Annotated in this window: 106 protein-coding genes and 6 tRNA genes (2 of these 112 running past the window's edge); 38 read left to right on the forward strand and 74 right to left on the reverse strand. The window is 70.8% G+C overall.

Going from position 1 to position 115343, the window contains the following annotated elements:
• The 8 genes in view from octT to FO059_RS12835 are tightly spaced (at most 38 nt apart) and all read right to left on the reverse strand, a layout consistent with a single transcriptional unit that may run on beyond the window.
• Positions 1-428 carry the 5' portion of a diglucosylglycerate octanoyltransferase gene (gene octT, locus FO059_RS12800; protein WP_143909310.1) on the reverse strand. It extends 361 nt beyond the left edge of the window, so the window shows 428 of its 789 coding nt (coding positions 1-428); its start codon is at positions 426-428; the stop codon falls past the left edge of the window.
• The gene (locus FO059_RS12805; RefSeq protein ID WP_168226623.1) at positions 412-1068 is read right to left on the reverse strand and encodes a histidine phosphatase family protein; all 657 of its coding nucleotides are present in this window, start codon (positions 1066-1068) and stop codon (positions 412-414) included. Before FO059_RS12805 ends, octT begins: the two co-directional genes overlap by 17 nt.
• Positions 1065-1448: a ribosome silencing factor gene (rsfS, locus tag FO059_RS12810; protein ID WP_143909312.1), complete on the reverse strand. Its 384-nt coding sequence runs from the start codon at positions 1446-1448 to the stop codon at positions 1065-1067. Before rsfS ends, FO059_RS12805 begins: the two co-directional genes overlap by 4 nt.
• A complete protein-coding gene (nadD, locus tag FO059_RS12815) occupies positions 1445-2164 on the reverse strand; it encodes a nicotinate-nucleotide adenylyltransferase (RefSeq protein ID WP_143909314.1) in 720 nt (239 codons plus the stop codon). Before nadD ends, rsfS begins: the two co-directional genes overlap by 4 nt.
• 21 nt (positions 2165-2185) lie before the next feature.
• Positions 2186-3679, reverse strand: coding sequence for a vWA domain-containing protein (locus FO059_RS12820; protein WP_143909316.1), 1494 nt, complete (start codon positions 3677-3679; stop codon positions 2186-2188).
• A gap of 38 nt (positions 3680-3717) precedes the next feature.
• Positions 3718-4599, reverse strand: a complete 882-nt coding sequence (locus FO059_RS12825; RefSeq protein ID WP_143909318.1) for an AAA family ATPase — start codon at positions 4597-4599, stop codon at positions 3718-3720.
• A gap of 37 nt (positions 4600-4636) precedes the next feature.
• Positions 4637-5938, reverse strand: a complete 1302-nt coding sequence (locus tag FO059_RS12830; protein ID WP_143909320.1) for a glutamate-5-semialdehyde dehydrogenase — start codon at positions 5936-5938, stop codon at positions 4637-4639.
• A 31-nt stretch (positions 5939-5969) separates the two neighbouring features.
• Positions 5970-7259, reverse strand: coding sequence for a saccharopine dehydrogenase family protein (locus FO059_RS12835; RefSeq protein ID WP_143909322.1), 1290 nt, complete (start codon positions 7257-7259; stop codon positions 5970-5972).
• Positions 7260-7423: 164 nt separating this feature from the next.
• On the opposite strand from FO059_RS12835, the gene FO059_RS12840 reads away from it, so the two are divergent.
• From FO059_RS12840 to FO059_RS12855, 4 genes are all read left to right on the forward strand, one after another.
• On the forward strand, positions 7424-9622 hold the full coding sequence (locus FO059_RS12840; RefSeq protein WP_143909324.1) for a RecQ family ATP-dependent DNA helicase: 2199 nt from the start codon (positions 7424-7426) through the stop codon (positions 9620-9622).
• Between the two features lie 140 nt (positions 9623-9762).
• The gene (gene ectA / locus FO059_RS12845; protein ID WP_143909326.1) at positions 9763-10311 is read left to right on the forward strand and encodes a diaminobutyrate acetyltransferase; all 549 of its coding nucleotides are present in this window, start codon (positions 9763-9765) and stop codon (positions 10309-10311) included.
• A 141-nt stretch (positions 10312-10452) separates the two neighbouring features.
• Positions 10453-11721: a diaminobutyrate--2-oxoglutarate transaminase gene (ectB, locus tag FO059_RS12850; RefSeq protein ID WP_143909328.1), complete on the forward strand. Its 1269-nt coding sequence runs from the start codon at positions 10453-10455 to the stop codon at positions 11719-11721.
• A 104-nt stretch (positions 11722-11825) separates the two neighbouring features.
• Positions 11826-12224 (forward strand): ectoine synthase, encoded by a 399-nt coding sequence (locus FO059_RS12855; RefSeq protein WP_143909330.1) that lies wholly within the window; start codon positions 11826-11828, stop codon positions 12222-12224.
• Between the two features lie 109 nt (positions 12225-12333).
• Here the strand turns inward: FO059_RS12855 and FO059_RS12860 are convergent, their stop codons facing one another.
• Positions 12334-12765, reverse strand: coding sequence for a VOC family protein (locus FO059_RS12860; protein WP_143910738.1), 432 nt, complete (start codon positions 12763-12765; stop codon positions 12334-12336).
• Between the two features lie 96 nt (positions 12766-12861).
• Between FO059_RS12860 and FO059_RS12865 the strand changes: the two genes are divergently transcribed.
• The gene (locus FO059_RS12865) at positions 12862-13587 is read left to right on the forward strand and encodes a TetR/AcrR family transcriptional regulator (RefSeq protein WP_143909332.1); all 726 of its coding nucleotides are present in this window, start codon (positions 12862-12864) and stop codon (positions 13585-13587) included.
• Between the two features lie 49 nt (positions 13588-13636).
• On the opposite strand, the gene proB is transcribed toward FO059_RS12865, so the two are convergent.
• The 13 genes from proB to FO059_RS12930 all read right to left on the reverse strand — a co-directional run bounded on the left by proB (position 13637) and on the right by FO059_RS12930 (position 29031).
• Entirely contained in the window at positions 13637-14734 is a 1098-nt protein-coding gene (gene proB, locus FO059_RS12870; protein ID WP_143910739.1) for a glutamate 5-kinase, read from the reverse strand.
• A gap of 14 nt (positions 14735-14748) precedes the next feature.
• Positions 14749-16209 carry a GTPase ObgE gene (gene obgE, locus FO059_RS12875; protein ID WP_143909334.1) on the reverse strand — a complete coding sequence of 487 codons (1461 nt, stop codon included), beginning with the start codon at positions 16207-16209 and terminating at the stop codon, positions 14749-14751.
• Positions 16210-16391: 182 nt separating this feature from the next.
• Positions 16392-16649 (reverse strand): 50S ribosomal protein L27, encoded by a 258-nt coding sequence (rpmA, locus tag FO059_RS12880; protein WP_143909336.1) that lies wholly within the window; start codon positions 16647-16649, stop codon positions 16392-16394.
• A gap of 39 nt (positions 16650-16688) precedes the next feature.
• On the reverse strand, positions 16689-16997 hold the full coding sequence (gene rplU, locus FO059_RS12885; RefSeq protein WP_143909338.1) for a 50S ribosomal protein L21: 309 nt from the start codon (positions 16995-16997) through the stop codon (positions 16689-16691).
• A 350-nt stretch (positions 16998-17347) separates the two neighbouring features.
• Positions 17348-20764 carry a translation initiation factor IF-2 N-terminal domain-containing protein gene (locus tag FO059_RS12890; protein WP_233266721.1) on the reverse strand — a complete coding sequence of 1139 codons (3417 nt, stop codon included), beginning with the start codon at positions 20762-20764 and terminating at the stop codon, positions 17348-17350.
• Positions 20765-21150: 386 nt separating this feature from the next.
• Entirely contained in the window at positions 21151-21564 is a 414-nt protein-coding gene (gene ndk, locus FO059_RS12895) for a nucleoside-diphosphate kinase (protein ID WP_143909342.1), read from the reverse strand.
• A gap of 90 nt (positions 21565-21654) precedes the next feature.
• The gene (locus FO059_RS12900; RefSeq protein ID WP_372497847.1) at positions 21655-22107 is read right to left on the reverse strand and encodes a DUF4233 domain-containing protein; all 453 of its coding nucleotides are present in this window, start codon (positions 22105-22107) and stop codon (positions 21655-21657) included.
• A complete protein-coding gene (gene folC / locus FO059_RS12905; protein ID WP_143909344.1) occupies positions 22104-23498 on the reverse strand; it encodes a bifunctional tetrahydrofolate synthase/dihydrofolate synthase in 1395 nt (464 codons plus the stop codon). Before folC ends, FO059_RS12900 begins: the two co-directional genes overlap by 4 nt.
• Positions 23495-26227: a valine--tRNA ligase gene (locus FO059_RS12910; protein ID WP_143909346.1), complete on the reverse strand. Its 2733-nt coding sequence runs from the start codon at positions 26225-26227 to the stop codon at positions 23495-23497. Before FO059_RS12910 ends, folC begins: the two co-directional genes overlap by 4 nt.
• A 114-nt stretch (positions 26228-26341) precedes the next feature.
• Positions 26342-27028 carry a hypothetical protein gene (locus tag FO059_RS12915; protein ID WP_143909348.1) on the reverse strand — a complete coding sequence of 229 codons (687 nt, stop codon included), beginning with the start codon at positions 27026-27028 and terminating at the stop codon, positions 26342-26344.
• 118 nt (positions 27029-27146) lie between these two features.
• A complete protein-coding gene (locus FO059_RS12920) occupies positions 27147-27587 on the reverse strand; it encodes a hypothetical protein (RefSeq protein ID WP_143909350.1) in 441 nt (146 codons plus the stop codon).
• A 148-nt stretch (positions 27588-27735) separates the two neighbouring features.
• Positions 27736-28347 carry a molybdenum cofactor guanylyltransferase gene (locus FO059_RS12925; RefSeq protein ID WP_233266722.1) on the reverse strand — a complete coding sequence of 204 codons (612 nt, stop codon included), beginning with the start codon at positions 28345-28347 and terminating at the stop codon, positions 27736-27738.
• An 18-nt stretch (positions 28348-28365) separates the two neighbouring features.
• Positions 28366-29031: a GNAT family N-acetyltransferase gene (locus FO059_RS12930; protein WP_233266723.1), complete on the reverse strand. Its 666-nt coding sequence runs from the start codon at positions 29029-29031 to the stop codon at positions 28366-28368.
• 81 nt (positions 29032-29112) lie between these two features.
• Between FO059_RS12930 and fdhD the strand changes: the two genes are divergently transcribed.
• Entirely contained in the window at positions 29113-29934 is an 822-nt protein-coding gene (gene fdhD, locus FO059_RS12935; protein ID WP_143909352.1) for a formate dehydrogenase accessory sulfurtransferase FdhD, read from the forward strand.
• A gap of 121 nt (positions 29935-30055) precedes the next feature.
• On the forward strand, positions 30056-31561 hold the full coding sequence (locus tag FO059_RS12940) for an MFS transporter (RefSeq protein WP_143909354.1): 1506 nt from the start codon (positions 30056-30058) through the stop codon (positions 31559-31561).
• A 123-nt stretch (positions 31562-31684) separates the two neighbouring features.
• On the opposite strand, the gene FO059_RS12945 is transcribed toward FO059_RS12940, so the two are convergent.
• Positions 31685-32344 (reverse strand): 3-oxoacid CoA-transferase subunit B, encoded by a 660-nt coding sequence (locus FO059_RS12945; protein ID WP_143909356.1) that lies wholly within the window; start codon positions 32342-32344, stop codon positions 31685-31687.
• Positions 32345-32438: 94 nt separating this feature from the next.
• Entirely contained in the window at positions 32439-33197 is a 759-nt protein-coding gene (locus tag FO059_RS12950; protein ID WP_143910743.1) for a CoA transferase subunit A, read from the reverse strand.
• A 198-nt stretch (positions 33198-33395) separates the two neighbouring features.
• Here FO059_RS12950 and pcaD point away from each other — a divergent pair, with 198 nt between their 5' ends.
• Positions 33396-34184, forward strand: coding sequence for a 3-oxoadipate enol-lactonase (gene pcaD / locus FO059_RS12955; protein WP_143909358.1), 789 nt, complete (start codon positions 33396-33398; stop codon positions 34182-34184).
• Between the two features lie 17 nt (positions 34185-34201).
• Complete coding sequence (locus tag FO059_RS12960) at positions 34202-34978, forward strand: IclR family transcriptional regulator domain-containing protein (RefSeq protein ID WP_143910744.1); 777 nt, start codon at positions 34202-34204, stop codon at positions 34976-34978.
• A 170-nt stretch (positions 34979-35148) separates the two neighbouring features.
• Here the strand turns inward: FO059_RS12960 and clpX are convergent, their stop codons facing one another.
• The 5 genes from clpX to FO059_RS12985 form a co-directional block, all read right to left on the reverse strand.
• Positions 35149-36432, reverse strand: coding sequence for an ATP-dependent Clp protease ATP-binding subunit ClpX (gene clpX / locus FO059_RS12965; protein WP_143909360.1), 1284 nt, complete (start codon positions 36430-36432; stop codon positions 35149-35151).
• 278 nt (positions 36433-36710) lie between these two features.
• Positions 36711-37328 carry an ATP-dependent Clp protease proteolytic subunit gene (locus tag FO059_RS12970; RefSeq protein ID WP_143910745.1) on the reverse strand — a complete coding sequence of 206 codons (618 nt, stop codon included), beginning with the start codon at positions 37326-37328 and terminating at the stop codon, positions 36711-36713.
• A 124-nt stretch (positions 37329-37452) separates the two neighbouring features.
• Entirely contained in the window at positions 37453-38043 is a 591-nt protein-coding gene (locus FO059_RS12975) for an ATP-dependent Clp protease proteolytic subunit (RefSeq protein ID WP_143910746.1), read from the reverse strand.
• A 209-nt stretch (positions 38044-38252) separates the two neighbouring features.
• A complete protein-coding gene (gene tig, locus FO059_RS12980; RefSeq protein ID WP_143909362.1) occupies positions 38253-39656 on the reverse strand; it encodes a trigger factor in 1404 nt (467 codons plus the stop codon).
• A 113-nt stretch (positions 39657-39769) separates the two neighbouring features.
• Positions 39770-39843 (reverse strand) — tRNA-Pro (locus tag FO059_RS12985).
• Between the two features lie 253 nt (positions 39844-40096).
• Between FO059_RS12985 and FO059_RS12990 the strand changes: the two genes are divergently transcribed.
• A tRNA-Gly gene (locus tag FO059_RS12990) sits at positions 40097-40170 on the forward strand.
• A gap of 102 nt (positions 40171-40272) precedes the next feature.
• On the opposite strand, the gene FO059_RS12995 is transcribed toward FO059_RS12990, so the two are convergent.
• The 5 genes from FO059_RS12995 to FO059_RS18795 all read right to left on the reverse strand — a co-directional run bounded on the left by FO059_RS12995 (position 40273) and on the right by FO059_RS18795 (position 44755).
• Positions 40273-41181 carry a glycine betaine ABC transporter substrate-binding protein gene (locus FO059_RS12995; protein ID WP_158726393.1) on the reverse strand — a complete coding sequence of 303 codons (909 nt, stop codon included), beginning with the start codon at positions 41179-41181 and terminating at the stop codon, positions 40273-40275.
• Positions 41182-41512: 331 nt separating this feature from the next.
• Positions 41513-42478, reverse strand: coding sequence for a glycine betaine ABC transporter substrate-binding protein (locus tag FO059_RS13000; RefSeq protein ID WP_199256995.1), 966 nt, complete (start codon positions 42476-42478; stop codon positions 41513-41515).
• 59 nt (positions 42479-42537) lie between these two features.
• Positions 42538-43539 carry an ABC transporter permease gene (locus FO059_RS13005; protein WP_308339541.1) on the reverse strand — a complete coding sequence of 334 codons (1002 nt, stop codon included), beginning with the start codon at positions 43537-43539 and terminating at the stop codon, positions 42538-42540.
• Complete coding sequence (locus tag FO059_RS13010; RefSeq protein ID WP_235671090.1) at positions 43536-44591, reverse strand: quaternary amine ABC transporter ATP-binding protein; 1056 nt, start codon at positions 44589-44591, stop codon at positions 43536-43538. Before FO059_RS13010 ends, FO059_RS13005 begins: the two co-directional genes overlap by 4 nt.
• A complete protein-coding gene (locus FO059_RS18795; protein ID WP_235671091.1) occupies positions 44585-44755 on the reverse strand; it encodes a hypothetical protein in 171 nt (56 codons plus the stop codon). The genes FO059_RS13010 and FO059_RS18795 overlap by 7 nt, the downstream gene beginning before the upstream one ends.
• 292 nt (positions 44756-45047) lie before the next feature.
• On the opposite strand from FO059_RS18795, the gene FO059_RS13015 reads away from it, so the two are divergent.
• Positions 45048-45746 carry a DUF1542 domain-containing protein gene (locus FO059_RS13015; RefSeq protein WP_143909366.1) on the forward strand — a complete coding sequence of 233 codons (699 nt, stop codon included), beginning with the start codon at positions 45048-45050 and terminating at the stop codon, positions 45744-45746.
• A 31-nt stretch (positions 45747-45777) separates the two neighbouring features.
• Here the strand turns inward: FO059_RS13015 and FO059_RS13020 are convergent, their stop codons facing one another.
• The gene (locus FO059_RS13020) at positions 45778-46572 is read right to left on the reverse strand and encodes an Fpg/Nei family DNA glycosylase (protein WP_143909368.1); all 795 of its coding nucleotides are present in this window, start codon (positions 46570-46572) and stop codon (positions 45778-45780) included.
• Between the two features lie 14 nt (positions 46573-46586).
• Positions 46587-47060 (reverse strand): ribose-5-phosphate isomerase, encoded by a 474-nt coding sequence (locus FO059_RS13025; protein ID WP_143909370.1) that lies wholly within the window; start codon positions 47058-47060, stop codon positions 46587-46589.
• A 125-nt stretch (positions 47061-47185) separates the two neighbouring features.
• Between FO059_RS13025 and FO059_RS13030 the strand changes: the two genes are divergently transcribed.
• Complete coding sequence (locus FO059_RS13030) at positions 47186-48433, forward strand: NAD(P)/FAD-dependent oxidoreductase (protein WP_143909372.1); 1248 nt, start codon at positions 47186-47188, stop codon at positions 48431-48433.
• Between the two features lie 97 nt (positions 48434-48530).
• On the opposite strand, the gene FO059_RS13035 is transcribed toward FO059_RS13030, so the two are convergent.
• Together FO059_RS13035 and FO059_RS13040 are read right to left on the reverse strand one after the other, a co-directional pair.
• Positions 48531-49187, reverse strand: coding sequence for a mycothiol-dependent nitroreductase Rv2466c family protein (locus FO059_RS13035; protein WP_143909374.1), 657 nt, complete (start codon positions 49185-49187; stop codon positions 48531-48533).
• Between the two features lie 114 nt (positions 49188-49301).
• A complete protein-coding gene (locus FO059_RS13040) occupies positions 49302-50216 on the reverse strand; it encodes an SAM-dependent methyltransferase (protein ID WP_143909376.1) in 915 nt (304 codons plus the stop codon).
• A 216-nt stretch (positions 50217-50432) separates the two neighbouring features.
• Here FO059_RS13040 and pepN point away from each other — a divergent pair, with 216 nt between their 5' ends.
• On the forward strand, positions 50433-53015 hold the full coding sequence (pepN, locus tag FO059_RS13045; RefSeq protein ID WP_143909377.1) for an aminopeptidase N: 2583 nt from the start codon (positions 50433-50435) through the stop codon (positions 53013-53015).
• Positions 53016-53136: 121 nt separating this feature from the next.
• Here the strand turns inward: pepN and FO059_RS13050 are convergent, their stop codons facing one another.
• From FO059_RS13050 to FO059_RS13060, 3 genes are all read right to left on the reverse strand, one after another.
• On the reverse strand, positions 53137-53619 hold the full coding sequence (locus FO059_RS13050; RefSeq protein ID WP_143909379.1) for a DUF5130 family protein: 483 nt from the start codon (positions 53617-53619) through the stop codon (positions 53137-53139).
• Positions 53606-53845 carry an aa3-type cytochrome oxidase subunit CtaJ gene (gene ctaJ / locus FO059_RS13055; RefSeq protein WP_143909381.1) on the reverse strand — a complete coding sequence of 80 codons (240 nt, stop codon included), beginning with the start codon at positions 53843-53845 and terminating at the stop codon, positions 53606-53608. The genes FO059_RS13050 and ctaJ overlap by 14 nt, the downstream gene beginning before the upstream one ends.
• A 79-nt stretch (positions 53846-53924) precedes the next feature.
• Entirely contained in the window at positions 53925-54530 is a 606-nt protein-coding gene (locus FO059_RS13060) for an HNH endonuclease (protein ID WP_143909382.1), read from the reverse strand.
• A 168-nt stretch (positions 54531-54698) separates the two neighbouring features.
• Between FO059_RS13060 and FO059_RS13065 the strand changes: the two genes are divergently transcribed.
• Positions 54699-55100: a globin gene (locus FO059_RS13065; RefSeq protein WP_143909385.1), complete on the forward strand. Its 402-nt coding sequence runs from the start codon at positions 54699-54701 to the stop codon at positions 55098-55100.
• Between the two features lie 24 nt (positions 55101-55124).
• On the opposite strand, the gene FO059_RS13070 is transcribed toward FO059_RS13065, so the two are convergent.
• From FO059_RS13070 to FO059_RS13100, 7 genes are all read right to left on the reverse strand, one after another.
• On the reverse strand, positions 55125-55868 hold the full coding sequence (locus tag FO059_RS13070; RefSeq protein WP_233266724.1) for a hypothetical protein: 744 nt from the start codon (positions 55866-55868) through the stop codon (positions 55125-55127).
• Complete coding sequence (locus FO059_RS13075; protein WP_143909387.1) at positions 55861-56280, reverse strand: acyl-CoA thioesterase; 420 nt, start codon at positions 56278-56280, stop codon at positions 55861-55863. Before FO059_RS13075 ends, FO059_RS13070 begins: the two co-directional genes overlap by 8 nt.
• Positions 56281-56306: 26 nt before the next feature.
• Positions 56307-61463 carry an NAD-glutamate dehydrogenase gene (locus tag FO059_RS13080; protein ID WP_143909389.1) on the reverse strand — a complete coding sequence of 1719 codons (5157 nt, stop codon included), beginning with the start codon at positions 61461-61463 and terminating at the stop codon, positions 56307-56309.
• Between the two features lie 158 nt (positions 61464-61621).
• The gene (locus tag FO059_RS13085) at positions 61622-62032 is read right to left on the reverse strand and encodes an acyl-CoA thioesterase (protein WP_143909391.1); all 411 of its coding nucleotides are present in this window, start codon (positions 62030-62032) and stop codon (positions 61622-61624) included.
• A gap of 8 nt (positions 62033-62040) precedes the next feature.
• Positions 62041-63714 (reverse strand): energy-dependent translational throttle protein EttA, encoded by a 1674-nt coding sequence (ettA, locus tag FO059_RS13090; RefSeq protein WP_143909393.1) that lies wholly within the window; start codon positions 63712-63714, stop codon positions 62041-62043.
• A 268-nt stretch (positions 63715-63982) separates the two neighbouring features.
• On the reverse strand, positions 63983-64567 hold the full coding sequence (locus FO059_RS13095) for a single-stranded DNA-binding protein (RefSeq protein ID WP_143909395.1): 585 nt from the start codon (positions 64565-64567) through the stop codon (positions 63983-63985).
• A 208-nt stretch (positions 64568-64775) separates the two neighbouring features.
• A complete protein-coding gene (locus tag FO059_RS13100; RefSeq protein ID WP_143909397.1) occupies positions 64776-67022 on the reverse strand; it encodes a cytochrome c oxidase assembly protein in 2247 nt (748 codons plus the stop codon).
• 125 nt (positions 67023-67147) lie between these two features.
• Here FO059_RS13100 and FO059_RS13105 point away from each other — a divergent pair.
• From FO059_RS13105 to FO059_RS13115, 3 genes are all read left to right on the forward strand, one after another.
• Positions 67148-67221, forward strand: a tRNA-Arg gene (locus tag FO059_RS13105).
• A 213-nt stretch (positions 67222-67434) separates the two neighbouring features.
• A complete protein-coding gene (locus FO059_RS13110) occupies positions 67435-67734 on the forward strand; it encodes a hypothetical protein (protein WP_143909399.1) in 300 nt (99 codons plus the stop codon).
• Positions 67735-67775: 41 nt separating this feature from the next.
• Positions 67776-69461, forward strand: a complete 1686-nt coding sequence (locus FO059_RS13115) for an alpha/beta hydrolase (protein WP_143909401.1) — start codon at positions 67776-67778, stop codon at positions 69459-69461.
• 82 nt (positions 69462-69543) lie between these two features.
• On the opposite strand, the gene FO059_RS13120 is transcribed toward FO059_RS13115, so the two are convergent.
• Together FO059_RS13120 and thpD are read right to left on the reverse strand one after the other, a co-directional pair.
• Positions 69544-70455: a universal stress protein gene (locus tag FO059_RS13120; RefSeq protein WP_143909403.1), complete on the reverse strand. Its 912-nt coding sequence runs from the start codon at positions 70453-70455 to the stop codon at positions 69544-69546.
• 110 nt (positions 70456-70565) lie between these two features.
• On the reverse strand, positions 70566-71435 hold the full coding sequence (thpD, locus tag FO059_RS13125) for an ectoine hydroxylase (RefSeq protein ID WP_372497849.1): 870 nt from the start codon (positions 71433-71435) through the stop codon (positions 70566-70568).
• 336 nt (positions 71436-71771) lie between these two features.
• Between thpD and FO059_RS18555 the strand changes: the two genes are divergently transcribed.
• The 9 genes from FO059_RS18555 (at position 71772) to FO059_RS13170 (ending at position 80836) form a co-directional block, all read left to right on the forward strand.
• Positions 71772-72338: a PadR family transcriptional regulator gene (locus tag FO059_RS18555; RefSeq protein WP_143909407.1), complete on the forward strand. Its 567-nt coding sequence runs from the start codon at positions 71772-71774 to the stop codon at positions 72336-72338.
• A gap of 37 nt (positions 72339-72375) precedes the next feature.
• On the forward strand, positions 72376-74388 hold the full coding sequence (locus FO059_RS13135; RefSeq protein ID WP_143909409.1) for an NADPH-dependent 2,4-dienoyl-CoA reductase: 2013 nt from the start codon (positions 72376-72378) through the stop codon (positions 74386-74388).
• Between the two features lie 198 nt (positions 74389-74586).
• Positions 74587-75669, forward strand: a complete 1083-nt coding sequence (locus FO059_RS13140) for an esterase/lipase family protein (protein WP_158726395.1) — start codon at positions 74587-74589, stop codon at positions 75667-75669.
• Between the two features lie 33 nt (positions 75670-75702).
• Positions 75703-76722, forward strand: a complete 1020-nt coding sequence (locus FO059_RS13145) for an esterase/lipase family protein (protein ID WP_143909413.1) — start codon at positions 75703-75705, stop codon at positions 76720-76722.
• Positions 76723-76843: 121 nt separating this feature from the next.
• Positions 76844-77893 carry an alcohol dehydrogenase catalytic domain-containing protein gene (locus FO059_RS13150; RefSeq protein WP_143909415.1) on the forward strand — a complete coding sequence of 350 codons (1050 nt, stop codon included), beginning with the start codon at positions 76844-76846 and terminating at the stop codon, positions 77891-77893.
• A 71-nt stretch (positions 77894-77964) separates the two neighbouring features.
• Positions 77965-78768 (forward strand): mycolate reductase, encoded by an 804-nt coding sequence (gene cmrA / locus FO059_RS13155; RefSeq protein WP_143909417.1) that lies wholly within the window; start codon positions 77965-77967, stop codon positions 78766-78768.
• Between the two features lie 58 nt (positions 78769-78826).
• Positions 78827-79438 (forward strand): oligoribonuclease, encoded by a 612-nt coding sequence (gene orn / locus FO059_RS13160; protein WP_168226626.1) that lies wholly within the window; start codon positions 78827-78829, stop codon positions 79436-79438.
• A gap of 133 nt (positions 79439-79571) precedes the next feature.
• A tRNA-His gene (locus FO059_RS13165) sits at positions 79572-79647 on the forward strand.
• Positions 79648-79870: 223 nt separating this feature from the next.
• Positions 79871-80836 carry a threonine/serine dehydratase gene (locus FO059_RS13170; RefSeq protein WP_143909421.1) on the forward strand — a complete coding sequence of 322 codons (966 nt, stop codon included), beginning with the start codon at positions 79871-79873 and terminating at the stop codon, positions 80834-80836.
• A gap of 93 nt (positions 80837-80929) precedes the next feature.
• On the opposite strand, the gene FO059_RS13175 is transcribed toward FO059_RS13170, so the two are convergent.
• Positions 80930-81682: a hypothetical protein gene (locus tag FO059_RS13175; RefSeq protein WP_143909423.1), complete on the reverse strand. Its 753-nt coding sequence runs from the start codon at positions 81680-81682 to the stop codon at positions 80930-80932.
• A gap of 157 nt (positions 81683-81839) precedes the next feature.
• Positions 81840-82979 carry a L,D-transpeptidase gene (locus tag FO059_RS13180; RefSeq protein WP_233266725.1) on the reverse strand — a complete coding sequence of 380 codons (1140 nt, stop codon included), beginning with the start codon at positions 82977-82979 and terminating at the stop codon, positions 81840-81842.
• A gap of 335 nt (positions 82980-83314) precedes the next feature.
• Between FO059_RS13180 and FO059_RS13185 the strand changes: the two genes are divergently transcribed.
• The 3 genes from FO059_RS13185 to FO059_RS13195 all read left to right on the forward strand — a co-directional run bounded on the left by FO059_RS13185 (position 83315) and on the right by FO059_RS13195 (position 84436).
• Positions 83315-83390: transfer RNA gene (locus tag FO059_RS13185), tRNA-Lys, on the forward strand.
• 150 nt (positions 83391-83540) lie between these two features.
• Positions 83541-83891, forward strand: coding sequence for a hypothetical protein (locus tag FO059_RS13190; RefSeq protein WP_143909425.1), 351 nt, complete (start codon positions 83541-83543; stop codon positions 83889-83891).
• Positions 83888-84436 carry a DUF3558 family protein gene (locus FO059_RS13195; protein ID WP_143909427.1) on the forward strand — a complete coding sequence of 183 codons (549 nt, stop codon included), beginning with the start codon at positions 83888-83890 and terminating at the stop codon, positions 84434-84436. The genes FO059_RS13190 and FO059_RS13195 overlap by 4 nt, the downstream gene beginning before the upstream one ends.
• Positions 84437-84595: 159 nt before the next feature.
• Here FO059_RS13195 and FO059_RS13200 read toward each other — a convergent pair whose 3' ends face one another.
• On the reverse strand, positions 84596-84811 hold the full coding sequence (locus FO059_RS13200) for a DUF3618 domain-containing protein (RefSeq protein WP_143909430.1): 216 nt from the start codon (positions 84809-84811) through the stop codon (positions 84596-84598).
• A 109-nt stretch (positions 84812-84920) separates the two neighbouring features.
• Between FO059_RS13200 and bcp the strand changes: the two genes are divergently transcribed.
• Positions 84921-85406: a thioredoxin-dependent thiol peroxidase gene (gene bcp, locus FO059_RS13205; RefSeq protein ID WP_143909432.1), complete on the forward strand. Its 486-nt coding sequence runs from the start codon at positions 84921-84923 to the stop codon at positions 85404-85406.
• Between the two features lie 24 nt (positions 85407-85430).
• Here bcp and FO059_RS13210 read toward each other — a convergent pair whose 3' ends face one another.
• The 3 genes from FO059_RS13210 to FO059_RS13220 form a co-directional block, all read right to left on the reverse strand.
• The gene (locus tag FO059_RS13210; RefSeq protein ID WP_143909434.1) at positions 85431-85643 is read right to left on the reverse strand and encodes a hypothetical protein; all 213 of its coding nucleotides are present in this window, start codon (positions 85641-85643) and stop codon (positions 85431-85433) included.
• A gap of 90 nt (positions 85644-85733) precedes the next feature.
• Positions 85734-86441, reverse strand: coding sequence for an ABC transporter ATP-binding protein (locus FO059_RS13215; protein WP_143909436.1), 708 nt, complete (start codon positions 86439-86441; stop codon positions 85734-85736).
• 55 nt (positions 86442-86496) lie between these two features.
• A complete protein-coding gene (locus FO059_RS13220; protein ID WP_143909438.1) occupies positions 86497-87537 on the reverse strand; it encodes an FtsX-like permease family protein in 1041 nt (346 codons plus the stop codon).
• A gap of 285 nt (positions 87538-87822) precedes the next feature.
• Between FO059_RS13220 and FO059_RS13225 the strand changes: the two genes are divergently transcribed.
• From FO059_RS13225 to FO059_RS13235, 3 genes are all read left to right on the forward strand, one after another.
• Complete coding sequence (locus FO059_RS13225) at positions 87823-89085, forward strand: sensor histidine kinase (protein WP_143909440.1); 1263 nt, start codon at positions 87823-87825, stop codon at positions 89083-89085.
• The gene (locus FO059_RS13230; RefSeq protein WP_143909442.1) at positions 89082-89711 is read left to right on the forward strand and encodes a response regulator; all 630 of its coding nucleotides are present in this window, start codon (positions 89082-89084) and stop codon (positions 89709-89711) included. Before FO059_RS13225 ends, FO059_RS13230 begins: the two co-directional genes overlap by 4 nt.
• Before the next feature lie 182 nt (positions 89712-89893).
• Entirely contained in the window at positions 89894-90559 is a 666-nt protein-coding gene (locus FO059_RS13235; RefSeq protein ID WP_143910751.1) for a TetR/AcrR family transcriptional regulator, read from the forward strand.
• A gap of 17 nt (positions 90560-90576) precedes the next feature.
• Here the strand turns inward: FO059_RS13235 and FO059_RS13240 are convergent, their stop codons facing one another.
• From FO059_RS13240 to FO059_RS13255, 4 genes are all read right to left on the reverse strand, one after another.
• On the reverse strand, positions 90577-90978 hold the full coding sequence (locus FO059_RS13240) for a VOC family protein (RefSeq protein WP_143909443.1): 402 nt from the start codon (positions 90976-90978) through the stop codon (positions 90577-90579).
• A gap of 127 nt (positions 90979-91105) precedes the next feature.
• The gene (gene acpS / locus FO059_RS13245) at positions 91106-91519 is read right to left on the reverse strand and encodes a holo-ACP synthase AcpS (RefSeq protein WP_143909446.1); all 414 of its coding nucleotides are present in this window, start codon (positions 91517-91519) and stop codon (positions 91106-91108) included.
• A 44-nt stretch (positions 91520-91563) separates the two neighbouring features.
• A complete protein-coding gene (locus FO059_RS13250; RefSeq protein WP_233266726.1) occupies positions 91564-100863 on the reverse strand; it encodes a type I polyketide synthase in 9300 nt (3099 codons plus the stop codon).
• A 392-nt stretch (positions 100864-101255) separates the two neighbouring features.
• Positions 101256-102884, reverse strand: coding sequence for an MFS transporter (locus tag FO059_RS13255; protein ID WP_143909448.1), 1629 nt, complete (start codon positions 102882-102884; stop codon positions 101256-101258).
• A 130-nt stretch (positions 102885-103014) separates the two neighbouring features.
• Between FO059_RS13255 and FO059_RS13260 the strand changes: the two genes are divergently transcribed.
• Positions 103015-103707, forward strand: coding sequence for a TetR/AcrR family transcriptional regulator (locus FO059_RS13260; RefSeq protein WP_143909450.1), 693 nt, complete (start codon positions 103015-103017; stop codon positions 103705-103707).
• 228 nt (positions 103708-103935) lie between these two features.
• Here FO059_RS13260 and FO059_RS13265 read toward each other — a convergent pair whose 3' ends face one another.
• The 12 genes from FO059_RS13265 to FO059_RS13315 form a co-directional block, all read right to left on the reverse strand.
• Positions 103936-104484, reverse strand: a complete 549-nt coding sequence (locus tag FO059_RS13265; protein ID WP_210416600.1) for a hypothetical protein — start codon at positions 104482-104484, stop codon at positions 103936-103938.
• Between the two features lie 354 nt (positions 104485-104838).
• On the reverse strand, positions 104839-105588 hold the full coding sequence (locus FO059_RS13270) for a hypothetical protein (RefSeq protein WP_143909451.1): 750 nt from the start codon (positions 105586-105588) through the stop codon (positions 104839-104841).
• Positions 105585-105791: a hypothetical protein gene (locus FO059_RS13275; protein ID WP_143909453.1), complete on the reverse strand. Its 207-nt coding sequence runs from the start codon at positions 105789-105791 to the stop codon at positions 105585-105587. Before FO059_RS13275 ends, FO059_RS13270 begins: the two co-directional genes overlap by 4 nt.
• Before the next feature lie 885 nt (positions 105792-106676).
• The gene (locus FO059_RS13280) at positions 106677-107357 is read right to left on the reverse strand and encodes a hypothetical protein (protein ID WP_143909455.1); all 681 of its coding nucleotides are present in this window, start codon (positions 107355-107357) and stop codon (positions 106677-106679) included.
• 9 nt (positions 107358-107366) lie between these two features.
• Positions 107367-109049 (reverse strand): YfjI family protein, encoded by a 1683-nt coding sequence (locus tag FO059_RS13285; protein ID WP_143909457.1) that lies wholly within the window; start codon positions 109047-109049, stop codon positions 107367-107369.
• Positions 109050-109236: 187 nt separating this feature from the next.
• Entirely contained in the window at positions 109237-109440 is a 204-nt protein-coding gene (locus FO059_RS19015; RefSeq protein ID WP_372497851.1) for a DUF6011 domain-containing protein, read from the reverse strand.
• Between the two features lie 135 nt (positions 109441-109575).
• A complete protein-coding gene (locus tag FO059_RS13290) occupies positions 109576-109926 on the reverse strand; it encodes a hypothetical protein (protein WP_143909459.1) in 351 nt (116 codons plus the stop codon).
• A 171-nt stretch (positions 109927-110097) separates the two neighbouring features.
• Entirely contained in the window at positions 110098-110310 is a 213-nt protein-coding gene (locus tag FO059_RS13295) for a hypothetical protein (protein WP_143909461.1), read from the reverse strand.
• Entirely contained in the window at positions 110303-110662 is a 360-nt protein-coding gene (locus tag FO059_RS13300; protein WP_143909463.1) for a hypothetical protein, read from the reverse strand. The genes FO059_RS13295 and FO059_RS13300 overlap by 8 nt, the downstream gene beginning before the upstream one ends.
• Complete coding sequence (locus FO059_RS13305) at positions 110659-111240, reverse strand: hypothetical protein (protein ID WP_168226627.1); 582 nt, start codon at positions 111238-111240, stop codon at positions 110659-110661. The genes FO059_RS13300 and FO059_RS13305 overlap by 4 nt, the downstream gene beginning before the upstream one ends.
• Entirely contained in the window at positions 111237-111455 is a 219-nt protein-coding gene (locus tag FO059_RS13310; RefSeq protein WP_143909467.1) for a hypothetical protein, read from the reverse strand. The genes FO059_RS13305 and FO059_RS13310 overlap by 4 nt, the downstream gene beginning before the upstream one ends.
• 56 nt (positions 111456-111511) lie before the next feature.
• Complete coding sequence (locus tag FO059_RS13315; protein ID WP_143909469.1) at positions 111512-111724, reverse strand: helix-turn-helix transcriptional regulator; 213 nt, start codon at positions 111722-111724, stop codon at positions 111512-111514.
• A 113-nt stretch (positions 111725-111837) separates the two neighbouring features.
• Between FO059_RS13315 and FO059_RS13320 the strand changes: the two genes are divergently transcribed.
• Complete coding sequence (locus FO059_RS13320; protein WP_143909471.1) at positions 111838-112527, forward strand: helix-turn-helix domain-containing protein; 690 nt, start codon at positions 111838-111840, stop codon at positions 112525-112527.
• On the forward strand, positions 112511-113605 hold the full coding sequence (locus FO059_RS13325; RefSeq protein ID WP_143909473.1) for a site-specific integrase: 1095 nt from the start codon (positions 112511-112513) through the stop codon (positions 113603-113605). Before FO059_RS13320 ends, FO059_RS13325 begins: the two co-directional genes overlap by 17 nt.
• A gap of 106 nt (positions 113606-113711) precedes the next feature.
• On the opposite strand, the gene FO059_RS13330 is transcribed toward FO059_RS13325, so the two are convergent.
• Positions 113712-113796, reverse strand: a tRNA-Leu gene (locus FO059_RS13330).
• 106 nt (positions 113797-113902) lie between these two features.
• Here FO059_RS13330 and FO059_RS13335 point away from each other — a divergent pair.
• Both FO059_RS13335 and FO059_RS13340 read left to right on the forward strand, forming a co-directional pair.
• Positions 113903-114409, forward strand: a complete 507-nt coding sequence (locus FO059_RS13335) for a transcriptional regulator (protein ID WP_143909475.1) — start codon at positions 113903-113905, stop codon at positions 114407-114409.
• Positions 114406-114789: a DUF3817 domain-containing protein gene (locus tag FO059_RS13340; protein WP_143909477.1), complete on the forward strand. Its 384-nt coding sequence runs from the start codon at positions 114406-114408 to the stop codon at positions 114787-114789. The genes FO059_RS13335 and FO059_RS13340 overlap by 4 nt, the downstream gene beginning before the upstream one ends.
• 36 nt (positions 114790-114825) lie before the next feature.
• On the opposite strand, the gene FO059_RS13345 is transcribed toward FO059_RS13340, so the two are convergent.
• Positions 114826-115343 carry the 3' portion of a TIGR03086 family metal-binding protein gene (locus FO059_RS13345; protein WP_143909479.1) on the reverse strand. It continues 70 nt past the right edge of the window, so the window shows 518 of its 588 coding nt (coding positions 71-588); the start codon falls outside the window, past its right edge — the gene reads right to left on this strand; its stop codon occupies positions 114826-114828.

Consider the following 115343-nt stretch of genomic DNA (forward strand, 5'->3'; position numbering starts at 1 on the left):
GCCAGCGGACGGCCCAGGCGCGCCAGCCTCGGCTGCAGCACCTGGTACCCCGCGCGCACGGCGCGGCGCACCGGTTCGGGCCGCAGGTAGCGGATCTGTTCGCGCAGCGCCGTCGGCAGCGGCGAGGGCAGCGAATCCATTCCCGAGACGCCGAACACCACCGCCCCGGCGTGGGGCACCGCCGCCCACACCCGCGGGTCCTGAGTCAGCGCCCACCATGCGTCACGGGTGGTCCACCCGACGCGGGCGACCAGTTCGACCCGCCACCCCAGCCGCTCGGCCACCAGGTTGGGCCAGATGCGCGGGTCGTCGGCGGCGAGTCCGCCACGCGGACCGTAGTAGGACAGCGAGTCCGCGAGGACGAGCAGCACCGGCCGGTCGTCCCGCCCGCTCGCCGCCGTCGACAGCGTCTCAACCGACAATGCCATCACCGCTCCCCGCATCCGCGTTCCACACGTTCAGCCGCCACTGCGGCGACGACCGACCCATCCGCGAGCCCAGCTCGGCCCAGCCGGTGTTCCCGATGCCGCCGATCACCGGCCACCGGTCCACCGGCAGCCCCAGCAGCGCCGCGGTCACCGCGGCGATCACGCCGCCGTGCGCCACCACCAGCAGGGGCCGGTCGGCCCACGTGCCGCGGCGGTCCATCCGGGTGACGAACTCCTCGACCACCGGCACGGCACGCGCCGCAACCTGGACCCGCGACTCACCGCCGGGCGGTGCCCAGGTGGCGTCGGCGCGCCAATGATCCCGGGCGCCCGGGTGGACGGCGTCCACCTCGTAGTGCGTACGCCCCTGCCATTCCCCCAGGTGGGTCTCGCGCAGCCGGGGATCGGTCTGCACGGCCACACCCGTCGCCGCCCCCACCGCGAGCGCGGTGTCGTAGGCGCGGTGCAGGTCCGACGAGACGATGGCGTGCGGGTGCATCCCGGCGAACGCCGCGCCGGCCGCGCGCGCCTGGCGTTCGCCCAGTTCCGACAGCGACGTGTCCAGCTGGCCCTGCATGCGGCTCTCGGCGTTGTGCTCGGTCTGGCCGTGACGCAGCAGGACCACCCTGCGCCCTGTCACCTGGCCGACTCCACCTGCCCGGCCGTGCCGTCGAAGGGCACCTCGGGGCAGTCCTTCCACAGCTTCTCCAACGCGTAGTACTCGCGCTCGTCGTCGTGCTGGATGTGCACCACCATGTCGACGTAGTCGAGCAGCGCCCAGCGGCCCTCGCGCACGCCCTCGCGGCGGGCCGGCCGGTGCCCGGCCTCGCGCAGCTTCTCCTCGACGTTGTCCACGATCGCGGCGACGAGCCGCTCGTTGGGCGCCGACGCGATCACGAAGCAGTCGGTGATGACGAGACGCTCGGAGACGTCCAGGATGCGCACGTCGGTGGCCTTCTTGTCCGCGGCGGCGGACGCGGCGACCCGCGCCATCGAGGCGGCCTCGGCGGTAGCTGTCACGAGTGGTTCTCCCCTGTGTCGGCGGTGGTGTGCGGCCCGGCAAGGCGCGGTGCCGAGGTGCGGGCGGTGCCGTCGGCGCGGACGGCGTGTGCGGGACGGTACAGGTTGCGCTTGGCGATGTACTGCACGACGCCGTCCGGCACGAGGTACCAGACGGGCCGGGACCGCGCCGCACGCTCCCGGCACTCCGTCGAGGATATCGCCAAAGCCGGGACCTCGACCACGCTGACCGTGTCCTCGGGGCGCCCGCGCAGGATCTCCTCGAGCGGACCCACGTCGAGGTCGTAGCCGGGGCGCGTAACGCCGACGAACTTCGCCAGCTCGAACAGCTCCTCCCAGCGCTGCCAGGTCAGGATCGTCGAGATCGCGTCCGCCCCGGTGATGAAGTACATGTCCGCGTCGCCGTGCTGGGCACGCAGGTCGCGGAGCGTGTCGACGGTGAACGTGGTCCCCGGCCGGTCGATGTCCACGCGGCTGACCGAGAAGCGGGGATTCGACGCGGTGGCGATGACCGTCATCAGGTAACGGTCCTCCGGCTGGCTGACCCGGCGCGACGCCTTCTGCCAGGGGTTGCCGGTGGGCACGAAGACGACCTCGTCGAGGTCGAACAGGTCCGCCACCTCGCTGGCCGCCACCAGGTGGCCGTGATGGATCGGGTCGAACGTGCCGCCCATGACGCCCAGCCGCCGCCTGCGTCCGCCGGGTGAGGATTCCATGGATGACGAGCTTACGGCCTGCTAGATCGGCAGCAACCGTGAGATCACCCCGGTGAGCTGCTCGGCGGTCCGGCACTCGTACATCGGCACGACGGTTCCGTACGCGGTGGCGACGGAATCGCCCGTGCCCCACTGGGCCGCCGGCTCTGGGTTAAGCCAGTGCGTCTGCCGCGCCGCGTGGCTCATCCGCTGCAACGCGGCCAGGTTGGGGTCGCGGTAGTTGGTACGGGCGTCGCCGAGGATCAGCAGCGAGGACTTGTCGGTGAGCGCGTGCGCGTGGTTCTCGGCGAATCCGCCCAGCGCGTTGCCGTAATCGGAGTGCCCGTCGTATGTGATCAGCCGTGCCTCACGCACCATCCGCGACATCGCGACGCCCAGGTCGGAACCGGCCTCGAAGTACGTGCTGACCTCGTCGGTGGTGTCGATGAACGCAAAGATCCGCACGCGTGAGAACTGCTCGCGCAGGGTGTGCACCAGCTGCAGGGTGAAGTGGCTGAAGCCGGCCACGGAGCCGGAGACGTCGCAGAGCACCACCAGCTCGGGGCGCGCGGGCCGCGGCTTGCGCAGCACCAGGTCGATGGGCACGCCACCGGTGCTCATCGACTTGCGCAGCGTGCGGCGCACGTCGATCTCGCCGCGGCGTGAGCGGCGCCGGCGGGCGGCCAGCCGGGTCGCCAGGGCGCGCGCCAGCGGCACCATCGTCTTGCGCAACGCCTGCAGGTCCGCGTCCGAGGCGCGCAGGAAGTCCACCTGCTCCGCCAGCTGCGGCACCCCGTACTGCGCCACGCGGTCGCGCCCGAGCTTCTCGGCGCTGCGCCGGCGCGTCTCGGTCTGCACCATCCGGCGCAGCCGGCCCATCCGCTCGAGCGCGGTCCGCAGCGCCACCTCGTTCCGGTGCACTTCGCGGTGGCCGGGTTCCTCCGCCGACGGCCCGAGCATGCCGTCGAGAAGCCGGCGCAGGATGTTGTCGCCGGAGAGTCCCCGCATGGCCTGATAGGCGGAGAAGGATTCGCCCGAGTAGCCCTCGTAGCGCCCGAGCCTGTCGACGATGTCCGCCACCAGCCGGTCCAGCCGATCGCGTCCGTCCGCGCTCTCGTCAGCGAGCAGGTCCGCCAGCAGGTCCTCGAGCGCCTGCCCGTCGAGGTTCCCGTCCTCGTCCACGGGCAGTTCGCCTGGCTGCGCCCCGCCCTCCCCGTCGGCCGATGCGTCGGCGCCGTCCGGCCCGTCCCGGCGTGCTCCGATCCCGGACGGGAACCACAGGTCGAACAGCACGTCGAAGATGTCGCGGTGCACGGGCCGCCGCAGCAACGCGCTGGCCAGGCCCTCGCGCACGGCCTCACGGTCCAGCGGGTCGAGCACGGCGAGCACCCGCCCGGCGTCCACCGTCTCCGACGTGCCCACCGCGATGCCCCTGCCGCGCAGCGCGCCGACGAACCCCACCAGGTGCCCCGGGATCCCGTGGGGCGCGAGCGGGCCGGACGGCGGCCGCCGTCGCGGGTTTCGTGGGTTCGTCATGGCGTCTCGCCGGCCTCTCGGTCAGTGCGTCCGTGAGTTCAGTTCAGCCGGAGCTCGGCGGCGGCCCGTTCCTGGTCGCTCCGGTGCTTGAGGATCACCCCGAGGGTGGCGCGGACCGCGTCGTCGTCGACGGTGTCGAGTCCCAGCGCCAGCAGCGTGCGGCCCCAGTCGATCGTCTCGGAGACCGACGGCACCTTCTTGAGCTGCATGTCGCGTAGCACCCGGATGGTGCGGACCAGCTGCTCGGCGAGTACCTCGGGGAGTTCGGGCACCCGGCTGAGCAGGATCCGGCGTTCGAGCTCCTCTTCGGGGAAGTCCAGGTGCAGGAACAGGCAGCGCCGCTTGAGCGCCTCCGACAACTCGCGGGTGGCGTTGCTGGTGAGCACCGTGAACGGCCTGGCCTCCGCGGTGATGGTGCCCAGCTCGGGGATCGTGATCGCGAAGTCGGCGAGAACCTCCAGCAGCAGTCCCTCGATCTCGACGTCGGCCTTGTCGGTCTCATCGATCAGGAGCACCGTCGGCTCCTCGGCGCGGATCGCGGTGAGCAGCGGCCGCGAGAGCAGGAACTCCTCGCCGAAGACGTCGTCGCGCGTCGCGTCCCAGGCCTCCGACTCCCCCGCCTGGATCCGGAGGATCTGCTTGGCGTGGTTCCACTCGTACAGCGCCCGGGCCTCGTCCACGCCCTCGTAACACTGCAACCGCACCAGCTGCGAGTCCGTGGTCTGCGCGACCGCACGCGCCAGCTCCGTCTTGCCGACGCCCGCGGGCCCCTCGATGAGCAGCGGCTTGCCGAGCCTGTCGGCGAGGAACACCGTGGTGGCGGTGGCCTTGTCCGCCAGATAGCCGGTATCGGCCAGTCGGTCGACGACGTCGTCGACGCTGTCGAAGCGGGGTTTGATGGCGGGTGCTGCGCGGTCCACGCGGACGCCTTTCTCGTTGCTGGTCTCTGCCGCCTGCTCAGGCCGGGCGGGTGTGGCCGTCGCCCCACACGATCCACTTGGTGGAGGTGAGCTCCGGCAGTCCCATCGGGCCGCGGGCGTGCAGCTTCTGCGTGGAGATCCCGATCTCCGCCCCCATGCCGAACTGCTCGCCGTCGGTGAACGCGGTCGACGCGTTCACCATGACGGCGGCGGCGTCCACGCGTCCGGTGAATTCGCGGGCCGCGGCCAGGTCGGCGGTGACGATCGACTCGGTGTGCCCGGTGCCGAAGCGGTCGATGTGGTCGACGGCCTCGTCCATGCCGTCGACGACCTTGACCGCGACGTCCAGGGAAAGGTACTCGGCGGACCAGTCCTCGTCGGTGGCCGGGATCATGCCCGGCCCGTCGCCGTGGACCGTGACGCTGTGCATCTGGAGGGTCTGCGTGAGCTGCGGGAGGAAATCGTCGGCGATCGCGCGGTCCACCAGCACCGTCTCCACCGTGTTGCACACGCTGGGGCGCCGGGTCTTGGCATTGACGATGATCTTCTCCGCCATCTCCGTGTCGGCGGCGGAGTGCACGTAGATGTGCACCACGCCCGAGCCGGTCTCGATGGTCGGCACCCGCGCGTCGCGCACCACGGCGGCGATCAGCCCGGCGCCGCCGCGCGGGATGACCACGTCGACCAGCCCCCGCGCCTGGATGAGATGCAGCACGCTCGAGCGGTCCTCCGCGGGGAGCAGCTGGACCGCGTCGGCGGGCAGTCCCCTCGCGTCCAGCGCCTCCCGGATGATCCCGACGAGCACCGCGTTGGAGTTCCTGGCCGACGAGGAGCCGCGCAGCAGTACCGCGTTGCCGGACTTGAAGGTGAGGCCGAAGCCGTCGACGGTGACGTTGGGGCGGGCCTCATAGACGATGCCGACGACGCCCAGCGGCACCCGCACCTGGCGCAAATCCAGGCCGTTGGGCAGCGTGCTCCCGCGCACCACCTCCCCCACCGGGTCGGGCAGGGCCGCCACCTGACGCAAACCGGACGCGATGCCCGCGATGCGGTCCGTATCGAGGCGGAGCCGGTCGATCAGGCTCGACTCGGTGCCCGCGGCCTCCGCCGCGGCGATGTCCTCGGCGTTGGCCGCGAGGATGCGGTCCGCCCCGTCCTCCACCGCCTTCGCCGCCGCGGCCAGCGCGGCGTTCTTGTCCGCGGCGGACAACAGCGCCAGTGTCCGGGACGCCGCCCGGGCCGCACGGGCGGCGGCGTGCACGGCCTCGCGCATCGGGTCCGGAGCCCCGCCGCCGTCCTGTGCAGTGCCGTCCTCCGCGACCGGAGTGCTGATGCTCATACGCTCCAGGGTAGCGAACCCCGTCGCGGCCTCAGCGGCGCTCGACCTCCAGGGTGAATCCGTGCGCGCGCAGGCGCTCGGCCAGCGGCTCGCCGATCCCGGTCGCGGGAGTCAGGACTCCGGCCGACTCGGGCGCCCCGGCCCGGTCCAGTGCCAGCGCCAGGGCGCTCTCGCCGAGCATCACGGCGGTGGCCGCGTACCCCGGGTCGCCGTGCGCCGCGACGCGCGATCGGTAGTGCGCCCCGGCGGTGGTCGTCGCATGGACGTCGACTGCGAAGCGCCCGTTGGCCCGCGCCTTCTCGCCGGGGCCGTCGCCGGGCGCCGGAAGCACGCGGTCGAGGAGCTTGCGGGTGGGCCCGAAGCCGAGCCCCGCGACGAGACCGCCCATGCCCGCCGTGAGCGCGGCCGCGGGCACCAGCGACAGCGGCGACGAGCCCACGGCCATGACCTCCCGGTACCGGAAACCGCGGCCGTACGCGTGGCCCAGGAGCGCGGCGGAACGCCGCACCACCCGGGTGTTGTAGGGACCCATGAAGAACGGGGCGAGGAAGCCGCCGAGACCCGGCGCCACGTCGGACCCGCGCACGATCGACGAATCGGACTGGCGGCCCAGGTCGGGTTCCGCAGTGCGGTCGGGGCTGAGCGAGTAGGGGCTCAGCCCGGTCCTGCGCGCCGCCTTGTCCTTCTTCATCGCGTCGATCTGCATGCGCAGCGAATCGACGGTGCCGCCGCTGATGCCTCCGCGCAGGTCGGACACCACCAGGGTCGTGTCCGTCAGCTCCCCGGCGCCGTCCTCGGCGACCTTGCGGTACAGGCGGTACACGCCGAGGTCCGACGGCACCGAGTCGAATCCGCACGAGTGCACGATCCGCGCACCGGTGCGCACGGCAGTCTCGTGGTAGCGGTCGATGCTCTCGCGGTGGAACAGCACCTCGCCGGTGAGGTCCACGTAGTCGGTCCCGGCCTCCGCGCAGGCGCGGACCAGCGGGAGGCCGTAGCGGGCGTAGGGGCCGACGGTGCTGATCACCACCCGCGCCGACCGCGCCAGGGCGTCGAGGGAGGCGTCGTCGGCGGCGTCCGCGATGAGGATCGGCCAGCCCGCCGCGCCCGGGCCCAGGCCGTTCCGGATCTCCTCGAGCCTGCCCCGATCGCGTCCGGCGAGTCCCATCCGCACGCCCGCGGGCGCATGCTGGGCCAGGTGCCCGGCCACGAGCCGCCCCACGAAGCCCGTGGCCCCGTAGACCACGACGTCGAGATCGCGGGACTGTGCTGCCTGCGCTGCCGCACCGGTTTCCGGACGCGGATCGCTGTCATTGCTCATCCGTCCATGACAGCACACCCGCGGCCGATGGTCGACAACGTCGCACCGGATTCCGCAGGCGGCCCGTGCGCCGCCGCCGATGCGTGCGGGCGGACTCCGCGCGCCTGTGGAGAACCCGCCATCGCGTGCCGGATCCGTCGGTCCGGCAAGGCACCATGGTGCCCATGGGGATCACTGGACCGACCGGATCGGACGCTGCTGCCGTGGACCACGACGACGACGACGACGGAGTTGCCGCCGCCGCGGCCGCACCGGAACGCGCCGCGTTGCGCACGAGGGCCGACGAGCTGCTCGCGGACCTCGCGGGTCCCGGCGCGCGGCTGCGGGACGACCAGTGGACCGCCATCGAAGCCCTGGTGGTCGACCGGCGGCGCGCGCTGGTGGTCCAGCGCACCGGTTGGGGCAAGTCCGCCGTGTACTTCATCGCGGCGAAGCTGCTGCGCGAGGCCGGCCGCGGCCCCACGGTGATCGTCTCGCCACTGCTCGCCCTCATGCGCAACCAGGTGGCCGCCGCCGAGCGCGCGAGCGTGCGCGCGGCCACGATCAACTCCGGCAACATCACCGAGTGGGACGGGATCCACGAGCAGGTCCGCGCCGGCGGGGTCGACGTCCTTCTGGTCAGTCCGGAACGGCTCAACAACCCCGACTTCCGCGAGAACGTCCTCCCGCACCTCGCGAAGGACGCGGGGCTGGTGGTGGTGGACGAGGCGCATTGCGTGTCCGACTGGGGCCATGACTTCCGCCCGGACTACCGCCGCATTCGCACACTCGTCGCCGATCTGGGCCGCGACACCCCCGTGCTGGCGACCACCGCCACGGCCAACGACCGCGTGGTGGCCGATGTCGCGGCGCAGCTCGGCGTGGGCGCCGCGGCGGACGGCGCAGCGGACGAGGACTCCACGCTGGTGCTGCGCGGCGGACTCGACCGCGCGTCGCTGCACCTGTCGGTGATCCGCGTCGCGGACTCCCGCGACCGCGCCGCATGGCTCGCCCAGAACCTCGGATCGCTGCCCGGCTCCGGAATCGTCTACGCCCTGACGGTCTCGGCGGCCGAGGACCTCGCCGCCGTGCTCGCCGAGCAGGGCCACACCGTGGCGGCGTACACGGGCCGCACCGACCCCGCCGAACGGGAAACCCTGGAGGCGGACCTGCTGGAGAACCGGGTCAAGTGCCTCGTCGCCACCTCCGCCCTGGGCATGGGCTTCGACAAGCCGGACCTGGGTTTCGTCGTGCACGTCGGCGCGCCGTCCTCGCCCATCTCCTACTACCAGCAGGTGGGCCGTGCCGGCCGCGCGACGGACCGCGCCGAGGTGGTGCTGCTCCCCGGCCCCGAGGACGCGCAGATCTGGCGCTACTTCGCTTCCGTGTCGTTCCCCGACGAGCAGACGGTGCGCGCGGTGATCGGCGCGCTGGGCGAGGCCCCGATATCCACCCCGGCGCTGGAGTCCCGCGTGGACCTGGGGCGCAACCGCCTGGAGATGGTGCTCAAGGTGCTCGACGTGGACGGGGCGGTGCGCCGCGTCCGCGGCGGCTGGGTCGCCACCGGCCAGGAGTGGGTGTACGACACCGAGCGGTACGCGGGTCTGGCCCGGGCGCGGAGCGAAGAGCAGCAGGCGATGCTGGACTACGAGCGCACCGCCGAGTGCCGCATGCGGTTCCTGCGCGCCCAGCTGGACGATCCGCTGCTGGCCGCGGAGACCGACGGCTGCGGCCGCTGCGACAACTGCACCGGCGACGCCCGCGACGCCGCGGTCGATCAGGCCGCCGCCCGCTCCGCCCGCGACCGCCTCGACAGGCCCGGAGTGGATATCGCCGCACGCCGGCAATGGCCCACCGGCCTGCCTCGGCTGGGAATGGAGCTCAAGGGCCGGATCGACGACGGTCCCGCCGTGGGCCGCGCGGTCGGTAGGCTGACGGACCTCGGCTGGGGGACCCGCCTGCGTTCGCTTCTCGCCGAGCCGGACGCGCCGGCGCCTCCGTGGCTCATCGACGGCTTCGTCGAGGTGCTCAAGTCCTGGCGGTGGGAGGTGCGCCCGGACTCGATCGCCGCCCTGCACTCGGAAACCCACCCACAGCTTGTCGAGTCCGTCGCGCGGAGCCTCGCATCGATCGGCCGCCTCGGGCTGCTCCCCTCGGTCTCCCGCCCGCAGGATCTGCCGCCGGTGACCGCAGCCAACTCGGCCTTCCGGGTGGCCCAGATCGGCCAGCGGTTCACCGTCCCGCAGCCGCCCCCGCCCGGGTCCACCATCCTTCTCGTCACCGACCTGGTTGAGACGGGCTGGACGGTCACGATGGCGGCCCGGGCCGTGCGCGGGGCGGGTGCGCACGCAGTGCTTCCTCTGGCGCTCGCCACCCGTTCCTGAGCGTCAGCTGAGCCTGCTATGCAATCCTCGAGTGACGTTCCTCACACCGGCACGCTGACCTGCAATAGGCCGGACAAATCGGGCCCCGATTCTCCGGTGAAGGCGATTTTGCTGGTCAGCGTTGTTAACCTGGATGTTGCATGAGGCTCCCAGAACACGAAGTACCCCGTCAGAAAACCTCCACCGAGGCACCCTCTGCGGATGCTGTCGAATTCCGCGCGCCGCGCGTTCCGGACGGCATCAGGCTGTGGGAGATCGCCCGCGATTCGGCCGTGCTGGATCTCAACTCCAGCTACGCCTACGTCCTCTGGTGTCGCGACTTCGCGCGCACCTCCATCGTCGCCGTCGTCGACGGGCGGGTGCACGGTTTCGTCACCGGCTACCGGCGCCAGGACCGCCCGGACACGCTCATGGTGTGGCAGGTGGCCACGGACGAATCCCAGCGCGGCAAGGGCGTCGCGGGCCGCATGCTCTCCGGACTTCTCGACAGGCTGGCGCCGGAGGGCGTCACCCGGCTGGAGACCACCATCAGCCCCGACAACACCGCATCCCAGGCGCTGTTCACGGGCGTCGCCCGGCGCCGCGGAGTGGGCATCCGGCGGGAGGACCTGTTCCCCGCCGACGCGTTCCCGGACAGCCACGAGCCGGAGGACCTCTACATCATCGGGGACCCGGCCGACGCCCCTTAGCCCCCCACGCCGCGCCGACGCTTGCGCGTGCAGCCGGACCACGCACCGCAGACGGGGCACCGGACGGCACTCAGAGCACGCCAACGATTCCGGCTACGAGATTGACTGCGGTATCCGCTATCACTGAATGAGGTAATCGAAATGACTGTGATCGACAAGATCGACACCGACATCTTCGCCAAACGCGAATCCGAGGTCCGCAGCTACAGCCGTGGCTGGCCGACGGTCTTCGACACCGCCAAGGGCAGCTGGATGCGCGGCGAGGACGGCCGCGAGTACCTGGACTTCTTCGCCGGCGCGGGCACGCTGAACTACGGGCACAACAACCCGGTGTTCAAGCAGGCCCTCCTCGACTACATCGAGCGCGACGGCGTCACCCACGCACTCGACATGGGCACCGTCGCCAAGCGCGCGTTCCTCGAGTCGATCGACCGGAACCTGCTCGAGCCGCGCGGACTCGACTACAAGGTCATGTTCCCCGGCCCCACCGGCACCAACGCGGTCGAGGCCGCGCTCAAGCTGGCACGCAAGGTGACCGGGCGCGAGTCCGTCGTCAGCTTCACCAACGCCTTCCACGGCATGACGCTGGGCTCGCTGTCGGTCACCGGCAACTCGATGAAGCGCAACGGCGCCGGCATCCCGCTGGTGCACGCCACGCCGATGCCGTTCGACAACTACTTCGGCGGCGTCGCCGAGGACTTCCAGTGGTTCTCCCGCGTCCTCGACGACTCCGGATCCGGCCTCAACAAGCCGGCCGCAGTCATCGTCGAGACGGTGCAGGGCGAGGGCGGCATCAACGTCGCGCGCCCCGAGTGGCTCCGTGCGCTCTCGGAGCTGTGCGCAGAGCGTGACATCCTCCTGATCGTCGACGACGTGCAGATGGGCTGCGGCCGCACCGGCCAGTTCTTCTCCTTCGAGGCCGCCGGGATCACCCCGGACATCGTCACCCTCTCGAAGTCCATCGGCGGCTACGGCCTGCCGCTGGCTCTGACCATGTTCAAGTCGGAGCTCGACGTGTGGACCCCGGGCGAGCACAACGGCACCTTCCGCGGCAACAACCCCGCGTTCGTGACCGCCACCGCCGCGCTGGACAATTACTGGGCGGACGACGCGTTCGAGAAGGAGACCCTGCGCAAGGGCACGCTGGTCCGCGAGGGTCTCGACACCATCGCCGACTCCTACCCCGGCGTCTCCACCCGCGGCCGCGGCCTCGTCCAGGCCCTGGCGTTCGAGCAGGCCGAGAACGCCTCGCAGGTGTGCGCGGCGGCATTCGAGTCCGGGCTGCTGCTCGAAACCTCCGGGCCGGAGAGCGAGGTGGTCAAGCTGCTGCCGCCGCTGACCACCACCGACGACGAGTTCCGCCAGGGGCTGTCGATCATCGCCGAATCCGTGGCCAAGGTCATGGCCTGACCGACTTTTCCCGCAGGGCACGGGCCCCGCATGGCGCACGGCGCTGGCGGGGCCCGGGTTTTGTGATTACCCGCTATCCCCGCAGAGCAGAAAGGCAGAGCGACATGATCGTCCGCACCACAGCCGAGATCAGCGGCACCGACCGCGAGGTCCGCCCCGAGAACGACAACTGGGTGAGCAAGCGCATCATCCTCGGCGGCGACAAGGTGGGCTTCTCGTTCCACGAGACCACGATCAAGGCCGGCACCGAGAACTTCTTCCACTACGCCAACCACGTCGAGGCCGTCTGGCTCGTCGAGGGCGAGGGCGAGCTGGTGGACCTCGACAACGACAAGACCTACCCGCTGGCCGACGGGACGATGTACCTGCTCAACGGGCACGAGCGCCACAAGGTGATCGCCAAGACGCAGCTGCGCATGCTCTGCGTCTTCAACCCGCCCGTGGTGGGCACCGAGGTGCACGACGAGAACGGCGTCTACCCGCTCGTCGAGGTCGAGGACTGAGCGACCCCCGCATAGCGGAAGCGCCGGCCCCGGTGGAGAGTGTTCCACCGGGGCCGGCGCCGTCTCGTCCACGGGCGTCAGCGTCCCGCGCCGCGGGGACCGACGATCGTCACACCCACTGGACGAGCTGGACGATGAGCCCGTTGGGGTCCCGGTACTGCACGTACCGCTCGCCCCACGGCTCGGTCTCCGGCGGCGTGACCACGTCGATCCCGGCGTCCACGAGCCGGCGATGCCGCGCGTCGAGATCGTCCACCACCATCGCCAGCAGCAGCCCCTCCCCCGCGCTGCCGGCCCGCTCCGACGGCCGGAACGTCGGCAGCCCGGTGCGCAGGAACACGACGTTCGAGCCACCGTCCGGGTGCCGCAGCGAGACGAAGCCGTCGTCCTGCATCTCCGTGACGTATCCGAAGTGGCCCGACAGGAAGGCGGCGGACGCCGCCGGATCCGGCACGTTGAGCGAGATCGCGAAGGCGCTGATCCCGCAGTTCCCCGACGCCGCCGTGGGCGTCCCCTCCCCTGAAGTCGATGATCCAGCCATCATGCCCCTTTCCCGTATGTTGTACGTTGTATACCGTACAACGTACGGAAACCGCTCGAGGACGGCAACCGTCCTTCATCGCAGGAGGTGCGGACGATGAGCACCATCGCTCTACTGTGGCGCCACGAACGGCCGCTCCCGCCCCGACCGGGTCGGCCGCCGAGCATCACCGTCGACGGTATCGTCGACGCCGGCATCGCCGAGGCCGATGCCGCGGGGCTGACCGGCCTGTCCGTGCGCGGTGTCGCCCAAAGACTGGGCGTCGGCACGATGACCCTGTACGGACACGTCGAAAGCAGGGCGCAGCTCCTGGAGCTCATGATCGATCAGTGTCGACTTCGGATGGCCTTCAGACCACTGACCGGCGATCCGCGGCGGATGCTCGCGCAAGTGGCGGCCGAGAACCTCGTCCTGCTCGGGCAGCACCAGTGGCTGGCGGCCGTGGAGACCGAGCGCGCCGTCCTCGGCCCCGGGACCCTGGGCAAATACGAGCGCGAGCTCGCCGCCGTCGAGCCTCTGCCGCTCTGCGACGTGGACAAAGACCAGGCGTTGGCGCTCGTCCTCGGCTTCGTCGCCCACTCCGCCCGGGCGACTGCGAACGCGCGAGCCGAGCGGGAGCAGGAGTCTCCCGAACAGTGGTGGCGCCGTGAGGGCGCGGAACTCGCGGAGCTGGGCGTCGCCGAGCGCTTCCCGCTCGGCCACCGGATCGGCGGCGCGGCCGGCGCGGCATCCGGTGCCGCCGCCGACGCCGAGGCCGCCTACGGCTTCGGCCTCGCCGTGATCCTCGACGGCATCGAGAGCCGGGCGACGAGCGTCGGGTGAACCGCGCCGCGCCGTCCGGCCCCTTTCCGGCCGCCCCTGTGCATCCGGCTTAGAGCGGCACCAGGTCGTCGGCGTGGACCACCGCGTGCCGCAGGTCCTCGGGCAGCTCCCCGGTGCTGTGCCCGATCATGTGCGGAAGCTCGGAGGAGTCGTAGGACACCACGCCGCGCGCCACGGCGACGGCGTCCGGGCCCTGCAGCACCACCACGTCGCCCTCGGAGAAGTGACCGCTCACCCCGGTGATGCCCGCCGCCAGCAGCGAGCTGCGGCGGTGCGACACCGCGCGCACGGCGCCGGCGTCGAGGTGCAGCGCCCCCGAGGTGTCCGCGGCGTGCCGCACCCAGAACCGGCGGGCTGACATGCGCTGCGGGCGGGCGGCGAACACGGTGCCCACCGTTCCGCCGGCCAGCGCCTCGGCCGCCGACGACGCGGCGGCCAGCAGCACCGGCACTCCCCCGTCCGCGGCCAGCACCGCGGCCGACAACTTGGTGGCCATGCCCCCGGTGCCCAGCGTGCCGCCGGTGCCGGCGATCACCTCGTCCAGATCGTCGGGGCCGCGGACCTCGTCGATGAACCGGGCGTCGCCCTTGCGCGGGTCGGAGTCGTAGAGCCCGTCGACGTCGGAGAGCAGGATCAGGGCGTCGGCGCTCACCAGATGCGCCACCAGCGCCGCCAGGCGGTCGTTGTCACCGAACTTGATCTCGCTGGTGGCGACGGTGTCGTTCTCGTTGACCACCGCGATCGCGTGCAGCGTGCGCAGCCGGTCCAGCGTGCGCTGGGCGTTGCGGTGGGCGTCGCGGCGGGCGAAGTCGCCCGCCGTCAGCAGCACCTGCGCCACGGTGCGGTCGTGGCGGGCGAACGCCCGCTGCCACTCCCCTGCGAGCTCCAGTTGACCGACGGCCGCCGCGGCCTGTTTGGTGGCGAGGTCGCGGGGGCGGTGCCCCAGCCCCAGTGGCGCGATGCCGGCACTGACGGCGCCCGACGAGACGACGACGACGTCGGAGCCCGCATGCATGCGGGCTTCGATGGCCTCGGCCAGGACGCCCAACCGTGCGCCGTCGAGGCCGCCGTCGAGGCTCGTCAACGCGGAGGAGCCGATCTTGACCACGACCCGGCGGGCCGTGGCTATGACTTCACGGGTGCCCATGCCCTGCCGATCGGTCACTGCTCCTCCGGATCGATGCCCTCGAGCCCGCGGCGGACCCGGTGCGCGTGCTTGCGTTCGTGTGCGGATACGCGATCCGTCTGCTCGAGCCGCGCGTCGGTGCCGCGGCCGGTGAGCGGAACCTCGACACCGGCGGGCAGGGTGGGCTCCCATTCAAAGGTGACCGCGCCGATGGTGACCGCGTCGCCCGGCTCCGCGCCCAGCTTCTCGAGTTGCTCCTCGACGCCGAGGCGCGCGAGCCGGTCGGCCAGGTAACCTACGGCCTCGTCGTTGTCGAACGGGGTCTGCCGCACCCAGCGCTCGGGGCGCGCCCCCCGCACCACGAAGTCTCCGCGCGCGGAGTGGTCACGTTCCACGGTGAAGCCCGAATCGTCGCGCGCGACGGGGCGGATCACCGGTCGTGACGGCTCGGGCGGCGGGTTGTCCAGGCGGAACTTCTCCACCAGATCGGCAAGCGCGAAGGTGAGCGGCTTCAGGCCGTCGCGGCTCACCGCCGACACGGTGAACACGGGCCAGCCGCGGGAGGCGAACTCCTCGGTGACGAACTCGGCCAGTTCGGCGGCCTCCGGGACGTCCGCCTTGTTCAGCACCACGATCCGCGGCCGGTCCGCCAATCCCACGAGGCCGTTGTCCGCGGACAGAGCCGGCTGGTACGCCGCCAGCTCCGCCTCGAGCGCGTCGACGTCCGACACCGGGTCCCGGCCCGGCTCCAGCGTGGCGCAGTCGACCACGTGGGCGAGCACCGCGCACCGCTCGACATGCCGGAGGAAATCCAGGCCCAGGCCGCGGCCGTCGGATGCGCCGGGGATCAGCCCGGGGACGTCGGCCACCGTGAAGGTGGTCTCCCCCGCGGAGACCACGCCCAGGTTCGGCGCCAACGTGGTGAACGGGTAGTCGGCGATCTTCGGCTTGGCCGCCGACAGCACCGACACCAGCGACGATTTTCCTGCGGACGGGAAGCCGACCAGTCCCACGTCGGCCACCGACTTCATCTCCAGGACGAGTTCGCGCGTCTCGCCCTCCTCGCCGAGCAGGGCGAAGCCGGGCGCCTTGCGGGCCCGGGAGACCAGTGCGGCGTTGCCCAGGCCGCCCCTGCCGCCGCGGGCCGCCACCAGGCGCGTTCCCGCGCCCACGAGGTCCGCCAGCACCTCGCCGTCCTCGCCGAGGACGACCGTCCCGTCGGGGACCTTGAGCACCAGGTCGCCTCCCCGGGGCCCCTCCCGGTTCGAGCCCATGCCGGGCTTGCCGTTGGACGCCTTGGCGTGCGGGTGGAAGTGGAAGTCGAGCAGCGTGTGCACGCCCAGGTCGACTTCGAGGATCACCGAGCCGCCGTGACCGCCGTTGCCCCCGTCGGGCCCGCCGAGCGGCTTGAACTTCTCACGGTGCACCGACGAACAGCCGTGACCACCGCTTCCGGCGCTCACGTGCAGGACGACACGATCGACGAATCGGGACACAGCGTGTCCTCCTTCTCACTGGCGGGCCTGCGTGCCGCGGGATGTTATGGGGCGGGGATGTCCGGGCCGCCGGCCGCAGTGCCGGCACCGTCCGACGCCGTTCTATGAAAAGGCGACAGGGGCGGACGGGATGATCCCTGCCCGCCCCTGTCGCCGGAGCCTTGCGTGGTTGCTGCGGGCCGTCAGGCCTGCGGCAGCACGATATTGACCGTCTTGCGGCCGCGCTTGGCGCCGAACTCCACCGCGCCCGAGGACAGGGCGAACAGGGTGTCGTCCTTGCCGCGGCCGACGTTCACGCCGGGGTGGAACTTGGTGCCGCGCTGACGCACGAGGATCTCGCCGGCACTGACGGCCTGCCCACCGAAGCGCTTGACGCCGAGTCGCTGGGCGTTTGAATCGCGACCGTTCTTGGAACTGGACGCGCCCTTCTTGCTTGACATCTGAACCCTCCTGAAGGATCCGTACCGGCCCGGGCGGACCTAGTTGTTGATACCGGTGACCTTGAGGACGGTCAGCTTCTGACGGTGACCCTGACGCTTGTGGTAGCCGGTCTTGTTCTTGAACTTGTGGATGCGGATCTTCGGGCCCTTGGTGTGCTCGACGATCTCGCCGGTCACGGTGGCCTTGGCAAGCGCGGCCGCGTCGGTGGTCAGGGTCGCCCCGTCCACCACGAGCGCGACCGGGAGATCGACCGAAGCACCGGGCTCCGCCTCGATCTTCTCGACCTTGACGAGGTCACCAACGGCGACTTTGTACTGCTTGCCGCCAGTCTTGACGATCGCGTACATGGAGGGCTACCCCTTGCTAGTCGTAAAACATTCCCACCAGCCGCGGCACGCGGCTGCTCAACTCTGCTGCGGGACGGCGCGGCCTGTCACCGTCGTCTCCGGCGGCGACGGATCGCCACCGGCTGAAACCCCTGCGACATCCCGGAACATCGAAGTTCCGGGTTCCGGCCACGGGAGCGTCCCCGTCGCACGGTTCCGGAATCGAACAGGCCGGAACCGAACGGATCTGACACGGTCTCGGACACGCCGGGATCGGACACGCGTGCGCACCGTCGCCCGACAGCGACCGTTCAAGATTACGCGACCGCCGCGAACGCGGTCAAACCGCCCTCGGGCGGCCGCGCAGACCGTCAGTCGTCGCCGTCCACCGGAGGTCCCGCGCGCCGCACGGCCGCACGTCGCCGCGGACGGCGCGCCGGAGCCTGATGCTGCTGCTCGGCGGCCGCCACCGGCGCCCCGCCGTCCTCGGCACCGGCCGCGTCGTCGTGCGCAACCGCGGCTTCGGGCTGCGCCGCAGGCGCGATGATCTCCGAGCGGATCGGCTCACCGGGCGTCTCGGCATGCTCCAAGGGAGCCGATGCCGGGCGCGACGCCCTCCGCGAACGCCTCCGCGGCCTGGCAGCGGCACCCGCTTCGGTGCCGGCGGCTTCGGTGGCGCCTGATTCCGCCCTGCCGGCCTCGGCGGTTCCGTCCCGTTCGTCAGCGGCCGCCGCAGCGGACTTCGGCGTGCCGGGATCGGCCTTCTCGGCCGTCGCGTCCGATGCCACGGTCGCGTCCGTCACCGGCGCCTGCCCGTGTGCCTGTCGCGTTCCGGCGTCCTCGGCAGCGGCGGCGTCCTGCGTGCCGGACTCCTGCCCACCGTCCGGCCGACCGCCTTGCGGCCGACGCGCACGCCGCCGCTTCGGCCCGGTGCTGCGCGCCACGGCCGCCTCGATCTTCGCGATCGCCGCCGACTTGTCCTCCCCGGCACCGCCGTGGCCCGACGACGCGGACCCGCCACCGCGCTGCGAATCGTGCTGATCGTCCTCGGGCGAGCCGGACTCCGCCATCGCCTTGAACATGGGGTGCTCGGAGTGGTGGTGCGCAGTCTGCTTCTGCGTCTCCTTGCTCTCAGTGCTTTCCTTGCTCTCCTTGGGCGCCTGCTGGCCGCCCCCGCCGGACTTCTTCGACGACTTGCGACCACGCCGGGTCTCGTTCTTGCCTTGCCCGCTCGTATCGGGCTCGGCGACGATCGGATCATCGTGGAGAACCAGACCGCGGCCGTGGCAGTGCTCGCACGGCGTGGAGAACGCCTCCACCAGCCCTGTGCCCAGACGCTTGCGCGTCATCTGGACGAGCCCCAGCGACGTCACCTCGGAGACCTGGTGGCGGGTGCGGTCGCGCCCCAGGGCCTCGGTCAGCCGACGCAGGACCAGGTCCCGGTTGGCTTCGAGGACCATGTCGATGAAGTCGACGACGATCATGCCGCCGATGTCGCGCAACCGCATCTGGCGCACGACCTCCTCGGCCGCTTCCAGGTTGTTGCGGGTGACCGTCTCCTCCAGGTTCCCGCCGGAGCCGGTGAACTTGCCGGTGTTGACGTCCACGACCGTCATGGCCTCGGTGCGGTCGATGATGAGGGTGCCGCCGGACGGCAGCCACACCTTGCGCTCGAGCGCCTTGGCCAGCTGTTCGTCGATCCGGTACGCCGCGAACACGTCGACCGAGCCGCCGTTCCGGTCGTACTGCTCGACACGCTCCATCAGGTCGGGTGCCACCCGTTCGATGTACGACGAGACGGTCCGCCATGCTCCGTCGCCCTCGATGACCAGCTTGCCGAAGTCCTCGTTGAAAAGGTCGCGGATCACCTTGACCAGCAGGTCGGGCTCCTCGTAGAGAGCCTTGGGCTGCGCGGACTTGGCCGCCTTGGCCTTGTCGGCCGCGGCCTTGACCTCCTCCCACAGCGCCTGGAGCCGGTCGACGTCGCGCCGCAGCTCGTCCTCGCTGACCCCCTCGGAGGCGGTGCGGATGATGACGCCGGCGTCATCGGGCACGATCTGCCGCAGGATGGACTTGAGCCGCTTGCGCTCGGTGTCCGGCAGCTTCCGGCTGATCCCGGTGGACGTGCCGCGGGGCACGTAGACCAGGAAGCGGCCGGCCATGCTGATCTGGGTGGTCAACCGGGCGCCCTTATGCCCCACCGGGTCCTTGGTGACCTGCACGACCACCTGGTCGCCGGGCTTGAGCGCCTGCTCGATCCTGCGCGCCGAACCGCCGAGTCCGGCGGCGGCCCAGTCGACCTCCCCCGCGTAGAGCACGCCGTTGCGGCCGCGGCCGATGTCGACGAAGGCGGCCTCCATGCTGGGCAGCACGTTCTGCACGCGCCCCAGGTAGACGTTGCCCACCACGGACGGAGTGGCAGTGCTGGTGACGAAATGCTCGACGAGGACCTTGTCCTCGAGCACGCCGACCTGCGTGATCGGGTCGTGCCCGTCGACGGCCGGCCTCTCCCGCACCACCATGACGCGGTCGACCGCTTCCCGCCGCGCCAGGAATTCCGCTTCGGAGAGGATCGGAGGACGACGCCGACCCGCCTCGCGGCCGTCGCGCCGCCGCTGGCGCTTGGCCTCCAGGCGCGTCGAGCCGCTGATGCCCTGCACCTCGTCCCGGCTGCTGCGCTTGCTGCGCGGCTCGCGTTCGTGGACGACGGTGTTCGGCGGATCGTCGTTGGTCGAGCCGTCCGCGTCGCCGCCGCGGCGGCGCCTGCGGCGGCGTCTGCGCCGTGACGCACCGTTGTCGTCCCCGTCCCCGTTGCCCCCGTTGCCGCCGCTGTCGGCCCCGTCCTTGGCCGAATCATCCGCGGCCGAGTCTCCCGCGGCCGAGTCTCCCGCGGCGGGGGTGTCGCCCTTGTCGCCCTTGGCCCCGGCATCAGCCGCATCGCCGCCGGACCGCCCGCCACGCCGCGACTTCCCGGACCGGCCGCCCTTGCCGTTCCCTTCGTCCGCAGCGGAGTCGGCGGTGTCGCCCTCGCCCTTACCGCTCTGCGGCTTGCCGCCGTCCTGCTCGGCCGACGCGTCGTCACCGGCCCCCGACCGCGATGCGTCCGATGCTGTGCCGGAGGCGTCTCCGTCGGCGTTGCCGTTCTGCTCGCCGCGTCCGCGTCCACGACCGCGGCGCCCTCGGCGGCGACGCCGCGAGGACCGTCCGCTGCCGCCCTCGGACTCGTCGGTCGCCCCGTCCCCCTCGCTCGGGCCACGCTCTTCGTCCGCGTCCGAATCACTCGCATCTGCGCTGTCCGCGCTCTTGGCTGCCGCGGCGCCCTCCTGCGCACGCTGCGACGCCTTCGACCTGGCATCGGGATCCGGGGGCAGGAACAGCGGTGCCACGAAAGCACCGCCTTGCGCATCACCCGAGTCGGCATCGGACACCGCCGCCGGCTCCGCTGCAGCCGGGGTGTCGGCGGCCTCGGCCGCCGGGGAATCCGGTGCCGCCGGGGAATCCGGTGCGGCCGGGGACTCCGGAGCCGCCGCAGCCTCAGGGGCGGGCGCGGCCGCCGGAGCGGCCACCGCCGGGGATGCGAATGCGTCGCGCACCCGCTCGCCCTGTTCGCGCGTCACGCTCGAGTGGGCGGTCCTGGCCTCCTCACCGATCTCGGTGAGCTTGGCCAGTACCTCCTTGCTGGTGACCCCCAGGAGCTTCGCGAGCGCATGCACGCGCAGCTTCAGGGGGATCTCCACCGCTGCGGCGGAATCGTTGTTCTGTTCTTCGGGCGGCGCCTTGTCGGCCACGTGGTCTCCTCGGGCCCCCGGGCGCGTCGTCCAACCCGACGTGGCGTCTGGCTCCACGTGTTGGGCAGCGCGGCCACACGGGGGCGGCATCGTTGCGGTCCCGCGCCATGCCGGCGCGGGAACGAGTGGTCTCGCACCGCACGCTCACGCGCACGGCGCCTTGCTGGACAACCCGGCGTCGCACTCATCATCCAGCGTCGGCGCGCGCACGGGGCGATGCCCCCTGCCGCACTGCGGCGATGACCGAGCAGATACCCGGGCAGAATCCTGTCGCGACACGTCACACTCGCGTCTGACGACTCCGTCCAGTATCCCACACATTCATCCGGAGCCCGACCTCTTCCCCGCACCGGCACCGCCGGTCGAGATCGGTGCAGGTGAAAGGCTCAGGCGAGCTGGGGGAACCAGATCGCGATCTCGCGCGCCGCGGACTCGGGGGAATCCGAACCGTGCACGAGGTTCTCTCCCGTCACCAGTCCCAGATCGCCGCGGATGCTGCCGGGCACCGCCTTCTCGACCGGGTCGGTGCCGCCGGCCATCTGCCGGAACGCGGCGATGGCGCGCGGCCCCTCGATCACGAGCGCCACCAGCGGCCGCGCCGTGATGAACTCGAGGAGGCCCGCGTAGAACGGCTTGCCCTCGTGCTCGGCATAGTGGGCCGCGGCGACGGACTCCGTGGCCGTCCTCATCTCCATTGCCGCGATGGAAAGTCCCTTGCGTTCGATCCGTGCGAGGATCTCGCCGAGATGTCCCCGGGCAACGGCGTCGGGCTTGATCAGTACCAGGCTGCGCTCTGTCACGGCCGTCAGACTAGTCGGCGACGCGCGGGCCCGGCACAGGGACCCGCCCCCGCCCGCCGACTCGCCCTCCTCCGCGGACGGACCCGGCTCTCAGCTCCGCTGGCCCGGCAGCAGTCCGCGGCGTTCCCTGTCGCGGATGTCCGCGCTCAGGTACAGCAGGTAGCCCCACACCGCCGCGAACAGAAGTCCGACCACGCCGATCGCCGGATGCACCCACCAGCCGGCGATCACCAGCACCTGCAGGAGCAGGTCGAACTTCACGGCCCACCGGCGCCCCTGGACCCCCGCCCCGAGCACCATGAGGACGACGAGGCCGATCACGTATCCTCCGCGGGCCGCAGTGATGCCGCCTCCCACGGTGGCGACCACGGGGATGGACAGTCCGATCACGATGGCTTCGAGGATCAGGAGCCCGGACAGGACGCCGCGGAAGCTCTTCCACGGGTCCTTCGTCGGCGGGCGTATTCCGTTTCCATCCGGTTCCGGGCCATCACCGCCGGCGCCCGCGGCCTCGTCGCGGCCGTCCTGAGCGTTCTCGTTCACGTCGGTTCCTTTCCCAGCATCGTGCGCGCCAGCCCCGCCGTGACCACCGAGCCGGTGACCACGACGCCGGACCCGGAGATCTCCTCACCGGGACCCGACACGTCCTCGGCCAGCTCCACCGCCGTCTCCAGGGCGGCGGGCAGGGACTGGGCGACGTGCACGCGGTCCTCTCCGTAGACGTCGGCGGCCATCTCGGCCAGGTGCGCCGGCGACATGCACCGGGGGCTGCCGTTGTGGGTGACCACCAACTCGTCGAACACGGGCTCGAGCGCCTCGAGGATCCCGCGCACGTCCTTGTCCGCCATGATCGCCACCACGCCGACGAGCCTGCGGAAATGGAACTCCCCGGACAGCGCCGCCGCGAGCGCCTGCGCGCCGTGGGGGTTGTGCGCGGCGTCGATGAAGACGGACGGGGCGGTGCGCACCGGTTCCAGCCGACCGGGGTTGACGAGCGCCGCGAAGCCCTCACGGACGGCGTCCTCGTCCAGCTTCCGATCCTTGCCGGCGCCGAAGAACGCTTCGACCGCCGCCAGCGCCAGCGCCGCGTTGTGCGCCTGATGCTCGCCGTGCAGGGGCACGAACACGTCGTCGTAGACCCCGCCGAGGCCCTGGATGCGCAGCACCTGGCCGCCGACGGCCGTGCGGCGCTCGAGCACTGTGAACTCGGAGCCCTCCCGCGCCACCGCCGCGTCCACCTCCACGGCCCTCCGCAGCAGCACGTCGGTCACCTCGGGCTGCTGCCGGGACAGGATCGCCACCGACGTGGACTTGATGATGTCCGCCTTCTCCCCCGCGATCCCCGTGATCTCGGTGCCCAGGTATTCCGCGTGGTCGAGGCCGATAGGGGTGAGCACCGCCACCGACGAATCGATGACGTTGGTCGCGTCCCATCGCCCGCCGAGTCCGGTCTCGATGACGCCCACGTCCACCGGGGCGTCGGCGAACGCGGCGAAGGCCATTCCGGTGAGTACCTCGAACTTGCTCATCCGGGGCCCGCCCGCCGCCACCGAGCCGTCGTCGACCATCTGCACGTACGGCTCGATGTCGCGGTAGGTGCGCACGTATCCGGCCGGCGTGATCGGCTCGCCGTCGATGGCGATCCGCTCGGTCACCGATTGCAGGTGCGGGCTCGTCGTCCGGCCCACCCGCACGTGCATGCGTGTGAGCAGCGCGTCGACCATCCGGCACACCGAGGACTTGCCGTTGGTGCCCGCCACGTGGATGGTCGGATACGCCTTCTGCGGCGCGCCCAGCAGGTCCATCAGCGCGGTGATCCGCGTCAGCGAAGGCTCGATGCGCGTCTCGGGCCAGCGCTCGTCCAGTTCCGCCTCGAGCGTTTCCAGCGCGGCGAGGTCCTCCGGGGCCGCGGCCGCGGCGCGGTCCTCGCTCACCGCGCGCCTCCCTCTGCCGGCTGCCCCAGCTCCGCCAGCCGCGCCTCGAGCCTGTCCACATCGGCCGCGGCGACGTCGCGGCGGCCGCGGATCTTCTCCACGACCTGCTCGGGAGCCTTGCCGAGGAATGCCTCGTTTCCGAGCTTCGCGGTGGTGCCGGCGAGTTCCTTGTGCGCGGCGGCGAGGTCCTTGGTGAGCCGGCGCTTCTCGGCCTCCAGGTCCACCGTGCTGGAGGTGTCCAGGTCGACGACGACGGTCGCGGCGCTCAGACGCACCTCGATCGACGCGGTGGCCGTGAAACCCGCCTCCGCCGCGGTGACGCGAGCGAGCGACCGCACCGCGCCCTCGAGCGGGACGAGCCCGGCGTCCTCCAGCGCCCCGAGCCGGGCCGGCACCCGCTGGCTGGGCTTGACGCCCTGGTCGGAGCGGAATCGCCGGATCTCGGTGATGAGCTTCTGCGTATCGGCCACCTGACGTGCCGCTTCGGGATCTGCCGCCGTGTCCGCGTCCGCGACGGGCCACGAGGCGATGACCAGCGACTCACCACCGGTGAGCACCTTCCACAGGGTCTCGGTGACGAAGGGGATCATGGGATGCAGCATGCGCAGCAGCGCGTCGAGCACGGTGCCGAGGACGGTGCGGGTCGCCTCCGCCCGGAACCCGGTCTCGCCGCTTCCGTCGCCCTCACCGGCGAACTGCACCTTGGCCAGTTCCAGGTACCAGTCGCACACCTCGTCCCAGGCGAAGTGGTAGAGCGCCTCGGCGGCCTTGCCGAACTCGTAACGCTCGTAGGATTCGTCCACGCCCGCGCGCACCTGTTCCAGCCGGTCGAGGATCCACCGGTCGGCGGCCGTGAGCCGGTCGCGCGGCGGCAGCCCGCCCGGCTTCGCGCCGTTCATCAGGGCGAAGCGGGTGGCGTTGAAAAGCTTGTTCGCGAAGTTGCGCGACGACTGCGCGTTGCCCTCGCCCACCGACAGGTCCGAGCCCGGATTGGCCCCGCGCGCCAGCGTGAACCGCAGCGCGTCCGCGCCGAAGCGCTCGACCCAGTCGAGCGGGTCGATGCCGTTGCCGCGGGACTTCGACATCTTGCGGCCGTGCTCGTCGCGCACCAGGCCGTGCAGGAACACATCCTGGAACGGCACCTGGCCGCGCGGGCCCAGCACACCGCCGTCGCCCGCGTCCTCGCGCGCCACGTAGGTGCCGAACATCATCATGCGCGCCACCCAGAAGAACAGGATGTCGTAGCCGGTCACCAGCACGGACGTGGGATAGAACTTGGCCAGGTCGTCCGTGGCGTCGGGCCAGCCCATGGTGGAGAACGGCCACAGGGCCGACGAGAACCAGGTGTCGAGCACGTCCGGGTCCTGGACGTAACCCTCCGGCGGGGTGTCGCCGGGTCCCACGCACACCGTCTGTCCCTCCGGGCCGTACCAGACGGGGATGCGGTGCCCCCACCACAGCTGACGGGAGATGCACCAGTCGTGCATGTCGTCGACCCAGGCGAACCAGCGCGGCTCCTGGGAGGCCGGGTGGATCACGGTGTCGCCGGCGCGCACGGCGTCGCCGGACGCCTTGGCCAGGCTCTCCACGCGCACCCACCACTGCATCGACAGCCGCGGCTCGATGGGCTCGCCGCTGCGCTCCGAGTGGCCGACGCTGTGCAGGTAGGGGCGCTTCTCCTCGACGATCCTGCCCTGCTCGGCAAGCGCCTCGCGCACGCGGACGCGCGCGGTGAATCGGTCCATGCCGTCGAACCGGGTGCCGGTGTTCTCGATCTCCGCCGTCTTGCTCATGATCGACGGCATCGGCAGCGCGTGCCGCACGCCCATCTCGAAGTCGTTGGGGTCGTGCGCCGGGGTGATCTTCACTGCGCCCGTGCCGAACTCGGGGTCCACGTGCGCATCCGCGATCACGGGGATCGTCCTGTCGAGGAACGGGTGCGGCAGCGCGGTGCCGACGAGGTCGCGGTACCGGTCGTCGTCGGGGTGCACGGCGATCGCGGTGTCGCCCAGCATCGTCTCGACGCGGGTGGTGGCGACGACGATGTGCGGCTCGGCGTCGTCGAGGGAGCCGTAGCGGAAGCTGACCAGCTCGCCCTCGACGTCCTCGTACTTGACCTCGATGTCGGAGATCGCGGTCTGCAGCACCGGCGACCAGTTGACCAGCCGCTCGGCCCGGTAGATCAGCCCGTCGTCGTAGAGGCGCTTGAAGATGGTCTGCACCGCGCGGGCCAGCGCGTCGTCCAGCGTGAAGCGCTCGCGCGACCAGTCGACGCCGTCGCCGAGCTTGCGCATTTGGCCGCCGATGGTGCCGCCGGACTCGGCCTTCCACTTCCAGACGCGCTCGATGAAGGCCTCACGGCCGATGTCGTCGCGGGTGAGGCCCTCTCCGGCGAGCTGCTTCTCGACGACGCTCTGCGTCGCGATGCCGGCGTGGTCCATGCCCGGCAGCCACAGCACCTCGTAGCCCTGCATGCGGCGCCGGCGCGCAAGCGCGTCCATCAGCGTGTGGTCGAGCGCGTGACCCATGTGCAGGCTGCCGGTGACGTTCGGCGGCGGGAGCACGATCGAGAACGGGGGCTTGTCGCTGTGCGGGTCCGCGGTGAAGTACCCGGCGTCCACCCAGCCCTGGTAGAGCGCCGACTCGACCGCGCCGGGCTCCCAGCTTTTCGCCAGGGAGTCTGCCGGGCCACCGCCCGGGTTCGCAGCGGTATCGGGCTCACGGGTCACTGAGGGGTCCCTTCTCCGGGCTGGACTGGTCACCGCACGATTCTATGCGTCGCGCCCCTGACCGGCGCGGTCGCCCGCCCGCCCCGTGGCGGCCGCCACGACCCGGCGCGGGGGCTAGTCGCCGCCCCCTTGACCGGGCACCGCCCCCGGCAGGTCCACCGGAGCCTCGCCGAGAGCGTCGTCGACGGAGTCGAACTCCCGGCCCTCCGGCACCGCGAAGACGGAGGCGTCGCCGGAATACTCGGTGCAGCCGAGCGCCGCACCGTCCTCGATTCCCGCGGCCTGCTCCCCGCCCAGCCTGCGCGCGGCGTCGAGGTCCACCCCCATGCCCTCGATCATCTTCTTCATCCCGTCCGATGCCGGCCCCGTCGTCTTCATGCCGCCCGGCTGGTCGTCGGACCACAGGTAGGTGACGCCGTCGACGGCGAGGACGTGCCCGGCGTCGGGCCCGGTGCCGCTGTCGATGCGCATCCGGTCCTCCCCGTGGACGTACGCGGTCACGGTGTCGTCGGAGTCCTTCGCCGTGCATTCGATGAACTTGTCTCCGGCCATCGCCTCGGTGATCAGCCGGTGCGCTGCGGTGTCGTAGAGCGCCGCATCGGCAGGTCCGCCGGATGCGGACGGGGCGGCACCCGACGAAGGCGTCCCCGGCGTGGCCGAGCCGGCAGGCGCCGACTGCGCCGCGGAGGCGCCGCCGGCGTCCTGGTCCGACGAGCCGCATCCTGCCAGCGCCGCGACCGCGCCGACCGCCGCGATGCCCACCGCCGTTGTGCGCACCGCGGCGCGTACCGATCCGTTCATCCGTCCGCCTTCCACACTGCGGGTCCCGTCCCCGCCGATCGCTCCCCGGAACACCGCCGGGGCGCCGGCCCGGGCACCACTTCTACACGAACAGTCGGCGACCGGCCATGGCCGCGTTCTACGGGGCCGTCTGGAACTCCACATCGTCCGGGGCGGTGAGCTTCGCGTCCACGTCCCCGTCCGTCGAGCACTCCATGTCCACCGTCGGCGCGGCCTTCTCCTGGTCGATCGCCTCCTGGACGTTCGGCAGCGCCATCCCCGTCTGCGAGTCGGCCGTCGTCTTCATCCCGGTGGGGCTGCCGTCCTTCCAGACGTAGACGTCGGAGCCGTCACGCAGCAGGTTCACCGTCTCACCGCCGGACTGCGCCAGGATCCGGTAGCGGTCCTCGCCGGCGATGCTCATCGAGCCCGGCTGCTCCTCGTCGGTGATCTCGCAGGTCACCGCGCCCTCGCCGTCCATCGCCGACTGCATCATCGCCACCGCGTCGCCCCCGGTGGCGCTGCCGCCGCCGGAATCGCTCCCGCAGGCCGCCAGAGGCAAGACCACGGCCGCTGCCACAGCGACTCCCGAAACCGCCCGAACGATCCCACGCGTGTGCATCGCGCACATCCCCTCTGATCCTGGGGCACCCGAGCGACCGGGGCCCGTTGCATCCTCGGCCCGGCGCTGCGCACGGGCCCACGCCCCCTCGCGGGCCGGCGACGCGTCACACAATGCCATGGCGGCGGGCGTCGCGCGCATCGGCGGGGGTGTTGACGTTGAACACCGCCCGCGCGTCCGCGCCGCCGAGGACGACCCTGTGCACGGCCACCTCGTCCAGAAATCGGCGCATACTCCGTACTCCGGCCCCGATGTCGGCGTCCATCCTCCCGGCCAGGCCCGTCCGGTACACCCCCGCGAGCGGCTGGTCACGTCCCTCGGCGACGGCGATCACCGCGTCGGCGTCGCCGGGCGCGGCGGCGTCGAGCAGCAGCCCCACCACCCGAGTGGTGATGAGCGGCATGTCGGTGGCCGCGACGAACGCCCACGGGTACCCGGCGGCGCCTCCCGCGCGAAGGCCCGTCTCCAGCCCGCGCAGCGGCCCCTGCCCCGGGACCGGATCCACCACCACGTCGACGTCCGCTGGAAGCGCAACACTCCGGCCCGCGGCGGTGACCACGAAGACCTGCGGAAGCGCAGTGCGCACGGCCGCGACGACGGTCTCGAGCATCGTCGCGGCCCCCCAGGGGAGGGCGGCCTTATCGCGCCCCATACGGCGCGAACGCCCGCCCGCGAGCACCACGCCGCAGACATCCCCGGCGGGTCCTGTCGGAGGCACCGTCACCGCGCTATAGCTTCACGACCGCCGCGGCTCGCGCCACATGCCCCACAGCGACGGCCCGTCCGGGATGCGGATCTCCCCGGTGCTGACGAATCCGAAGCGCTCGTAGTACGGCAGATTCCCCCGTTTGCTCGACTCCAGGTACGCGGGCATGTCCTCCGCGTCGCACCGCCGCAGCCGCGATCGCAGCAGCGCCGAGCCGTGGCCGAGGCCGCGCGCCTGCCGCCCGGTCCCGATCTCCGACAGGTACCAGTGCGGCTCCTCCGGATGCGCCTGCGACAGGGTGTCGTCCACGATGCCCGCGAGCCGCGCCGCACGGCCCAGTGCCAGCAGTTCCGCCGGCACCGAAAGCAGTTCCGCCGCGCGTGAGGACTTCCACCTGCCCGGCGGATTCCACACCGCCGCGCCGGCGATGCGGCCGGACGCGGCTTCCGTGACCTCCACGCCGCCCAGGCCGAGATGGTGGAAGCGCAGCCCCACCACGAACATCCGCTGCAGCGCGCCCGGCCGGGCATGCTCGTCCGGCACGATCCACGCCATGAGCGGGTCGTCGTGGAAGGCGTCCGCGAGCACGCGGGCGATGCCGAGGACGTCGTCTCCCGTGGCAGGACGGACGTTCACGGCGGGGCGGGGCGAACTCGGGGCTTCGGGGCTGCCGACGGTCTTCTGCGTAGGTGGCACCGGTCCAGGATGCCACTTACCCGGCCGCCGTGCGGGGGACGGACATGTGCATCGGGACGCGCCGCAGTCCAAGATGAGGGCATGGGCCGCGTCACCACCCGTCGGCGGATCGTCCGGCGGACCTCCGAAGGACACCACACCCGCCAGGACACGCTGGTGGTCGAAGAGCCGCTGCAGATCCGCGTCGGCGGCGCGGCGCTGACCGTCACCATGCGCACCCCCGGCGACGACATGGACCTCGTGCACGGGTTCCTGCTGGCGGAGGGCATCGTTTCCGAGCGCGAGCATGTCCACGTCATGCGGTACTGCGCCGGGGCCGACGACGACGGCCGCAATTCCTACAACGTCCTCGACGTGGAGCTGGGCGACGAGGCGGCGGGCGTGCACCGGCAACGGTCGTTCCTCACCAGCTCGGCGTGCGGGGTGTGCGGCACCACCTCGATCGACGACGTCGAGACCGTCAGCGCGCACCCGCCCTCCCACGACCCGGTCTCCGTCGACGCCGCCGTGATCACCCGGCTGCCCGGACTGCTGCGGACCGGGCAGAAGGTGTTCGAATCCACCGGCGGCCTGCATGCCGCCGGGTTGTTCGGTTCCGACGGCGCACTGCTCTCTCTGCGCGAAGACGTCGGCCGGCACAACGCGGTCGACAAGGTGCTCGGAGCCGCACTGCGCGACGGGCGGATCCCCCTGGCCGGTCAGGTGTTGATGCTCAGCGGCCGCGCGTCGTTCGAACTGGTGCAGAAGGCAGCGATGGCCGGGGTGCCCGTGGTGGCCGCCGTGTCCGCGCCGTCCTCGCTGGCGGTGGACCTGGCGGAACGCTCCGGCATCACCCTCGTCGGGTTCGTGCGTGACGGCGGGCTCAACGTGTACTCGCGGCCGGACCGGGTCACCGGGTCCTAGGCGCCGGCCCGCACCCTGCTGGCCGGCGGGGCGAATCGGCTGCGGCCGGATGCGGCGCTGCCGCACAATAGGCGCTACGTGCGGTCCCGACTAGCTCCGGCCGCGCGGGCGAGGAGGCGCCATGGACCGCGACGGCGCAATGGCCGGTTCCCGCCGCCGATGGTTCGTGCTCGCACTCGTCGGCCTCGCCCAGCTGATGATCGTGCTGGACCTGACTGTCATGAACATCGCCCTGCCGGACGCTCAGCGCGACCTGCACTTCTCCGACATCGACCGGCAGTGGGTCATCACCTCCTACGCCCTCGCCTTCGGCAGCCTCCTGCTGCTCGGCGGGCGCATCGGCGACCTCTTCGGCCGCAAGCGCGCATTCATCATCGGGCTCGTCGGATTCGCCGCCGCCTCGGCTGTCGGCGGGGCGTCCGTCGGATTCGTCATGCTCGTGGTGGCACGCGCCTGCCAGGGAGTGTTCGGCGCGCTGCTCGCACCCGCCGCGCTGTCGATCCTCACGGTCACGTTCACCGACGCCAAGGAACGCGGCAAGGCGTTCGGCGTGTTCGGCGCCATCGTCGCGGCCGGCGGCCTCATCGGCCTGCTGCTCGGCGGCGCGCTCACCGAATACCTCAGCTGGCGCTGGTGCCTCTACATCAACCTGGCGATCGCCGCTGTCGCCGTGGTGGGCGCGGTGTTCCTTCTCACGAGCCAGCGCGACCATGGACAGGCCCGCTTGGACTTCGTCGGCGTCATCGCGGGGTCCGTCGCGCTGTTCTGCCTGGTGTACGGATTCTCCAATGCGGCGTCCCATTCCTGGGACGACACGGCGACACTGGCGTTCCTCGCCGTCGGGGTGGCGCTGATGGTGTTCTTCGCCTTCTGGCAGACCCGCGCGCACTTCCCACTGCTGCCGCCACGCGTCGTGCTCGACCGCAACCGCGGCGCGTCCTATCTTGCAGTGCTGCTCACGGGTGCGGCGATGTTCGGCATCTTCCTGTTCCTCACCTACTACCTGCAGACCGTCCTCGGCTACTCGCCGCTGCGCACCGGCGTCGCGTTCCTGCCGATGATCGGATCACTGGCCTTGTCGGCGCAGCTGTCCAACGTGGTCCTCATGCCACGCATCGGGCCCAAGGCGCTCGTCGGATTCGGCATGCTCATCGCAGCCGGGGCGATGGTCTGGCTGACCGGCATCACCGCCGACTCCTCCTACGCTTCGGCAGTCCTCGGCCCGATCATGGTCGGCGGCGTGGGAATCGGCCTGTCGATGCCCTCCGCGATGAACACCGGCACCTTCGGCGTGCAGCCGTCGGACGCGGGCGTGGCCTCGGCGACGCTGAACGTCGGTCAGCAGGTGGGCGGGTCCATCGGCACCGCACTGCTGAACACCATCGCCACCAGCGCGGTGACCGGATATATCGCGGCACACGCCGCATCCGCGCGCCCCACGCCCGCAGTGCAGGCCGCCGCCGCAGTGCACGGCTACACCACGGCGTTCTGGTGGACGGCCGGGATCTTCGCGCTGGGCGGGATCGTGTGCGGCACCGTCCTGCGCTGGGGGCCCCTCACGGACGGGCCGGCCGCGGATCCGGGGCCCGCCGGAAGCAGTCCCGCGCAGGCACGCTCACCGCAGTGACACTCACCCGCCGGATGCCTCGCCCCGGCCGACCATGCCAGAAGTGCCGTATCCCGGTGGCCGGACCGGTGAGAGCCGCTTGATCGTCAATCGAGGGCACAACCGGAGCCCCGCCACGCGCCGTCAGCCGGCCGGCGACACCCGCACGGAGTCCGGCACCCGGACCGGCGCTCCCGTCGCGGCGAGGACGTCGTCGACGGTGACGCCCGGTGCCACTTCCAACAGCACGAACTCTCCGTCGGCGACGTCGACGACGGCCATGTCGGTGATCACCCGCTGCACGCACCCCGCGCCGGTGAGCGGCAACGTGCACGCGTCGACCAGCTTCGGGTCGCCCTTCTTGGTGACGTGATCGGTGAGCACCAGCACCCGGCGGGCGCCGTGCACCAGGTCCATCGCGCCGCCCATGCCCTTGACCATCGCGCCCGGCACCATCCAGTTGGCCAGGTCCCCGTCGCTCGCCACCTGCATCGCCCCCAGCACGGCCACGTCCACCTTGCCGCCGCGGATCATCCCGAACGACTGGGACGAGTCGAAAAACGACGCGCCCGGCGCGACAGTGATGGTCTCCTTGCCGGCATTGATCAGGTCCGCGTCCAGCTCCTCCTCGGTCGGATACGGCCCCACGCCCAGCACCCCGTTCTCGGAATGCAGGATCACCTCGACGTCGCCGGGGATGAAGTTCGGGATCAGCGTCGGCATGCCGATGCCGAGATTGACGTACTGGCCGTCCTCCAACTCACGGGCCGCACGCGCCGCCATCTCGTTCCTGGACCAGGTCATGATCGTGTCTCCCGCCTGCGAGCGCCGCTCCGCTCCTCGGTCCGTTCCTCGCTCCGCTCCGGTACTCCCTGCGATGCTCCCGACACCCTCCGGCTCATGATCGTGTCTCCCGCAGCGTCGTCTTCTCGATCTTCTTCGGCGCCGTCACGGCCACATGCACAACGCGCTGCACCTGGATGCCGGGCACGTGCACCGCGTCCGGGTCGATCTCACCGGGCTCCACCAGCTCCTCGACCTCGGCCACAGTGATGCGCCCCGCTGCTGCGGCCGGCGGATTGAAATTGCGCGCGCTCTTCCGGAACACGAGGTTTCCGTGCCGGTCCCCCTTCCAAGCGTGCACCAGCGCGAAATCGGTGACGATGGCACGCTCCAGCACGAAAGCCTCCCCGTCGAACTCGCGCGTCTCCTTCGGCGGGGACGCCAGCGCGACCGACCCGTCCGGCGCGTATCGGCGCGGCAGCCCGCCGTCCGCCACCTGGGTGCCCACACCCGCGGGGGTGAAGAACGCCGGGATGCCCGCGCCGCCGGCCCGCATGCGCTCGGCGAGGCTGCCCTGCGGCGTCAGCTCCACCTCCAACTCCCCGGCGAGGTACTGGCGGGCGAACTCCTTGTTCTGCCCCACGTACGAGCTGATGGTGCGGCGGATGCGACCGGCGGACAAGAGCACTCCGAGCCCGAAACCGTCGGTGCCGAGGTTGTTCGACACGGTCTCCAGGTCGCCCGCCCCCTGCTCGAGCAACGCGTCGATCAGCGCCTCCGGCACGCCGACCAGCCCGAAGCCGCCGACGGCGATGGACGCGCCGTGGGGCACGTCGGCCACGGCCCCCGCTGTTGTGGCAATCACCTTGTTCAACACGCGGCCCAGGCTACATCAACATGTTCGTCTTGTGAACGCCCATTCGCTATGCGAACATGGTGGTATCGACGCTAGCCCCGGACCGCCCCCGTCACCGCTTTTGGTGGACTTTTGGCTGGAATTCCGCCATGTTCCAGCCAAAAGTCCACCAAAAGCGGGCAGGACTGAAGCGCCGACCACACACGAGGAGGACCGATGACCGTCGCACTCGCACACCGCATCGACGGACCCGAGGATGCAGGCGCCCCGACGCTGGTACTCATCGGCTCCCTCGGCTCCGACCTGACCATGTGGGAACCGCAATACACGGCGCTGTCCGGGGAGTTCCGCGTGATCAGCGCGGACCTGCGCGGCCACGGCGGCTCCCCCGTCCCCGCCGGCCCCTACACCGTCGACGCGCTCGCGGAGGACGTGCTGGGGCTGATCGCCGCCCGGGGCGGGCCGGTGCACCTGGCGGGGCTGTCCCTGGGCGGCGCCGTCGCGCAACGCGTCGCCGTGCGGGCCCCCACCCGACTCCTCTCACTGACGCTGCTGTGCACCGCGGCCAGGTTCGGCGATCCGCAGCCGTGGCTCGACCGCGCGACGGCGGTCCGCAAGGACGGCACCGGCTCGATCGCCGCGTCGGTGGTCGACCGCTGGTATACGCCCAGGCTCGCCGCGAGCGCGCCGGAACTGGTCGCTCGCTCGCGCACCATGGTCAGCGCCACGTCCGACGAGGGCTACGCCGCATGCTGCGAGGCGATCTCCGCCTGGGACGGGCGCGCCGACCTGCCGCGCATCGCCGTTCACACCCTTGTCATCGCCGGCGCGCAGGACTCCGCCACCGGCCCAGACGCGCTACGAGCCATCGCCGACGCGGTGCCGGGCGCGGCACTCGAAGTACTCGACCCCGGCGCCCACCTTGCCAACGTCGAGCAGGCCGACGCCGTGAACGCGCTGATCACATCGCACGTACACCGCTCCGGGACGGGCGGCACGCGGTGAGCGCGGGCCCCTCCGACATGCGGACGCCTCCCCCGGACCGTGTCCAGTCGCTGGCCCGCGGGCTGGCGGTGATCCGCTGCTTCGACGCGGACAGCCCGTCACGCACGCTCAGCGACGTGGCGCGCGCGACGGGGCTCACCCGCGCGACGGCCCGCCGGTTCCTGCTTACTCTCACCGACCTCGGCTACGTGCGCAGCGATGCGGGCACGTTCTCGCTGACGCCGCTGGTGCTCGAGCTCGGCTACAGCTACCTGTCCGGCCTGCGGCTGCCCGACCTCGCCCAGCCGCACCTGCGGGACCTCGCGGAGCGGGTCGGCGAGTCCACGTCGGTGTCGGTCCTCGACAGCGCCGACGTCGTCTACGTCGCCCGCGAACAGGTCAGCCGCATCATGGCCGTGTCCATCACCATCGGCACGCGCTTCCCCGCCCACGTCACCTCCATGGGCAGGGTGCTGCTGGCGGGCCTGCCCCCGGCGGAGCTCGACGCGGTGATCGCCGCCGCGTCGTTCGAGCGGCTCACCGACACGACCGTCGCCGGCGCCGATCAGCTGCGCCGCGTCCTCGACCGGGTGCGCAACGACGGCTACTGCGTCGTCGACCAGGAGCTCGAGCCGGGGCTGCGCTCCATCGCCGCACCGGTCCGCAGCGCCGACGGCACCGTCGCGGCCGCGGTGAACGTCTCCACCCCCGCCGGACGCTACGACGTCTCCGAACTCACCGGCCGCATTCTGCCTCTGCTCACCGCCACGGCCGCCGCCATCGAGGCCGACCTGCGCCGCGCCGGACCGGGCTGAGGCCCACCGCCGCCCTGCCTTGGTGGACTTTTGGCTGGTTTTCCGCCGGAATCCAGCCAAATGTCCACCCAACGCGGGGCGCACCTGAACGCGGCCCGACGCAGACGAGCGCCCCGGCGGAACCCTCCCGCCGGGGCGCTCGATGGCCTCTGCCCTAACTCACGACGACGTCACGCGGACTTCTCGCGTCGCTCCTCGCCCGACGCGCGCGGCACGATCGTGGGGTTGACGTTCTCCCGCACGGTGTCCCCGTCGACGACGACCTTGGCGACGTCGTCCCGCCCCGGGATCTCGTACATCACCGGCAGCAGGACCTCTTCCATGATCGCGCGCAGGCCGCGGGCGCCGGTGCCGCGCAGGATCCCCTGATCCGCGATGGCCTCGAGGGCGTCGTCGGTGAACTCGAGCTCCACCTCGTCCATGTCGAACAGCCGCGCGTACTGCTTGACCAAGGCGTTCCGCGGCTCGGAGAGAATCTTCACCAGCGCGTCCTTGTCCAGGTCGGTCACCGTCGCGACCACTGGCAGGCGCCCGATGAACTCGGGGATCAGACCGAACTTGATCAGGTCCTCCGGCATGACGTCCGCGAAGCGGTCCCCGGACTCGGCACTCGTCTCAGCCTGCGACCGCACCTCCGCGCCGAAGCCCAGTCCGCGCTTGCCTGCGCGGTCGTCGACGATCTTCTCGAGCCCCGCGAATGCGCCCGCCACGATGAACAGCACGTTGGTGGTGTCGATCTGGATGAACTCCTGGTGCGGGTGCTTGCGGCCGCCCTGCGGCGGGACGCTCGCCTGCGTGCCCTCGAGGATCTTCAGCAGCGCCTGCTGGACGCCCTCGCCGGACACGTCGCGCGTGATCGACGGGTTCTCGCTCTTGCGGGCGATCTTGTCGACCTCGTCGATGTAGATGATGCCGGTCTCCGCGCGCTTGACGTCGTAGTCCGCGGCCTGGATCAGCTTGAGCAGGATGTTCTCGACGTCCTCGCCCACGTAGCCCGCCTCGGTGAGCGCGGTGGCGTCGGCGATCGCGAAGGGGACGTTGAGCATCTTCGCCATCGTCTGCGCCAGATAGGTCTTGCCGCAGCCGGTGGGTCCGAGCATCAGGATGTTGGACTTCATCAGTTCGACCGACTCGCCGTGCGCGTCGCGCGAACCGTCACCCGCCTGGATGCGCTTGTAGTGGTTGTAGACGGCCACGGCGAGGTTGCGCTTGGCATCGTCCTGGCCGATGACGTACCTGTCGAGGAACTCGTGGATCTCGCCCGGCTTGGGCAGCGCGTCCAGTTTGACGTCGCCGGACTCCGCCAGCTCCTCCTCGATGATCTCGTTGCACAGGTCGATGCACTCGTCGCAGATGTACACGCCGGGGCCGGCGATGAGCTTCTTCACCTGCTTCTGACTCTTTCCGCAGAAGGAGCACTTGAGCAGGTCGCCTCCGTCACCAATGCGTGCCATGTCCGCCGTCCCCTACTTTCTCGCTTGCCCGCGTTCGTGCACGTCCTACGCCGTCGCCGTTCCCGAGGCCGTCCTCGGCTCCCCAGCGGCGCCGGTCCGGTTTCCCACCGGCACCGGCGCCCTGTCGTCATCCGCCGGTCGCTTACCGACGGTACCCGCTCGCAGCCACCCGCGGCGGCATTCGGCGCCCGCATGGCGAGCTGCCGCTCGTGCCTCCCGCACCGCCGGGCACCGCGCGGCCACACCTCCGGAGAGGCGCCGGCGGCCGCGCGGACCGGCTACCCCTGAGCGGACAGTTTGCGGTACTCCAGCACGGTGTCGATGAGGCCGTACTCGCGGGCCTCCTCCGCCGTCAGGATCTTGTCTCGGTCGGTGTCGATCCGGACCTGCTCGGCCGTCCTGCCGGTGTGCCGCGCCAGCGTGGTCTCCATGGCGCGGCGCATCCGCTCGATCTCCTTGGCCTGGATCTCCAGGTCGGACACCTGTCCCTGCATGCCCTCGGTGGCCGGCTGGTGGATGAGCACGCGTGCGTTGGGCAGCGCCATGCGCTTACCCGGCGTGCCCGCCGCCAGCAGTACCGCGGCGGCGGATGCCGCCTGGCCCAGGCACACGGTGGTGATGTCGGCGCGGACGTACTGCATCGTGTCGTAGATGGCCATCAGCGACGTGAACGATCCGCCGGGCGAGTTGATGTACATCGTGATGTCGCGGTCCGGGTCGAGCGATTCGAGCACCAGCAGCTGCGCCATGATGTCGTTGGCGGAGGCGTCGTCGACCTGCGTACCGAGGAAGATGATGCGCTCCTCGAACAGCTTGTTGTAGGGGTTCGACTCCTTGACGCCGTAGCTGGAGTGCTCGACGAACGACGGCAGGATGTACCGGGCCTGCGGCATCATCGGTGCACCGCCGCGCGGTCCGGGGTTTTGCGGTCCGGGGTTCTGCGAAGAGTGGGTCATCGGGTTCTCCGTGTCTGCGGTAGCGGGATTGTCGTGCGGACGGGGGCGGGCCGTGCGGCCTCGCTCAGCTCGCCCCGGTGCCGCCGGCGTCCTTGGCCCGGCTGATGACGTGGTCGACGAAGCCGTACTCCAGCGCCTGGTCCGCGGTGAACCAGCGGTCGCGGTCGGCGTCCCGGGTGACCTCTTCCACCGAGCGGCCGGTGTGGAGCGCGTTGAGCTCGTTCATCTCGCGCTTGGTCTGCGCGAACTGCTCGGCCTGGATGGCGATGTCCGCGGCCGAACCGCCGATGCCGGCGGAGGGCTGGTGCATCATGATCCGCGCGTGCGGCAGGGCGTAGCGCTTGCCTTTGGTGCCGGCCGCCAGCAGGAACTGGCCCATCGACGCGGCCAGTCCCATCGCGTAGGTGGCCACATCGCATTCCGCGTAGGTCATCGTGTCGAAGATGGCCATGCCGGCGGTGACCGATCCCCCGGGCGAGTTGATGTACAGCGAGATGTCCCGCGTGGGGTCCTCCGCGGAGAGCAGAAGGATCTGCGCGCAGAGACGGTTGGCGATCTCGTCGTCCACCTGCGAGCCCAGGAAGACGATGCGCTCCTGGAGCAGGCGCTCGAAGACCGAGTCGCTGAGGTTGAGACCGGAGGCGCCGGAACGCATGGCGGGATTCTGCAAACTCACGGGCGTGCCTTTCGAGTGCGTCGGGTACTGCGAACTGCGGTCGGACGGTGCGCGACCGCCTTGCCGTTCCGGGCACCCCGCGCGATGCCGCCCGCGCCGGGAGCCCCTTCATCGACCCTAACGAAAGCGGGCGGCACCGTAGTCCCGGTACCGCCCACTTTCGCTGTCAGCGTGAAAGCCCCTCGGGGTCAGTCCTTCGCGTCCGCGGTCTCGGCGTCGTCGCCGGCGTCGGTCGCCTCTGCGGCCGCATCCTCGTCGGCGGCGTCGTCGTCCTTCAGGCCCAGCAGGTCGGCCACGTCGATGACGGTGCCGTCGGTGTCCTTGGCCGTGACCTTCTGCACGATGTCGGCGAGCGACTTGCTGCGCCGGACCTCCGCGTAGAGCACGCCCAGGCGCCCCGCGTCCTGGATCTGCTGCGCCAGCTGATCGGGCGCGATGTTGCCGCGACGGGCCTCGAACAGCAGGCGCTCGGTGAGCTCCTCCTGGCTGACCTGGACGTCCTCCGCGTCGGCGACCGCGTCCAGCAGCAACTGCGCCTTGACCGCCTTGGTCGCGGACTCCCTGGCATCGGCCTCGAACTTCTCGCGGCTCGAGCCCTGGGCCTCGAGGAGCCTGTCGAGCTGCTCCTCGTCGTGGTCGAGGCTGTGCACGACCTCGTGGATCTGGTTGTCGACCTCGGCCTGGACGATGGCCTCGGGAAGCTCGAACTCGACCTTCTCGAGCAGGTCCTCGAGGACCTTGTCGCGGATCGCACCGGCCTGCTCGGACCGCTGCGACTGCTCCACCCGCTCGCGCAGGCTCGTACGCAGCTCGTCGATCGTGTCGAACTCGCTGGCGAGCTGGGCGAACTCGTCGTCCACCTCGGGGAGCTCGCGCTCCTTGACGTTGTTGACGGTCACCGTGACCACGGCCTCCTGGCCCGCGTGCTCACCGGCGAGCAGCTTGGTGGTGAACTCGGCCGAACCCTCGGCCTCGACACCCACGACGGCCTCGTCCAGGCCCTCGATCAGCTGACCGGAGCCCACCTCGTGCGAAAGCCCCTCCGCGGTCGCCTCGGGGACCGGCTCGCCGTCGACGGTGGCGGCCAGGTCGATGGAGACGAAGTCCCCGTCCTGCACGGCACGGTCCACCCCGGTGAGGGTGCCGAAACGGGCACGCAGCGCGTCGAGCTGCTCGTCGACGGCCTCGTCGGTGACGGCGATCGGGTCGACCTCGACCGCGATGGATGAGAAGTCGGGCAGGTCGATCTCGGGGCGCACGTCCACCTCGGCGGTGAACTCGACGTGGTCGCCGTCCTCGATGTTGGTGACCTCGATCTCCGGCTGCGAGATGGCCTTGATGTCGTTCGTGGTAACGGCCTCCGTGTAACGGCCGGGGACCGCGTTCTGCAGGACCTGCTCGATGACCGCACCGCGTCCGACGCGGGTCTCGATGATCTTCGCCGGCGCCTTGCCCGGGCGGAACCCGGGAACGCGCACCTGCTGCGCAAGCTGACGGTAGACGGCGTCGAAGTCCGGCTTGAGTTCCTCGAAGGGCACCTCAACGTTGATCCGGACCCGCGTCGGGCTGAGCTGCTCGACGGTGCTCTTCACGGACTAGCTCCTTCGTCGTTCCGCGGACCCGCTTCCGGGACGCGGTCGTGTTCGATGTTCTCCGGCAGGACGTAGGCGGCCTCCGCGACCGCCTACGTCACGTGTACTGCCAGTCGGGGTGACAGGATTTGAACCTGCGACCCTCCGCTCCCAAAGCGGATGCGCTACCAAGCTGCGCCACACCCCGTGACCACTGGGCACCTACCCGGCTGCGTTCGATGGCGCCACGCGGCGGAACCCTGCGGTGCATGCCCGCCGCGACGGGTGTTCCGACACGGCGGGTGTTCCGACACGAAAACCGCATCCGGGCACAGCCGGGCCCGCACGCTGGATCGTACGGTTTCCGATCCTACGGCCCGGCCCCCCGCTGGTGATACCGGGCCCGGATTGGGTACAGTTCTGATTGCACGCGGGCCGCGTTCGGCCCGCAGGTGCAGCATGCGGGTGTAGTTCAATGGTAGAACCTCAGCCTTCCAAGCTGATGGTGCGGGTTCGATTCCCGTCACCCGCTCCACGCAGGTCAGGGCCGGTCTCCGGACCGGACTGACCGCCTCCTGGGACGGCCGAAGCCGGCACATCGCGCCCCGCGCGTGCCCTGAACCAATTCCGGTGCCGCTCAGTTGACGTGCCGCTGATCGCTCTGATGCAGCGTTCCGAACTCCTGCCGGATGTAGTCGGCGTTGTCGGTCCGCCACTGCTGCACCGCCGCCTGTGCGCCGTCGGAACCCGCAGCGTTGATCGCCGCCTCCAGCGATTGCAGCCGCTCGTCGTCGATGCTGAATCCCGATGCCACGCTCGCCAGGTTCGGATGGTCGTCGCTGAACCCCGCGCGGGCCGTGATGTGCAGGTTCTCCGTGCCCCCCAGGGAGCCCTTCGGGTCCTGCAGGTCTTTGAGGTCGTAGCGGCTGTACGCCCAGTGCGGGTGCCAGAGCGTGACGACGATGGGCGTGCGGTCGGCGATCGCCGCCCCCAGGTCGGCCGCCATCTGCTCGGCGGACGACTCCTCCACGCGCATCACCCCGCCCAGGTCGTAGTCGGGGATCACGTGGTGTTCCGTACGGTCCACGATTCCGGCGCCGCCCTCGATGCCGGTGATCACGCCGCCGAACTCGCCGGCATGCTCATTCAGGTCGGCGATCGAGTTCACGTCGGTCACATACGACGGCACCGTCAGCTCCAGCCGGGCGTTGTCGTACCACACGCCCAGGTCCTCGAGCCGGTCCCCGTACTGATCCCAGTACTTCTGGTGCGTCAGCGGCAGCCAGGTATCGAGGAACATGTCGATCTTCCCGTCCGCCATCGCAGCGAAGAGCGCGCCGACGTCGTCGAACTTCTTCGTATCGACCTCGTATCCGGAGTCGCCGAGCTGCTGGTCGAACAGCGTCGTCAACGCCGTGTCCTCGGCCCAGTCGATATAACCGATGCTGACGGTGTGGGCCTCGTCGACCGAGGTGTCCGCGCCGGACCCGCAGCCGGCGGCGACGAGGGCCACCGCGGTGACGGCCACCAGGAAACCGGCCACCATGGTGCGGGGGTGTCGGCCGTCCGCCGTGCCGCGCCGTCGACGACACCCCGTCGGATCCCCGTTGCCCGGCCAGCCCATCGCTCCGTCTCCCTTCCGACCGGACCCGCCGCCCGGCCTGAGCAGATCAGCCCGGGCAGCGCATCGGCGCGGCCACCGTCGTCGGTCCTCCCATTGAGGTTCCCACTCCGGGACGGTCGTTCTCAGGACTTCCGGCACAACGACCCGGCACTGCGACGGGACGCGGGCGTGGCCGGGACCCGCTGAGGATCCCGGCCACGCCCGCGTTCCGCCTGTGCGGCGGGAAAAGGTTGTGCAGACCGCCGCCGGCCGATCAGTCCTGCTTGAGCGAACCGAACTTCTCGTCGACCCACGAGCTGTTGTCCTGAGCCCACTTCTTGACCGCGTCGGACGTCTTGCCCTTGCCCGCCGAGTTGATCGCGTCCTCGAGCGACTGCAGGTTCTCGTCGTCCATCGTGAAGTTCGAGGCCATCTCGGCGATCTTCGGGTGCGCCTCGCTGAACCCGCCGCGGGCGGTGATGTGCAGCTTTTCGGCCTCGCCCATCGCCTTCTTCGGGTCCTGCAGATCCTTGAGGTCGTAGCGGCTGTACGCCCAGTGCGGGTGCCACATGGTGACCACGATCGGCTTCTGGTCGCTGATCGCCTTCTCGAGCTCCGCCAGCATCGCAGGCGTCGACGACTGCTGGACCTTCATCACGCCTTCGAGGCCGTATTCGGGCACCGCGTAGTTCTCGGCGCGGTTCATGATCCCGGCGCTGGGCTCGATGCCGGTGATGACACCCCCGAACTCGTCGGCGTGGTCCTTGAGGTCGGCGATCGAGTTCACGTCTGTCACATACGACGGCACGGTGAGCTCCAGGCTGGCGTTGTCGTACCACACGCCCAGGTCTTCGAGCTGGTCGCCGTACTTGTCCCAGTACTCCTTGTGCGTGGTGGGCAGCCAGGTGTCGAGGAACATGTCGACGTCGCCGTTGGCCATTCCGGAGAAGATCGCGCCCGCGCTGAGCTGCGTGGTCTTGACGTTGTAACCCGCGTCCTCCAGCTGCTGCTGGAACAGGTTGGTCAGGGCGATGTCCTCGTCCCAGGCGATGTAGCCGATGTTGATGGTGTCGTCACCGCCGCCACCGCCCCCGCCGGGCGCCTGGTCGCTCGATCCGCACCCGGCCGCGACCATGGCGACTGCGCCGAAGATCGCGACCGCCCCTGTCAGCAGTCCACGGCGACGCCCCTTGCGGCGCATCGGCGTGGCCACCGACTCCGGATTCTCCCCTGGTTCCATGATCTCTCCCTTTCTCGAATTTCTTGTTCCCGCGGCGACGCCCGACCTCGCCGCGCGGATCACCCTGCCGCCGCCGCGGTCCTGTCGGCGTCGGCCGGCGTCTTCTCCTCGTCCGCCGCGGTCCGGCGGCCGCGCAGGTTGCGGAACACCGCACCCATGCGGTGGAACGTCGAGCGGTTGCCGAACGAGGCGCTGAGACGGTCGAGGTAGATCGCGAGGATCACCACGGCGATGCCCGCCTCGAATCCGGCGCCGAGCTGGAGCCGTGTGACCGCCCCGAACACCTCCGTGCCCAGCCCGGGGGCGCCGACCATGCCGGCAACCACCTGCATCGACAGCGCGAGCATGATCACCTGGTTGACACCCGCCATGATCGACGGCAACGCCAGTGGCAGCTGGATTCCGGTGAGGATGCCCCACGGCGACGTGCCGAACGCCTCGCCTGCCTCGACCATCTCGCGGTCGACCTGGCGGATGCCCAGTTCGGTGAGCCGCACGCCCGGAGGCAACGAGAACGCCACGGTGGCGACGATGCCGGGGACGGTGCCGATGGAGAAGAAGAAGATCACGGGGATCAGGTAGACGAACACCGGCAGCGTCTGCAGGAAGTCCATCAACGGCCGCACGATGCGGCTCACCGTCGCATTGCGCGCCGCCCAGATGCCCAGCGGCACGGCGATCACCACCGAGATCACCGCGGCGAACAGCACCTGCGCCAGCGTCTCCATCGTCGCCTCGAACTCGATCATCCCGTCGATGAGCCCGAAGCCGATCACCGAGACCACGGCGGCCTTCCAGCCCCGGATCCACAGCGCGAGCACCGCGAAGATGATGATCATGCCCCACGGCGGCAGGTAGGTGAGCACGTCGGTGAGCCAGGTGACGGCGCCGGATACGACCGTGGAGATGAAGTCGAACAGCGGGCCGACGTTGTCCGTCAGCCACGTGATGATCGTGTCGAACCAGTCGCCCACGTGGATCCGCGGCACATGCCAGTTGTCGGCCAGCAGGGTCACGTCGCCGGCAGGGCCTCCCGCCATGGTGATCATATCTGGGTTCACGATGCCGCCCCCTGTGCCTCGGACTGCAGAGCCGTCTCGGAGTACTCGGCCGTCGCCTCGCCCGCCGCGCCCAGCAGCCGGTCCTGCGTGATGGTGCCGCTGAGCCTGCCCGCGTCGTCGACCACCGCCAGCGGGTGGTCGCTGGCCGCGGAGCTGCGGAAAAGCGAACGGAGTGAGGCGCTCTCCGGTACCTCCACCAGATCGCGGTCCACTCGGGGACGACCCCCCGGCGCCGCTGCGCCGCCCGCGGCGCCGGATCCGATCACCCCGACCGGGCGGCCCGATTCGTCGACGACGAACACGCTCCGATGCCCCTGGTCCGCGGCGATCTCGTCCCACTTGGCATCGAGCGCGGCCGCCGTGACGGTGACCGCCTGCCGGTCCATGACGTTCTCCGCGGTGAGGACCCGCGTGCGGTCCACGTCCTGGGTGAACTCCTGCACGTAGGAGTTGGCCGGGGAGTCGAGGATCTCCCGCGCGGTCCCGATCTGCACGATCCGGCCGGCGCGCATGATCGCGATGCGGTCGCCGATCCGCATGGCCTCGTCCAGGTCGTGGGTGATGAAGATGATCGTCTTGTTGAGCGTCTTCTGCAGCTCGGTGAGCTGGTCCTGCATGTCGCGCCGGATGAGCGGGTCAAGCGCGCTGAACGCCTCGTCCATCAGCAGGATGTCCGTCTCCGCGGCGAGCGCACGGGCCAGCCCCACGCGCTGCTGCATGCCCCCGGAGAGTTGGCCGGGCATGTGATCCTCCCAACCGGCGAGCCCGGTCAGTTCCAGCGCACGCGCCGCCTTGCGGCGCCGCTCCGCCTTGCCCACTCCCTGGATCTGCAAACCGTACGCGGCGTTGTCCAGCACGGTGCGGTGCGGGAACAACGCGAAGTGCTGGAAGACCATGCTCATGGTGCGTCGGCGCAGGTGCCGGGCCTCGCGGTCGGACATGGCGGTGAGGTCCTCCCCGTCCACCAGCACCCGCCCCGACGTGGCCGGAAGCAGCCCGTTGAGCATGCGCAGGAGCGTCGACTTGCCCGACCCGGACAGCCCCATCACCACGAACGTCTCGCCGTCGCGGATGTCGAGGTCCGCGTCGACGACCGCGGCGGTCGCCCCCCGGTGTCCACCTCGGAGCGGCCGGCACCGCCTTCCAGCGCGGCCACCACCTTCTCCGGGTTCGGCCCGAACACCTTGTAGAGCTTCTCCGTCTTGACCGTCGCCACCGTGTCCTCCGTGACCGCGGTGATACCCGGGGGTACGCCCCGGCGCGGGCAGGGAGACCGCGCCGCCGTCCGGCTCCGGTCGTCGCGCCCGAGTGCCACGGGTTCCGGGGATCTCCCGGGCCCGAGCACCGATCACCACTTATGGAAAATTGCGCAATCTGTGATTCGTAGCTGACCGTATCGCAGGTCGCAGCCTGGATATGCCTCCGCCGCCGAGCTGTAACCTTTGCACGAGCGTCCCAGACAGGAGCGGACGCGCCTCCGCCCAGCGCACAGCGATACCCTGACCGGTGTGGGTTCGCCTGTGCTTTTCATCGCACTCTTCGTGCTCGTCGCGCTCATCGTCGCGGTCGTCCTCGCCCGCCGTGCGCAAAGGCGGATCGCCGAGAGGGACGCTGCGACCGACGCCGGCGACGCCGCCCGGCCCGCGCAGTGGATGGCGCGGCTGACCGGTCAGCTGGAGGGCTTTGCGGCCGTTCCCGCTGCCACCCGGGCTGCGCGCGAGTGCCTGCGACGCGCCGATGACTGCAAGGCACGCACGGCTGATCAGCTCCCCCGCGCCGGCACCCCCGCCCTCGCCCTGCGCGCCCAGGAGACGGCCATCGAAGGTCTGCACTTCGTGCGGGCCGCGCGCATCGCGGACGGCGCCGATCCCGGCGCGCCGCTGCCGCCGCTCTCCGGGGCGGACACTGCGGGTGCCGTCGGCGCGACGCGGACGGCGTCCTGGGACGGACGTGAGGTCGCCGCGTCCGCCGCCCCCTCGGACCGCACGCCGCACTACTTCCCCGGCGGGCGCGTACGCGGACGGCCGGTGCCCGCGGGCTGGTACTCCGAGCGCTGGTGGTCTGCGGCCGGCACGCCCGCCGGCTGGTCCGACGATTCCGCCGGGTTCTTCGACGCGCTGCTGGCCGGGCTTCCCGGAGTGCCCTACGACGGCGAGGACTTCGAGCGCGGCCACGGCGTGGACCCGCGGGCCGAAAGTCCCCGCTGATTCCCGCGCCGGGCCTCGTGCTGCCGCCCCGTCAGCTCTGGCAGTGCGGGCACCAGAACAGGTTGCGGCCCTGCATTTCCGTGCGCAGCACCGTCGTGCCGCACACCCGGCACGGGCTGCCCGCGCGCCGGTAGACGTACGTCCGCGGCTTGCCCTTGGCGTAGGCGGGGTCGCCGTGATCGTGCTCGTCGCGTACCACCACGATGCCGCCCGCCGTGACACCGACGGCCATCAGCGACACCAGGTCCGCCCACAGCGCGTCCCACTCGGCAGCGCTGAGAGACCGCCCCGGGCGCATCGGGTCGATGCCCTGCCGGAACAGGACCTCCGCGCGGTAGACATTGCCGACGCCGGCCACCACCGACTGGTCCATCAGCAATCCGCCGATCGGGGCGCGCGACCGCGCGATGCGCCGCCACGCCCGCTCCGGATCCGCCTCCGCGCGCAGCGGGTCTGGGCCCAGGCGCGCACGCAGACGGTCCACCGCCGCATGATCGACCACCTCGCAGCGGGTGGGTCCGCGCAGGTCGGTGCCGAACTCCGCGCCGACCATGCGCATGCGCACCTGCCCGCGCGGCGGGTCCATCGGCGTCTTCTCCTCCTCGAAGACCCCGTATATCCCCAGATGCACGTGCACGGCGAGGTCCACGTCGTAGAAGTGCAGCAGGTGCTTTCCGTATGCGTCGGCGCGCTCCAGGACCCGGCCGTCCACCAGCCGCGCCTCCTGCGCGAACCGCCCCTGCGGGCTGCTCACCCGGACCGGGCGCCCGGCGAACCGCTCCTCGTGGATCGCCGCGAGCCGGTGGACGGTGTGCCCCTCCGGCACGGCCGCGCGCGGCTTCAGGCGCCGGGGACGGCGGGGGCCGTGCCGGTGCGCTCGTATTCGGAGAGGACGTCGATGCGGCGCTGGTGGCGCTCCTCCTGCGACCACTCGGCCGACAAGAACGCGTCGACGATCGCCTTCGCCTCCTCGAGCGAGTGCATACGCCCGCCGATGCCCATCAGCTGCGCGTTGTTGTGCTGACGCGCCAGCCGGGCCGTCTCGACGCTCCACGCGAGGGCGCACCGCGCGCCCGACACCTTGTTGGCCGCGATCTGCTCGCCGTTGCCGCTGCCGCCGATGACGATGCCCAGGCTGCCCGGGTCGGCCACCACCCTGCGCGCCGCGTCGATACAGAACGCCGGGTAGTCGTCCACGGCGTCGTACTCGAACGCGCCGCAGTCCACGGGCTCGTGCCCGGCGGCGGTCAGGTGCTCGATCAGCGTGGCCTTGAGTTCGAATCCGGCGTGGTCTCCGCCGAGGTATACGCGCATGGCGACGATTGTGTCAGGTGCATGCCGCGACGCGCTCGCCGTGGGTAACGTGGTGACCGCCGCCACTATCAGGCGCACACCGGAGGATTCCTGCCGGCGGGTCACGCGATCGGAGGGCACGGGCGATGAGCACAGCAGGCAACGGCGCCGACGGGACGGTCGTCATCATCGGCGGAGGCCTCGCGGGCGCCAAGACCGCGGAGGCGCTGCGGGCCGAACAGCACTCCGGCCCCATCATCCTCGTCTCCGCCGAGCAGCACCTGCCCTACGAACGTCCCCCGCTGTCCAAGGAGTACCTGGCCGGCAAGCAGACCCTCGACGACTTCACGGTGCACCAGCGCTCCTGGTACGAGGACAACACCGTGGACCTGCGTTCGGGGCTGTCCGCCACCGGCATCGACACCGCATTGCGTTCGGTGACCCTCTCCGACGGTTCCGCCGTGGGCTACTCGTCTTTGGTGCTGGCCACCGGCTCACGCTCCGCCCGCCCGCCCATCGACGGGTCCGACGCCGAAGGGGTGCACTACCTGCGCAGCATCGACGACGCCGCTGCGCTGTCCGGCGCCATCACCGCAGGCACCCGGCTGGCGGTGATCGGCGGCGGGTGGATCGGCCTGGAGGTGGCGGCCGGTGCGCGCGGACGCGGCGCCGAGGTGACCGTGGTGGAGGCCGCCGACCAGCCACTCAAGGCGGCACTGGGCCCCGAGTTGGGCGCCGTGTTCGCCGCCCTGCACCGCGAGCACGGGGTGGACCTGCGACTGGAGGCCAAGGTCGCCGCCATCACCACCGAGGACGGGCGGGCGACGGGGCTGCGCTTGGAAGGCGGCGAACAGGTCCCGGCCGACGTGGTCCTCGTCGCCGTGGGCGCCCGGCCCAATACGGAGCCGGCGTCGGAGGCCGGCATCGCAGTGGAGGGTGGTGGCGTACTCGTCGACGCGGGCCTGCGCACCTCGGCGCCCGGCGTGTACGCGGTGGGCGACATCGCCGCCGCGGAGCACCCGCTGTTCGGCACGAGGATCCGCACCGAGCACTGGGCCAACGCACTCAATCAGCCGGCGGTGGCGGCCGCCAACATCCTCGGCGGCAACGCCGAGTACGCGCGGCTGCCGTACTTCTTCACCGACCAGTACGACCTGGGCATGGAGTACTCAGGCCACGCCGAGGGCTACACGCGGGTGGTGTACCGCGGCGACGTCGACGGCCGCGAGTTCATCGCATTCTGGGTGGATGCGGCGGGCGTCGTGCTCGCGGGCATGAACGTCAACATCTGGGACTCCACCGACGACATCAAGGCGCTCATCTCCGCGCGGCGGCCGGTGGACCTGGGGCGCCTGGCCGACGCCTCGGTGCCGCTGGGCGAGTTGGCGCTCTGACGGAACGCGCCGCCGCGTGCACCGAGTCGGTGGTTTTTCGGTGGTCGGCGGCGGCTGGAGCACCCGAGAACCACCAACTCGGCGAGCGGGTCGAGGCCTAGTCGAAGACGGGTTCCTCGTCCCGGCCGCGCTTGAGCTCGAAGAAGTGCGGGTAGGAGGCCATCGCGACGACACCGTCCCAGAGGGCGCCGGCCTGCTCGCCGCGCGGGATCCGGGAGAGCACCGGCCCGAAGAACGCGACGCCGTTCACGTGGATGGTCGGGGTGCCCACGTCGGCGCCCACCTTGTCCATGCCCGCATGGTGGCTGGCGCGCAGCGCTTCGTCGTGCTCCTCGCTGTGCGCGGCGTCGGCGAGTTCGGCCGGCAGCTCCAGCTCCGCGAGCGCGCCGGCGATGACCGACTCGAGGTCCTTGTTCCCCTCGTTGTGGATGCGGGTGCCCATGGCGGTGTACAGCGGGGCGAGGATCTCGTCGCCGTACTTCTGGGCCGCCGCGGTGGCCACACGCACCGGGCCCAGGCCGCGGGAGAGTCGCTCGCGGTACTCGGGGGTCAGATCGTCGTTGCGTTCGTTGAGGACGACCAGGCTCATCACGTGGAAGTGCACGTCGATGTCGCGAACCTGCTCCACCTCGAGGATCCAGCGCGAGGTGATCCAGCACCACGGGCACAGCGGGTCGAACCAGAAGTCCGCACGATTGCGGGTTGCGTCCTCCGCAGGTGCCGTCGTCGTTGCCGCCGCTACAGTGCCCGTCATCTCCGTGTGCTCCTTCTGTCGCCGATGCTGACTCCCCCGTCATCCACCATTGTCCAACGCCCGCGTTCCCGGTTCTCTTCCCCCGCACACTCCGCGACGCGCAGCGATCCACCATCACCGGCGGGTGGCGAATACGGTCCCGACACCGGGATCGTCCTGGGCGACGTCCCTGCCGAGCCCGGCGGTCATCGCGTTCCAGCCGCGGAACCGGGTGTCCCAGCCGATGTCCCGCAGCCATAGTTCCACTTCGTCCGTCGGTCGGCCGGGGGCGTCCGGTCCGCCCCACGGGCCGGACGTCGACGCACCACCGGCCCTCTTTTCGCCCGCCCGCTCCCCGCCTGCTCCTTTATCACCAGCGGTGAGGTTCCGGTACTCGCGATACTGCGGGCTCTCGGCGTCGACAGCGAATCGACCCACACCGAACCGGCTGCCGACGGCGGACAACGCCGTGAGGTCCTCCACCAGCCGGCGTTTCCAGTCCTCCGTCGGGTTCCCCAGCGTGCCCTCATCGACCCACTGCGTGGGGATCTCCGGGCGGAACCCGTTGTCCAGCAGCGCGTGCCGCCACCCGGCGCGCAGGTCCGCCGGAATCACACGCCGTGTGCAGGAGGGAACCGCACCCGCCCGCTCGAGCACGGGTTCCTTGAAGGCGAAAGTCTCCGGAAGATCGAGTTCGAACACGACCGTGTCCGGCGGCAGCCCCATCCGGAATGCCCGCGTGTCCAGCCCCGCGCCGAGCAGCACGAACTGCCGGATGCCGTGGTCGAGCGCATCCTGGACGGAGTGGTCGACGAGGCGGACGCCCACCGTGCGCCCCTCGTAGAACTGCCCGGCCAATGCCTCCAACCGGGCCCACCGCTCCGGAGGGAAGCCCGCCCTCGCCGCGTCCACGAACGCCCGCGCCAGCGGGTCGGAGTAGAGGCGGTCCGGCCGCGCGTCCTCGCGGGCGCGGATCACCGCCACACCGATCGCCGTCACCGCGATCCCGTCGACCGGAACCGCGTCCCCCTCGCCCGTCGCATCCGCCATCTGATCCACTCCCCTCGATCATCGGTGCCGGTCGGCAGTCTTCCACGTCCATTCGCACGCCGCGCCCAGTTTCGCCACCGTCGGCCACACGCTCGGTGTGCTTCGCCCTCCGCCGCACACGCCCGGGCCGCGCGGCGCGCATGATGGGATGGAAGCCGATTCCGCAACGGATTTCCGGTCCCGGATTTCCGATCCCCAGGTGAAGGAGCATCCCCTGTGGCCCAACCCAATCTCACCCGTGAGCAGGCACGCCGCCGCGCCGAGGCCGTCACCACCTCCGACTACCGCGTGGCACTCGACCTGACGGACGGGGCCGGCGCCCCCGGTGAGCGCACGTTCCGCTCCCGCACCACGATCACGTTCGACGCCGTCGCCGGGGCGGAGACGTTCGTGGAGCTGATCGCCGAGACGATCCGCTCGGCCACGCTCAACGGCGCGCCCGTCGACGCCTCCGGGTATACAGAGGAGCACGGTCTCGCCCTGCCGCCGCTGGCCGAGCACAATGAGCTGGTGGTGGACGCCGACTGTCTCTACTCGAACACCGGCGAGGGCCTGCACCGGTTCGTCGACCCGGCCGACGGCGAGGTCTACCTGTACTCCCAGTTCGAGACCGCCGACGCCAAGCGCATGTTCGCGTGCTTCGACCAGCCGGACCTCAAGGCCACCTTCGAGCTGATCGTCACCGCGCCGGCGCACTGGCACGTGGTGTCCAACGCGGCGGTGGCCGGCACCCATGACGGCGAGAACGGCGCGCGGGTGTTCAGCCTCTACCCCACCAAGCCCATCTCCACCTACCTCGTCGCCCTCATCGCGGGGCCGTACGCCGAGTGGCGTGACGTCTACAGCGACGAGCACGGCGACATCCCGCTGGGGCTGTACTGCCGCGCCTCGCTGGCCGAGCACATGGACGCCGAGCGGCTGTTCACCGAGACCAAGCAGGGATTCGGCTTCTACCACGCGCGTTTCGGCGTGCCGTATCCCTTCGGCAAGTACGACCAGCTCTTCGTCCCCGAGTTCAACGCCGGGGCGATGGAACACCCGGGCGCGGTGACGTTCCTCGAGGACTACGTGTTCCGCTCCCGCGTCACCCGGTATCGCTACGAGCGCCGCAACGAGACGATCCTGCACGAGATGGCGCACATGTGGTTCGGCGACCTGGTCACCATGCGCTGGTGGGACGACCTGTGGCTCAACGAGTCGTTCGCCACCTTCGCCTCCGTGCTCACGCAGACCAGCGCCACCGAATACACCACTGCGTGGACGTCCTTCGCGAACATCGAGAAGTCGTGGGCGTACCGCCAGGACCAACTGCCGTCGACGCACCCGGTGGCCGCCGACATCCCCGACATCGCGGCCGTGGAGGTCAACTTCGACGGCATCACCTACGCCAAGGGCGCCTCGGTGCTCAAGCAGCTGGTGGCGTACGTGGGCTTGGAGGACTTCCTCACCGGCCTGCGCGCATACTTCGCCGACCACGCGTGGGGCAATGCGACCTTCGACGACCTGATCTCGGCGTTGGAGACGGCCTCGGGCCGCGACCTGTCGGATTGGGGCACGCAGTGGCTCAAGACCACCGGGCTGAACACGCTCGAGCCCGAGTTCGAGGTGGACGACGAGGGCCGCTTCACCCGGTTCGCCGTGCTGCAGGGCGGGGCGCAGCCGGGCGCCGGGGAGCTGCGGCGGCATCGGCTCGCCGTGGGCGTCTACGACGATGACGGCTCCGGCCGCCTGGTGCGGACCGAGCGTGTGGAGCTGGACGTCGACGGCGAGCGCACCGACGTCCCCGAGCTCGTCGGGGTGCCGCGCGGAAAGCTGATCCTGGTCAACGACGACGACCTCACCTACTGCTCGCTGCGGCTCGACCCCGATTCGCTGGCCACCGTCGCGGAACGGATCGCGGACATCGCCGAGCCGCTGCCCCGCACCATGTGCTGGTCTGCGGCCTGGGAGATGACCCGCGGCGCGCGCATGCGGGCACGGGACTTCGTCGCGCTGGTCCGCTCCGGCATCCAGGCCGAGTCCGAGGTGGGCGTGGTGCAGCGGCTGCTGATGCAGGCGCAGGCCGCGCTGGCCTCCTACGCCGAGCCGGCCTGGGCGGCGTCCGAGGGCTGGCCCGGCTTCGCCGACAGGCTCCTGGAGCTGGCGCGCGCCGCCGAGCCGGGCTCCGATCACCAGCTGGCGTTCGTCACGGCGATGTGCGGCTCCGTGCTGGAGTCCCGGCACACCGACGTGCTGCGGGCCGCGCTGGATTCGGCCGAGGAGACCGGGCTCCCGGGCCTGGTGGTGGACACGGACCTCCGGTGGCTGGTCGTGCAGGCACTCGCGCGCGCGGGCGTGATCGACGCCGACGGCGCCGACTCGCTGTTCATCGATTCGGAGCTGTCCCGCGACGACACTGCGGCCGGCGCCCGGCAGGCCGCCCACGCCTCCGCCGCGCGCCCGCAGGAGTCGGTCAAGGACCGCGCCTGGGTGCAGGCCACCGAGGACGACGAGATCCCCAACATCACGGTGCGCGCGATCGTCGCGGGCTTCACCGCCATCGGGCAGTCCGAATTGCTCGAGCCGTACGTCCGGCGCTACTTCGACACGATCGGGTCCGTGTGGGAGCGCCGTTCCAGCGAGGTGGCGCAGACCGTGGTGGTGGGGCTGTACCCGTCGTGGTCGGTGCGCGAGGAGTCGGTGGCCGCGGCCGACGAGTTCCTGGCCGCGGACCACCCGGCCGCCCTCAAACGGCTCGTCTCCGAGGGACGGGCGGGCGTGGTGCGGGCGCTCGCGGCCCGCGAGGCCGACGCCGGCTGACCGCCGCCGAGCATGCGACGACCCCCGCCACCGTGTCGGTGGCGGGGGTCGTCGGCCATCAGGGTCCGGACGGCCAGGCCGCTGCCGTGTACTGCGGTCCGGCCGTGCGCCGGGAAATCGGTCAGACGCGAACGGGGCTGACGGCCGCGGCCATCACCCGCACCGCGCTGACGAGCCCGTCGACCAGGTCGCCGCGCTGGAAGGAGGAGACGGCGGCCGACGCGCCGAGCTGTGCGACGCGGTCGTCGAAGCGGTGGCCGACGGCGTCGCCGCCCACGATCTCGATGCTGTGCTCGTTGGGCGAAACCGCGATCAGCACCGACTCGTCCGGCCGCGGGAGGGTGGAGTGCAACTCACGTGCACGGTCCGCCGACGCAGCGCCCAGCTCGCCGATGTAGATCGTCCACAGGATGCGGGTGCGCCGCGTCGCCTCCGTGAGGGTGCGATCGATGCGGTTGCGGTCCTCGTGTGTGAACGGGGAATCGTCGTACGGCTCATCGCCCGAGTGCCGTACACCCGAGACCCTGCCGCTGGACGTCACGACGAAGCCCAAGGGCAGCGCGGACTCGTCGACTGCGGGATAGGTCAGCTCACCAGTTGCCACTTGCCGCTCCTCCACTCACGCCGGCCTCGATCGCGCGCCCGGTGCCGTGCGCATGCCACGGGGCCTCGTCGACGGCGCCCCACCACACGGTGCCGCCGGTCCACTTTTCGCCCAAGGTGTAGTACTTCGGCTTGGCCACCCGCGACGTCAGGCCCCAGATCGCCATCACGATCGTGATGAGCAGCGGCGCGCCCAGGTAGATAAGCACTGTCTCCCAGATGGTCACGCCATGAACTTATCGCACCTGGTACCACGCGCGAAAGCGGCATACCCCAACCGCCCGGAGGGACGCGCGGCGACGACGGTCACGCCGCCCCCTGCCCCAGGTACGGCAGCCACTGCGGATCCGGATCGGGCACCTCGGACAGCACCCGCCAATGCCGGCCCTGCGGTGGTGTGGGCGGCCGCGGAAGCCGCCAGCCGATCTCCTCGAGCAGCCGGTCCGCCTTCTTCCTGTTGCAGGCCCCGCAGCTGGCAACGCAGTTCTCCCACGAGTGCCCGCCGCCGCGGCTGCGCGGCACCACGTGGTCGATCGTGTCGGCCCGGCCGCCGCAGTAGACGCACCGGCGGCCGTCGCGCGCCATCAGCCCGGCGCGGGTCAGCGGCGTCCGCGCCTGGTACGGGACGTGCACGTACGCGGCCAGCTGGATGACGGACGGGAACGGCACCACCAGGCGCTCCGAGTGCAGCAGCCGCCCGTCCTCGGTGGGGGCGACCAGCTCGGCCTTGCCGCACACCACCATCACCACCGCCCGCTGGAACGCCACGGCGCCGAGAGGCTCCCAGCTCGCGTTGAGCACGAGCACGCGGCGCGCGCGCTCGAACGGCCCTGGGCGCACGCCGCCGCCACGTGCGCCGTTGGCACGACGCATGCAGTGTGTGGACCGCGTGTTCTTAGTGGATTCCGTCATGGTGGTCTCCCGGGCGCCGCACGCTCGCCGCGACGTAGCTCCCAGCGGCATTATGTACGATCCGGCGGCCTCCGCGCAGCGTTCACACGCTGACCGGCCGGTATCCGCCCGGTTCGCACGCCCCGCCCCGCCGTCGCCGCGGCCGCCGCCACCCGGCACCATGGAGCCATGGCCTCTCCGCGTCAACCCTCGACCTTCTACGACGAGGTGGGCGGCGCCGCCACGTTCGCCGCGCTCGTCCACCGCTTCTATCAGGAAGTGCGCGATGACGAGATCCTGCGGCCCATGTACCCGGAGGACGACCTCGACGGCGCCGAGCGGCGCCTGCGCATGTTCCTCGAGCAGTACTGGGGCGGGCCGCACACCTACAGCGACGAACGCGGACACCCGCGCCTGCGGATGCGGCACGTCCAGTTCCACATCAGCCCCATCGAGCGCGACGCGTGGCTGCGCTGCATGCACACCGCCGTCGCGTCGATCGGCGACGACGTCATGGACGCCGCGCACCGGGACGCGTTCCTGCGCTATATCGCCATGGCCGCGGAGACCCTGGTGAACGCGCCGATGTGAGAATCGGCGGCAGCAGGGTCAGGTTCAGGTCACCATCAGCGGGATCTCGCCGCCCACGCGCAGCGCCACCGAGCCGTAGCGGGCGTCGAGCCGCACCCAGGTGCGCGTCGCCCGCACGCGCACGGGTTCGTCGGCCGGCACCCGGTCCACGTCGACGGCGCCGGTCGCCGGGTCCTGCACCGCCTGCGGCACGAACCCCATCGCGGTGAGCGCGAAGACGCTGCGCAGCGGCACCGCGACGCGATGCCCGCCGCCGTCGACCTCCAGCACGGTCTGGTCGAGCAGCGAGCGTGGCGGCCCGGTCATCGTGCTGTTCTCACGGGCCACCTGCGCGCCCTGCACCGACAACGCCACGAGGTCGCGCGCGGGCACGTCGTCCACGTGCTCGAACCCGTCGGCGGGCGGCAGCGATCCGCGCCACGCGGTGTCCATCGGCAGGCCGGGGTCGACGGTGACGGCCCCGCCTGCCACCTCGTCCGCACCGGACGGGCCGTTTCCACCCCCGGCCGATCGGATCTCGGCCGCCAGCGGCTCGGCGCCCACGCTTATGTCGCCCGGCCCGATCTCGACACGGAAGGTGCGCCCGGCGAGCGTGTCGAAGCCCGCCGTCGTGGTCCACACGGCCACCGCCTCGCCCCGCCGTACCAACCGGACCAGCGCCGCGGCGTCCAGGCGGGCCGCGCGAGTCAGGAACGCGTGCAGGTCGGAGCGGGTGGCCGCGTCGGGGATGCGCAGGTAGCGTCCGCCGGCGCCGGGCGCGTCAATCACGTCGGAACTCCTCGAGGTACGCGCGCTCGTCCGGCGAAAGCCGGCGGATGCGCTGATTCTCCAGGTCTACGGCGGCCAGCTGGGCGTGGCTGACCACCGATGCGGGACTCGCCTCGTCGGTGCCCTTGGGCCGCAGTTCGGCGACGATCGTGAAGTCCGCCGCCCGGATGCGGCTGATCCACATCACCACCTCGACGGGGCTGTCCTCGAGCACGAGCTGCCCCCGGTAACGCACGCGCAGGTCGGCCAGGAACACGCCGTCGGCGAGAGCCGCCGTGGGCCTCTCCGGCGCGAAGAGCCACGGGATGCGCGCCTCCTCCAGCAGCGTGACCACCGCTGCGTTGTTGACGTGCCGGAACGGGTCCATATCCGACCAACGCGCCGCGACAGCAGTCCTGTACCCGACCTCCATACAGCGGTTCCCCACCCGGGCCCGGCTCACCCGTCAGACGTGCCGGAACGACGGGGCGGGTCCGGCCGCACCGTCGAGACGCCGACCATGCTACGGAACTGCCGCGCCGCGACCGACAGCGATGCGAGGTCGGGCCGGCCGTGCTCGGCGATCTCCGCGAGCATCATCCGGGCCCTCCCGATCCGGGACGTGTTGCCGGACTCCCATTCCCGGATCATCGTCGGCGGGTCCTCGCCCGGTTCCCCACCGCGCAGCACGTCTTCGGTGAGCATCCGCATCGCGCTGTAGAGGTCCTCGCGCAGCGTCAGGCGGGCCAGCGCGTGCCACCGGTCACCGCGTTCGAGCTCCGAGACCGCCACCTGGAAATCGTCCATGCGCAGCCGCTCTGCCAGCGCGAAGTACAGCCGCGTCACCTCGCGCGCATCGCACTCGAGCACCTCGGCCGTGGTGCAGATGTCCAGCAGCGCGAACCGGTCCAGCTGGCCGGCCACCTCCCGGGCGAGGTCCGGCGGCACGCCCGCCTGCGTCAGCTCGGCGGTGCGCGCCTCGTAACGGTCGCGCGCCGCTCCGCCCACCACCTGCGGCACCAGGGGCGTGAGCGCCGCGATGTGCGTCTGGAAACGCCGGATCTCGGCGGCCACCTGCAGCGGCTGCGGGCGGTTCGCCAGTAGCCAGCGCGACGCCCTGTCCACCAGGCGGCGCGTGACCAGCGTCAGGTGGTCGGCGGTGCGGACACCGATGCCGGCCTCGTCGATGCGCTCCCACAGCCGTTCCAGCCCGAAGACGCTCTCCACCGTGATGAACGCGCGGACCGCGTCGCCGACCCCTGCCCCGGCGAGTTCCCCCAGGCGGAACATGAACGTGATGCCCGCGCGGTCCACCACATCGTTGGCGACGACGGTGGCGATGATCTCCCGCCGCAGCGGGTGGTCGTCGATGTCGCGGGCGAACCGCTCACGCAGCACCGCCGGAAAGTACTCCGGCAGGCGCCGGGCCAGCACCCCGGAGTCCGGTAGCGACCCCGCCAGCAGCTCCCGCTTCATCGCGAGCTTCACGTACGCCAGCAGAACCGACAATTCCGGCGAGGTGAGCCCCTCCCCCGCCTCCTCGCGCCGGTCGAACTCGTCCGGCCCGGGCAGACCCTCGATGGCGCGGTCCATGCCGGCGTGCGCCTCGAGCCAGTCCACCATCCTCTCGTAGACGCGCAGCATCGCCGTGGCCTGCCGACGGTCCACGCCCAGCACGCGGTTCTGGCTGACGTTGTCGGCCAGCACCATCGCAGCGACGTCGTCGGTCATCGACGCCAGCAGCGCGTCGCGGTCGGCCTCGCGCAGGCGGCCGGCGGCGATGGCGTGCTGCAGGAGGATCTTGATGTTCACCTCGTGGTCGGAGCTGTCCACGCCCGCCGAGTTGTCGATGGCGTCGGTGTTGATCGCGCCGCCGGCGCCGTCGGGGCCGCCCCTCCGCGCGTACTCGATCCGCCCGTGCTGCGTCACCCCCAGGTTGCCGCCCTCGCCCACCACGCGCACCCGCAGGTCGGCTCCGTCCACGCGGACGGCGTCGTTGGCCTTGTCGCCCACGTCCGCATCCGACTCCGTGCGGGCCTTGACGTAGGTGCCGATTCCGCCGTTCCACAGCAGGTCCGCCGGCGCCAGGAGCACGGCGCGCACCAGTTCGGGCGCGGACAGCGCGTCCACGTCGTCCGCCAGCCCCAATGCGGCCCGCATCTGCGGGCTCACCGGAACCGATTTGGCCGTCCGGGGCCACACGCCGCCGCCAGCGCTGATCAGCGACGTGTCGTAGTCGGCCCACGACGATCGCGGCAACGCGTAGAGGCGCTGTCGCTCCGCGAACCCGGCCGCCGCGGACGGGTTCGGGTCCACGAAGACGTGGCGGTGGTCGAACGCGGCGACCAGCCGGATGTGCTCGCTGCACAGCATGCCGTTGCCGAACACGTCGCCGCTCATGTCCCCGACGCCGACCGCGGTGATGTCCTGGGTCTGCGTGTCCACCCCCCGCTCCCGGAAGTGCCGTCGCACGCTCTCCCAGGCGCCGCGGGCGGTGATGCCCATCTCCTTGTGGTCGTACCCGCTGGACCCGCCGGAGGCGAAGGCGTCGCCCAGCCAGTATCCGTAGTCCGCGGCGACCCCGTTGGCGATGTCCGAGAACGACGCCGTCCCCTTGTCGGCAGCCACCACGAGGTAGGTGTCGTCGCCGTCGTGGCGCACGACGCGCCGCGGCGGCACCGCGCGCCCCGTCGCCGTATCGAGGTTGTCCGTGACGTCGAGCAGCCCGCGGATGAACGTCTTGTAGCAGGCGACGCCCTCCGCCCGCAGCGCGTCCCGGTCCGCCTGCACGTCGCCCGTCGCCGCGGGCGGCCGCTTGACCACGAACCCGCCCTTGGCGCCCAGCGGGACGATCACCGCGTTCTTCACCGCCTGCGCTTTCACCAGGCCCAGCACCTCGGTGCGGAAGTCCTCCCGCCGATCCGACCAGCGCAGCCCGCCGCGGGCCACCGCGCCGTAGCGCAGGTGCACGCCCGCCACCCGCGGCGAGTAGACGTACACCTCGTACATCGGCCGGGGCCGGGGCAGCTCGGGGATCTCCTGCGCGGCCAGCTTGAACGACAGGGCCGCCCGCGGCGCGCCCTCCCCGTCGAGCATGTAGAAGTTGGTGCGCACCGTGCCCGTGATCAGGTGCAGGAACGCGCGCAGCACACGGTCGGTGTCGATGCTGAGGATGCGGTCGAGCTCGCCGGAGACGGCGGCCGAGATCTCGTCGGCGCGCGCGCGGCGCGCCGAATCCGCGTCGTCGGCCTGCCCCGGTGCGCCGGCATCGTCGTCGCTCTCGCCGTCCGGCCCCGGTGTGAACCGTGCGCGGAACAGCTCGACCAGCGACCGCACCACCTCCGGGTTGTCGCACAGGACGTTCTGGATGTGTTCGAGGCTGTAGGAGAACCGGGCCTGCCGCAGATACCGGCCGTAGGCGCGCAGCACCGCCGCTTCACGCCAGCCGACGCCCGCGCGCATCACCAACTCGTCGAAGCGGTCGGACTCCGCCTGCTGGTTCCACACCGCCTCGAAGGCCTCCAGGAACCGGCGGCCCACCTCGCCCTCGGGGGTGATGTCGCTGCGGGACTTCAGGTCCTCCACCAGCGTGATGCCGAACGAGTACACCCAGCACCGGACCCCGTCCGGCCGCACCAGCGGGTAGGGACGCTCGAAGATGACGTCCACGCCCAGGCTCTGCAGCACGGGCACGATCCGGCTCAGCGAGATCCCCTTGCGCGCCAGGTAGATCATCAGGCGCCACTGACCGGCCCTCCTGCGCGGGTCGCGGCGCCAGGCGGCTTGGATCGCGCCGGGCTCCAGCGACTGCAGCACGTCGATGTCCTGCGCCGCATCGTCGGCCGTGAAGTCCTCCTTGTACGAATCCGGGAACGCGCGGGCATACCGGCGCACGAGCGCCCGCCCCGCTGCGGTCTCGCCGGACTTCTCCATCAGCGCGTCGTCCCAGCTGCGGGTCAGCTCGGCCAGGCGCTCCTGGATCTCCAGCACCCGGCGTCCGCTCAGGTCCAGGCCGTCACCGCCGGCCTCGGGCTCGTCCCACGCCGCCGGCGCCTGGATCGTGTAGTGCACCATCGCCAGCGCCGACTCGGTGATCCGCGCGCTGTAGTCGGCATCCGTGCCGCCGAGCTCGTCGAGCAGCACGTCCCGCATCCCCAGCCGTGTCGTGGTCGTGTAGCGGTCGCGGGGAAGGTAGACGAGCGCGGAGATGAACCGCCCGTTGCGATCCCCGCGCAGAAACAGCCGCACGCCGCGTCGCACACCCAGATCCAGCACCGCGTCCACCACGTGCAGCAACTGCGCCGTGGACGTCGCGAACATCTCCGTGCGGGGATAGGACTCGATGATCTCGACGATCGACTGCCCGTTGAAGCTGTCCTCCGCATACCCGGAGCGGTCCAGGACGCTGCGCGCCCGTCGGCCCAGCACCGGGATGTCGAAGACGCTCTGGTGCATCGCCGACATGGTGAAGACCCCGAGGAACCTGTGCTCGCCGCGCAGCCGGCCGCCGTCGTCGTACGCGCGCACGCCCACGTAGAACGGGTGGAGCACGTGCATGGCGACGGTGGAGGACTGCCCCTGCGTCAGCGTCAGAAGCCGGGCCGTGGCGGAGCCGTCCGGCGCGGCGGCGTCGCTGCCGGTGACGACGCGCAGGCGGGCGTCGGTGAACTCGCCCGAATGGAACACGCCCAACCCGCTGTCCGCCACCGCGGTCTGCACGGCGGTCCCCGCCTGCCCGGGGTCGACGGCGGAGTCGACGGCGTATCTCCGGTAGCCGAGCAGCGCCAGGTGGCCCGAGGACATCCACCGCAGCAGCTCCGCACACTCGCGGGCCGTCGCCTCGTCCGCCGTGCCGACTCCGCGGCCGCGCTCGACGTCGTCGGCGACGGTGCGCATGATGTCGTGCATCGCCGTGGTGTCCTCGACCACCCAGCCGATGTCGGCGAGCAGCGCACGCACCCTGTGCTCGACGTCGCGGCGCAGCTCCGGGGGAAGTCCGGACAGTTCGAGGTGGATCCACGACTCGACCCGCCCACCGGCGTCGCCCGGCGCGTGGAGCTGTTCACGCGGCCGGCCCTCTCCGTCGCAATCCTCGCGCGAGGTCGCGTCACCTTCGATGGCGACCAGGCGTCCTTCCCCGTCGCGGCGTACCCGCAGGATGGGGTGGACGATGTGGTCGACCGCGATTCCGGAACTGCCGAGCAGGGCGATCAGCGACTCGACGAGGAACGGCGCGTCGTCGGTGACGACCTGCAGGACAGCTGCCGCAGGGTGCTGGGCCGGCGAGTCCGCCGCACCGCCGGTGCCGGGCGTCGCCGACTCCCCGGATCTCTGATCCCCGTCGCCGGCGGCGGCATCCGCGGTCGCGGCCGCAACCGGATCGGATCGGGTATCCGGGCCGGCGCCCGCGAAGGGCAGCAGACGCAGGCTCACCAGCGCTTCGCCCGCGGTGCGGGTGAGCCCCAACCGCACGTGGTGCCGGGCCATCTCCGAGTCGAGACGCCCCGGCACGCCGATGCCCGCGTGCGTCAGCCGATAGCGGGCGGTCAGCGCCTCGACGACCTCGTCGGGGACGCCTCCGCCCGCCGGGTCCGCGCCGGAACCTCCGAACCCCATCGCGATCACCTCCCGCGATCTGATGCGCACGGTCGTGGTGACATCGACCGTATGCGCCGCCGGAGGTGTTCGCCCGGTGTTCGACCGCCCCGGCCGCCGAAACGGTCCGGGGCGGTCGCCGCCCCTGAGTCCCGGGCTCCCGAAGTCCGTCCAGGGGATCAGGCGTCGAGAATCTGCTCCGCCAGGATCCTCCGCACGTCGTCGGGGATGGGACGGGACGTCCCGCTTTCCAGATCCACCGCCACGGCTATCGCGTCGACGGTGGAATAGACGTTCCCCTCCGGGTCGAAGATCCGATGCCGCAAGGTGAACGAACTCGTGCCCACCTTCAACACCCACACCTGGACGTCGATGCCCTCGGCGGTGTACTGCAGCGAACGGTCGAAGTCGATCTCGACCCTGCGCACCACGATCGCGCCGATCGAGTGCGCTGCGGCGCCGGCGAGCTCGCGCAGGAAGCGCAGTCGCGCCTCCTGCGCGTATTCGAGGTACATCACGTTGTTGATGTGCCCCAATTGATCGCAGTCACCCCAGCGCAGCTGCAGGCGCACCCGGAACGGCTCGGTCACCGTGTCGCTCAATCCCTGGTCAGCTTGCGGTAGGTGACCCGGTGCGGACGCGAGGCGTCCACGCCTAGGCGCTCGGTCTTATTGGCCTCGTAACCCTCGAAGTTGCCCTCGTACCAGTACCACTGCCCCTCGGAGACGTTGCCCTCCCACGCCAGGATGTGGGTACAGGTCCGGTCGAGGAACCACCTGTCGTGCGAGATCACGACGGCGCAGCCGGGGAACGATTCGAGCGCGTTCTCGAGCGAGCCGAGCGTCTCCACGTCGAGGTCGTTGGTGGGCTCGTCGAGCAGGATCAGGTTGCCGCCCTCTTTCAGGGTCAACGCGAGGTTCAGGCGGTTCCGCTCACCGCCGGAGAGCACGCCCGCCGGCTTCTGCTGATCCGGCCCCTTGAAGCCGAATGCGCTGACGTAGGCGCGCGAGGGCATCTCGTTCTGGCCCACCTCGATGTAGTCGAGGCCGTCGGAAACCACCTCGAACACCGTCTTCTTGGGGTCGATGTTCTCGCGGCCCTGGTCGACGTAGCTGAGCCTGACCGTCTCGCCCACCTTGACCGTGCCGCTGTCCGGCTGCTCGAGGCCCACGATGGTCTTGAACAGGGTGGTCTTGCCCACGCCGTTGGGTCCGATGACGCCCACGATGCCGTTGCGCGGCAGCGTGAACGACAGGTCCTTGATCAGGACCCTGTCGCCGAAGCCCTTGGTGAGCTTGTCGGCCTCCACCACCACGTCGCCCAGGCGCGGAGGCGTGGGGATCTGGATCTCCTCGAAGTCCAGCTTGCGCAGCTTGTCGGCCTCGTCCGCCATCTGCTCGTAGCGCTGCAGGCGGGCCTTGTTCTTGGCCTGGCGGGCCTTCGCGCCGGAGCGCACCCAGGCGAGCTCCTCCTTGAGGCGCCGCTGCAGCTTCTGATCCTTCTTGCCCTGCACCTCGAGGCGCTCGGCCTTCTTCTCCAGATAGGTCGAGTAGTTGCCCTCGTACGGGTGCAGCTTGCCGCGGTCCACCTCGCAGATCCACTGCGCGACGTGGTCGAGGAAGTAGCGGTCGTGTGTGACGGCGAGCACTGCGCCCGGGTAGCTCGCCAGGTGCTGCTCGAGCCACAGCACCGATTCCGCGTCCAGGTGGTTGGTGGGCTCGTCGAGCAGGAGCAGGTCCGGCTTGCTGAGCAACAGCTTGCACAGCGCGACGCGGCGGCGCTCACCGCCGGACAGGTGGGTGACGGGCGCGTCGCCGGGCGGGCAGCGCAGGGCGTCCATCGCCTGCTCCAGCTGCGAGTCGAGGTCCCACGCGTCGGCGTGGTCGAGGTCCTCCTGGAGCCTGCCCATCTCCTCCATGAGCTCGTCCGAGTAGTCGGTGGCCATGAGCTCGGCGATCTCGTTGAAGCGGTCCAGCTTCACCTTGATCTCGCCGAGGCCTTCCTCGACGTTCTCCTTGACGGTCTTTTCCTCGTTGAGAGGCGGCTCCTGCTGCAGGATCCCCACGGTGGCGCCCGGGTCCAGGAACGCCTCCCCGTTGCTGGGCTGATCCAGCCCGGCCATGATCTTGAGGATGCTGGACTTGCCGGCGCCGTTGGGTCCGACCACACCGATCTTTGCGCCGGGGTAGAAGCTCATCGTGACGTCGTCGAGGATGACCTTGTCACCGTGCGCCTTGCGCACCTTCTTCATGGTGTAGATGAACTCCGACACCTGCACACTCCCAACTGGGCTCTACGCCATACGGGGCATTCTGCGCCCTACTGAATCCTCTGCCACCGGACGTCCGCGGCGCCGTCCCGGCACTTCCGCCGACGTCGCCCGCTCCCCGGTGCACGTGGCCGCCCGCGGACGGCCACCCAGGCCGCAACCCTACCGTGCGGGCGGGGCGCGCCGCCCGGCCGTATTACGCGGAGAGACGCCCGCCTCAGCGCGGACGCGTCTCCCGCACCGAGCCGGGCGGCGTCGCTTCAACGGCACGTCACGCTTGCACGGTCTCCGGCTCCCGGGCCTCGCGCGCGGGCACCGCCGGCACGCCCGAGCGCGGGGCGGCGTCGCCGGAATCCTCCGCCGCTCCCGGCTCCTCGCGCGGATCCGGGTCCCGCGCGCCCTCGGCGTCCCAGTCCCCCCGCTGCTCGCCTTCCCCCCGCTGGTCACTTGTCGCCCCGGGGTCCCCGGACTCCGCGTCGCCGGAGGTCCCGCCCCGGCGCTGCTGGTCCACCCGCTCCGCGAGGCACCGCGCCAAGTCCAGCCCGACGGACACCGCGCGCATCTCCATCACGCTGCGCCGCTGCCCCTCGGCCGTCGTGTACTCGCGCAGCCGCACCGGGCCGTGCGCGATCACCGGCGCGCCCTTGACCACGCCGAGCGCCACTCCGTTGACGAGCCGACGCCAGCAGTTCACCGTCAGGAACAGCGAGCTGCCGTCCCGCCAGCGCTTGTCCTCCTCGGACCAGTACCGCGCCGTGCTGCCCAGCCGGAAACTCACGACCTGCCCCGCCGGCGTATCGCGCCGGTCCGGCTTGTTCGCCACGTTCCCGATCACCGTCATGTACGTCTCGAACACGCGCGAGACCCCCTCCCCTCGTTCCGGTCCGCGCCGTGCGGACGGGGCGCCGCTCAGGAGCACCGGCACCGACAATGCCGCACGCCGCGGTCGGGAACCGGCCGGATCGACATCCACCACGCCGGATCTGGGGATAACTCCGGGCCTGTGGAGAACCCGGGGATCGGTCTTGACGCCGCGACGAAGGCGCAGTATCAGCGCACGGCGCTCACGGAAGGCGGGTGGATCCCTCGCCGGCAGGGTCCCGGCCCGGATCGCCGCGGGACGGGTCGCCGCCGCCGGCCGCATCGGCGCCGGCCACCGCGTCGCCCTCCTGATCGGCGTGGTCGCGCCGCGCCAGCTCCTGGAACATCGCGTTGTACGACTCCAGCTCCGCGTCGTGGTCACGGTCCTCGCGTCTGTCGTGCTGACGCGCCCGCCGCTGATCGGACCGGGACCATTGGACTCCCAGCGCCACCATGATCAGCAACAGCGGCAATTCCCCCGACGCCCAGGTTATGCCGCCGCCGGTCTGCTGGTCGCGCAGCAGATCCGTCACCCACGGCAGGGCCAGGCCATGGTAGTAGTCGTAGCCCATGACCGTGTCGGTCATCATCAGCGCGATGCCGAAGAACGCGTGCAGCGGCAACGTCGCCATCACCACGCCCAGCCTGGTCACCGGCTCGAGTCTGCGCGGGGCCGGGTCCACCCCCAGGACCACGTAGTAGAACAGGTACCCGCTGAGGAGGAAGTGCAGGTTCATCAGCACGTGCCCGGTGTGGGTGGACACGATGTCGCCGAAGATCGGCGTCAGATACAACCCGTAGAACCCGCTGACGAAGATCACCGCGGCCACCACGGGATGGGTCAGGAACCGGGAGACGCGGCTGTGCAGCGCCGCCAGCAGCCACTCGCGGAGGCCGGGCACGCCGTTTTTCCCTGCGGGTTTCAGCGCACGCAGCGCCAGCGTCATCGGTGCGCCCAGCACCAGCAGCACGGGTATGAGCATCGACATCGCCATGTGCGCGCCCATGTGCACGCTGAACATGGCCATCGTGTAACGCCCCACCCCGGAACTGGTGGTGAACAGCAGCAGGAACGCACCCGCCATCCAGGCGATGGTGCGGCCCACCGGCCAGGCGATGCCGCGCGACCGCAGGCGGCGCACCGCCAGCAGATAGACCACCGCGATGACGATGGCGGCCGTGCCGTACAGCAGGTCGAAGCGCCAGTCGAACAGCAGGCGCATCAGCGTGGGCGGGCCGTCGAGGGTGTAGCCCAGCAGCACCTCCTGGATGCTCAGTTCGCGCCCCGGCGGCGGTGGCGGCGCCCCGCCGAGCGCCACCGCCAGCCCGAACGTCGCCGAGAACACCATCACCTCGACCGTCGCCAGCCGCACCAGCGGACCGCGGGCCGACGCGTCGCGTTGCAGCGCCCGCACCGACACCCGGCGCTGCTGCAGGCCGATGCCCGCGAGCACGACCAGGGCCGCGGCCTTGCCGACGATCATCCAGCCGTACGTGGTGGTGAACAGGTCCGACGGGGTGACACGCACCAACGCGTTGATCACGCCGCTGACCGCGATGACCACCAGCGCCACCGTCGCCACGTGCGAATAGCGCCGGACCACGACGTCGGTGCGCGCGCCCTTGCGCCGCGCATGCGCGAGCACCGCGAACAGCCCGCCCGCCCACAACGACGCGGCCACCAGGTGCAGCACGAGCGAGTTGGTGGCGATGTCGTGGTTGCCGCCCGAGCCGGAATGCCCCGTGATCGCCAACGGCATCAGCGTCAGGATGCTCAGCGCCAGCAGCGGCGGAGTCCAGCCCCACCGCAGGATCAGCCGGCAGCCGATCGCCAGGATGACCGCGAAGATGGCCACCCACAGCCACGCGCGCGACGCCTCCACCTGTTCGATGCCGCTCAGCGCGTTGTCCGGAAGCATCGCCTCGGAAAGCGGACGGCCGGACACCTCCGACAGCTGCAACGGGATCATCAGCAGGGCCACGGCGGCCCAGACGATCGCCGCGACGGACGCGGTGCGCACCGCGCGGTACCCGTCGACGTCGAGGACCCCGCTGCGCTGCGGCGGAGCCAGGAACGCCGCCAGCAACAGCGAACCGATGGCGATGACCGCGGAGATTTCCCCGGCCGCGCGCAGCACCGGGATGCCGTAGTCGGTGACCGCGCCGGCGCTCGCGATGCCCAGCGCACTGAGCTTGGCCGTCAACGAGAGGCTCGAGAGCATCGCCGCGACGAGCGCCGCGATGCCGGCGCACACCACGAACAGGCCGCCGATCGACGAACCGCGGGAGCCGGGCCGCGCTGGGCGGGCGCCGCCGGGGGCGCCCTCGGCCCCGGCGGACGGGTCCTTCCCGGGCAAGTCCGGTTCACGCGTATCCGGATCACGCGTATCCGGATCACACGAATCCGGGTCGCGCGAGTCCGGAGTCGAAACGAGGTCGGACGTAGCCATGCCTACAGGGTAAGCGGCGCCGCAAGGCGCGCCACCTGCGAGGGGACTCCAGGTAGTCCCCGTCACGATTGACACTCCGCGGCCCCGCGTAGAATCTCGACTCGTCCCGGGACCGCCCGGGACCGGCCTCCGTAGCTCAGGTGGATAGAGCAAGAGCCTTCTAATCTCTAGGTCGCAGGTTCGAGTCCTGCCGGGGGCGCCGTGACCTGTACGAATCCGAAGTGGTTGCCCGTCGGCCGGTGCCACTCTCCCAATGCTCTCCCGGCCCGCCCCGGCGGAACCGACGGCCCCGTCGTTGCGTCGTAGTAGTCGACGGCGCCGCGGGGGGTGGCGCCGTCGACGGGGGGAGGCCGTAGTGGAACCGAAGAATCCAGCCGGGACCGGAACCGGGACAGGGACGGATGACGGGCCGTTGAGCGTGGACGTGGATGCGCTCCGCGCCTTCGGGGCTTCGGCCTCGGAGGAATCGACGGCGGTGGGGGCGATCGAGTCCGCGGCACGGTTGTCCGCAGCCGCCGAGGCCCTCGCGGGGTCGGCCGTCGGCGCGGCGCTCGCGCGGGCGGCCGGGCCGCTGCGCGAAGCGCACCGCGCGTTCGCCGGGGAACTGTCCTCGTTGGCCCACGCCGCGTCATCCAACGCCGACGCCTATGCGCGAGCCGAGCAGGCGATCGCCGGGGCGGTGTCCTGGCCGGCAGACGGGGGCGCACAGTGACCTCACCTGCTATCGCATCCCGCCGTCTCAGCATCGCTGAGGTGCGGGCGCTCGATATCAGCAGCGTGCGTGCCGCCGCCAATGCCGCCGACACCGGCGCTGTGCGGTTGGCCGCCGCCCGTGACGACGTCGAACGGTCGGCGCGGCGGCTGTTCGGTTCGTGGTGCGGAGCCGCGGCGGAGGTCGCGCGCGGGTCCGTCCGTTCCGCCGAGTCCCGCGGTGATGCCGCCGCCGGCCGCGAACACCGCGTCGGCGCATGCCTCGCGGACGCCTACGAGCGACTGCGCATCGCACGCTCCGAAGTCCTCGGCGAGGTCCAGGAGGCCGTCGTGGAAGGTGTGTTCGTGGACGAGGCGTCGGCCGCCGTCCGCGTCTCCTGGCACCATCCGGAGCTGGAGAGCAAGGCCAGGCTCGCCGCGATCCGGATCACGGAAGCCCTCGACGGCTTCGCCGCGGTCGACGCCGATGCGGCCGCCGCGGTCGACGCCGCGATGTCCCGCACGGACCCGGTGCGCGCCGCCGGCTGGGGCGACGGCGGCGTCGGTGCGCTGTCCGCCATGACGGCCGCGGCGGGCGCCGCTCCCACCGTGCCGTCCGGTACGCCGGCCGACAACCGCGAGTACTGGCGGTCCTTGGGCCACGGCGAGCAGGCCGAGCTGATCGCGGTGCGCCCCGCCGCGGTGGGGGCTCTCGACGGCATCCCCGCCGACGCCCGCCACCGCGCCAACATGCACCTGCTGGACACCGAGGAGGACCGGCTCGAGCGCGAGGCCGACAGAGCCCGTCGTGCCCACGCCGACGCGCAGCTCACCCGGGCTCGGGCGAAGCTCCGCGACCTCGAGACGGTCCGCACCGTGATGGCCGCGAACCCGGCGGCCCGGCTCATGACCCTGGACATGCGCGGCGGCGCCCGCGGCCGGGCGGCCGTCGCCGTCGGCGACCCGGACACCGCCGAGCACCTCGCCGTCACCACGCCCGGCGTCAACACGACCGTCGAGGGTTCACTCGCGACGATGGTCGACGAGGCCGAAGTGCTACGCGCCGCCGCGGCGGCGCAGATCGCCGACGGCGCCGCGCCGAACCCGGGCGGGGCGGCCGACGACATCGCAGCGATCGCCTGGATCGGGTACGACGCGCCGCAGCTCCCGGGCGACGATCCCGCCGAGCTGGCATCCGGCCTGATGGACACGGTCACGCCGGGCACCGCGCGCGACGGCGCCGCCCGTCTGGCCCCGTTCTTGGACGGGCTCCAGGCGGCGTCGCAGCACCCCGATCCGCACATCACCGCGCTCGGCCACTCGTACGGTTCGATCACGACCAGCCTGGCCCTGCAGAACCCCGCTATCGGCGGGGCCGTGGACGACGTCGTCTTCTACGGTTCCCCGGGTGTGATGGCGGATGATCCCGGCGATCTGGGGCTCGCCCCGCATCACGCGTACGTGCTGGAGGCGGACGATGACGAGATCGCGGACATCGGCGCACTGGAGTCGCCGTCCGCTCCTGCACTGACCCGGGTGCTGGACCAGTTCGGCCCTGATCCCGGCGCGCTCTCGTCGTTCGTGCAGCTGTCCGCGGACGAGGCGACGGCCCCCGACGGCAGACATCTCGACGGCGCGTCGGAGCACGGCGACTACACCCGTCCCGGCCCGGACGGCGGGCTGCGCACATCCACCTACAACATGGCGGCCGTGGTCTCCGGGCGCACCGGGAACCTCATCCGCAGATAGGAAGATCGGAAAGGCCCTCCCCCGGGCGAACGTGGTCGATGCCCGACCCGGCCGGCATGCGACGGGTCGGGCGCCGATCGGGTCAGCGCTCGCCGGGGTCGCGCACCACGACGAGGGGGCAGGGCGCGGAGTGCAGCAGGGCGCGCGAGGTGGAGCCGACCATCATGCCGGTGAAACCTCCGCGCCCCCGGTGGCCCACCACCAGCAGCTGTGCGTCGTCGGCGTGGCCGAGCAGGTGCCGCACCGGACGGTCATGCACCACCTCACGGCGGATCGTCACTCCGGGGAATCGTTCCTGCCATCCCGCGAGCGACTCTGCCAGGACCGCGTCCTCACGCTCCTGGATCGATTCCCACTGCAGATGCGGCTCGTCCAGGCCGGTCAGCGGAACGTCGCTCCACGCGTGCACCACCTCCAGGTCGGCGCCGCGCGCCTGCGCCTCCGCCAGCCCGAACTCGAGGGCGGCCGTGCAGTGCGGCGACCCGTCGACCCCGACCACGATGGGCCCGGCGCCCAGCGACTCCTCGGCTCCGGTCCATCCGCGGACGACGGCGACAGGGCGTGCGCCGTAGGCGATCAGAGCCGATGTCACCGAGCCGGCGGCGCGCTCCGGCGACTCGCCCAGCCCGCGATCGCCCAGCACCACCAGGTCGGCATCACCGGCCAGGTCGAGGATCGCGGGGGTCGGCGGCCCCTCCCGCAGGCGCGTCGTCACCCGGTGATCCGGTCCCAGGACCCCCCGCGCCACCTCCTGCGCCCGGTCGAGTGCGCGCTCGCACCGCTTGCGCAGCGCATCGAGGAAATCCGTACGCGCACTTCCGGCCTCACCGGATGGCACCGGCAGCTGGACCGCGCAGCCGATCGTCAGCGGACGGGCGTGACAGCGTGCGTGCAGGGCCGCCCACCGCGCCGCCCCGAGCGCCGCCGTGGAGCCGTCGACCGCGGCGAACACTCCGACCGACGATCCCTCGTCTCCCGCGCGTTGCTGCGTCATTTCGCCCTCCCCGTCGTGGTGCGAGTGCGTTCGAGGTGCGGACACCGGCCTCAGACTAGACCGGGCGCATGGTGAAGGCGCGAGGAACCGGGACGACGACCTGCTGCGGGCTATCGCGCCCCGCGCCGCGGAATCGGGGTCGTATCCCGCGCCGCGATGTGCGCCGGACGCGGCGCTTCCGCCTCGAACGGGTCGACGGGCGCGTTGTCGACGCTGTTGAAGACCAGGAAGATGTTCGAACGCGGATAGGGAGTGATGTTGTTGCCGGAGCCGTGCATGATGTTCGAGTCGAACCACAGGCCCGCTCCGGCGGCGCCGGTGAACTGGTCGATCCCGTACTCGGCGGCGAGCTCGGTGACGTCGTCGTGGCCGGGCACCCCGACGTTCTGCATGACCAGGGAACGGCGGTGATTGTCCGACGGGGTCTCGCCCTGCCCCGGAACGAAGTGCCGGTGCGAGCCCGGCATCACCATCAGGCCGCCGTTGAACGGGTAGTTGTCGGTCAGCGCGATGGACAGGCTGACCGCCCGCGGCGTGGGCAGCCCGTCCTCCGCGTGCCACGTCTCGAAGTCCGAATGCCAGTAGAACCCGTTTCCTTCGAACCCCGGCATGTAGTTGATGCGGCTCTGATGGATGTACACGTCCGACCCCAGGATCTGGCGGGCCGCGCCCAGTACGCGCGGGTCCCTCGCGAGCCCGGAGATCATCCCGGAGATGCGGTGCACCTCGAAGATCGACCGGATCGCCCCCGACCCGGGTTCCCGGACCACCCGATGGTCCTCCACGAGTGCCGGGTCCCCGGTCAGCCGCTCGAGCTCCGACCAGTACTGCTGCACCTCCGCCGGTGAAAGGAGCCCGGGCACGACGGTGTACCCCTTCTCCTCGTGGCCGCGCAGCTCGCCCGCGCTCAGCGGCCCGTCCGCGGCGCCGTCCCGGCCCTCCGACCACACCACCGAGTGCGGCCGATCGATCCAGCGCACCCGGCCTCCCGGCTCCACGCACGCCGACGACCGGGTGGGATACCGGTCGGCGATGCGGGAACGCGGGACGCGACCGGTCGGTGCCGCCGGCGTCGCGCGGTACGGGTGCTGTTGGGAATCGGTACGCATTGTCTGACGGAACCTCCGCTCTTCAGTGCTGCTCCCCGGGACGGTCACCACCGCACGAGCGGCGCCGCCGACTCGGGCCGTACCCCACCTATATCGCTTCACCGCCACGCGTGCACGTCCGGGTCGGCTCCGCCGTGGACCGCCCGCACGCATGGCCGCCTATGCAACAAGTTGCACTGCAACCACGTGCATAGGTACGGTTCCTGCGTGGCACTGGAGCACGCGATCCTCGTCGCCCTGTCGGAACGCGCCGGCAGCGGCTACGAGCTCGCGCGCCGGTTCGACAAGTCCATCGGCTTCTTCTACGGCGCCAGCCACCAGCAGATCTACCGGACGCTCAAGCGCATGGCCGCCGACGACTGGGTGACCTGCGAGGCCGTTCCGCAGAGCGGGCGGCCGGACAAGAAGGTCTACGCGGTGGGCGGCCCCGGCGCCGCCGAGCTGCGCGACTGGCTGACGCGGCCGTCGGATCTGTCCACCATCCGCGATGAGCTCAGCGTCAAGATCCGCGCCGCCTCGCACGGGGACGCGTCGGCGGTGCTCGCCGAAGTGCGCCGGCACCGCACCGAACACCGCGCCCGGCTGGAGGCATACCGCCGGATGCTCGCCAAGGACTTCCCCGACCCGCACGCCCTCGCGCCGCTGCAACTCCACCAGTTCCTGGTCCTGCGCGGCGGTATCCGCATCGAGGAATCGCTGGTCGAGTGGTGCGACGAGGTCTCCTCCGCACTGGACGGCACCGTACTGGACGGCGCCGAGACCGTCCGCCCCTGACCCCGCCGGCCCCGCCCGGCCCGACGAAAGGCCCGCTTTGACCGCATACCCCGCCCTGTTCAGTCCGCTGGACCTCGGATTCACAACGCTGCGCAATCGGGTCGTCATGGGTTCGATGCACACGGGCCTCGAGGACCGCGCCAAGCACATCGGCAGGCTCGCCGAGTTCTACGCCGAGCGCGCCCGCGGCGGGGCCGGCCTCATCGTCACCGGCGGGTACGCGCCCAACCACGAAGGCTGGCTGATCCCGTTCGGCGCGATGATGACCAGCCACCAGCACGCGCGGCGCCACCGGAAGATCACCGACGCCGTGCACGCCGAGGGCGGGAAGATCGCGCTGCAGCTCCTGCACGCCGGCCGCTACTCGTATTGGCCGCTGTCGGTGTCCGCGTCGGCCGTCAAGTCCCCCATCAATCCGTTCAGGCCCCGCGCGCTGAGCGGACGCGGCATCGAGAAGGTGATCCGCGACTTCGCCCGGTCGGCGCGCCTGGCCCGCAGTGCCGGGTACGACGGCGTCGAGATCATGGGCGGCGAGGGCTATTTCATCAACCAGTTCCTGGCGGAGCGCGTCAACAAGCGCAGCGACCGGTGGGGCGGATCCGCAGAGAACCGCCGGCGCATCGCGGTGGCCATCGCACGTGCGGTGCGCGAGGCCGTGGGCGCGGACTTCATCGTGATGTTCCGCCTCTCCATGGCGGACCTCGTCTCCGGCGGCCAGACGTGGGCCGAGATCACGGCGCTGGCCCGCGAGCTGGAATCGGCCGGGGTCACCATCATCAACACCGACATCGGCTGGCACGAGGCGCGGGTGCCCACCATCGTCACGTCGGTGCCGCGCGCGGCCTTCGTCGACTTCACCGAGCGGCTCGCCAAAGAGGTGGGCATCCCGGTGTGCGCGTCCAACCGGATCAACATGCCGGAGACCGCGGAGGAGATCCTCACGTCCAGCGCGGTCGAACTCGTATCGCTGGCCCGCCCGATGCTGGCCGACCCCGAGTGGGCGCGCAAGGCCTCCGCGGGGCGCGCCGACGAGATCAACACGTGCATCGCCTGCAACCAGGCCTGCCTGGACCACACCTTCGAGAACAAGACCGCATCGTGCCTGGTAAATCCACGCGCCTGCCACGAGACCATCCTGACGCTGGGGCCGACCCGCTCCACGAAGTCCGTGGCCGTGGTGGGCGCCGGACCGGCCGGGCTGGCCGCGGCCACCACCCTCGCGGAGCGCGGGCACGCGGTGACGCTGTTCGAGGCGTCCGACCGGATCGGCGGACAGTTCGAGATCGCGCGGCGCATCCCCGGCAAGGAGGAGTTCGCCGAGACCATCCGCTTCTTCACGCGCCGCATCGCGATCACCGGCGTGGAACTGCGCCTGGGCACGCGCGCAGGCATCGACGACCTGGCCGGGTTCGACGAGGTCGTCGTCGCCACCGGGGTCGCCCCGCGCATCCCGCGCATCGAGGGCATCGACCATCCCAAGGCCGTCACCTACTCCGAGCTTGTCCTGGGCGGGCGCACCGCGGGCGGCTCGGTGGCGGTGATCGGCGCCGGCGGCATCGGCGTCGACGTCAGCGAGTTCCTCACCCACGACGCCTCCCCGACCCTGGACCTCGACGAGTGGATGCGCGAGTGGGGCGTGACCTACGACGAGGAGGCGCCCGGCGCGCTCACCGCGCCGCGGCCTGCGCCGTCGCCGCGGCGTGTCTACCTGTGCCAGCGCAAGACCAGCCGCATCGGCAAGGACCTCGGCAAGACGACCGGCTGGGTGCACCGCGCGGCGCTCAAGGCCAAGGGGGTAGAACAGCTCGCCGGGGTCGAATACCTCAAGATCGACGACGACGGGCTGCACCTGCGCGTCGGCGACGACTACCGCGTGCTCGGCGTCGACACGGTGGTCGTGTGCGCCGGACAGGAACCTGTGCGCGGGCTCGTCGACCAGCTGGCCGCGCGGGGCGTCACCCACCACGTGATCGGCGGCGCCGACGTCGCCGCCGAACTCGACGCCAAGCGCGCCATCAAACAGGGCACCGAGGTGGCGGCCGCGATCTGAGCCGGTCACGCGCGTGGAAGCGACCGACGTCCTGCAGCTGGCTTTCCCCATAACCGCGGAACGCTGAACAAGGGAGAATCCGGATACACAGGCGGTCATTAATTCTAGATGCTAGAATTCGCGTGTCCATCGCCTGACCGCACCGTGACCGGGTCCGGTGCGGTTCCGCGGAACTCTCGCCAGCGAAGGAACCGGACCATGACGTCCACCTCGAGCGCCGCGCGCCACCCGACCACCCACACCGCGCGCAGGCGCCGACGCCGGTGGCGGCACGGGGGTGCCATCGCCGCCACGACGGCGTTGGCCTTCGCATCGTCGATCGCACCCCCGCTGACCTCCGCACTCCCGGCCGCCGAAGCGTCTCCCGTTCCGGGCGCGCCACCGGAGGACGGAAGCATGCCACCGCCCGGCGCGAACGACTGGAGCTGCGAACCGACGGCCGAGCATCCGCGCGCGGTCGTGCTGGTGCACGGGACCTACAGCAACCAGGACACCTGGAACGCCATGTCCCCGGCGCTCAAGGCCGAAGGGTTCTGCGTCTTCACCCTGAACTACGGCCGGGACCTCTCGAGCGTGGCCGGCCGGATCCCGGGATACTTCGCGACCGCCGACATCGCAGAGTCCGCGGGGCAGCTCGCCGAGTTCGTGGACAGGGTCCTCGCCGCGACCGGGACCGTCCGGGTGGACATGGTGGCGCATTCGCAAGGCGCACCGATGAGTCGGCAGTATCTGCGATTCAACGGCGGCACGAATGCGCAGGACCCCACGCAGAACAAGGTTCTGCACCTGATAACCATCTCCGGAACCAACCACGGCACCACCATTTCCGGGCTGACGAATCTGGTCGCCGGCAATCAGCTCGCCGTCGACCTCGTGGAGCCGGTGGTCGGAGAGGCCACCGTGCAACAGCTGGCAGGAAGCCGGTTCATCACCCATCTCAATGCCGACGGCGACACCCAGCCCGGCGTCCATTACACGGCCATCGGAGATGAAGTCGACCTGGTGTCCACACCCCCGGAGGCGACGTTCTTGACGGCCGGCCCCGGTGCGACGGTGCGCAACGTCTGGGTGCAGAGCCTCTGCCCGGACGACACGACACGGCACGGCCGGATGCCGTTCGACCCCGCCGCCATCTTCATCGTGTTGTCCACGTTGAGCCCGGGCTACGCGGATACGCACCAGGTCACCTGCCCGGCGCCGGACCCGTCATCCCTGCCGATCCCGGTATCCCTGCCGATCCCCGCGCCGACGCCGGTGGCCGCCGCCGTTCCAGGGCGATGACCCGGCCGGTTCTCACAGAGAAGGAGCGAAAGCATGACCTCACCGAAGTGGCGCACCGGTCGATCCGCTTCGCCGCGTCGACGTCGCCGGAACCTCATGGGTTCGATCCTGTCGACCGCGGCGCTTGTGCTCGCGCCGATCGCGGGCACCGCGCCGATCGCCAACGCCGCCGAACCACCGCCCGCGCCACCGTCCCCACCACCGGAGGACGGCAGCGTGCCTCCACCCGGCGCCAACGATTGGAACTGCAAGCCGACTGCGGAACATCCCCGCGCGGTCGTGCTGGTGCACGGAACCTACGGCAACATGAACCGCTGGAACGTCCTCTCCCCCGAGTTGAAGGCCGATGGGTATTGCGTCTTCGCGCTGAACTACGGGAAGGACCCGGCGAGCCTGGCCAGCGGCATCCCAGGCTATTTCGCGGTGGCGGACATCGCCAAATCCGCCGGGGAGCTCGCGGTCTACGTCGACGAAGTGCTCGCCGCGACCGGGACCGATCAGGTGGACATCGTGGCGCATTCGCAGGGCGGGCCGATGAGTCGTCAATACCTGAAGTTCAACGGCGGCACCGATCCCGCCGATCCCGCCGACAACAAGGTGCTGAACCTGATCACCCTCGTCGGAACCAATCACGGGACCACCATCTCCGGGCTCTCCAACCTTGCGGCGGGCAACCCCGTCGCCGGAGACGCCGTGGCGGCGGTGTTCTCGACGGCTGTGCGACAGCAGCTGGTCGGGAGTCCGTTCATGACCGAGCTCAACGCCGGAGGCGACACGCAGCCCGGCGTGCACTACACGGCGGTCGGGGATCGGGTCGACATGGTCTCCACGCCGCCTGAAGCGACGTTCTTGACGGCCGGCCCCGGCGCGACGGTGCACAACGTCTGGGTGCAGAGCCTGTGCCCGGGCGACATGACCGCGCACGGGAACATCCCGAGCGACCCGGCCGCGGCATACATCGTGCTGTCCGCGCTGGATCCGGGATACGCGGCGAGCCACACGGTGTTCTGCCCGCCGCCGAGCTCGCTGCCGTTCCCCATGCCCGCGCTGTGACCGGCGTGGGATCCCGACGCCCCCGCGCCTCCGGAGGCGGAGCGCGGGCCGGCGGGGCTCCGGCCGTACCGCGCTACGCTGGCGGCTGCCTGCACCGGCAACGCGAGGAGGAGCACCCAGCATGCGCGCCACGATCATCCACGGCCCCCGCGACGTGCGCGTCGAGGAAGTGCCCGACCCCACGATCGAACAGCCCACGGATGCCCTCGTGCGGATCGAGCGCGCGTGCGTGTGCGGGTCGGACCTGTGGTCGTACCGGGGCGAGCGCGCCACACCCGAGCCGCGCCCCATCGGACACGAGTTCATCGGCGTCGTCGAAGAGGTCGGCTCGCAGGTGGAGCGCGTCGAGGCCGGCCGCTTCGTCATCGCCCCGTTCACGCACAGCGACGGCACGTGCACGAATTGTGAACGCGGACTGACCAGCTCGTGCGACAACCTGGGCGTGTGGGGCGCGGCGGGCGCCGACGGCCGGCAGCTCGGCGGCGCACAGGCCGAATACATCCGGGTCCCCTTCGCCGACGGCACGCTCGTGCCCCTGCCGCAGCAGCCGGAGGTGGGCGACTACCGCGACCTGCTCGCGCTCTCGGACGTCCTGCCCACCGGCCACCACGCGGCACGCTGCGCGAACGTCACCGAGGGCGGCACCGTCGTCGTCGTGGGCGACGGCGCCGTGGGGCTCTCCGGCGTACTGGCCGCACAGCGGCTGGGGGCGGGCAGGATCGTCGCGATGTCGCGGCGGCCCGACAGGCAGACCCTCGCCAGAAGGTTCGGCGCCACAGACGTCGTCGACCAGCGCGGCGACGAGGGCGTGGCCGCGGTGTGCGACCTGCTCGGCGGCCGCCTGGCCGACTCGGTCCTGGAATGCGTGGGCACCGAGGAGTCGATGCGGCAGTCGCTCGGCGTGCTGCGGCCCGGCGGCCACCTGGGTTTCGTCGGCGTGCCCGCCACCGACCCCGCGCTGCACATCGGCGCGATCTTCCCGCACAACTTCCACCTGGCAGGCGGCATGGCCCCCGCCCGCCCGTACATCGACGAGCTGCTGCCCGACGTCCTCGCCGGTCGCATCTCCCCCGGCCTCGTCTTCGACAGGGCCGTGCCGCTGGGCAATGTGGGCGACGCCTACGAGATGATGACCCTCCGCAAATCCATCAAGACCATGGTCACGCCCTAGAATCAGCCACCGCCGGACGTTCCCGACGTCGCGCCCGGCCCCGTCCGCACACCGAACACTGGAGCACCCGCATGAGCCTGCCCGCACCCACGCCCGAGGCACGCGCCGTCGTCACGGGGGCCTCCTCCGGAATCGGCGAGGCCCTCGCAGCGGAGCTCGCCGCGCGCGGGCACAACCTGATCCTCGTCGCGCGGCGCAAGGAGGTCATGGACGGCCTGGCCGCGCGGCTCACCGACGAGTTCGGCGTGCTGGTGGAGGTGCGCGGCGTCGACCTGGCCGACCGCGATGCACGCACGATGCTGGTGGACGAGCTGTCCGGCCGCACCGTCAGCATCCTGTGCAACAACGCGGGGATCGCCACGTTCGGCCCCGTCGCGCAGCTGGACCCCGGATACGAACGCGCCCAGGTGGAGCTCAACGCGGTGGCGGTGCATGATCTGACGCTGGCCGTGCTGCCAGGGATGATCGCCCGCGGCACCGGCGGGATCCTCATCACCGGATCGGCGGCCGGGAACATGCCGATCCCCCACAACGCCACCTACGCGGCGACGAAGGCCTTCGCGAACACCTTCTCCGAATCGCTGCGCCACGAGCTGCGCGGGAAAGGGGTGCACGTGACGTTGCTGGCGCCGGGCCCGGTGCGCACCGAGGAGCCGGACCCCGCCGACGCGTCGATCGTCGACAGGCTCGTGCCGGACTTCTTCTGGATCTCGAGCGAGTACACCGCCAAGCTGTCTCTCGACGGGCTCGCGGGCAACAAGATGCGCGTGGTACCCGGGGTGCTCGGCAAGGCCATGTCCACCGCGGGGCAGTACAGCCCGCGCGCCGTGGTGGCACCCATCGTCGGCACGTTCTACAAGAAACTCGGCGGGTAGGCCGGCTGTTCCCCCGGTGCGCGCATGCCGTCCGGCCGTCGCGGATAAGGTGAGTCCCGTGCAGGACAAACTGGTGTGGATCGACTGTGAGATGACCGGCCTGGATCTGGGCTCCGACAAGCTCATCGAGATCGCGGCCCTTGTGACCGACGGCGAGCTGAACATTCTGGGCGACGGGGTCGACGTGGTCATCCACGCCGACGACGAAGCCCTGGCGAACATGCCCCCCGTGGTGCAGGAGATGCACGCCAAGTCGGGCCTGACCGAGGAGGTCCGCGCCTCGGCGGTGACCATGGCGGAGGCGGAGAAGATCGTGCTCGCCTACCTGCGCGAGCACATTTCCGGCGAGGGCACGGCACCGCTGGCCGGCAACACCATCGGCACCGACCGCGGATTCATCGCGCGGGACATGCCGGATCTCGACGGGTTCCTCCACTACCGCATGGTGGACGTGAGCTCCATCAAGGAGCTGTGCCGCCGCTGGTACCCGCGGATCTACTTCGGCAAGCCGGAGAAGGGCCTGGCGCACCGGGCGCTCTCCGACATCCGCGAGTCCATCGACGAGCTGCGGTTCTACCGCAAGACCGCGTTCGTCCCCGATCCCGGACCGACGTCCGAGGAAGTCGCCGAGGTCGCCGCGTCCATGGCGCCCACGGACGGCTCCGCCTAGGGCACGCACGGCGGCTCAGCCTCCCGACCTGCCGATTAGACCGCAGGCGTGCACGCACGCTAGTATCGTCCGTGGCTTCGCGTTGTGGAGCCGTCGAGTACTTGTGCCCGACGGATCCGATCGTGATCCGATGGTGGGCGTAGCTCAGCTGGTAGAGCACTGGGTTGTGATCCCAGATGTCGCGGGTTCGAGCCCCGTCGCTCACCCCACCAAGGCCCGGACTCGCGGCCGAAGGTTCGCCTTCGACCGGAGTCCGGGCCTTGTTTTCGTTTGCTGGTCCGGTTGCTGGCGGGTCCGGCGCTGGCCTTCGTTCCGACCGCACAGCGCATCCCGCCTCCCGAACGCACTTCGTCATCCGGCTCGACCGTGCGGGTCGCCGCCTACCATCGGACTCGGAAGTTCATTCGTGCCACGTCGGAGAGGAGCCCGCGGATGGCGGAGCGCCTGAAGTACGAGGATGTCGAGGCGGCGGCGGCCAGGATCCGCGGAACCGTGCGCCGGGTGGCGGTCGTCCCCGCCGAGCCCTCCGCCCCCGCCGAACCCACGGGCTCCCCTGCCCCGACCGAGTTCTTCGCGCTCGAGCAGCTCCAGTACACGGGCACGTTCAAGGCCCGCGGCGCCCAGAACTTCATCCGCGCCCACCACGAGGCAGGCACCTTCCCCGCGGCCGGGGTGACGATCGCGTCGGGCGGCAACGCCGGGATGGCCTGCGCGTGGTCGGCAGCTCAGCACGACGTGCGTGCCACCGTCTTCGTGCCGTCATCGGTGCCGCGGCTGAAGATCGATCGGCTCACGCAGTACGGGGCCGACGTGCGCCTGATCGACGGGCCGTTCGCGAACGCGTGGGATGCGTGCGACGCCTTCGCCGACGAGTCGGGCGCGCTCAAGTCGCACGCGTACGACGATCCGTTCATCGCCGCCGGGGCGGGCACCGTGATGCTGGAGATAGTCGAGCAGGTCCCGGCGCTCGACACCGTGGCCGTCGCCGTCGGTGGCGGCGGACTGTTCTCGGGAATCGCCGCGGTGGCCGGCCATCACGGGATCCGCGTGGTCGCCGTCGAGCCGGAGCGCGCCCCCACCCTGCACGCCGCCCTGGAGGCAGGCGGGCCGGTGGAGGTCGAAGTGGGCGGGGTCGCCGCGGATTCCCTGGGCGGCCGTCGCGCGTCCGCAATCGCCGTGGCAGCGGCCCAGCACGGCGACGTGCGCTCCGTCCTGGTCTCCGACGACGCGATCGTGCGGGCGCGACAACGGTTGTGGGACGAGCACCGTCTGGTGGTGGAGCACGCGGCCGGCGCGGCGCTCGCGGGGATCGGCGGCGACGGGTATCGGCCGGCCGCCGATGAGCGGGTGTGCGTCGTGCTGTGCGGGGCGAACACGGACCCGTCGGACCTGCGCTGAGCGCGCAGCAGACCGGGCATTCCCCGAGTAGACCGCTTGACGGCAACACGGGCCTGCCGAATACTCGGCAGGCCCGTGTTCGTCGGTCGCGGGTCAGCTACCCATCGCCCCGCCGATGATCTTGCCGAAGTCGAGGTTGTTGATGATCCCGGCGATCGACCCCTGCGGATCGGTGAGCGATCCGAACGCGTTGGCGCTCGCAGTGTTCACCGAGCCGAGTCCCGCATTGTCCAGACTGCCGGACACCTGCTCGCCGGCGTTCTTGGCGCGCACGGTTGCGCAGAGGTTCAGATCGGTCCAGTCGTGGTCACCGCCAGCCAGAACGACGTTGAACCCCGCCCCGCCCGCGTCGACCTTCGTGCCCGGCTCGAGATCGCTCGGCGCCCGATAGGTTGTACGCAGCGCTGCCGTCGCGCCGCCGGCGGTGGTCCAACCGGCACCGCGAACGGAGACCCTGTTACCACTCTCGACCGCGCGCGCGGTCGCGTCCTCCCACCCCTGACCACCGAGGACCCAGCTCACATTGATTTCGGCCTTCTCAAGCTCGAATCCTTCCGGGTGGAAGTCCCGCAATTCACTGATCAACGCGCCGGCTCCCCACGACTTGATCAGGAACGTGACCGTGCCGTCAGGTGCGACGACGCCGTCATTGAGGATCTCTTTGCTGAGGTAATAGTCAGTTCCGAATGAGCCAAAATTGTCGTAACTACGTTGGGCGCTCGTCGCGCACGTTTCAGCGTCGTACGCACTCGCCACACCCGTCCCCATCGCGACGCTCATCCCAGTGGCTATCAGGGCGGCGCTCGCGCCGGCGGCGGCGATCCTCGTAAAGGTCCTACGGCTCACTGTGGTCTCCATCCCCTTGGCGTGACATGGCCCGGCCGCTTTGGGGCCGAGTCGTGTGACACCGCAGGCGCTCAGCATGAAGTGAGTCACACTGAGTAGAGACTATACGAACGTCCGGATCTGATTGCAACAGGTTTCAGATGCTGGTCGGGTCCGGCTACGCGACGTCTGCGTTACCGGCCTGCCACTTCTCCCACGGGATGTTCCAGTCGCCGAGTCCCTCGATGCCGGACAGTGTCCCGCCCACCGTGTTCTTGACGACGACGATGTCACCACGGTTGAGGTTGTCGAAGAACCATTTGGCGTTCGACGGGCTCACGTTGAGGCAACCGTGGCTCGTGTTCTGGCTGCCCTGCGCCCACACCGACCACGGAGCGGAGTGCACGAAGATGCCGCCGTACGACATGCGGGTGGCCCACTCCACCGGAGTCTTGTAGCCGTTCGGGTCGTCGATCGACAGGCCGTACGTGGACGAGTCCATGATGATCTCGTCGTGCTTCTCCCCGATGATGTACGTGCCGTTGGGCGTCGGGAACATGTTCTTGCCCATCGACGTGGGCATGGTCTTGATGACCTCGCCGTTGCGCGAGATCGTGATCATCTTCGTGTTGTCATCGGCGATGGCGATCACCGAGTCGCCGATCGCGAAGGTCGCGTGGGCGTCCTCCTGGCCGTAGAGCCCTCCCCCGAGGTCCTTGCCGTAGGTGTTGACGTCCACCGTCACGTCGGTGCCGGGCTGCCAGTACTCCTTGGGGCGCCAGTGCACCTCCTTGTTCGACACCCAGTAGAAGGCGCCTTCCACCGGCGGATCAGCCGTTATGGTGATCGCCTCCTGCGCCGCCATGCGGTCCGGGATGGGCTCGTCGAACTGCACCACGGCCGGCTGGCCCACGCCGACCGTCTGACCGCCGAACGGCAGCATGTACGCGGCCGTCAGATTGTCCGGCTGAATCGTCGTGAACTTCGCGGTCTCCGTCACGGGCCCCGCCTCGCCCTGCGCCTGCGCCTGCACCGTGTACGTGGTGCCGTAGCCGAGGTATTCATCGGTGGTCCACGACTGGCCGTCGGGCGCCAACTCACCCTCGACCTTCTCGCCCTGCGGGTTGCTCATCGTCACGCCGGTGAGCGTGCCGTCGGCCACAGTCAGCGACACGGGCTCGATCGGTGAGACGCCGGTCGCCCCGTCCGGCACCGCGAACTCGACTTCCGCGGCGACCTTCTCGGGTGTCTCGGGCGCCGTGGCGGAATCGGAATCCCCGCCGATCGTGCACGCCGACGTGGCCCCCACCAACGCCACGAGACCGACAACGGCAACAGCATGACGGCGCCCCCATACGCGTCCCCAGCTCGCCTTCACACACGACTCCGTTTCACAATCGAAAGACACGACTCCGACCGCCCCTGCGCCGACCGGGAGCGTCTGCACGCCCGAATGTTCCCATCATCACAGCAGACGTGCTGTATATGATGCCATCAATGGAGGGACCTGCGGGAACACCGCGCCGCAATAGCGACGTACGCCACACCCACGCCCCACGCTTTTGTCATCGTCTGCGGGCCTGATACTGTTTCCAACGCACCGAGCGAACGGGGTGCGGCACTCGACGCCGGACTCGCTCGCAAGGCATGCACGCGCCGTTAGCTCAGTTGGTAGAGCAGCTGACTCTTAATCAGCGGGTCCGGGGTTCGAGCCCCCGACGGCGTACCACCGAAGCCCCCGTCCGGATGATCATCCGGGCGGGGGTTTCGCGTTGCTGTCATGAAGGCCGGCGACACGATTCGATCCGGTTTCCTTCGACACGGACGCCGGCACCCTCGGGTACCGTGATCCCGCACCTGTCGACACCGGGGGGGATCATTGACAGACAGCACCGACGAACTCGTCATCACTCAAGACGCCGTCGACACCATCGCGGGGGCCTACGATCGCGCGGCTGAAGAGTTGGAACTCCTTGCAGTCAGATTCAATAGAATCTATAGCCGCCAACCGTGGGGCACGCTCCCCTCGATCCTGCAGCTTCAACAGATGTACCTGGACCTCGCCGTGGGCGACAACGGGTCCGCGGTCATACGGCTGCGGGAGTTCGCCCAGATGGCCCGCGATCTCGCCGCCTGGGTACGGTCCAGCGCCGCCGAGCTGATGGCGGCGGACACGTTCACGGCACGGAACCTCGAAGACGCTTTGATAGCCGGTCGACCGAACGGATGAGGGTCCGCATCATCGGCCTGGCGATTGCCGGCGTCGCACTTACTGCATCGTGCGCGGACACCTCTACCGCGACCGCACCGCCGATTTCATCGCACCCGGGGGCCGCGCCCGCTCCTGCGTTGGCCGACCCTTGCACCGATGACATGCTTGAGTGGTTTACGACTCGAGGGCTACGACTCGCACCGCACGTTCCAATCGACCGGGATCCAAGTTCAAGCGGGTGCACTTACGGTAACGCCATGCTCGCCGTCTCCGTCATGTCCCAGCTCGAACACGCCGACGGCTCGACCAGGAGATGGGTGCAGCGGGTTCTGGAAGCGTCCGGCGAGGTTCTCCCCACAGAGGTGGCGGGGCGCCCGGCGCAGATGTCCATCCGTGACCACGACGGCGTACGGCAGGACTGCCATGTTCTCGTCACAGTCGACTTCGGGTTCGTCCACGTCATCGGCGGCCCTCGCGGTGATGCCGACGTCAGCCCCACTCGCGACTGCGACCAGACCCGCACGCTCGCTGCCGCGCTCGTCACCCGGCTCATGGACCACTGACGCACATCGACACCCGGATGACACGAAATCCACATTCCACGTACCTCGGATGGTGGCAAACCACCATCCGAGGGTCACAGAATGTGGACTTCGTGTCACTGCGGTCGCGCCGCCGCCCGGCGCGGCGCACTGAGCGCAGGCGCCCTCAGCCCAGATCGTTCAGCGCACGATCTTGACCACCACGAGCCCCACGACCACTACGCCGGTGCCGATGAGCCCGTACCGCACCGCCGGCGAAGACACCGAGGCCATCACCCGTTCCTTGAGGGAGTCCGCCATGCGCTTGGGGCGCGTGGCCAGCTCGTCGAGCGTGGCGGCGAGTTCTTCGCGCGCACGCTCGATGTCGCGCTCGATTGCGTCGGTGTCCCTGGCCACGTGTCCTCCATCGACTGTCGGGCTGTACGCGCTTGTTCACGGATGTACGCACAACACCGTAGAACAGGTGGGCCCTGCTTGTGTGGCGCGCATCGGTAATCTCTGGGATATGAGCGACGCAACCCCCACGCCCCACCGACTCGCGCCCGGTGACGAGGCCCCCGCATTCACTCTCCCCGATGCCGACGGCAACGACGTTTCGCTGGCCGATTACCACGGCCGCAAGGTGGTCGTCTACTTCTATCCGGCGGCCTCGACGCCCGGGTGCACCAAGCAGGCCTGCGACTTCCGCGACAACCTCGCCGAGCTCGACGGGGCGGGACTGTCCGTGGTGGGCATCTCTCCCGACAAGCCGGCAAAGCTGGCCAAGTTCCGCGATGACCAGGGACTGAACTTCCCGCTCCTGTCGGATCCGGAGAAGGCCACGTTGACCGCCTGGGGCGCGTTCGGCGAGAAGAAGATGTACGGCAAGACCGTGCAGGGCGTGATCCGTTCGACCTTCCTGGTGGACGAGGAGGGGCGCATCGAGGTTGCGCAGTACAACGTCCGCGCCACCGGGCACGTGGCCAAGCTCCGGCGCGACCTCAAGGTCTAGCGCTGCCGGGGCGGCGCGACCCTGTCACGCTGCGCCGCCCTTGCGGATCGACATGAAGAACATCCCGGCATACGTTCCGCCGAAGGCGATGGAGCTGATCGACACCCCGTAGAGGATCGCGCGCCCCACGTCCTCCCCCATCGCCAGCCAGATGATCTGCACGATGGCCATGCAGATGGCCGCGGCCAGGCCGGCGGAGGCGGCGGAACGTGCGTGATTCTGCAGTCGGGAGTCCATGCGTATCCTTTCGGCGGGTCCCAGTGCAGTGCAGAACGCTACACCCGCCACATCTCCGCTCGAATGTGACGCGGAGCATCAGACGGCCCCTCAGGCCGCGGCTTCGTGCGTGTCGCGCGAACGGATGGCGCCGTCGACCAGTTCGATGGTCTCGTCCACGCCTGAGGCCAGCCCGGGGCCGAGGGTCGCCAGGTCGTGGCTGACGATCACGGCCGCCAGGTTCCGCTCGCGCACGAGGCGGGCGATCAGTTCGACGACGGCGCGGCCGCGTTCCGTGTCGAGCGCCGAGGTCGGCTCGTCGACCAGCAGCAGCGACGGGCCGCCCATCAGCGCACGCGCGATGTTCACGCGCTGGCGCATGCCGCCGGAGAGTTCGTGCGGCCGGCGGCCGGCGCTGTCCGCCAGGCCCACCTCGTCGAGCAGCGACATCGCCTCGTCCCGGTGCTTCGAGCGGCGCATGCCGCGGATGTCCACGGCGAGCAGCAGCTGGTCCACGGCGGTCAGCGCGGGGATCAGGTTGTCCTGCTGGAACACGAAACCCACCTGCTCCCGGCGGATCCGGGCACGCTCCTTGGCGTCGGCGCCGGTGACGGCCACGTCTCCGACGACGACCTCGCCCGAGTCCGGGGTGATGAGCGTGCCGGCCACTGCGAGCAGGCTGGACTTGCCGGAACCGGACGGGCCCGTGACCGCGACGAAGCGGCCCGCCGGGACGTCGAGGTCCACGTTGTCGAGGGCGGTCAGCCGGCCGCGGCCGTCGGGGTAGGTGAGGGTGGCGTTGGACATCTTGAGGCTCATCGTTGCTCCTTGATGGGGAGGGGAAGTATCGGGGTTCGAGCGGATCCGGCGCGCGTCATCGCTGCATCGCCACCAACGGGTCCACCTTGGTGACCGACAGCACCGCGAGCAGTGCGCCCAGCAGGCCCAGTCCGGTCATTCCCAGCACGGGCACAAGCACGCCCACTGCGGTGACGACGATCGGCACGGTGCCGGAGGCCGCCAATGCGAGCAGCACGCCCGCGGTCACGCCCACGGCCTGCCCGGCCACCAGCACCACCACCGCCTGACCGAGACCGTCGCGCAGCAGGTAGGAGCGGTCGGCGCCCATCGCCCGCACCACCGCGAGGTCGCCGCGGCGCTGCTGCGTCCACACGGTGAAGAACGCTCCGACGACCAGCGCGGAGATGGCCAGCAGCATCAACTGCATCGCCAGCAGCGACCCGTGCTCGGAGCCGTATCCGGGGACCGCATCGGTGATGCTCGACATCGGAAGCACGGTGGTCCCGTCGATCGTGGGGGCCTGGCCGAAGACCACTACCGCGCTGGTGCCCTGGTCATGCGAGAGGGATTCCCACGTTGAGACGGTGGTGTATCCGACGGGAGTGTGCGCGAACGAGCCGGCGTCCCCCAGCCCGGAGACCCGCAACGTGTCGGCGCCCGCGGTGACGGTGTCGCCCACCGTCACTCCGAGATCGTCGGCCTGGGAATGGGAGAGCAGGATCTCGCCGTCCCCGGGCTGCGTGCCCTCGTCGGCGCGCGGCATCAGCGCCGGGTCCGCGCCGAACACGCTGAGCGCGGCGCTGGATCCGCCGTGGCCCAGTCGCGTGGTCGCCACCCCCAGCCGCGCGGTCTGCGCGTCGGCGGCCTCCCGCACCTGGGAGACCGCGTGCGCGTCCAGCGTGCTCTCGCTCAGCGACGGCGACTGTCCCTGCGCCGGGGCCTGCAGCACCACCGACTGCCCGGGGAGGCGTTCCACCGCGGAGATCGACTGGCCCTGCAGCCCGTTCGTCAGGGCGGACAGCGCGACCACCATGAAGCTCATCAACGCGATGACGGCGCTGATGAGCGTGAAGCGTCCCCGCGCGAACAGGATGTCCCGGATACCGATGAACATGTCTCTCACAATCTCCAACTGCACGGCGCCCTCTGCGGCCTGTGATACACAGTCTTCCGCGCGCCAGGCCGGGAAACATCGGAGAAGGGGACGGTCTTCGCGGATCCTCCGGTGGATGCGCGGATCAACCGAAAGTCGTAGTGCCTGGCCGCCGCCCGGATGTCGGGGATACTGGATGTCGTGTCGGATCCAGGAAACGCAGTACCTTCCGCAGCTTCCCCGCGGGCCGCTGCGCCCAGTCACCCGACACCCGACGAACGACCCGCCCACGCCATCGACCGGTACGTGCTCTTGGCCGGCCACGTCCTGTTCACGGTGCTGCTGGTCATCGGCACGGTCCGCGCAGTCGCGGGCGGCCCGCTCACTGCCACTGGCCCCGTCGCGCCGCTTGTCCTGGCCGTCATCACTGCGGCGTGGTACGGAGCGGGCGCAGCGCGGGTCGCGGGCGACGCCGCCGACCGCCGATCCCACGCGTGGCTGGCCGGGCTGCTTCTGCTGTGGCTGGCGCTGGTGGGGGTGTCCGGCGAGTTCATCTGGCTCGCCTTCCTGCTGGCGATGCTGGTGTGGCACCTGGTGCCGGCGCGGGTGGCCGCCCCCGTCGACATCGGCGTCGCGGTGGTGGCCGTCGTCGGGTTCGCGTGGCACCAGGGCGAGGTGCAGGCGGGCGCCGTCATCGGCCCCGCCGTGGGCATCGCGAGCGCCGTGGTGATGACGGAGATCTACCACCGGCTGCGTGCACAGTCGGAGGAGCGACGGCGGCTGCTCGAACAGCTGGTCCGCACCCAGGCGGCCCTCGCCGACAGGGAGCGCGCCGCGGGCCGCCTGGCCGAGCGCGAACACCTGGCACGCGAGATCCATGACACCGTGGGGCAGAGCCTGTCCAGCGTCATCCTCCTGCTGCGCGCCGCGCTGGCCGACACCGCGCTCACCGGCGCGGCCGACGACCACCCCGACGGCCGTACCCCCGCCCCGCCGTCGTCCGCGGCTCCCGATCCCGACGGGGCGCAGCGTGCGCATCACGCCCATCGCATCCAGTTGCAGACTGCGCTCGACAGCACCCTCGCGGCACTGGGCGAGACCCGGCGTCTGGTGCGCGGACTCGACCCCGAGTCGATCGAGAAGCACGGCCTGCGCACGGCCCTCGAGGCGCTCGCCGTCGAGAACCGCGCCATGGGCGTGCGCACCACCTTCACCGAACACGGTGCGCCGCATCCACTCCCGCGGCGTTCCGAGGTGGCGTTGCTGCGCGCGGCGCAGGAGGCCGTCACCAATACGCGCAAGCACGCCGACGCCGACTCGGTGGCGATCACCCTGACCCACCAGGAGGATGAGACCAGCGTCGACATCGTCGACAACGGGCGCGGTTTCGACGCGCACGCACCGCTGCCGCCGCAGCTCGACGGCAGCGGCTACGGGCTCGCCGCGATGCGGGCGCGCATCGGCGAATGCGACGGCGACGTCGTGGTGGAGTCCGGCGACGGTCACGGTACCGCGGTGCGCGCCACCGTCCCCACCATCGCGTCGGCACGAACAGGGGAGGACGCATGACCGCACCGATCCGGCTGCTGCTGGTGGACGATCACCCGGTGGTGCGTGCGGGGCTCCGCGCGGTGCTCACGGCCGCCGCGGGCGTCGAGGTGGCGGGCGAGGCCGCGACCGCCGACGAGGCGCTGCGCCAGGTCCGCTCGCTTCCGGCCGTCGACGTCGTGCTGATGGACCTGCGCCTGGGCGACGGCGCCGACGGGGTGGAGGCGACGGCGCGGATCCGTGCGCTTCCGCATCCGCCGCGCGTACTGATCCTCACCACCTACGAGACGGACAACGACATCCTGCGGGCGGTGCAGGCGGGCGCCACCGGCTATCTGCTCAAGGACGCCGACCCGGACGCCTTGGTTCGGGCCATCCGCTCCGCGGCCGCCGGGGAGACGGTGCTGGCGCCGATGGTGGCCTCGCGCCTCCTCGATCGCATGCAGTCCCCCGCGACGGCGCTGTCCCCGCGTGAGCTGGAGATACTGGGCCGCGTGGCGGAGGGCGACTCCAACCGCGACATCGCGCGGGCGTCGTCGATCTCCGAGGCCACCGTCAAGTCCCACCTGGTGCACATCTACAGCAAACTGGGCGTGGACAGCCGCACCCGCGCGGTGATCGCAGCGCGCGAGCGGGGCCTGCTGTAGCGATGCGCGTTCAGGCGAGGCGGACGCGATCGCAGAACGCGGCGGCCGCCCGGACAGGTGACCGTGACCGCCGGTGACACGCCGCGCGGTGGACACGCACCGCCCGGTCGGCCGATAATCTGGGCATCGTGGACACATCTCCGGAGGCAGCCGGCGCACGGCGCCCCAGGACCGCCGCCGATGTGTCCGCCGTCAGCGCCGCCGCCACCGAGGAACTGGTCCCCCGCCGCCGCCCCATCCAGGAGCGCAGCAAACGCCGGTTCGAGACCCTGCTGTCCGCCTCCCGCGCCCTGCTCGTGGACGTCGGGTTCGAGTCGTTCACCTGCGAGGCCGCGGCGGCGCGGGCAGGGGTGCCCATCGGAACCCTCTACCAGTTCTTCGCGAACAAGTACGTGATCGTGTGCGAGCTGGACCGCCAGGACCTCGTCGCCGTGCAGGCCGAGCTGACGACCTTCGGCGAGGAGGTGCCGTCGCTGGACTGGCCCCGCCTGCTGGAGAAGTTCATCGACCACCTGGCCGGGTTGTGGCTGACCGACCCGTCACGCCGCGCCGTGTGGCTTGCCGTGCAGGCGACGCCGGCCACCCGCGCCACCGCGGCGATCCACGAGCGGGCGCTCGCCCGGCAGGTGACGGACGTGCTGGCACCGCTGACACCGCACGCGCGCGAGGACCGGCGCACGCTGATCGCCGAGGTGCTGGTGCACGCCGTCTATTCGATGCTCAACTTCTCGGTGCAGGACAATCAGGATCACGCCGACGCCGTGCGCGAGCTCAAGAGCATGATGACGGCGTATCTCATCTCCACCGAGCGGGCCGCCGGCGGCGACCGCCCCCAGGGCGCCGACTGACCTCCCGTCCCCGCCGGCTACGACGCGGCGACGTTGATCAGCCAGCGCAGCCCGAACCTGTCGCGGCACATGCCGAAGCTGTCCCCCCACGGCGCGGTGGCGAGCGGTTCGAGCACCTCGCCGCCGTCGATGAGCCGGTTCCAGCGGGCCTCCATGGCGGCGTAGTCGTCGCCGGTGAGCGCGATGCACACGGTGTCGCCGGCGTCGAACGGCATCGCGTCGGAGGCCATCAGCTCGAGCCCTTCGACGCCGCCGAGGTAGCTGTGCATGATCTTGTCGCCTTCGACTCCGTCGGGCACGTACCCCGCCTGCTCGAAGGTCTGCATCTCCAGGTTTCCGCCGAAGATGTCGTGGTAGAGGGTCATCGCCTCGCGGGCACTGCCGCCGAAGTTGATGTACGGGGTGATGGTGGCCGGCATGTGAACGCCTCTCGTCCTGGGCTGCACTGCGCCCACAATATTAATCCGGGGCCGCGCCGAGTCGGCGGTTTTCGGGTACTCGCGGCCGGAAGAACACCGCGGAACCAGCGACTCGGCGGCCTCGGACTCACCCCGCCCTCTCGATGACCACGTAGGCGGCGGCCACGTCGCCGTCGTGGCTCAACGACACGTGCAGTACCACACCGCCCAGCGAATCCCGCACCGCCTCCGCGACAGCGCCGCGTAGCCGGAGAGCCGGGCGGCCCCACGCGTCGGAGACCACTTCGATCTCCCGCATTTCCGCCTCGGGCAGCACCGGGGGGCGGCCGTAGACGGCGGCGGACCACGCCTTGACGAAGGCCTCCTTGGCGGCCCAGCGTGCGGCGTAATGCTTGGCCTGCGCCGCCGGATCGCGATCCTGCCCCGCGCAGGCGCGCCGCTCCCCCGGGGTGAAGGCACGCGCGAAGGCGGTCCCGGGCCGAGCGAGCTGCTCGGCGAATTCCGGGACCGCCACCACGTCTGTTCCGATGCCTGCGATCACCTGCCGATGATCACACACCTTCCGGCATGTTCACTGCCGTCCGCTCACTCCTCTCCGCGCAGGCGGTACTCGCCGTCGCGGTTGAGGCGCGACTGCGGCTCGAGCAGCATCGCGGCCTCGTGCTCCTTGATGGACACCTTGCCGGTGGCCGAGCAGCCGAGCCCGTCGAAGCGCCGGCCCTCCGGGCGCTCGTACAGCTCCGCCCCGCCGACCATCGCCTGGGTGAGCCGGCGGGCGCCCGCCACCTGGCGTTCGGCCGCCTTGGCACGGTAGGCGTCCCGCGCGCCCTCCGGAAGCGAGGCGACGAAGGCCTCCGGGTGCGCCACCGCGATGAGCCCGGCAACGTGCCCGAAGCCCAGGCTGGTGAGCAGCCCTGCCCGCAGCGGCATCTCGTTGCCGAAGCGCAGCGGCTCCTCCCGGGTCCACACCAGGCGCGGGTACTCGGTGAAGGCGCCGTCGACGCAGTCCAGGCTGCGGTTGGGCGGCACGATGCCGGTTCCCAGCACCTGGCAGAGCCCGATCAGCTGGAACGCCGCCGCACCGCCCTTGGAGTGCCCGGTGAGCGTCTTCTGCGAGACGACGAACAGCGGGTTGCCCGGGTCGCGGCCCAGCGCGTCGGCGATGCGCTCGTGCAGCTCCGACTCGTTGGGATCGTTGGCCGCCGTGGAGGTGTCGTGCTTGGACACCACCGCCACGTCGTCCACCGTCAGGCCGACGGTGGCCAGCGCCTTGGCCAGCTGCGAGGTGCGGCCGCCGCGCGCCACGCCCAACGCGCCGATGCCGGGCGCCGGGATGGAGGTGTGCACGCCGTCGGCATGCGAACCGGCCCAGGCGACCACGCCGAGGACGGGCAGGCCCAGCTCGGCGGCGACGTCGCCGCGCGCCAGCAGCACGGTGCCGCCGCCGGCCGACTCGACGAACCCGCCGCGGCGGCGGTCGTTGGCCCGCGAGAAGCGGCGCGGGTCGATGCCCTTGGCCGCCATGGCCTCCGAGTCGGCGGTGGCGGACATGTCGCCGAACCCGACGATGCCCTCGATGGACAGGTCATCGAACCCGCCGGCCACCGCGAAGTCGGCCTTGCCCAGCCGGATCTTGTCGACGCCCTCCTCGACGGACACCGCGGCCGTGGCGCAGGCCGCCACCGGGTGCACCATGGCGCCGTAGCCGCCGACGTACGACTGCACCACGTGCGCGGCGATGACGTTCGGCAGCGCCTCCTGCAGCGTGTCGTTGGCGTGCGGCTCGCCCAGCAGGTTGTCCACGTACAGCGCGCGCATGGAGGTCATGCCCCCCATGCCGGTGCCCTGCGTGTTGGCGACCTGAGTGGGGTGCACCCAGCGCAGCAGCTCGGCCGGGCTGAAGCCCGCGGACAGGAACGCGTCCACGGTGCACACCAGGTTCCACTGGGCCACACGGTCGATGGCGCCGGCCATGTCCGCGGGGATGCCCCACACGGTGGGGTCGAACCCGGTGGGGATCTGGCCGCCCACGGTGCGGGTGAGGTTCACCCGGCGCGGCACGCGGATCTCGGTGCCGGCCTTGCGGGTGACCTTCCAGTCGCCGGTCTCGGGCACCGACGCCATGGTGGTGCGCTCCGGGTCCGCGTCGACGAACGCCCGCGCCTCGGACTCGGACGACACCGTGAAGGTGAGGTCCTTGTCCAGGAACACCGACGTGAGCAGCGGCGAGGTCTGGTCGACCATCGCGCCCTCGTCGTCGAAGAGCCGGATGCCGCAGCGCTCGACGACGGCGTCGTGGTAGCGCTCCCAGATCTCCGCCTCGGGGACCTGGTCGCCGGACTCGGCGTCGTACCAGCCCGCCTTGGGGGTGGTCTCCCAGGTGACCATCCCGGTGCTCCAGGCCAGCTCGAGCACGCCCGCAGGCGACAACTGCTCGTCCACCTCCATCTCGAAGCGGGTGCGCGCGGAGCCGTACGGCCCCAGCTCGCCCGCGCCGACGATGACCACCAGGTCCTCCGGCGCCGCGGTCACCTCGGGCCAGCTCGGCGCGGTGGCGGTGAGCCGCAGCTCCGGCGGGCAGGGCAGCGCGTCGATGGTGGCCTGGACGCTCGCGGCGAACGCCTCGGCGCCCGGGTCGCCTTCGTCCTCGGCGTCCCCCTGGGTCCCCGCCAGCTCGGCCAGGTCCAGGTCGGCCTCGCCGAGTCCGCCGGTGAGGTCCAGCGTCTGCGGCGCCTCGGCCGCCTGGCCGCGCGCCTCCTGCGACGCGGCGCCGAGAAGCTCCACCGCGATCTCGTCGGGCGCCCAGGTGCGCACGCCCTTGGCCTCGACCTGCTCGACCAGCGGGTCGTTGCCGCCCATCAGCCCGGTGCCGCGCACCCAGCCGATGATCGCGTGCACCAGCGTGACGCGCTCGCCCCAGCCGCGCTCGGCGTGCCAGCGGTTGACCAGCGCGTCGAGCGAGGCCTTGGACTCGCCGTAGGCGCCGTCGCCGCCGAACTTGCCGCGGTTGGGCGAGCCCGGCAGGACCACGTGCAGCCGCGAGGCGATGTCGTGGTCGGCGCCGATGCCGGAGAGCCCGGCCACCAGACGCTCGACCGCCCACAGCAGCACGCGCATCTGCAGCTCGGACTTGGCGCCGGCGTCGCGCAGGTCCCCCACCACGCGGGGCGCGGCGAAGGGGAACAGCATGGTCGGCGTCATCGGATCCTTGATGACGGTGGCCTTTCCGCCGGCCGACTCGGTCTGCTCGGTGCCGATCCAATCGATCAGCGCGTCCACGTCGGAGAACGAGGCCATGTTGACCGGCAGCACCCACAGTGCGGCACCCTCGCGGGCGCTGGTGCGGTAGAGCTCGCGGAAGTAGGCGAGCTTCTTCTGCGTCAGCGACGAGGTGGTGGCGATCACCGTGGCGCCGCCGGCGAGCAGCTCGCCCACCACGGCTCCGGCGATCGACCCCTTGCCCGCGCCCGTGACCACCGCGGTGTCGCCGGCGAACTCGCCGCTGCGCGCCGCAGTGCGCGGGGCCGCGGCGATGGCGGCGTACTCGGCGGCCAGGGAATCGCGGCCCTCGCGCTCGGCGCGGCGCCGCCACCAGTCGGCGTGCGCGGCCACGGACTCGTCCACGGTGGCGAACCCGTCGGCCAGCTCGCCGATCTCCTCGGCGGACGCCAGCCACATCCGGGCCAGGTCCTCGCGGGCGCTGGCCCAGCGGTCGTCGAGCAGCACCGCCTTGCGCGCGTCGAACGCGGGCGCCACCTGGCGGGCCCAGTCGGAGCCCAGCTCGTTGGAGATCAGGTCGGCCAGCTCCGCCTCGGCCTGCTCGGCGTCGGCCAGCGCGTCGGCGCCGGGCTCCGCGATCCCGAGCTGGGCGAGGATCGTGCGCGCCGTCTCGGCGAGCACGCCCGCCGGGCCGGTGACCTTCTCCGCGAACTCGCCCAGCGCGGCCGAGTCCACGACTCCGCCGCCGGCCGCGGCGGCGGGCTTGCTCACGGCGACGCCGCGGGCCTCGCCCACGGCCAGCACCGCCGCGTCGATCAGCGCGTCGGCCGCGCCGCCGTCGGTGACGGGGCCGTCGGTGAGCCCGCCCAGGTCGCCGCCGCGGACGGAGGAGCCGTCGCGGGTGCCCAGCGCCAGCATGGCGGTGACGTGGCTGACCCAGCCGTCGCCCAGCTCCCACTCGCCGCGCACGCGGTCGCCGATGTGGGCCGGGCGCTTGCCCGAGGGGCCGAACACGCGCCGCAGCTGGTCGCCGACCGCGTCGGTGAGCACCGGGCCGAACGGCTTGTAGGTGCGGGCCATGCCCACCACCGTGCTCTGGAGCTGCGGCATGGCGGCCTCGGCCGCGCCGTCGATGGCGCCCAGGTTGAGCTCGGCGCCCAGGTCCACCAGCAGCTGATTGCGGCGCGACGAAGCGCCGTCGGTGAGCGACTCGATGGTGTCGGAGCCGGTCATCTGGTCGGCGCGCAGCTTGGTCCACAGCGCGATGAGCGTGCGGGTGGCGTCGCCGGCCGTGAACGGGATGTCGTCCGGGCGCGGTCCGCCCGCGGGGGCCGCGGGGGCGGAGGCGGGTGCCGCCTCCGGGGCCGGTGCGGCGGCCGCCGACGCGTCGGCCGGCTCTGCGGCCTCCGTGGCTTCCTCGACGGGTTCCGGCTCGGTGTCGGTGCACAGCAGGATCGCGCGCTCGCGCTCCGAGTTGAGCACCTGCGGCCCGGCGCCCACCTGGCCCGGCAGCTTGAGCGTCTGCGAAGCCAGGTTGGCGACCGTCGGCATGCGGCCCACGCCCACCTCGACGAACCGTTCCACGTCCAGGCCGCCGGTCTCCGCCTCGGAGAACAGCAGGTCCTGGGTCTCGATCCAGCGCACCGGGCTGGCGAACTGCCAGGCCAGCAGCTCGATCAGCAGGATGCGGGTGAGCGCCGAAGGGTTCGCCGCCCAGCTGTCGTAGTCGCCCAGCACCGCGTCGAGCGACTCGGCGGGCACCAGGTCACGGATCTCCTGGACGAACGCGCGGTCCAGCGTGAACGCCCGGGGCACCAGGTTGGGGACGTATCGCCCGACGAGAATCGACGGGTCGATGTCGTGCGGCACGAGCTTTTCGAGCGTCTGCCGGAACTCGGGGACCCCGCCCAGCAGCACCCGCGAGTGGAAGGGCACGTCGATGCCGGGCACCAGGATGAACGCCTTCTTGCCGCCGCGGGCCAGCCGGCGCGCGTCGATGTCGTCGGACAGGGCGTCCAGGCCGGCGACGGTGCCGGCGATCGCGTACTGCGAGCCGCGCAGGTTGTAGTTGACCACCTGCAGGAACTCCCCGGACTCCGCCGCGATCCGTTCCACGTAGTCGGTCACGTCGTCGTCGGCGATGCCCGCCTGGGACGGCCGGATGGCGCCCAGCCGGTAGTCGCTGCGGCCCTCGGCGTCACGCGGGACCAGGTGGTGCATCGCGCTGCCGCGGTGGAACACCACCTCCAGGACGGCCTCCAGCGGCAGCACCTGGGCGACGGCGGCGAGCGCGTTGTACTCGCCCACCGAGTGCCCGGCGAACAGCGAGCCCTCGACGAACGCGCCGGCCTCGCGCAGTTCCGCCACCTGTGCGCACGCAAGGGTGGCCATGGCGACCTGCGTGAACTGGGTGAGGAACAGCACGCCGTCCGGGTGCTGGTAGGTCTCCCCCTTGGCGGTGAGGGCGGTGGGGTTGTCGCGCACCACGGCGAGGATCGAGAAGCCAAGCGCCGCGCGGGTGTGCTTGTCGGCACGCTCCCACACCTTCTTGGCGGCCGGCGAGGAGGCGCGCGCGTCCAGGCCCATCCCCTTGTGCTGGATGCCCTGGCCGGGGAACGCGTAGACGGTGCGCGGCGCCTCGAGCACGCCGCTGGCGATCATGACCAGCTCGCCCTCGACGCGGCAGGACACCTCGATGACCTCGCGGCCGGCGTCCAGGCCCACGCGCTCCACGCGCACGTCGATCTCGGCGCCCGGGCGCACCGGCGCGAGGAACCGCGCGGTCCACCCGGCGAGCGGGGTGGGGGTCCACCCGGCCTGTTTCTCCGTGCCCTCGTACAGCGTGGCCGTGGCCACCTGCTGCGCCGCGGCCGACAGCCACATGCCGTGCACGATCGGCGCGCCGAGGCCCGCGAGCTTCGCCGCCGAGTCGGAGACGTGGATGGGGTTGTGGTCGCCGGAGACCTGCGCGAACGCGTCCATGGCGATGGGCGCCTGCACGGTCGCCTGGCGACGGCGACGGCGGGGGCTCTCGTGGACGTCGCCCGCCTTGCCGCCCGCACGCTGCGGGTCGGCCAGCTCGCCGCGACCGGCGCGCCCGCGGATGGCGAAGCGCTCGGTGAGCTCGGCGACGGGGGTCGATTCCAGGCCCAGGTCGCGCACGGAGCCGACGGCGACCTTCACCTCGACCACGCGGCCCAGGTCGGAGTCCGAGACCTCGGCCGCCTCGGCGCGGACGGTGAGGATCGACGGCTCCCCGGGGAGCGCGCCGGCCAGGCCGATGGCGTGGTCCAGGTGGACCAGGTCCAGCATGCCCTCGATCACGGACGCCGAGTCCGAACCGGGCACGCGGGCGGCGCCGATGGCCGCGAACACGGCCGGCCAGCAGGCGCCGACGAGCACGTCCGGCACGCCCGCGGCGCCCGGCGCGAAGTCGTCGGGCAGGCCCGCGGAGGTGACGCCGCCGTGGTCGGCGATCAGGTCGGGGGTCCACGCCAGGTTGATCCGGGCCACGCCGCCCTTCACCTCGGGCAGCTGCTGCCCGGCGGCCACGCCGAGCAGCTCGGACATCGCGGCCTCCGCGTCGTCCGCGCCGACCAGCGGGGTTCCGCCGTCAACGGTGCTGGCCGGCACGGTGATGCGGATGCGCACGGCCTGCTCGCCCACGAGCGGCACGGTGAGCAGCAGCGCGGCGCCCTCTTCCACGACGGCGAGTGTGGCGCCGGTGAGCGGGTGCTCGGCGCCGTCGCCGGAAAGCCGCCACTCGGACGGCGCACCCAGGCGGTGCACGGGGTTGATGGTGTGGCGGCCCGCCCAGCGGATGTCCGGCGAGGCCAGCACGAGGTCCACGGCGTCGGCCACCGCATCGCCGACGCCCAGGTGCCGGCGCGCAGGGATCGTCGCCGCGGCGCCGTCGCCGGCGAGCAGCTCGTCCGCGGTGGCCTTCTCGAAGCGGTCGAGCAGCTCGCCCACCGGCTCGTCGGCCCGGGTGATCCCGGCGACGGACACCGGGCCGGGGATGATGCACACCTCATCAGCGCCGTAGCGCGCGTCGTGGGCCTGCCACAGCGAATCGGACCGCCACCAGCGGCGCACGTCCTTGTCGATGACCGGAACGAAGTTCACCGGCTTGCCCGGCGTGCGGCACAGCTCCACGAAGAACGACACGTCGGCCGGGTGCAGCAGCGTCGAGGTGGCCGCCGGGTACTGCGCCACCAGCGCGTCCACGGCGGCCTCCGGGGTGTCCAGCACCGCCGGGGCATCGCCGAACAGCGTGGGGATGGGCCCGTGCTCGACGGGGTTCAGGCGGGCCTCCGCGCGGCGCAGCATCTCACCGAAGCGGTCGCGCCAGGTCACGTCCGCCCACACCGAGCCGTCGTCGGCCAGGTCGTGGCCCATGGTCAGCTCGACGTAGCGGCGCAGCCACTGCTCGTACGGCATCGCGGTCACGTCGCCGAAGTACGGCTTGGCGGTGCCGGCCATGGCGGCGACGATCTCGTCGCGCCGCTCGGCCACCGCGTCGACGTCGCCGGCCACGTCGTCGAGCAGGCGGCCGCAGCGGGACGCGGCGTTGTCGATCTCGTGGATGTCAGCGCCCAGCTGGCTGCGGCCGGAGGCCATGCCGCCCTCCGCGCTGCCGGCGCCGATCCACCCGGGCGTGCCGGGGGTCTCGACCAGCATCCGCTTGACCTCGGGCGCCGTGGTGGCCTCGAGGGTGGCCATCGCGGCGGTGCCGACGAGGATGCCGTCGACGGGCATCGCCGGGAATCCGTGCTGGGTGGACCAGCGGCCGGTCAGGTAGTCGGCGGCGCGCTCGGGCGTGCCGATGCCGCCGCCCACGCACACCACGACGTTGGCGCGCGCCCGGAGCTCGCCGTAGGTGGTCAGCAGCAGGTCGTCGAGCTCCTCCCACGAGTGGTGGCCGCCGGCCTTGCCGCCCTCGACCTGCACGATGATCGGGTAATCGGGCACCTCGGCGGCGATGCGTACCACCGAGCGGATCTGCGCCACGGTGCCCGGCTTGAAGGCGATGTAGGGGATGCCGATCTCGGCGCGTTCCTCGATCAGCGCCAGCGCGTCCTCGAGCTCGGGGATGCCCGCGGTGACGATGAGGCCGTCGAGCGCGGCGCCGGTGGTGCGTGCCTTCTGCACCAGCCGCTTGCCGCCCACCTGCAGCTTCCACAGGTAGGGGTCGAGGAACAGCGAGTTGAACTGGACGGCGCGGCCCGGCTCCAGCAGCGCGTTCAGCTCGTCGATGCGGTTCAGGAAGATCTCCTCGGTCACCTGCCCGCCGCCGGCCAGCTCGGCCCAGTGGCCGGCGTTGGCCGCGGCAGCGACGATGCGCGCGTCGACGGTGGTGGGGGTCATGCCCGCGAGGAGGATCGGGGAACGGCCGGTGAGGCGGGTGAACGCGGTCTCCACCACGACGCGGCCGTCGGGCAGCTTCTTGGCGGTGGGCGCGAACTGCGACCACGCGTTCTCGACCTCCGGCGCCGCGCCGGGGGTGAACAGGTTGCGCTGGCCGGCGCGAGTCGACGCCGGCACCACGCCCACGCCCGTCCCCCGCACCACTCCGGCGGTCATGCGCGTGAGCAGGTCCCCGGGCCCCAGGTCCAGGATCCAGCTCGCTCCGGCGTCGACCGCGGCGTCGACCGACCCCACCCAGTCGACGGGCGCGACGAGGATCGAGTCGGTCAGGCGCGACGCCTGCTCGACGTCCAGTCCGCAACGCTCGGCCCAGTCGGCCACCATCTGCACGGCTTCGCGCAGCTCGGGGTGATGGAACCCGGCCTCGACGGCCACGTGCTCGAACACCGGGGCGAAGGGCGCGCCGCCGGTGACCTTGTCCGCGCGCTCGTCCTTCTCCTGCGCGGCGATGCCCTCGCAGTGCATGCGCAGGCGGGCGAGGTGGTCGGGATCGCCGGTGAGCACGATGCGCCGGCGGCCGTTGCGGATCGCCAGCACGGGGCGGTCCAGGGTGCGGGCGCCGAACACCTCGGCCAGCGCGGCCTCGATGCGCTCGGGCTCCACACCGGAGACGGCCAGCATGGGCGAGCGGTCGGTGGTTCCGATGAGCCCGCGGCGGCGCGATACGAGCGTCGCGGCGGCGCCGATGAGCTGGGCGAGCGCGAGCAGACGCGCGTCGTCACGGCCGCCGGCGGCGAGCGCGTCGGCGGCGAGGACGCCCTGTGAGTGCCCCAGCGTGGCGACGTTGTGCGCGCCGGTCTCCTCCGTGCGCAGGTCGAGGCCGTTCTCCGCCAGCGATCGCACCGCTGCCAGCTGTGTCAGCAGCACCCCGGGAAGCGAGATCGCCGCGGAGGTCAGCGCGGACTGGCGCGGACGCGTCGCCTCGATGCCCCACCCGATGGGGTCGAAGCCCGACGGGCGCACCACGAGCAGCTCGGAACGCACCGGGGCCAGGATCCGCTCGGACTCGTCGACGAGCGCCGTGAGCTCTCCCTCGAGCTGCGCGTCGGTGGCGAGTTCGGTGAGCGGGTCCAGCCAGGGCGCGCCCTGCCCGCCGAAGGCCACTGCATACTTCTCGCCGCCCCGGAGCCTGTCGGCGAGCGGCGTTCCGCCGCTGCGGGTCGCAGCCGCGCCGTCGGTCGCGGCGTCGGCTCCGGTGGAGTCGTCGTCGCGGCCTGATCCGAATGCCTCGATGGTCACGTGGGGTTCCTCTCCGTCGGCTCCGCGGCGGGCCTGGCGTGCGGCCGTGCGCGTGGTCTGTCGACATCCCGGACCCGGTTGCGGCGATGGCCTTCGCAGGGGCTGCGCTGCCGTCGCTGCCGCCCGTCCCCGCCCGATCCACGGCGATGTCTCCGTAGAGAAGATTGCCACAGAATCATGAGGGACCCCTCACGTTTCCCGGTGCAGTCGGGGTACCCACGAGTAGAAAACGGGGTACCAGCGGGTAGAAATCCGCTGATGTGCGGCGTTGGTCCACGCTGTGTTTTCAGTCACAATCTGGTCACGGCACGCGGCGCCCGGAGCATCGCGGCCGGAACAGGAATCAGGACATCCGACCAGCACAGACACCGTGCCGGAGGAGACGGACGACGCTAGACGTCGAGCGTGGGCGCCCCGGTTTCGGAGCGGCCGGGCTCCGGTGCGTAGGCGGCGACGTCCTCGCGGGCGGGCCGCCTCCTCGCCGCGCCCCTCCCCGGCGCCAGCACTGCCATGAATACGGCCCCCACTGCGGCCGCACAGGCAAGTACCAGCCCCGCGCTCGCCACCCCGTCGAGGAACGCGCGCTCCGCGACGTCCTCGAGCACGCCCGCGGACGGCCCGGCGTGCTCGGCCACCGCGAGCGCGCCGGCGAGCGAGTCCTCCACCGGTCCGCGCGCCGCCGCCGGCAGCCTGTCGAGCACGGGTGCGATGCCGCTCGCGTAGCCGGCCGCCAGCAGGCTCCCCGCAACGGCGATGCCGAGACTGGCCCCCACCTCCCGGGTGGCGTCGTTGACGGCGGCTGCGACCCCCTGCTTGTCCGCGGGCGCCTCGGAGACGATCACGCCCGTGGCCGGCGCGGCGGTGAGCCCCAGCCCGGCGCTCATGATCAGCACCGGCCACAGCACGTCGACATAGCCGGAATCGGCGTCGATCCCGCGCAGCATCAGCAGGCCGAACGCGATAGCCGCCATCCCCGCCACCATCACGGCCTTGAGGCCTACCCGCTCGGCGATCCGCGGCGACACCATGGCCACCAGCATCAGCGGAGCCATCATCGGCGCGATGGCCAGCGACGCGCCGAACGGGCTGTACCCCAGCACCAGCTGCAGGTATTGGATCAGGATGAGGAACACCCCGAAGGTGACGCCGAACTGCACCGTCAGCGACAGCGCGCCCGCGGAGAACCCCCTGCTGCGGAACAACCGCACGTCCAGCAACGGCTCGCGCATGCGCAGCTGCGTCACGACGAACGCGACCACGAGCACCAGCCCCCCGCCGATCGTCGCGAGCACGGGTACGGACGCCCAGCCGTGCTCCGGCCCCGAGATGATGCCGAACACGAGGAGCCCCAGCCCGGCGGCCACCAGCACGCCGCCGACCGCGTCGATCCGCGGCGGAACGGGCGAACGCGACTCCGGCAGCGTCAGCACGCACAGGAGCATCACCGCGCCGGCGGCCGACAGCACGATGAAGATCGACTCCCACGACCACACCTGCACCAGCGCCCCGGAGCCCACGATTCCGACCACCCCCGCCGCTCCGGCCACCCCGGCCCACAAGCCGATGGCGCCCGCCCGGCGGTCGGCGGGCAGGAGGCCGGTCAGCAGCGACAGCGTGGACGGCATCACCGCGGCGGCACCGGCCCCCGCCAGCACGCGGGCGGCGATGATCCACACCGGCTCCTGCACCAACAGCGGCAGCACCGACCCCGCGGTGAACACCGCCAGCCCGGCGACGAGCACCACCCGGCGGCCGTACCTGTCGCCCACGGCGCCGGCGGGCAGCACCAGGCACGCGAGCGCGAGGGTGTAGCCGTCGACAATCCAGGTGAGCTGCGCCTGCGTGGCGCCGGAGGCCGTGGCGATGTCCGGAAGCGCGGTGTAGAGGGCTGCCATCGAGGCGATGATGACCGCCACCGCGGCGCACGCCACGGTGACGATCCACCCGCGAGCCGCGGCCCCCGGCACGGATGCGCCCGGGCCGGTCACGCCAGGCGTTTCCTTGGCCACCACGTCCGTCATCGCTGCGCTCCCTCGGCCGTCCGAACCCGTCGCCAATTTACGCTACAGTCCGTAGCGTTTCGATACAAACGGTTTCGTTTCTTGAACCGGAACGGTGCGCTCGCCGGAAAGCCGGGCCATACTGACGACGATGATCGCGAAGCAACCTCCCCCCGCCCCCGCCGCCGACGGCCCCGGGGAGCCCGCCGACGAGGACCCCCGGCGCCGGCGCTCGCGGTCGCGCCTGCTCGACGCCGCGACGAACCTGCTCAGCTCCGGCGGAGTGGAAGCCGTGACCGTCGAGGCGGTGACGAAGGCCTCCAAAGTCGCGCGCACCACCCTGTACCGGCACTTCGACAACAGCGCCGCGCTGGTCACCGCGGCTTTCGAACGGCTCATCCCGCCAGTCGCGGCCCCACCGGCGCAGGGGACCACCCGCGAGCGGCTGATCACGCTGATGGACGCGATAGCCGAGTCGATCGAAGGCGCACCCCTGCACCTGACAGTGTTCGGGTGGCTGGCGATAGGCCCGGACCGCGCCGCGGCGGGCGACACCGATGCCGATGCCGACACCGACGCCGCTTCTCTGCGCGAACGGGTTGTAGCCCAATACCGCGAGCCGTTCGACGCCCTGCTCGACAGCCCGGAGGTGCGCAAGGAGATCGGCGACTACGACAACACGCTGGCCATGCTGCAGCTGACCGGCCCGATGGTGTTCGCGCGGCTGGCCGCGCTGCCGCCGGTCGACCGGGAACAGCGCGCACGGATCGTCGACGACTTCCTCACTGCGCGTCAGGCGCCCGCGACTGGTGCGCGAGAAGGGACTCGAACCCTCACGTCCTAGGACACTGGAACCTAAATCCCATCTAGGGTGCAGGTCAGGGCATCGAAAAGCCGTTTACCAGCAGATATACCTCACCTGACATCACCCGACATACCCCTGTTTGGTGGTCAAGTGTGGGCAAAATGTGGGCACGGATGAGTTGGCAAGGATGCGACGGAGGAGCGTCCGCGGCAGCACAGCATGAAGCGAGGCCGATGCCCTCGGGAGTGGGCACCGACCCCGCCACCACTACGACGCGGCCGACGCCCCCACGGTTCCCTCGATCTCGAACCGGTCCCCCGTCACGGCGATGAACCGGGCGCGCGAGTACGTCTCCACGGCACCGCCACCGACGACGCGACGACGGCCGGGAGCCTCAGGGGCGCGGTGGAACACGTGCACACCGTCACCCGACATGCTGCGCTCGGTGTAGATGATGCTGCCCGCCGGCAACTGCGTGATCGCGTCGACGGCCCACGGTGCCAGGACGTCACCCTGCAAGCAGTGATCGAGGTCGAGACACGCGAGGCCGTCACCGAGCATCACGCCGTGCGGCAAGTGCTTCACCCGGTCGAACGTGGTCCAGGTGCGCGGGTCGATGGGCGATGCGGACCGGCCACCGACTTGCACCGGGCGCTTGCCGATACGCGCCGCCCAGCGGGCTACCGACGTCATCGCGTACGGCAGCTGGCGGGCGCGGTGGGCACGCTGGCGGCACCGCGAAGTGCAGAACCGCGGTGACCGGCCAGGGCGGTCCCGGTGGAAGTCGGCGGCGCACTGCTGGCACGTGAACCTCATACACGCATTCTACCTGCGCGTTGTCACGATAGGAGGCATTGACCAGGGATGCAGTGAGAGGGTGCTGAACCGAGGCTGTGAGAGCCGATCTGCCGATCCCGGCAAGGGATCACACGCGGGGCGCTGCGATAGGCGCTCAGGGGGCGAAATAGGGGCCTGCCAGGGGCTACGCGCAGCCGCGTGGAAAAAGTCCAGAGAGATATTGGCCGTATGGCCGAGGAGGGGCCGGACCAGTGCGTATGGTGACCGCCCCTGCCCCCTGCGGCCGTCCTGCGGGTGGAACGCCCCCCGGCTAGGAGGTCGAGCATACCGGGGGGCGTTCCGTTCCGGTGCAAGGAGGAACACCGGAGGTCTCTACAGGAGTGATCCGCGGGCGCGTGACTGGTCTGCCTCGCGTGCCGCCCGCTGCTCGCTGATCTTGGTCATGCGTTCGCGTGCGGTGGTGGCGTCGGCGAGTTCGATGCTCAAATCACTGCGCACCAGGGTCCATGCGTCTGCGCGCCGTCCGAGCTGTTCGACGTGGTCCAAGTCGGCGTCGGTGAGGGCGAGGATCGGCGGCAATGCGTCGGAGGCGAAGCGGCACAAGGTGTTGAGTGCCTGCCATCCGGCCATGATGATGCGCAGTGTTGCGACGGCGTCGCGGGCGTCGGCCCAGGCGCGGACGGCGTCGGCTCCGAGCCGGATGATCGTGGTCTCGTCGTCGAGCTCGACATCTCCGAGAATCCGGCGGGCCGCGCTCAGCTGCTGCCCAGCCTGCTGTGCGGCGTCGGCCAGGCCTCCCAGGATGGCGTCCATCTCCCCGCGGATGGCGGTGGTGGTGCGCTCGTCCATGACTCGCTGCAAGGCGCGGTCGAGGCCATCGCCGGTGGGTCCGCCGAACGCCTGCACGGTGACGGCCCGCTGTACGGCCGGATCATCGACGGGGTCGGTGCCGGCGAGGACGGCATCGGCGATGGCGGGGGCGATGAGGTCGAGGCCGCCGGTTCGGATGTCGGCGTTGCGGACGGTGTCCGCGTTGGCGAGTGCGTTGCGGACGGACTCCGGGAGCGTGGCCCCGATGGCTTTGTACGTCGTTGCGATCTGGCGGGCGTGGGGGCTGTTCACTGGTAGTCCTCGCTTCCGAAGAGCTCCGCGAGGAACTGGCGGGTTCCGGAGTCGGGTCCGAGGCCGGGCGGGGCGTCGGGGTTCCCGCCCTCCAGTGGGGCGATGTTTCCGCTCATGTCCGGCTTGGGTGGATCGGCGTCGGCGGCGCGCTTGCCGAAGATTGCTTCGAGGAATGCGCCGGTGTCGTCGGCGTCTGCTGCCATCGTCTTACCTTTCGATCGGGAGGAACCATCTGCCGCGGAGTTTCCTACCCCGTTCGGCTGCGTGTCGCCGGGCTGTCCTCTCGGTGCAGCCGGTGAGTTCCGCGTACCGCTGTGCTGTGATCCATTCTTCGCGGTCATACTCGGCACGGTGTCGGTTCAGTGTCCGTTCCGCTGCGATCACGGCATCGACGTGCGCTTGCAGCTCGGACAGCTCGGACGGGGCGGGTATGCCGTTGCGGCGTGCCGCTGCGGTGGCGGTGCGGATGAGGCGTCCGATGAAGCGGGCGCCGTCCGCGTCGATGATGAGTGCGGTGCCGTGACGGCTGATCATGCGGTGTCCCCCCCGTGCTTGGGGCAAAATCCGCGTGGATCGCGCGTCAGATATGCGCAGCCGGGAGCGGCGCACCATCGGATTGCCCGTGTCTCAGTGCTGTGGACACGTGCCGGACGTTGGCGTGTGCAGGGACGGCGGCGAGGAAGATCTGCGGGTGTCATGTCGGGGTCTCCGATACGTGGACGAGCTCGGGATTCTTGCGGTACGCCCCGTGCACCGGACACGCGCGCTGATCGGCGGGCAGGGCCTCGGGCCACCTCCATGGGCACGCGGGTGTTGGGCAAGAGACGAGATCAGTGGGCCACTTCATCGGGCACCTTCCGGAGCGTGGGAGTCGGGGCACTCGATGCGGTGCGCGCATTGGCGGCAGAGCCAGGACGCCGTGCGAAGGGCGTCTGCGTTGCCTTCCGCGGCCGCGTCGTAGACCGCCCATTGGTCGACGCATCGGGCGCGGGGCACGTTCGGCCGGCCGTCGAAGATCTGCTCGAGTAGGTCCACCGGGCCGCCGGGTCGGCGGCGGGGGTTGCGGTGGCGGGGCGGATCGCTGGGCATTACCGCAGCCCGGCGAGGACGATCAGCGGGAGCGCCTCCAGCTTCTGCCGGAACCGGATGTCGCGAGCTCGCATATCGAGGATGCGAATCGCAAGGTCGTGGGCTTCCTCCTGGCCCTGCGCGAGGCACGCGTCGTATCGCTCAGCCTTCACGGCTGCGGCGTAATCGACTTCACCCCGCCCGTCGGTCTCACTATTGGAGACCGCGCGGGATAACTCGAATTCACCCAACGGCCTGTGGATCGTGCACCACGTCTGCGGAATTGCGATGCGGTGCCCCTCGGGGGACTTCAGCTCAACTGCATCTCGGGTGTACTGCGGAATTTCGACCGACCAGTCAGTCCACACACTGTGGATCAGTGCGGCGGCGGGGTGCTGCGGATCGTCCCTCCATGCGTGAACCGGGACTTTCCATCGGGATAGCCCGGGGTGCTCCATCTGGCGGGGAAGCTTGTTGTAGTGGGCGATGCGTAGGTCGCCGTTCGGGTGCCGGCCGATGATCCAATCGAGCTCATCGAAGTCCTTGCCGGTGAGCCGGACGCGGCCGAACGGCTCCAAGTCCTGCGGGCGCGCGGTGTCGAGCTGCTTGGCGACTGACTGCGTGATCTGACGGTTGCCGATCTGGAGCACGCGCACCTCGGCGGCGAGGCTCTGGATGGCGGCGGTGTCGGTGCTCGTCATGGTGATCTCCTAGGCGCTGACGGTGGCGAGGCTGCACTGCCAGCACTTGCCGGCGGCGGTGAGGTTGACGTCGGGATGGTGGCGGCAGGAACCGCCAGGGGTGGGGACAGAGCGGACAGAACGGACAGAACTGCCCTCGGACGGTGGTTCTGTCCTTTGTGTCCGTTGTGTCCCGTGGTTGAGCCGGTACGTCGGCGAGGGGCTCCGGCCAACCGATGCACCCGATCCCGGCGCCGGGATCGGAAGTAAATGCCGGTACTCGATGAGTCGGTCAAGTGCAGGCTGCAGCTCAGTCTTGGACTTGAACCTTCGAGCGGCCCGCTGCATATCCCGCTCAGAGATGACGTCCTCGCCGATATGCTCGATGCGCTCCAACAGGTAGATCGCATCTGCAGTGATCTGGTCCATGCCCATCTCGGCGAACACCTTGATCGCGCACGCCTTGAAGTACCCACCGACCCGCGTGGCGGCCTCGATGGTCTCGACCGCTACCGGGCATCGAACACCAACGTCGTGCCCGTACTCGGCCAGGTGCAGCATCCCTGCGATCCGGCAGACCGCACCGACGTACTTCGCTCCCCAATCGGCGATAGACGCGAGCTCTCCGTTACCCGCGAGGGTTGGTTCGACAGCCTCTTCCAATGACCGCACCGCGTCGTGTGCTGGCGGCGACAGGACCAGGACGGCGGGGTCTCCGTTCCATCCGGCCATGCCCTCGGCGAGCGTGCCGATGCTGCGCGTGTAGGCGGCGCGCACGACCTCGGTGACGGGCGCGGGCGCGATCGTGCGGGCGCCGACCTTCGAGACCGGGCAGGCGAACAGAATGCGCGCGAGGAATCCCCGACCCCTGAATGATTCCTCACGTGACAGAGCGGACAGAACGGACGGCTGGATCATCAGCCCGAGGGTGAGCGCCGGGTGACGGACGTACTCGGGCTCACGGCCCTTGCGGTCGACCTTCAGCGGATCGCCCGCGTGACCTTTGAGCCAGAGATCCAGGTTTGGAATCGACTTCGAGTAGCGGCCGGCGATGATGTCGAAGATGCCGCCCTCGGCCGAGATGATCGCCAGACGACCACCTTGTTCGGCGAGCAGTGACGCTGCAGCTTCGGGCGTGACGTCATCGGCCACCAACCGTGGCACCGCGGGCACGGTCATGGACTCTGCAGTCTGTGCGGCGCCGACAGCATCAGCCTGCAGCGCACTCTTGTTGTCGGTCGCGTTGGCGGCGATCTTGCGAGCCTTCTCGGCCTCGGCGACCGCAATGGACTTCAGCGTCTCGGCCTCCATCCGTGCAGCCATACCGAGCTCGGCGAGCTGGGCCTCGACATCGAGCAGCGGCGCGATCATCGAGTGCTGCACCGAGGACTTGCGTTCCCCCGGTCCAGCCACGGTGGCGAAGTACCCACACAAGGGCTCTCGCCAGCCTGAGCGGATCTCGATCTGCGCGTGCCCACCGGTGCAGGCGCTCAGGGCGGAGAGTGCCGACGTACCGGCCATCGCTGGGTCAGTCTGGGTGGCCTCGGCGGTTCCCTCCACCATCGCCCGCACACTGGTCGGCAGAGCGTCGACAGGGAACTGCGGGATCGATCTGGTGGCGGTCAGCGGCGTCGGCGGATCGGCCGGGCCGTCAAGCGCGGCCACGATCTGATCTTCAGTCGCGGTGTCGGCTTCGGTGCCGTACGGGATCACGAGGCAACTCCTCTCTCAATCGGGCAGGTACGTGGATCTCCACCGTGTGAGCACAGTCGGATGGGCCGGTCCCATAGCGGTGTCACGGTCGGGTACTCGCAGAGCTCGCCAAGCCATTCGCATTGCTCGGTGACATGCGCGGCGGTCCAGCAACCACATTCGCGCCAGGGGCCGATCGGATAGAAGATCACTTGGCATCACCCGATCGGCGGGCGCAGTGCGGCCCGATGTGACGGGCGACTGAGCGCGGATCCACAAGGGCTTGGCCGCACACTCGGCAGGGCACGGAGATCCTGAAGCCGCGGTCGGCGAGTTCAGTCAGTAGATCCCGTTCGCGCCGCTCATCAGCGTCGAGCTGGTCGTGGAGTTGGGTAAGATAGGAAACAACCATGAGGGTGGTTGCCTTTCTCGATCCCCCGGCCCAAACCTGGGTCCGGGGGATCAGTCGTTCTGACAGGGACTCTGGACCGGGGCCTTGTCGAACGTGTTGAGGTGGATCAGCAGATCTGTCGAGGCCGTCGAGCGGCTACCGGTGGAGCAGGTAGTACGCCGCCTCCGCGAACTCCTCCTGCTCCTCTGCCGTCATGCGAGGCACTACCTCCTCAACGGTCTTGTCCGTGGCGCGTGCGTACTTGCGAACCAGGTCCACGGCAGGCTGTACGCGCTGTGCACGCTCATACTCGAAGTCAGCGGCCCGCTTCATTGCGTCGCCTGCCGCGCTGAGGTCTTCAGGGCCAGCAGCCTTGATTGCCTCAAGTTCGCAGGCCGTCGGCTTCGACCCGTCCTTCATTCGCAGCTGGTCGAAGTCACCGCTGGAGTCGAACAGCGATTGGAAATCGACGCGGGTAAGGATCTCGACGGTGGTCGGGTTCGGCATGGTGTGCTCCTTAGGTCGGCGGATCTGGATGCCGTCGGGGGTGACGGCGACGTCGTGGTCAGGCGGCCAAGAATCCCCACTGCACCGCGAGCGTGAGCGCTCCGAGGGCGACCAGGTAGCTGCCCGCGCCGATCGCGGTGACGACGAGGGTGAGGCGGAGGATTTCGCGGATCATCGGCCGGACTCCTTTATCTGCTGGTCGATCTGCTCCTCGGCCCAGCTGGTGGGCGGAACCTGATCGAACAGGGCACCAGCGACGAGCATGGTGGGGCGTGTGCCGGTGGGGTCGACGATCAGGCGGTACCTGCCCTGGTCAACCCCGCGGGCGACTGTCTGGTCGTACAGGGCGCGCCCCTTGTCGAGCAGGCGGTCGCGGTCACTCATCGCCCATCACCTCCGTGGCCACGTCCTCCACGGCGATGCCCCGGCGGCGTGCCTCGATCAGCGCGTACTCGACGTCTGAGAGCTCGGCTTCGGCGCGGCGCCTGCACTCAGTGCAGGGCACGAGCTGGTCCGACTCGGCGCCGGTGGCGGCCCGCGCCTCGACCAGGATCTCCTCGACGGTCGTGCCGGCCCACGCGGCGATGCTCTCCAGCTCGGCGACGGTGATCTGCTCGGGGAACTTCTCCGCGGCGCCGATCTCCAGGGACACCTTCGCCAGGATCTCGACAAGGACGCGGTCGGTGATTGCCTCGGCGAAGCTCATGCCGCCGGTGGCGGCGGAGGGAGTGCTCACAGCTCCTCCTCATCGACGACGCTTCCGCGGTACCCGTACTCGGCCCATCCGCCAGTCGACGGCGTAGCCTGCACGGTCGTCACGCCGTCCTCGTCGACCAAGTGCATCCCGCCGGCGGACACGTCCAAGGTGGCGATCCGCGTGTTCTCGAGCAGCCACTGATGACGGGCGTCGATGTCGCCGACGTTGAGCGGCCAGTCCGCAGGATGAGAGCATCCGGGATCGGCGGAGCCGAGCCCCTGCATGACTTCGGTAGCCTCGTCGCTGCCGCAACGCGAGCAGATCGGGATGGATCGGCAATCGGTGACGCGCGAGCCGGCGGGCTGAAGCGGCTCGGGATCGAACGGCCGATCGCAGCGCGGGCAGTAGTTGTTCTCGATGTTGTCCGCGATCTGCTCGGCGAGCTCCTCCGGCAGGTCGGCAATCTGGTCGAGGATTCGCGGCGACCATGCGTAGCATCCGCTGAAGCTGCGGATCGGTTCGGTAGACTTCGGCATGACTTCTCCTCCTTCGTGGGGGTTGGGGTTCAGGGCCTCGGGGCGGTGGCAGCCGCTACCGAGGCCATTTCTTGTGGTCATCGGGTCAGGCCGCGGGATGCGGCCCACCGGTCGGGATGCGCGACCTTGAACGTCGCCTCGTCGCCCACCGGGTCGCGGTACGTCCGCAGACAGCGGATGATGTCGGCATCGGCGGCGCCAGCCTTCAGGCGTCGGCGGACGATCCGGGATACGCGGGTCGGCGATAGGCCGATGTCGAGATCGAAGTTCAACGCCTGGGCGCGGCTGATCGTCACGTTCGGCCTGGTGGCCACCTCCTGTGTCTGACCAGGAGGACGGGGCGGGGTCTCGGTCATGTGGCGGCCCGCGCATCTGTTCGCGTCATCAGATTGGAGTCGAGCCAGTCGTAGACGTCCTGCCAGTCGTAGAACACGCGCCGGCCGAGCTTCATGAACTTCGGCCCATTCCCCCGGTATCGCTCTTGTGCGAGCGTCGAGACCGTCACGCGCCGGAAGTCGGCGACCTCCTCGGGCGTGGCGAGCGGTAGACGCTTAGGTGTGGCCACGGTGGCCTCCCTTCAGTTGAGCCTCACGCCGACGTTTTCTATCGGCATGAACTGAGCATGCATGAGATCACCCGTGATGTCAAGCCGATAAAGATTCGCGGTAGTGTGTCGGCATGGACGAAGCAACGGGCTTGCCTGACGTGGTCGGCCGGAATGCGCAGGCGATCCGCATGCGCGCCGATGCCGGGACCGAGGCCGTCGCGCAGGTGGCACGGGAGTACGGGCTCAGATGGTCCGACAGCCGCGTAAGCGCCCTTGAGAAGGGCAAGGTGAGCCCCACCTTGCCCACCCTCTTCGCGCTCGCGCAGGCCCTCGGAGATGTGACCGGCGAACGGATCTCGATTGCGGATCTCGTAGAGCACGACGGCTGGGTGAGACTGAACGCCGATCTCGATGTACGCGGCGCCGCAATCGTCTCTGCCCTGCGAGGCGAACCGCTCGATCTCGCGTCCGGGGACGTACGCGGCGGCGTCGAGGAACTACAGGATGTCGCGGCGAAGGGCATCGAGCGGGCGGCCCTCGATGGTCGCCTTCCTGAGTCGGTGCCGAGGCTCTTCGGGCATTCGCGGACCGTGATTCGGCAACTCGCGCAGGCATCAGGGGTCGCGGAAGAACGCGCAGCGAAGTCGCTCGGCCTGAATCCTGCGAGTCTCGCGGCCCTGTCGTATCACCTGTGGGGTCGAACGCTCTCCGAAGAGCGCGACAGGCGGGTCGGCGAGGGTGCCAACGCGCAGCACAAGGGGCAGGTCACCCGCGAGCTGCGGGCCGAGCTGAAGGCGGCGCTCGATGGCGACGATCAGTAGCTACACCACGAAAGCCGGCCTTCGGTACCGGGTTCGCTACCGCACGCCGGATCGGCGGCAGACCGACAAGCGCGGCTTCAGGACCAAGCGGCAAGCGGAGGACTTCGCGGCGACGGTCGAGGTGGCGAAGCTGACTGGCGAGTACGTCGACCCGAAGGCCGGCCGCGCCACGGTCGGCGAGCTCGCTGAGCAGTGGATCGCGGGCAAGGTGAATCTGAAGCCGTCGAGCCTCGCCAGGTATCGACACAGCCTCGATCAGCAGGTGCTTCCGCGCTGGGAGTCGGAGCGGATCTCCGATGTGACTACCGCCGGGGTTCAGGCCTGGATCGCCGGGATGAACGACAAGGGCCTGTCGGCGTCGACCGTCCGCAAGGCGCACCACGTTCTAGGGCTCGTGTGCAAGATGGCGATCAGAGACCGGCGGATCGTCCGCAACCCCTGCGAAGGCGTCGACCTCCCTCGCCTCCCGAAGCCTGACAACCGGTACCTCACGGCCCAGCAGGTCGCTGATCTCGCGCACGCGGCCGGCGACAACCGACTGATCATCCTGGTGCTCGCCTACACCGGTATCCGGTGGTCCGAGATGGTGGCGCTGCGGGTGCGGCGCGTCGACCTGAAGCGCCGTCGCCTGCGGATCGCCGAAGCGGCCACCGAAGTCGACGGGCGCCTCGTGTGGGGTACGCCGAAGTCGCACGCCTCCAGAACCGTGCCGTACCCGGCGTTCCTGCACGAACTGCTGCGCGAGCAGATCCGCGGCCGCGGCGCCGACGAGCTCGTGTTCACCACAGACAAAGACGGGCCGGTGAGGTCGAGGGCGGCGCGGAGGACATGGTTCGATGCTGCAGCCGAGGAGGCAGGCGTTAAGGGCATCTCACCGCACGATCTGAGGCACGCTGCAGCCTCCCTGGCGGTATCCGCTGGGGCCTCGATCAAGGGTGTGCAGGCGATGTTGGGGCACTCCACAGCGGCGCTCACGCTCGATGTCTACGCGGACCTATTCGAGGACGACCTCGATGGGGTTGCGCAGCGCCTCGATGCCATCGGCACCGGCGTCCGGCCGCGCCTGAAGTCGGTCTAGGTTCGCGCCGATTGTGGGCAAAATGTGGGCAGAAACGCCTATCGGCGCCACCCCAGCACGATCCTGGAGTGGCGCCGATAGCGTGTCTACCTGCATGTTCTAGATTTGGTGCGCGAGAAGGGACTCGAACCCTCACGTCCTAGGACACTGGAACCTAAATCCAGCGCGTCTGCCAGTTCCGCCACTCGCGCGTGCGGAGCACAGCCTACGACAGCCCCTGTCGTACACCCTCACCGAGTGCGCCCCGTCACCGTCCCCTGAGCGGTCGCGGAGCCGCAGGTCAGGTACCGTCGTAGTGTGGCACGAACTCGTCGACGGCACCGGGTGACACTGATCGTCTTCGTCATCGCCGCTGCCGCCACCTGTCTCGCACTGGGCTGGTGGCAGTGGGACCGCTACGAGTCGGCGTCCGGCACCGGCCAGAACCTCGGTTACGCACTGCAGTGGCCGTTGTTCGCCGCGTTCTGCGTCTACGGCTACCGGCGCTTCGTCAAGCTCGAGGACCAGCAGGCCGAGATCGTCGACGCCGAAGGCGCGGAGTCTTCCGACAGCCCCGATGCCGCAGTGGCCGCCCCCGCCGTCACGCGCCCCGAGGTGCCCGACGACGGCCCCGGTATGCTCGCGCGCCTGCTCGGGCGCGATTCCGCCCCCGCCGTCACCGAGATCCCGGCGGACCTGCTGCCGCAGCGCGGCGCATCCGCGGGCAACGCCGCCGAGTCGGCGCCGGACGATCTGCGGCTCCTCGAATACAACGAATACCTTGCTCAGCTCGATGAGCGCTCCACGAAAGGACGCGGCCGATGACCGAAGCCGAGGACGCAACGCGCCCCGCCCCCGTCGGCGCCGAGGTGCCCGGCCCACTCGCAGCCGAAGAAAAGAAGATCCCCGGCGCGCTCCTCCGCTACCGCGTGCTCGCCTGGATCACCGGCGTCTGGCTGCTGGCACTGTGTTTCGAGCTGATCGCCGCCTACGGATTCGGCGTCGAGGGGCTGAGCTGGATCGCCGTCGCCCACGGCTGGATCTACTTCGTCTACTTGCTCATGACGATGGACCTGGCGGTGCGCGTGCGCTGGCCTGTCGCCCGTACCCTCGGCACACTGGTCGCGGGCACGATCCCGTTCCTGTCCTTCTACGTCGAGCACATCCGCACCAAGCAGGTCAAGGAACAGTTCGGTCTCAGCTGACGGAGCATTCGCGGTTCCGCGGAACCGCCGCCGCCCTCACGCCGGCGGCGACCACGCGGGGTCGCGGCCCATCCACGCCACGAGCTTCTGCGTGGCCGTGGCGCCGTCCGGAACCTGCACCTCGGGCCCGAAGACGCCCGGCCCGCGCAGCACCTCCTCCGGCATCGGCTCGGAGAGCTTGTAGGAGAACGCGGCGACGTCGGCGGGGATCTCCGCTTCGCGGCCCACGCTGTGCACGAGGTCCCATCCGTGCACGAACAGGTCGACCGCCGGGAACGACAAGCCCTCCCGCACCGACCGCGGCCCGCGGGGCGAGTCCATGACGGCGTCCAGATCCACCCCCTCGATGGCTCCGCGCGCCGGGCCCGCCAGCGCGGTCCACCATGCGTGGGGGTTCCCCTCGACGATGTCGCCGGGCCGGTCCGGGATCGACCACCCCGGTTCCTCCCCGCGCAGCAGTGCCGTGCCGAACCGCACCACGCCGCCCATATGGCCGAGCACGTCCAGCGCCCGCCAGCCCTCGCACGGCGACGGCTGCTGCCACCGGTCCGGCC

This window comes from Tomitella fengzijianii (assembly GCF_007559025.1).
Lineage (GTDB): Bacteria > Actinomycetota > Actinomycetes > Mycobacteriales > Mycobacteriaceae > Tomitella > Tomitella fengzijianii.

Coding starts and splice junctions, on each gene's coding strand:
- FO059_RS13255 (WP_143909448.1), bottom strand. CDS start 102,884: ATGACGGACGTGGTGGCCAAGGAAACGCCTGGCGTGACCGGCCCGGGC.
- FO059_RS12855 (WP_143909330.1), top strand. CDS start 11,826: ATGATCGTCCGCACCACAGCCGAGATCAGCGGCACCGACCGCGAGGTC.
- FO059_RS13060 (WP_143909382.1), bottom strand. CDS start 54,530: ATGACGGAATCCACTAAGAACACGCGGTCCACACACTGCATGCGTCGT.
- FO059_RS13035 (WP_143909374.1), bottom strand. CDS start 49,187: ATGACGGGCACTGTAGCGGCGGCAACGACGACGGCACCTGCGGAGGAC.
- FO059_RS13030 (WP_143909372.1), top strand. CDS start 47,186: ATGAGCACAGCAGGCAACGGCGCCGACGGGACGGTCGTCATCATCGGC.
- nadD (WP_143909314.1), bottom strand. CDS start 2,164: ATGGAATCCTCACCCGGCGGACGCAGGCGGCGGCTGGGCGTCATGGGC.
- bcp (WP_143909432.1), top strand. CDS start 84,921: ATGAGCGACGCAACCCCCACGCCCCACCGACTCGCGCCCGGTGACGAG.
- FO059_RS12820 (WP_143909316.1), bottom strand. CDS start 3,679: ATGACGAACCCACGAAACCCGCGACGGCGGCCGCCGTCCGGCCCGCTC.
- ectB (WP_143909328.1), top strand. CDS start 10,453: ATGACTGTGATCGACAAGATCGACACCGACATCTTCGCCAAACGCGAA.
- FO059_RS12865 (WP_143909332.1), top strand. CDS start 12,862: ATGAGCACCATCGCTCTACTGTGGCGCCACGAACGGCCGCTCCCGCCC.
- FO059_RS13215 (WP_143909436.1), bottom strand. CDS start 86,441: ATGAGCCTCAAGATGTCCAACGCCACCCTCACCTACCCCGACGGCCGC.
- FO059_RS12835 (WP_143909322.1), bottom strand. CDS start 7,259: ATGAGCAATGACAGCGATCCGCGTCCGGAAACCGGTGCGGCAGCGCAG.
- FO059_RS12960 (WP_143910744.1), top strand. CDS start 34,202: ATGCGGACGCCTCCCCCGGACCGTGTCCAGTCGCTGGCCCGCGGGCTG.
- proB (WP_143910739.1), bottom strand. CDS start 14,734: ATGGGCACCCGTGAAGTCATAGCCACGGCCCGCCGGGTCGTGGTCAAG.
- FO059_RS13265 (WP_210416600.1), bottom strand. CDS start 104,484: ATGAGGTTCACGTGCCAGCAGTGCGCCGCCGACTTCCACCGGGACCGC.
- FO059_RS13120 (WP_143909403.1), bottom strand. CDS start 70,455: ATGACGCAGCAACGCGCGGGAGACGAGGGATCGTCGGTCGGAGTGTTC.
- FO059_RS13260 (WP_143909450.1), top strand. CDS start 103,015: ATGATCGCGAAGCAACCTCCCCCCGCCCCCGCCGCCGACGGCCCCGGG.
- FO059_RS13075 (WP_143909387.1), bottom strand. CDS start 56,280: ATGGAGGTCGGGTACAGGACTGCTGTCGCGGCGCGTTGGTCGGATATG.
- FO059_RS13195 (WP_143909427.1), top strand. CDS start 83,888: ATGAGGGTCCGCATCATCGGCCTGGCGATTGCCGGCGTCGCACTTACT.
- FO059_RS13025 (WP_143909370.1), bottom strand. CDS start 47,060: ATGCGCGTATACCTCGGCGGAGACCACGCCGGATTCGAACTCAAGGCC.
- fdhD (WP_143909352.1), top strand. CDS start 29,113: ATGGGCCGCGTCACCACCCGTCGGCGGATCGTCCGGCGGACCTCCGAA.
- cmrA (WP_143909417.1), top strand. CDS start 77,965: ATGAGCCTGCCCGCACCCACGCCCGAGGCACGCGCCGTCGTCACGGGG.
- FO059_RS13290 (WP_143909459.1), bottom strand. CDS start 109,926: ATGCCGAACCCGACCACCGTCGAGATCCTTACCCGCGTCGATTTCCAA.
- FO059_RS12995 (WP_158726393.1), bottom strand. CDS start 41,181: ATGGTGGCCGGTTTCCTGGTGGCCGTCACCGCGGTGGCCCTCGTCGCC.
- clpX (WP_143909360.1), bottom strand. CDS start 36,432: ATGGCACGCATTGGTGACGGAGGCGACCTGCTCAAGTGCTCCTTCTGC.
- FO059_RS13065 (WP_143909385.1), top strand. CDS start 54,699: ATGGCCTCTCCGCGTCAACCCTCGACCTTCTACGACGAGGTGGGCGGC.
- FO059_RS13340 (WP_143909477.1), top strand. CDS start 114,406: ATGACCGAAGCCGAGGACGCAACGCGCCCCGCCCCCGTCGGCGCCGAG.
- FO059_RS13295 (WP_143909461.1), bottom strand. CDS start 110,310: ATGAGTGACCGCGACCGCCTGCTCGACAAGGGGCGCGCCCTGTACGAC.
- FO059_RS12830 (WP_143909320.1), bottom strand. CDS start 5,938: ATGAGCATCAGCACTCCGGTCGCGGAGGACGGCACTGCACAGGACGGC.
- FO059_RS12940 (WP_143909354.1), top strand. CDS start 30,056: ATGGACCGCGACGGCGCAATGGCCGGTTCCCGCCGCCGATGGTTCGTG.
- FO059_RS13150 (WP_143909415.1), top strand. CDS start 76,844: ATGCGCGCCACGATCATCCACGGCCCCCGCGACGTGCGCGTCGAGGAA.
- FO059_RS13325 (WP_143909473.1), top strand. CDS start 112,511: ATGGCGACGATCAGTAGCTACACCACGAAAGCCGGCCTTCGGTACCGG.
- FO059_RS12945 (WP_143909356.1), bottom strand. CDS start 32,344: ATGACCTGGTCCAGGAACGAGATGGCGGCGCGTGCGGCCCGTGAGTTG.
- FO059_RS13170 (WP_143909421.1), top strand. CDS start 79,871: ATGGCGGAGCGCCTGAAGTACGAGGATGTCGAGGCGGCGGCGGCCAGG.
- rpmA (WP_143909336.1), bottom strand. CDS start 16,649: ATGTCAAGCAAGAAGGGCGCGTCCAGTTCCAAGAACGGTCGCGATTCA.
- FO059_RS19015 (WP_372497851.1), bottom strand. CDS start 109,440: ATGGTTGTTTCCTATCTTACCCAACTCCACGACCAGCTCGACGCTGAT.
- rplU (WP_143909338.1), bottom strand. CDS start 16,997: ATGTACGCGATCGTCAAGACTGGCGGCAAGCAGTACAAAGTCGCCGTT.
- pcaD (WP_143909358.1), top strand. CDS start 33,396: ATGACCGTCGCACTCGCACACCGCATCGACGGACCCGAGGATGCAGGC.
- FO059_RS13145 (WP_143909413.1), top strand. CDS start 75,703: ATGACCTCACCGAAGTGGCGCACCGGTCGATCCGCTTCGCCGCGTCGA.
- FO059_RS13080 (WP_143909389.1), bottom strand. CDS start 61,463: ATGGGGTTCGGAGGTTCCGGCGCGGACCCGGCGGGCGGAGGCGTCCCC.
- FO059_RS13100 (WP_143909397.1), bottom strand. CDS start 67,022: ATGGCTACGTCCGACCTCGTTTCGACTCCGGACTCGCGCGACCCGGAT.
- FO059_RS13040 (WP_143909376.1), bottom strand. CDS start 50,216: ATGGCGGATGCGACGGGCGAGGGGGACGCGGTTCCGGTCGACGGGATC.
- FO059_RS13210 (WP_143909434.1), bottom strand. CDS start 85,643: ATGGACTCCCGACTGCAGAATCACGCACGTTCCGCCGCCTCCGCCGGC.
- FO059_RS13280 (WP_143909455.1), bottom strand. CDS start 107,357: ATGACGAGCACCGACACCGCCGCCATCCAGAGCCTCGCCGCCGAGGTG.
- FO059_RS13220 (WP_143909438.1), bottom strand. CDS start 87,537: ATGTTCATCGGTATCCGGGACATCCTGTTCGCGCGGGGACGCTTCACG.
- FO059_RS12860 (WP_143910738.1), bottom strand. CDS start 12,765: ATGGCTGGATCATCGACTTCAGGGGAGGGGACGCCCACGGCGGCGTCG.
- FO059_RS12915 (WP_143909348.1), bottom strand. CDS start 27,028: ATGAACGGATCGGTACGCGCCGCGGTGCGCACAACGGCGGTGGGCATC.
- ectA (WP_143909326.1), top strand. CDS start 9,763: ATGAGGCTCCCAGAACACGAAGTACCCCGTCAGAAAACCTCCACCGAG.
- FO059_RS13230 (WP_143909442.1), top strand. CDS start 89,082: ATGACCGCACCGATCCGGCTGCTGCTGGTGGACGATCACCCGGTGGTG.
- FO059_RS13240 (WP_143909443.1), bottom strand. CDS start 90,978: ATGCCGGCCACCATCACCCCGTACATCAACTTCGGCGGCAGTGCCCGC.
- FO059_RS12840 (WP_143909324.1), top strand. CDS start 7,424: ATGGGGATCACTGGACCGACCGGATCGGACGCTGCTGCCGTGGACCAC.
- FO059_RS12970 (WP_143910745.1), bottom strand. CDS start 37,328: ATGATGCCGCAGGCCCGGTACATCCTGCCGTCGTTCGTCGAGCACTCC.
- FO059_RS13320 (WP_143909471.1), top strand. CDS start 111,838: ATGGACGAAGCAACGGGCTTGCCTGACGTGGTCGGCCGGAATGCGCAG.
- FO059_RS13275 (WP_143909453.1), bottom strand. CDS start 105,791: ATGGCAGCAGACGCCGACGACACCGGCGCATTCCTCGAAGCAATCTTC.
- FO059_RS12975 (WP_143910746.1), bottom strand. CDS start 38,043: ATGCGTTCCGGCGCCTCCGGTCTCAACCTCAGCGACTCGGTCTTCGAG.
- FO059_RS13000 (WP_199256995.1), bottom strand. CDS start 42,478: ATGGAACCAGGGGAGAATCCGGAGTCGGTGGCCACGCCGATGCGCCGC.
- FO059_RS13305 (WP_168226627.1), bottom strand. CDS start 111,240: ATGACCACAAGAAATGGCCTCGGTAGCGGCTGCCACCGCCCCGAGGCC.
- FO059_RS13140 (WP_158726395.1), top strand. CDS start 74,587: ATGACGTCCACCTCGAGCGCCGCGCGCCACCCGACCACCCACACCGCG.